Source organism: Brevundimonas sp., assembly GCF_035999125.1.
Lineage (GTDB): Bacteria > Pseudomonadota > Alphaproteobacteria > Caulobacterales > Caulobacteraceae > Brevundimonas.
The window spans coordinates 1-110389 of the sequence record NZ_DASYGX010000005.1 but is presented as its reverse complement, the minus strand read 5'-3'; the positions used below and the strand labels follow the sequence as shown (position 1 = coordinate 110389).

Sequence of the window (110389 nt, the reverse complement as noted above, 5' to 3'; positions counted from 1 at the left end):
GTCCTATGGCGAGGACTTGACCGCCAACATCGCCAAGACCGTGGAGTTCGTCCGCGAGGCGGCGTCCAAGGGCGCCCAAGTGATCCTGCCGTCGGAGCTGTTCCAGGGGCCGTACTTCTGCGTCAGCCAGGAGGAGCGCTGGTTCGCCGATGCTCATCCGTGGGCGGAACATCCCTGCGTCACGGCCCTGCAGCCCGTCGCCGCCGAACTCGGCGTGGCCATTCCGGTGTCGATATTCGAGCGCGAGGGGCCGCACTATTTCAACAGCCTGGTCATGCTGGACGCCGACGGCCGCGCGCTGGGCGTCTACCGCAAGAGCCACATCCCCGACGGCCCCGGGTATCAGGAAAAATACTACTTTCGGCCCGGCGACACGGGCTTCAAGGTCTGGACCACGCGGTTCGGCCGGGTCGGCGTCGGCATCTGCTGGGACCAGTGGTACCCCGAGACGGCGCGGGCGATGATGCTGCAGGGCGCCGAGGTGCTGATGTATCCGACCGCCATCGGGTCGGAGCCGCACGACACGGAGCTGGACACCGCCGAGCCATGGCGGCGCGCCATGCAGGGGCATGCGGTCTCCAACGTCGTGCCGGTCGTCGGAGCCAACCGGATCGGCCTGGAGCACGCGACCGAAGTCGGTCAGCGATTCTACGGCTCCAGCTTCATCGCCGATCATCGCGGCGACCTGGTCGAGAGCCTGGGCCGCGACGAGGAGGGCGTGCTGGCGCACACGTTCGACCTCGACTTCCTGGACCGCCACCGCGCCGCGTGGGGCTTCTTCCGCGACCGGCGGACGGACCTGTACGGCGGCCTCGTCAGCCCCCGCCCGGCAGGGGGCTGAGCGTCCGTCGCTCGGCGGCGCAGCCGGGGCTTTCTATCGAGTCCTTGCGCGCCTCGGCCACTTCGACGGCGGCCTGATCCACCAGGTCGCGGAACGCCGGGCGCGTGTGGAACAGGACGTCGAACGCCTCTCGGCCGACGGTTCGCCCCTGATCGACCGCCGCCTGATCCGCCAGGCCGCACAGCGCCTCCGCGCTGGCCACGTCCCCGGCCCGAGCGGAGACGGCCTGCGAACGGTCGGGCGCGAGGCGGCGCAGGGCCTGGGCATACGCCTCGACCAGGGCGGCGCGGCGGGACGGGCCCCGTTGAGCCCCCTCGCCGGGCAGCAGGCGGACGCAGACGCCGGCCGGGGCGGGGCCGACGTCGCGTGGCACGCGGACGGCGACTTCATCGGCGAGCGCCTGCAGCACCTTCGTGAGCGCCGGCAGGCGCCGGACCGTCAGACGGGCTCCGATCGCGCAGTCGAAATGCTGGGCCGCCAGTTCCGGCCGGACTTCCAGATGCGCCTGGGCGAACAGCAGGCGATCGTCGGGCGCGGGCGCGATCAGAGGCCCGGGCGGCGGCGAGGCGCAGGCGGACGCCAGGCCCGCCGCGCCCGTCAGGATCAGCCGCCGGCGGTCCAAGACAGCTGCACGGAGGTTTCGGGACCGTCTTCGCCGGCGACGGGCGAGGCGATCACCTGCATGCCGGCGCCGGAAGCGTCCTGCGCCGCCGCGCCGTAAGCGCGCGCCTCGCCTTGGGTCATCGTCATGACGGTCGACAAACCGGCGGCTTCCGCGTGGCCGCGATGGAAGTCGACGACGGCGTCGGGCGACAAGGCCGTCTCATAGATGACCATGCCGCCAGGCCCATCGGGTCCGTCGGCGACGGTGGCGGGGCCGTCCGGCCGACCGTCCTCAGGCAGCACGGCATAAGCCGGGGCTTTCGCCGCGGCCGGTCGTCCGGTCGGGGCGGGCGCTCCGACCTCAACGGCCGGTGACTCCGTCGCTGCCGCCGTCTCGGCCGCCGCGTCCTCCGCCGGCTGGGAGCAGGCGCCCAGGGTCAGCCCGGCCGTCACCAAGAAGGCGAGCCACATCCCCTTCATTCTCAAGGTCACTTTCCCATTCAACCGAAGCGTCACGTTGGCCCAGACTCGCGGCGCCAGCAAGGCGCCGGTGCGGCGGTCGTCTGCCGCGTCAACCGGTCGCGGCGTCGGCGCCGCGCGGCCCATTGGTGGCGTCCGCGCCGTCGGAGCCCGTGTTCTTCACCGGATCGGCGTCTGCCCGCTTCGGCTGGGCGTCGGGTCCGGAGCGGCCCTGCTCGGCCAGGCTGCGGTTGACCTCATCCTGGTCCGGATCGACGTCCGAGCCGGACGCCGAACCTCCGCGCAGCGAGCCGGCCCGCGTGTCCGACCCCATGTCGCTGCCCGTCAGGGCGTCGGCGAGGGCGTCCGAGGCGCGGCCGAGGTCGGGGCGCTCGCCCATGTCCTCGGCTTCGCGCGCCTCAAGGCTGTCGGGTCTGGCGTCGGTCATGGGATCGCTCCTTCGCCTCAGGAAGCGTCGCCGGAGCCGGCGGGTTCCCTCCTCCGGGCCCGGAGGAAATCGACGAAGGCCTTGAGCGCGGGCGGGGGATGACGCCGCGAGGGGTAGTAGAGGAAGGGGCCGTCGAACGGCGGCTGCCAGTCGTCCAGCACCGCGACCAGCCGACCGGCGGCGAGATCGTCGCGCGCCCAGGCCTCGAAGGTGGCGAAGAAGCCCAGGCCGTCGCGCGCGGCGTGCAGGCCGAGGTCCGCCGAGGTGACGGTCAAACGCCCCTGCGGCTGGAAGCGGATGACCTCTCCGGCCTTCTCGAACTCCCAGGCGATCAGGCCGCCCGGCAGGCGCAGGCGGATGGCGGGCAGGGTCCGCAGCGGGTCCGGATGAGAGGGCAGGCCCACGCGGTCGATCAGCGACGGCGCGGCGACTAGGACGAAGCGTTCGGGCCCGCCGAGCGGCACGGCGATCATGTCCTTGGCCAGAGCCTCGCCGTAGCGGACGCCCGCGTCGAAGCCGTCAGCGACCACCTCGGTGAAGGCGTTGTCGAAGACGACCTCCATCGACACGCCCGGATGGGCCGCCATGAACGGGCCGAGCAGCGGGCCAAGCGCGATCTCGGCGGCGTCGGGCGCGTTGATGCGCAGGCGGCCCACCGGCGCGTCGGCGGCCAGACCCACGGCGGCGACCGCGCCCTCGATGTCGGCCAGCGCCGGCGCGATGCGGGCCAGAAGGGCCTCGCCCGCCTCGGTCGGGCTGACGCTGCGGGTCGTGCGGTTGAGCAGGCGGACGGCCAGCGCATCCTCCAGCGCCCGGATGCGCTCCGACAGGCCGGACGGCGACAAGCCGGCCTCGGCCGCCGCCTTGCGGAAGCCCCGATGTCGGGCGACGGCGGAGAGCAGGGCCAGGTCGTCGAGGGACGGCGTCATTGTTCGCTGATCCGCACAGTTCATGCGGAGATTGCCCGATTATCGAACAGGCGAACAGGGCGCATCTAGCGGGCTCACCCTCAGAGGAGCGACGCCATGACCACCCTCCCCACCCGCCGCCTGGGCGCGACCGGCCCGGAGGTCTCCGTGATCGGCCTCGGCTGCATGGGCATGTCCGACTTCTACGGCCCGGCCGACCGCGACGAGAGCCTCGCCACCATCCACGCCGCGCTGGAAGCCGGGGTGACCCTGCTCGACACCGGCGACTTCTACGGCATGGGCCACAATGAGATGCTGATCGCCGAGGCCCTGAAGGGGCGACGCGAGCAGGCCCTGCTCAGCGTCAAGTTCGGGGCGCTACGCGATCCCGACATGGGGTTTCGCGGCTATGACAGCCGGCCGGAGTCGGTGCGGAACTTCGTGACCTATTCGCTGCGGCGGCTGAACATCGACCACATCGACATCTACCGGCCCTCGCGGCTGGACCCCGCCGTGCCGATCGAGGACACCATCGGCGCCATCGCCGAGCTGGTCGAGAAGGGCTACGTCCGCCACATCGGCCTGTCGGAAGTCGGCCCCGAGACCATCCGCCGGGCCGCCGCCGTCCACCCGATCGTCGACCTGCAGATCGAATACAGCCTGGCGTCGCGCGGCATCGAGGCCGCCATCCTGCCGACCTGCCGCGAGCTGGGCATCGGCATCACGGCCTATGGCGTCCTGGCGCGCGGCCTGATCAGCGGCCATTGGTCGAGGGATCGGTCGGTCGACCGCACCTTCCGCGCCATGAGCCCGCGCTTCCAGGGCGAGAACCTGGACCGCAACCTGGCTTTGGTCGAGGCCCTGCGCGGCGTGGCCGAGACGCGCGGCGCGACGGTGGCCCAGATCGCGGTCGCCTGGGTGGCGACGCAAGGCGAGGACATCGTGCCCCTGGTCGGGGCGCGGCGACGGGATCGGCTGGCGGAGTCGCTCGGGGCCGTCGCCCTGACCCTGACGCCGGAAGACCTCGCGGCCATCGAGGCGGCGGTGCCCAAGGACGCCGTCGCCGGCGCGCGCTATCCGGAACAGCTGCTGCGGTTCATGGACAGCGAGCAGGCGTGAGCCGTCAGACAAAAGAAAGGGGCCGCGATCGCTCGCGGCCCCTTGGTCCTTGTCGCTGTCGAAAAGCGCTTACGCCGCCGTCTCGAACAGCTTCTGCCAGCGGCGCGGCTCGCGCTTCTTCCAGCCTTCGCGGTGGTAGGCGTCCGAGCCGATCAGGGGCACGACCGTCGTCGCCTCGGCGAAGACCATCTGCTCATAGGTGGTCGAGACCTTGCCCCACGAGGCGGCTTCCTTGAGCGTCGAGGACGAGCAGGCGCCGTCGCGGACGTCGGCGACCGTGATCTGGACCGCATACTTGTGCATGTCGGCCTCGACGCCGAGGATCTCGGCGCAGACGACGGTGTCCTGGGCGAAGTTCTTGGGAACGCCGCCGCCGACCATGAACAGGCCGGTGGTGCCCGCCGCGATCTTGATGTCGGTCAGCTCGCGGAAGTCGGCGATGGCGTCCAGCATCATATAGGGCTGGCCGGCGGCGGCCCGCTCCTTCTGGTGCTTGACCAGGCCGAAGCCGGCCGAGCTGTCGACGAAGGCCGGGCAGAAGATCGGCACGCCCATCTCATAGGCGGTCTGGATCAGGCTGCCTTCCTTCTTCGCATTCCCCTCCGACAGCCACTTGCCCATCTCCCAGATGAACTCGCGCGAGGAATAGCCGCGCGGCTCCAGCCGGTTGGCGATCTCGAGGATGGTGTGGTCGCACGCTTGGAGCTCTTCCTCGTCGATGTAGGTGTCGTAGATGCGGTCGATGTAGTTGTCGCGCAGGACGTTGTCGTCGACCGGACCGGCCGCCTGATAGTGCTTGAAGCCCAGCGCCTCGAAGAAATCCATGTCGACGATGGAGGCGCCGGTGGCGACCACGGCGTCGATCATGCCGAACTTCACCATGTCGCGGTACACGTGCATGCAGCCGCCGGCCGAGGTGGAGCCCGCCAGGATCAGCCAGGGCGAGCAGTCCTGGTCCTCGATGGCCATGTTGAAGATGTCCGAGGCGCGGGCCGTGTCGCGGCTGGAGAAGGACATCTTGCGCATCGAGTCGATGATCGGACGGGCATCGAAGCTGGTGATGTCGACGTGCTCCACGACGTTCTGGAGCAGCTGGGCCTTCTGGTTGGATTGAACGGGAGCGTTCATCGGTTTGGTTTCCCTTACTGGTGAGCGCCCGTCGTCAAAGAAAACAGCGGCCCGGACGGAGCGACGGGCCGCTGCTGATTAGAACGCGCGTGTGACGCTTTAGCGCCGACGCTGCTTCCGGACGCCCGCCTTGCCCTTGGGGCGCGACAGGCGAACGACCTTGCGGGCCTGCTCTTCCGCCGTGGTGCGCACGGTCGGGATGGAGCGCGGGGCCAGGCCGTACAGCGAGGCCATCGGGGCGTCCTGCACCGCCGCGACCTCATGCTCGCCATAGCCGTTGAAGCCCGTCGACATCGCCACGCCATAGGCGCCCAGCATGCCGATCTCGATGAAGTCGCCTTCCTGCACGTCGGCGGGCAGGTGGAACGGCCCCGGCATGTGGTCGATCGAGTCGCAGGTCGGGCCGTAGAAGCGGAAGGGCTTCAGCTCCGACGACGCCTCGCCGTCCCGGACCAGCTTGGTCGGGAAGGGCCAGCGCGAATGCGTGGCGTCGAACAGCGAGCCGTAGCTGCCGTCGTTCAGATACAGGGCGTCGCCCTTGCGCAGGTCGACGCGGCACAGGACCGAGGACGACTCGGCCACCAGCGCCCGGCCGGGCTCGCACCACAGCTCGGTCGTTTCCGACACCGGCATCTCGTTGAAGCCGCGATGGATGGCGTCGGCGTACTCGCTCATGTCCGGCGGGACCATGCCCGGATAGACCGAGGGGAAGCCGCCCCCGACGTCGACGATGTCCACGAACACGCCCGCGCGGGTGATGGCGCGGCCGACCTGGGCCATGGCGGCCTCATAGGCGGACGGGCGCATGCACTGGCTGCCGACATGGAAGCAGACGCCCATCAGGCCGTCCTTCACCGCCTGGCGCGTGGCCAGGAGCAGGGCGGGGGCCTGATCCACGCCTATGCCGAACTTGCCCGACAGGCTGTACTGGGCGCCGTCGGCGGACACCGCCATGCGGACAAGCAGGTTCAGATCGGCGGCGCCGCCGGTGGCGTCGAGGATCTTGGCCAGCTCGTCATGGCTGTCCAGCGAGAAGGTGCGGACGCCGTGCTCGAAATAGGCCTTGGTGATCGCGCCCCGGCTCTTGACCGGATGCATGAAGGCCAGCCGCGCGTCGGCGCTGACCGAGCGGACCAGCTCGATCTCGGCGATCGAGGCCACGTCGAAGGCGGTGACGCCCGCGTCGATCAGGGTCTCGATGACCCAGCGCGACGGGTTCGCCTTCACCGCATAGAAGACGTCGGCCTTCAGATTGTCCTGGAACCAGCGCGCCGCTACGGAGACGGAGCGCGGTCGCACAAGGGCGACGGGACGCTCCGGAGACCGCTCACGGACCAGGTCCAGGGGAAGATGGTACGTGCGCAATTCACGTAGCCCCCTGTTAGTTGTTGAACCCAGACCGGCGTTAGCGGCGCAGATTGGACCTACGGGGTCCGCCGGAAGCGGCCATATGGGGTCACGGGACTGTCATGTAAAGCGGTTTTTTCAGGGCGGCGCGCGTGCCGAACCCAAGCGGGGCCTGATTTAATCCGAATGGAGACGATGCGCGGCGCGGCATGTCGCGACGCTGGACGCGCTCGCAGCAGGCATGGCATTAAGGATCGCCCGGCGTGATCCGCGGCGTCGTCCGATCAACCGTCGAACCCCCGTCCTCATGACCGCAGCCGCCGCCTCCGCCGTCGCCTCCGTGCGCGGCGTGTCCAAGACCTTCGGCGCCCGAAAGGCGCTGGACGGCGTGTCCCTGGAGGTCGCGCAGGGCGAGATGGTCGCCCTGATCGGGCCGTCGGGATCGGGCAAATCCACCTTGCTGCGCTCGATCACCGGCCTGCAGCCGATCGACGCCGGCGGCACGATCGCCGTCTTCGGCGAGACGGTGCAGAAGGACGGCCGCGTCACCGGCGCGGTGCGCCGGTCGCGCGCCCGGCTGGGCATGATCTTCCAGCAGTTCAACCTGGTCGGCCGGCTGAGCCTGTTTTCCAACGTCATGCTGGGCGCGCTCGGGCGCATCCCCGGCTGGCAGGGGGCGCTGGGCCTGTGGCCGGGCGCCGACAAGAAGAAGGCCATGGCGGCCCTGCACCGCGTCGGCGTGGCCGACTACGCCGCCCAGCGCGCCAACACCCTGTCGGGCGGTCAGCAGCAGCGCGGCGCGATCGCCCGCGCCATCGTTCAGGGCGCCCAGGCCATCCTGGCCGACGAACCCGTCGCCTCGCTGGACCCCGTGTCGGCCCGCAAGGTGATGGAGTTGCTGGTCGAGCTGAACAAGCGCGACGGGCTGGGCGTCATCGTGACCCTGCACCAGGTCGACTACGCCATCCGCTATTGCGAGCGCGTGGTGGCGCTGAAGGCCGGCAAGGTCGTCTACGACGGCCCGGCGACCGGCCTGGACACCAGGACCCTCGTGGACATCTACGGCCCCGAGTTCGAGGACGCCTTCTGGGAGACCAAGCAATGAGCCGCTTCAGCCTTTCGCGCCGCGCGATCCTGGCCGCCGGCGTGGCCCTGCCGATGACCGGCGCCCTGGCCGCCTGCGGGGGCGGCGAAGAGGCCGCGTCCGGCGCGCCGTCGAAACTGGTCTTCTCGATCCTGTCGGCCGAAGGCCAGGCGTCGTCCGGCCCGCTGTGGCAGCCGCTGCTGGACGACCTGGCCGAGGCCGTCGGCATTCCGGTCGAGCCCTTCTTCGGCTCGAACTACACCGTGCTGGTGAAGGCCATGGAGGGCAACCAGACCCAGGTCGCGTGGTTCGCCGCCAAGTCCGCGATCGAGGCGATCGACCGTGCCGGCGCCGAGGTCATCGCCCGCACCGTGGACGTCGAGGGCCGCGACTCCTACCAATCGACCCTGATCGTGAAGGCCGGTTCGGGCATCACGCTGGACGACGTGCTGGCCTGCGGCAAGCGCTATGACTTCGGCATCGGCGACGCCCAGTCGACCTCGGGCACGCTGGCGCCCATGACCTTCCTGTTCAATCAGCGTGGTGTCGATCCTCAGGCGTGCTTCAAGACCGTGCGCGCGGCCAATCATCAGGCGAACGCCTTCGGCGTGGCCTCCGGCGTGCTGCAGGTGGCGACCTCGAACACGGTCAACACCGTCTTTCTGGAGCGGCAGAACCCGCAGATCGCCGCTCAGATCCAGGAAATCTGGAAGTCGCCGCCCATCCCGGAATCGGGGATTCTGGTGCGCGAGGATCTCGACCCGACGGTCAAGGAGAAGGTCCGCGCCTTCTTCCTGGAATACGGCCAGGGCGACGGGGCCGAGGCCGAGCGTCAGAAGACCGTGCTGAAGGGCCTCAACTACTCCCAGTTCCGCGCTGCCGACGACGCCTATCTCGACCCCGTGCGCGAGTTGGTCGCCGACCAGAAGATGCAGGAGGCGCGCGCCGCCGGCGATCGAGCCGGCGTGACCGCGGCCGAGGCCGAACTGAACGCCCTGCGAGCCAAGCGTGAGGTCCAGCCTTGACGAGCCCCGCCTCGGTGGGCGCGGTCCCCGCCCCGCCGACCAAGTCGCTGACCGCCTGGCTGCTGGATCTGGTGATCTGGGGCGGCGTCGCGGCGTTGTTGATCTACAGCTTCGACGCGGTCCAGCTGGAAAACCTTCCCAAGTTGTTCGCCGGGTCCGAAGTGGTGAACAATCTGGTCAGCGAACTGGCGCGCCCCGACTTCACCAACTGGCGCACGTTCGTGGGCAAGATGTGGGAGACGGTGCAGATCGCCCTCTGGGGCACCTTCCTGGCCATTTTCCTTGGAATCCCCATGGGTCTGGCCGCAGCGCGCAACATCGCGCCGATCTGGGTGGTTCAGCCCGTGCGCTGGGTGATGAACATCCTGCGATCGATCCCGGATCTCGTGATCGGCATCCTGTTCGTCGTGGCCGTCGGCCTCGGCCCACTGGCCGGCGTGCTGGCCATCGCGCTGAACACCGCGGGCGTTCTGGCCAAGCTGTTCTCCGAGGCCGTCGAGAGCATCGACAAGGGACCGGTCGAGGGCGTGCGTGCCACCGGCGCGTCCAAGCTGCATGAGATCGTCTGGGGCGTGATCCCGCAGGTGGCGCCGCTGTGGACCAGCTTCGCGCTCTACCGCTTCGAGTCCAACAGCCGGTCGGCGACGGTGCTCGGCCTGATCGGCGCGGGCGGCATCGGTCAGGTTCTGTTCGACAGCATCAACGGTTTCGATTTCCGCGACGTCTCGGCGATCGTCATCATCGTCGTCGTGGCCGTGACGCTGATCGACCTGCTGTCACAAGCCATGCGCAAACGTCTGCTCTAAGCGGGGGGAATCGCCGCCGCCTGGAGTCGTCCGTGAAGTCCGTCCGTCGCCTGACCGTTCCGGTCGTCGCCCTGACCGCGCTCGTCCTGGCCGCCTGCGACGGCGGCGGTGGATCGCGCGAGGGGATCTGGGCGGCGGGGTCGTCGACGGTCTTCCCCTTCACCACCCGGGTGGCCGAGAATTTCTCGCGCGCCAACGACTTCGCCATGCCGCGGGTCGAGAGCCTGGGCACCGGCGGGGGCATCAAGGCCTTCTGCGCCGGCATCGGCCCGGCCACGCCCGACATCGCCAATGCGTCCCGCCGCATGAAGGCGTCGGAGTTCGACGAGTGCGCCAGAAACGGCGTGACCGACATCCTCGAAATCAAGATCGGCTACGACGGCCTGGTCGTCGCCGTGGCCCGATCCGGCGCCGACTACGACTTCCAAGCCTCCGACTTCTATCTGGGCTTCGCCAAGAGCGTGCCGGGTCCGAACGGCGAGTTCGTCGCGAACCCGAACGTGACCTGGTCCCAAGTGCGGCCCGGTCTGCCGGACGTGCGCATCCTGGCCTATGGCCCGCCGCCCACCTCGGGCACGCGCGACAGCTGGCTGGAGCTGGGCATGACCCCGTCGGCCGAGGCCGTGCCGGCGCTGGCCACATTGGCCGAAAGCGACGAGGACGCCTTCGAGACCCGTGCCCACACCCTGCGCGAGGACGGCCTGTGGGTCGACTCGGGCGAGAACGACAACGCCATCGTCCAGACCCTGACCCGCACTCCGGGCTCGCTGGGCGTGTTCGGCTATTCCTTCCTGGAGCAGAACTCCGACTCCGTGAAGGCGGCCACCGTCAACGGCGTGGCGCCGAATTTCGAGACCATCGCCTCGGGCGACTATCCGATCTCCCGCTCCATGTACGTCTACGTGAAGAAGGCTCACATCGGCGTGACGCCGGGGCTGGACCTGTTCGTCACCGAATACCTGTCCGACGCCGCCTCGGGCCGCGGCGGCTATCTGCAGGACCGGGGTCTGGTGCCGCTTCCGGCCCCGGAACTGGAAGCCCAGCGCCAGGCCGTGCGCGCCCGCACCCCAATGGTCCGCCCGGAAGAGTGACGGTCAGGCGGCGGCCTTCTTCCGCAGTCGCGTGATCCGGCGCAGGCGGCGCCAAAAGCGGCCCCGCTCGGGCTCCGGATAGGGCTCCAGATTGGCGATGAACTCCTCGGCCGAGGCGCGCCAGCTGAACTTCTCGGCGTAGGCGCGCACGTCCTTGCGGTCGATCTCAAGGCACTTCAGGCAGGCGGTCTTCAGGTCGTCGTCGATGAAGCCCGCGCCCGATCCCGGAATGATGTCGATCGGACCATGCGCCGGATAGGCGGCGACCGGCGTGCCGGTGGCCATGGCCTCCAGGATCACCAGACCGAAGGTGTCGGTCCAGCTGGGGAAGACGAACACGTCGGCGTCCTTGAAACACCGCGCCAGCTCCTCGCCGAACCGGGCGCCCAGGAACTTCGCCTTCGGATACTTGGCTTCCAGCTCGGCCCGGGCCGGGCCGTCGCCGACCACGATCTTGGTGCCGGGAAGGTCCAGCTCCAGGAAGGCCTCGATGTTCTTCTCCACCGCCACCCGGCCGACGTTCAGAAAGAAGGGCCGCGGCCAGTCCTTGCCGCCCAGCTCCTCATAGATCGGGGCCAGGTCGGGGTTGAACAGCTCTGTGTCCACGCCCCGCGTCCACGGCGAGACGTTCTTGAACCCGTGCGCCGTCAGTTCGTCGCGCAGCGTCGGCGTGGCCACCATCAGCCGGCCGGACGGCCGGTGGAACCACTTCATGTAGGCGTAGCCCAGCTGCACCGGCACCGGGAACCGGGCCGAGACGTACTCCGGGAACTTGGTGTGATAGCTGGTGGTGAAGGGCAGCTTCCACTCCACGCAGATGCGGCGCGTGGCGATGCCGATCGGTCCTTCAGTGGCGATGTGCACGGCCTCGGGCTCGAAAGCGCGCAGCCGCTCGCGGATCTCTTCCTCGGCGCCCAGCGCCAGCCGGATCTCCGGATAGGTCGGCATGGGCATGGTCTTGAACTGACCCGGCTGGATCACCTCCACCTCGTGTCCCATCGCCCGGCACTCGGCCGTGATGCGGGACAGGGTGCGGACGACGCCGTTGACCTGGGGCTCCCAGGCGTCGGTGGCCAGAACGATGCGCATTGGGCCGGATGGCTCCGCCGTTGAACGGTCCGCACGAATAGCCCCTCCCCCATCCGTGGGGAAGGGAGTAGAGAGCCGCCCATGATCGCGACCGCCGCTTCGACCCCTTCGCTTACGCAGGATTGGGACGCCCTCGACCACGGCAAGTTCGCCGACGAGACGGCGACTGTGCGGGGCCTGCTGGCGAGGACGCCGCTCGACGTGACGGAACGCGCCGCCGTACTGGGCCAGGCGATCGATCTGGTCGAACGCGCACGCGCCAGCAACAAGCGTCAGGGCGTGGTCGAGAGCTTCCTGCAGGAATTCAGTCTCGGCACGCGCGAGGGTCTGGCCCTGATGTGCCTGGCCGAGGCCCTGCTGCGCACGCCGGACGAGGACACGCGCGACCGCCTGATCGCCGAGAAGATCGGCTCGGCCGACTGGGCCGGGCATCTGGGCCAGTCCGACAGCCTGTTCGTCAACGCCTCGACCTGGGGGCTGATGCTGACGGGCAAGCTGGTCGACGTGGACGATCAGGCCCGCACCGACCTGCCGGGCTTCCTGAAGCGAATCGTGGGCCGGCTGGGCGAGCCGGTGATCCGCGAGGCGGTGGCCGCGGCCGTCCGCATCATGGGCGAGCAGTTCGTGGTCGGCCGCACCATAGAGGCGGCGCTGAAGCGGTCCAACCGCGAGGGCTGGCTGTGCAGCTTCGACATGCTGGGCGAGGGCGCCCGCACCGCCGCCGACGCCGAACGCTATGAGCGCATCTACGCCGACGCCATCACCGCGGTGGGCAAGGTGGCGAAGGAGGGGCCGGAGGCCGGGCACGGCGTCTCGGTCAAGCTGTCCGCCCTGTCGCCGCGCTATGAGGCGACGCATGAGGCGCGCGTGTGGCAGGAGCTGTATCCCCGCGTGCTGCGGCTGGCGAAGATCGCGGCCGACGCCGACGTCAACTTCACCATGGACGCCGAGGAGGCGGACCGCCTGGCCCTGTCGCTGACTCTGCTGGACCGGCTGGCGCACGAGCCCTCCCTCGGAGACTGGAAGGGGCTGGGCCTCGCGGTGCAGGCCTATCAGAAGCGCTGTCCGGAAGTGATCGCCCGCGTCGCCGAGCTGGCGAAGACGTCGGGCCGCCGGCTGATGGTGCGGCTGGTCAAGGGCGCCTACTGGGACACCGAGATCAAGCGCGCCCAGGTGGCGGGGCGCGAGGACTATCCGGTCTTCACCACCAAGGCCGCCACCGACCTGAACTACCTCGTCTGCGCGCGCGCCATGATCGAGGCGTCGCCGCACATCTATGCCCAGTTCGCCACGCACAACGCCCACTCGCTGGCCGCGGTGCACACCATGGCGACCGAGCGCGGGGTGAAGATCGAGTTCCAGCGTCTGCACGGCATGGGCGAGGCGCTGTACGACGCCGCCCGCGCCGCCTTCGGCCCGGTCACGGTGCGCGCCTATGCCCCCGTCGGGGGGCATGAAGACCTGCTGCCCTATCTGGTGCGCCGCCTGCTGGAGAACGGCGCCAACTCCAGCTTCGTCCACGCCCTGCTGGACGAGCGGGTGCCGGCCTCGGCCGTCGCCGCCGATCCCATTTCGCAGGTCGAGGCCCACCCCGACCGCCACGCAAAGATCCCCGTGCCCAAGGACATGTACATGGACCGCCAGAACTCTCTGGGTCGCGACTACAGCCAGGCCGCAGACCGCGAGCGTCATCTGAAGGCGCTGAAGAAGGTGGACGCCGAGCGCTTCACCTCCGGCCCCATCGTCGGCGGCAAGCTCTTGGCCGGGACGGGGTCGCAGGAGGTCACCAATCCGTTCGACCGGACCCAGGTGCTGGGCCACGTGTCGGAGGCCACCGAGGCCGACGTCGACCGCGCCGCCGAACTGGCCGCCAATGCCCAGGTCGCCTGGGACCGCCGCATGGGTTCGGGTCGGGCCCCGGTGCTGTGCGCCATGGCCGATGCGCTGGAGGCCGACATGGACCGGCTGGTCGCGCTGCTCAGTCGCGAGGCCGGCAAGACCCTGAACGACGGCGTGGCCGAGGTGCGCGAGGCCGCCGACTTCTGCCGCTACTACGCCATGCTGGCCGAGCGCGACTTCGGCGGTCGGCAGGATCTGAAGGGGCCTGTCGGCGAGATCAACCAGCTGGTCCTGCACGGGCGCGGCGTCTTCGCCTGCATCAGCCCGTGGAACTTCCCGCTGGCCATCTTCACCGGCCAGATCGCCGCGGCGCTGGCGGCCGGAAACGGCGTGCTGGCCAAGCCGGCGGAGCAGACGCCCCTGATCGCGGCCGAGGCGGTGCGCCTGTTCTTCAAGGCCGGGCTTCCGGCCGACCTGCTGGCCCTGCTGCCCGGGCGGGGCGAGACCGTGGGGGCGAAGCTGACCACCCATCCGCTGGTCGACGGCGTCGCCTTCACCGGCGGCACGGACACGGCCGCCGCCATCAACCGCGGACTGGCGAACCGGCCGGGCCCGATCATCCCCTTCATCGCCGAGACCGGCGGGCTGAACGGCATGTTCGTGGACACCACGGCGCTGAAGGAACAGGTGATCGACGACGTGATCCTGTCGGCCTTCGGCTCGGCGGGCCAGCGCTGCTCGGCCCTGAGGGTGCTGTACGTGCCCAAGGACTCGGCCGACGCCCTGATCGAGGGATTGAAGGGCGCGCTGGCGGCGCAGGTCGTGGCCGACCCGACCGATCCCGCCACCGACATCGGCCCGGTGATCGACGCCGAAAGCCGCAAGGCGCTGGAGGCGCACGTCGAGCGGCTGAACACGGAAGCCAGGATCGTCGCCCGCGCCGAGCTGCCGGCCGGCGCCGACAGGGGCGACCTGTTCGCGCCCACCATCGCCGAAATCCCCACTCCGGACTTCCTGGAGCGCGAGGTGTTCGGTCCCATTCTGCACGTCCACCGCTACGATCCGGCCGAACTCAAGACCGTCGCGGGCAAGCTGGCCGCGCGCGGCTATGGGCTGACGCTGGGCGTGCACAGCCGGATCGAGGCCTTCGCGGAAGAGGTCATCCGGCTGGTGCCGGCGGGCAACGTCTACATCAACCGCGGCGTCACCGGCGCGGTGGTGGGGGTGCAACCCTTCGGCGGCGAGGGCCTGTCCGGCACCGGCCCGAAGGCCGGCGGGCCCAACAGCCTGATCCGCTACGCGTCGGAGAAGGCCATCAGCAACAACATCTCCGCCCAGGGTGGCGACCCGGCGCTGCTGAACCTCTGACGCCCCGGCTCAGTGGAAGATCCCCACCGCCCCCTCGATCCAGATCAGGCCGACGATCGCCACCACGAACAGGGCGAAACCGATGCGCAGGACGGGGTTCTTCACCCGCGCGGCGACCAGTTCGATGATCGCGCCGCCGCCGATCAGCAGCACGCCGGCGAAGACGAAGTCGCTCGCCGTCCAGTTCACGCCCGGGGCGTCCAGCGCCATGGCCACGGCCGGCGCGGCCATCACCACCGCCACCGCGCCCCAGCCGAGCAGGCGCAGCGCCCCCCACAGCCGATCCAGATCTGCCCGCGTCACCGTCGTCATGTCCCGTCTCCTTCGCTTGGACGGGGACAGAATGAGGCGGGCGCCGCCGCGCGGCATGAGCGGAAGCTGAGGAAGTGGTGAGAATTGGCCGTCAGAGATGACGAACTACGGCGTCGACTGCCGCCTCGTCTCCCATCAGCGACAGTCCGACGTAGGTTTCGGCTTCCACGCGCAAGTGGCCGCTGCGCAGCGCAAATGTCCACGTGGTAATTTCCTGAGAGCCGCCGAGGCCCCACCAGGATCCGATCCGACGTGCGCCTGCCTTCTTCAAGGCGGCGAGAAGCCGGCGGCGCGTCTTGGTGTCGTCCCTACCGACATGAACTTGGCGTTGGGCGCTCATCGCCTCGGCCAGCCGCCCGCGCGGCTGAGGGCGCTGGGGGCGCGGCGGCCGATCTTGGCCCCGATCCAGCGGGCGGTTTCGATCAGGGCGTCCAGGTCGTAGCCGGTCGGGAAGCCCGCCCGCTCCAGCATGTAGACCACGTCCTCGGTCGCCACGTTGCCGGTCGCGCCCGGCGCGAAGGGGCAGCCGCCGATGCCGCCGACGGAGGCGTCCAGCACATCGACGCCCGCCTCGATCCCGGCGAAGGCGTTGGCGACGCCGGTGTTGCGCGTGTCGTGGAAATGCAGGCGCAGCGTCGCGTCCGGCGCGGCTTTACGAGTGGCCTCGACCTTCCTGCGGACGCTCCACGGATCGCCGACGCCGATGGTGTCGGCCAGCGCGATCTCCCCGATCCCCAAGGCGCCCAGCCGGCCGACCAGATCGGCGACCTGATCGACGCCCACCTCGCCGTCGAAGGGGCAGCCCCAGACGCAGCTGATGGTGACCGACAGAGAAGGGGCCTCACCGCCCGGCACCGCGTTGCTCCGCCGGCTCACGATCTCCTCGACCATGGCCATCTGGCCCGCGCGGTCCAATCCCTGGTTCTTCAGGCCGAAGCCGTCGGTGGCCGCGATGGAGACGTTGACCTCGTCCACCGCCGTGGTCAGCGCCCGGTCATAGCCGCGGGCGTTCAGGACCAGTCCGATCCGGCTGCGGCCCGGCTCCGGCGGCAGGGCGGCCATGACCTCCTCGGCGCCCGCCATCTGCGGCACGTATTTGGGGTGGACGAAGCTGACGGCCTCGATGCGGCGCGCGCCAGCCGCCTCCAGCCGACGCGTCAGCTCCGCGCGCACGGCGGGCTCCAGCACCGCGGCCTCGTTCTGCAGCCCGTCGCGAGGGCCGACCTCGACGATCGTGATCGGACGGCTCATGCGGGCCTCACGGCCGGACGACGGGGGCGTAGACCGTCAGGGTCACGTCGTCGCCGGTGGAATAGTTGTGGCCCCTGACCTCGGCCACCGCGCGGCCGGGCATGCCGTCGGCGGCGGCGGCGAAGGCCGCGGCGTCGCGGGCCTCGACGATGGCGGGGCGTCCCTCCATCAGCGCGCGGGCGGCGCCGGCCGCGTCGGTCAACTGGGTGTCGCGGCCGGTCAGGAAGACGAAGCTCGGCTCGTGGAAGCCGGTGATCGCCACCGGCCCGGGCGCGCCCTGACGCGGGTGCAGCGCCGCCGCCTCCAGCGCGCGGGTCAGTTGGGGCGCGATCGCCAGCGGCCGCAGCTGCCGGATCTCTCCCACCAGCGCGGCGTGCGCCAGAACGCCGAAGACCAGCGACAGGGCCAACGCCGCGACCGGCGCCCGGTTCAGCATCAGGAACGCCCCCAGCCCGCCGGCAGCGATGGCGCAGAGCACGGTGAACGTCGCCCAAGTCTGGGCCGTCGAGGTGCCGAAATTGTTCAGCCCGTACACGGCGACCGCCGCGATCAGCGCCGCCGACAGCAGGTGCAGCCCCGCCCCGATTCGGCCGGACAGCACGCCGACCGGCCGCGTCAGCGCCGCCGCCGCCAGCAGCGCGACCGCGCCATAGGTCGGCAGCGTGTAGTGCACCAGCTTGGTCGGGGTCAGTTCGAAGATCAGGAAGGCCGGGACCAGCCAGCAGATCAGGAACCTGATCGCGGGCTCATTTCGTCGGCTCCACGCCGTCGAGACCGCGGCGGGCAGCATCAGGGCCGCGGGGAAGATCAGAAGGGGCAGCAGCAGCAGATGCACGCCGGGAGGCGCGCCGTGGCTCTCATGGCCGCCCGCCACCTTGGGCGCCAGGTCGCCGATGATGGCCTCGCGCCAGAAGCCGCCGTCGGTGACGATGGTCACGGCCAGCGCCCACGGACCGACGATCAGCGCCACCAGGGGCAGGCCCCAGCCCCAGCCCAGCCGCTTCAGCCAGCGCGCGTCGCGGTCCCACAGGCACAGCGCCAGAATGGCCGGCGCGACGACGATCAGGCCGATCGGACCCTTGATCAGGATCGACAGGCCCAGCGCCAGCCAGAAGACGAACTTGTGCCGCCGGTCGGGAGCCTCGCCCGCGCGCGACGACATGTAGATGCGGGCCAGCGCCGCCATCGCCGCCGTCACCGCCGCGCACAGGGCCGCGTCGGTCTTGGCGATGCCCGCCTCGCTGGACAGCAGGAAGCTGGCGCCCAGGATCGCCCCGGCCAGGAACCCGGCGCGCGTGCCGAACAGCCGCGCTCCCGCCCAGGCGCAGGCGAAGGCCGCGATCATCGCCGCCAGCAGCGACGGCAGACGATAGGGCTGGATGGCCCGCGCCTCGGGCCCGGTGGTCAGGCCCACGGCCGCGGCCTGGGCCCAGTAGATGCCGACGGGCTTCTTCCAGCGCGGCTCGTCCTGAAAGCGGATGTCGACGTAGTCGCCGCTCTCCAGCATCTGCGACGTGGCCTGGGCATAGCGGCTCTCGTCGCGGTCCAGCGGCGGCAGCATCAGCAGGCCGGGCAGGCCGGTGAGCAGCGCCACGAGCGCGGCCAGCAGCGGTCCGCGCCAGCCGGCGATGATGCGGTCGAAGTCCAGCCGTCCCATGACGGTCTGATTACACGCTTCGATCCCGCGCGTCAGCGGGCGCTTTCGCGGCGTCGCCGGGGCGGCTATTCACGCGGGATGAGCCAGACCGCCGCCCCCGACGTCTCCGTCGTCGTGCCCGTCCACGACGAGGCCGGTGCGGTCGGCCCGCTGGTCGAGGAGATCGCCGCCGCCTTCACGGGGCGGAACTACGAGATGATCTTCGTCGACGACCGAAGCCGCGACTCGACCCTGATCGAGCTGAAGGCGCTGAAGGCGCTTCACCCCCAGCTTCGTGTGTTGACCCATCCGTCCAATGCGGGCCAGAGCCGGGCGGTGCGATCCGGCGTGCTGGCGGCGAGGGGCGCGATCGTGGTGACCATGGACGGCGACGGCCAGAATCCGCCCGCCGACGCGCCGCGTCTGGTCCAGGCGCTGATGGACGCGCCTCCCGAGGTCGCCCTGGTCGGCGGCGTCCGCGCCAGTCGCCAGGACACCGAGGCCAAGCGCCAGGCCTCGGTCTGGGCCAACCGCATCCGCCGCCGCCTGCTGGGCGACGACGCGGCGGACACCGGCTGCGGGCTGAAGGCCTTCCGTCGAGACGCCTTCCTGCGGCTGCCCTACTTCGATCACATGCACCGCTATCTGCCGGCGCTGATGATCCGCGAAGGATGGCGCAACCTCTACCTCGACGTCGGCCACCGCCACCGCGAGACCGGCCGGTCGAAGTACACCAACCTGGACCGGCTGATCGCGTCGCTGTCCGACCTGCTGGGCGTCATGTGGCTGAAGACGCGCGCCCGGAACCCCGGCGCGGTCCAGGAGGTCTGAGGGCCTCGCCCGCGCGGCGATTCAGCTTGGCGGTTGGGCACGAACGCGGGTATCCAGCGTTAACCCTGCCTGTGGGCCAGAGAGGACCGAGCCATGCTCATCGCCCTTCCGCTGCTGGTGATCCCCGTCATCCTTTACAACATCGTGGCGCTTACGGGCGGCGCGGCCCTGGCGGACGAGCGCCTGCGCGAGCCGATGTTCTCCATCGGCATGGCCTCGGGCGCCCAGTGGAATGTGGGGGCGGGCGACCTGATCCTGTTTCTGGCGCTGATCCTTCTGTTCTTCGAGCTGCTGAAGTCGACCTCCAGCCAGAAGGTGGCGATCGTCAATCACGCCCTGTCGATGATCCTGTTCGTCATCTGCCTCGTCGAGTTCCTGCTGCTGCGCGGCTTCGCCACCTCGACCTTCTTCCTGATCGTGGCGATGGTCATGCTGGACGTGCTGGCGGGCTTCATCGTGACGATCATCGCCGCCCGTAAGGACCTCGACTTCGGGGCGGTTTGACGAGTTTCCAAAGGAGCGCGGACCTCCAGGTCCGCCAAGGATCGTCGCATCTCGGGTTTCGCGGACCTGGAGGTCCGCGCTCCAGATCAGCCGAACGCGACGAAGATCAGCGCGATCACGGTCACGTCGACGGTGCGGGCGAGGAAGGCGAGCATTTGGCGGTCCCGGGATGGAGGCGTTCGCCGCCCTCACAGCAAGGACCGTGCCGGGTCTCAGACGTCGGATTTGGTGACGGTCCCCGGTTTCGGACGCCGTTCCGCGGGGCCGGAATGCTGGGCCTTCAGATAGCCGCTGCGGGCCGCGTCCAGCACCGGCGGCCCGCCCTTCAGGCCGCGCCGCTGACCCTCCTGACCCATCAACTGGGCGGAAAACGCCGGGTCCGCGGGCGTGGATTTCCGGGTGCCGGCCGCCATCGGCGCGGCCTCTTCGGTCGCAGGCGGATCGACCGGCGCCAGGGCCCGCCCCGACGCTCGACGATCGCGCGCGCGCCGATCGGCCTCGCGGCGGTCCTCGTCGCTCATTTTCGGGCGGCGTCGCCGGCCAGACGGTCGAGCTGGGCGCGCATCTCGTCCATCTGACGGCGCATCTCGGCCAGGCCGTCGTCGGCGGCAGGAGCCGCGGTCTCTTCGGACTTGGGCGCGGCGGGCATCCCGGCGGCGAAGCCGGGCCACATCCGCATGGCCTGCTCGAACATCTGCATGTTGCGCCGCACCGCCTCGTCAAGCAGGCCCGCGCCCGGGGCTCCGCCAAAGGCCTGCTTGAACTGGCCGCGCAGCTGCTCCTGCTGCTTGGCGAACGTGTCCAGCGACATCTCCAGATAGCTGGGCAGGACCGACTGCATCTGCCCGCCGTAGAAGCCGATCAGCCGACGCAGGAACTGCACCGGCAACAGGGCCTCGCCTCGGCTTTCCTCCTCGAAGATGATCTGGGTCAGGATCTGCCGGGTCAGGTCCTCGCCCGACTTGGCGTCGTGGACGGTGAAGTCCTGACCGGCGCGGACCATCCGGGCCAGGTCCTCCAGCGTGACGTAGGCGGACGTGGCGGTGTTGTAGAGCCGCCGGTTGGCGTATTTCTTGATGACGATCGGCCGGGTTTCCCCGGAGTTGGCATCGGTCACGCGGCGCCCCTCGAAACGGTCGGTTCCCGCACTATCCCGCAGCGCGGCGCCGGACGCCAGCCCGGAATGGTCAGGCCATGGCCGGGGCCAGAACCACGCCCACCAGGACCGCGGTCCAGTGCACCGTCGCGCCCGTCACCACGAAGCCGTGCCAGATGGCGCGCCGGAACTTCACCTTCGGACTGATGAAGACGAAGACCCCGGCGGTGTAGATCAGCCCGCCGATCACCAGCAGGATCAGGGCGGCGGGGTGCACCGTGTCCAGCATGGGCTTCAGCGCGAACACCGCCAGCCAGCCGAAGGCGACGTAGACCGCGCTCCAGATCGCGTCCGACAGACGCGGCGCCCACAGCTTGGCCAAGGCGCCGCCGATGCCCAGAGCCCAGACCAGCAGGGTGAAGCCGATCGCCCAGCCGCCCTCGAACCTCTGGGTCGTGAAGGGGGTGTAGCTGCCGGCGATCATCAGGAAGATCGCCGCCTCGTCCAGCCGCCGCAGCACCGGCCGCGCGGCGCAGGGGCGGGTCTGGTTGTAGACGGTCGAGGCGACTAGCATGGCGATCAGACACAGGGCGTAGACGGCGGTCGCCACCACGGTCCCCACGCCGGCATAGATCGCGGCCAACACCGCAAGGACCACGCCGCCGACGGCCGCCAGAGTCAGGCCCACGACGTGCACCACCAGATCGGCGGTCTTCTCCGCAGGCGTGCGATAGTGTTCTTCCATGTCCAGGGCGTCGGGAACGGCGACCCGGCCGAGTAGGGATTTCAGTCGCATCGGCATGGCCCTTTCTAAGCCCGCGGCTCCGACATCGTTCCCTCATCCTGACGCGAAGGGGATGACGGTCCGCTGAACGAAGCGCTTCCGAGGGTCGAAACGCGCCGGCCTGCGGCTCCCGCGCCACACTTTCCAGTTCCCTAACGTCAGCTTTTCAACGGGTTGAGCCGAAAGCCTTCGGTTCGACGACGCGATCTGCCGCGACGCCGTGAGCGTGGCCATGCCGCAGGAACGGCCCTAGACTGCGAGCATGGACCTGCTCGACATCCTCACCATCGGGGTCATCGTCGCCGTGGCGATCACGCTCGGCTTCGGCATCCGCTCGCTTTACCAGACCGACGCCGGGGCCCGGTCGCGGTCCAACAGGCTGATGCGCCTGCGCGTCGCGCTGCAGGCGGTGGCGGTGCTCCTGCTGGTCGTCGGCATGTGGTGGAAATCCACCCAGGGGGGCTGAGATGGTCGTCCTGAACCGCATCTACACCCGCACAGGCGACGACGGCACGACGCGGCTGGCGACCGGCGAGGCGGTGTCCAAATGCGACCCGCGCGTCGCCGCCTACGGCACGGTCGACGAGCTGAACTCAATGATCGGCGTCGCCCGCCTGCATTCGGGCCAGAACGATCGCATCGACGCGGCGCTGGGCCGGATCCAGAACGAGCTGTTCGACCTCGGGGCCGACCTGGCCACCCCGCTGGAGCCCGCGCCCAAGTGGGAGGCGCTGCGCATCGTCGACGCCCAGGTCGAGCGGCTGGAATCCGAGATCGATGGGATGAACGAGAGCCTCAAGTCCCTGGACAGCTTCATCCTGCCCGGCGGCTCGGCCCTGTCGGCGCATCTGCATCTGGCCCGCACCGTCTGCCGCCGCGCCGAGCGCGACGCCACAGCCATGGTCGAGGCGGGACGCGAAGCCACGCCGGCGGCCTTGCGCTATCTCAACCGCCTGTCCGACTGGCTGTTCGTCGCCGCCCGACGGGCGAACGCGAACGGGGCCGACGACGTGAAGTGGGTTCCCGGCGCGACCCGCTGACGCTGCGTCCGTTTCTGACGCACCCGTCGCCCATGCTTGCATGATCGGCGTTGGCGAGACGCCACGGTGATGGAAATGAGAGTCTTTTTTTTCGACTCTCACGCTCGCGGCGGCGCTACTGCGCGGCCTCTGCGGCGGCCAGCGCCGCGCGCTGGCGTTCGGCGTCGGCGGCGACGGCCCTCTCGTTTGCGGCCAGCTGGCGCTCGATGGCGACCAGCTCGCGGTTCTTCTGGCGAGAGGCTTCCTCGCGGCTGACGCCGTTGGGCCGGCCGGTGATCTCGGCGATGGCGATGGGCTGGGCGCAGACGCGGCCCTCGCGGTCCCACCACTTGCCCTGTTCCTCGCAGCGGTCGCCCGGCGCCCGAACCAGCTGGTCATAGGCCAGGACCAAGCCGAACGAGCAGGCGAAGGCCACAAGGAACAGGACGCTCAGGCGCTTGAAGGTCAGCAGACGATGCATAGGCGCTCCCAGCCGTTACGTCGGGTCACGTTGACAGGCCCGGTCGGTCGGTCCAATCCCTGCCGCCAGATTTCGGCATTTCGATGGATGATCCGATGAAGGTTCTCGTCCCCGTCAAACGGGTGATCGACTACAACGTCAAGGCCCGCGTGAAGGCCGACCAGACCGGCGTGGATCTGGCCAACGTCAAGATGAGCATGAACCCCTTCGACGAGATCGCCGTCGAGGAGGCCGTGCGGATGCAGGAAGGCAAGGGCGGCCACGCGGCCGGCACGGCCACCGAGATCGTCGTCGTCTCCATCGGCCCGTCGCAGGCGCAGGAGACCATCCGCACCGCGCTCGCCATCGGCGCGGACCGCGGCATCCTGATCCAGTCCGACGCGGACCTGGAGCCGCTGGCCGTCGCCAAGCTGCTGAAGGCCGTGGTCGAGGAGGAGAAGCCCGACCTGGTCCTGATGGGCAAACAGTCGATCGACGGCGACAACAATGCGGTCGGCCAGATGCTGGCCGCCCTGCTCGACTGGCCCCAGGCCACCTTCGCCGGCAAGCTGGCGATCGACGGCGGCAAGGCCGTGGTCACGCGTGAGGTCGACGGCGGCCTGCAGACCGTGGCGGCCCAGCTGCCGGCGGTGGTCACCGTGGACCTGCGCCTGAACACGCCGCGTTATGCCTCCCTGCCCAACATCATGAAGGCCAAGAAGAAGGAGATCGCGGTGAAATCGGTCGCCGACTGGGGCGTCGACGTCGCGCCGCGCCTGACGGTCGTCAAGGTCACCGAGCCGCCCAAGCGCTCGGCCGGGATCAAGGTGGCCGACGCCGCCGAGCTGGTTTCCAAACTGAAATCCGCGGGAGCGCTCTGATGGCCGTCCTCGTCATCGCCGATCACGACGGAACTACCGTTCGCGACACCACCCACAAGACCGTGACCGCGGCCAAGGCCCTGGGCGGAGACGTCCACGTTCTGGTCGTGGGGCAGGGGGCAAAGGGCGTGGCCGACCAGGCCGCGAAGATCGACGGCGTCTCCAAGGTGCTGCTGGCCGAGAGCGCCGAGCTGGGCAAGACCCTGGCCGAGGCGGTCGAGGCGACCGTCCTGCCGCTGGCCGGCGGCTATGACGCCGTGCTGGCCCCGGCCACGACCGACGGCAAGAACTTCGCCCCGCGCCTGGCCGCCAAGCTGGACACAGCGCCGATCTCGGACATCATCGAGGTCGTGTCCCCCGACACCTTCGTGCGCCCGATCTACGCCGGCAACGCGCTGGAGACGATCAAGTCAGGCGACGCCAAGAAGGTCATCACCGTCCGTCCGACCGCCTTCACCGCAGCGGGCGAGGGCGGCTCGGCCTCCGTGGAGACGGTGGCCGGCGGCTCGGCGCCGAAGACCGACTTCGTCTCCGAAGAGATGGTCAAGTCCGACCGCCCGGAACTGGGCGCCGCCAAGATCGTGGTCTCCGGCGGCCGCGCGCTCGGCTCGGCGGAAGAGTTCCACGCCGTCATGGATCCGCTGGCCGACAAGCTGGGCGCCGCCGTGGGCGCCAGCCGCGCCGCCGTGGACGCCGGCTATGCCCCCAACGACTATCAGGTCGGCCAGACCGGCAAGGTCGTGGCGCCCGGCCTCTACATCGCCATCGGCATCTCCGGCGCCATCCAGCACCTGGCCGGCATGAAGGACTCCAAGGTCATCGTCGCCATCAACAAGGACGCCGACGCCCCGATCTTCCAGGTCGCGGACTATGGCCTCGTCGGCGACTACAAGACCGTCGTGCCGGAGCTGATGAAGGCGCTGGGTTGAAGACGCGGCCTGAGGCGAAACGTCGCCTTACGGACTTGTAATGAAATCGGGCCTCGACGTCAGGGGCCGGACGCTCTTGTAATCCCCGCCTCGGCCGAGGGGGCCGACCGTTCGGGGGTTGCCGCATGAGATCCGTTTCCCTGCTGGGCGTCAGCCTGGCCGCGCTGGTTCTGTCCGCCTGCGCCAGCACCGGTTCGTCCGAAGACGGCGCGGCCGCCGAGGCTCCGAAGGAGCGCAAGGCGCTGGTCCAGGGGCTGGATCCCGCCACGGTCGCCGACGCCTATCCTTCGACCTATCGCGGACTGCCGCGCGAGAACATGGCCATCGTCGGCGGCACGGTCTTCGACGGCGCGGGCCGCAAGATCGAGAACGGCGTGGTCATCGTCACCGACGGCAAGATCGCCGCCGTCGGCGACGCCTCGACCCCCGTGCCCGGCGGGCACCGCGTCGTCGACGCGCGCGGCCGCTTCGTGACCCCCGGAATCATCGACGTGCACAGCCACCTGGGCGTCTATCCCTCGCCCGGCGTGACTGGCATGAGCGACGGCAACGAGGCGACCCAGCCGAACACCGCCGAGGTCTGGGCCGAGCATTCGGTCTGGCCCCAGGATCCGGGCTTCAACACCGCCCGCGCCGGCGGCGTGACCACGCTCCACATCCTGCCGGGCTCGGCCAACCTGTTCGGCGGTCGCGGCGTGACGCTGCGCAACGTGCCGTCGGTGACCATGCAGGGCATGAAGTTCCCGGGCGCTCCCTACACCGTGAAGATGGCCTGCGGCGAGAACCCCAGCCGCGTCTACGGCGGCCGCAACTCCTCGCCCGCGACCGGCATGGGCAACATGGCCGGCTATCGCGCCGCGTTCATTTCCGCGAGGGATTACAAAGACAAATGGGACCGCTGGCGCGAGACGGGCGAGGGGACGCCGCCGACCCGCAACCTCGAGCTCGACACCCTGGTGGGCGTGCTGGACGGGTCGATCCTGATCCAGAACCACTGCTATCGCGGCGACGAGATGGCGTTGATGATCGATATGTCGCGCGAGTTCGGCTACAAGATCACGACCTTCCACCACGCCACCGAGGCCTACAAGGTCGCGCCGTTGCTGGCGCGCGAGAACATCTGCGCGGCCATGTGGACCGGCTGGTGGGGCTTCAAGATGGAGTCGCTGGACGGCATCGAGGAGAACGTCGCCCTGGTCGACGCGCCGGAGGGCAGCTGCGCGGTCGTCCACTCCGACGACGCGGAACTTACCCAGCGCCTGAACCAGGAGGCGGCGGCCGCCTTGGCCGCCGGACGCCGCGCCGGCATGACGATCTCCGAAGAGCACGCCATGAGCTGGATCACCTCCAACGCCGCCCGCGCCATCGGCATCGACGACCAGACGGGATCGCTGGAAGCCGGCAAGCGCGCCGACGTGGTGATCTGGAGCGCCAATCCGTTCAGCGTCTACGCCCGCGCCGATCAGGTGTTCGTGGACGGCGGCCTGGCCTTCGACCGGAACGATCCGAACTACCAGCCTCTGTCCGACTTCGAACTGGGCCAGCCCGGATATGGCCGGACGGCCGCCGGCGTCCGCCAGGGAGCCCGCTGATGATCCGTCGCACCCTTCTGATGGCCGCCGCCGTGATGGCCGTGGCCGGACCCGCCCTGGCGCAGGAAGTGACCGCCATCGTCGGCGGCCGGGTCCACACCGGCACGTCGGTGATCGAGAACGGCACCGTCGTCATGCGCGACGGCCGCATCGTCTCGGTCGGAACCGGCGCCGCCCCCTCGGGCGCCCGCGTGATCGACGCCGCCGGCAAGGTGGTGACGCCCGGCATCGTGGCCGTCGATTCCGGCCTGGGCGGGTCGGAGGTGTCGTCGGTCGGCAATGACCTGTCGAACGCGTCGAACACCCTCAGCGCGGCCTTCGACGTGTCGTATGGGCTCGACCCCTGGTCGATCACCCTGCCGACCGCGCGTCTGGGCGGGGTGACCCGCGCCATCGTGGTGCCGAACCATCCGGGCTCCTCGGGCGGCCATTACCACGAGGAGGACACCGCCGGCGCGGGCGAGGGGGGCTATCACACGCCGGGCCTGTTCGCCGGTCAGGCGGCCGTCATCCATCTCGGTCAGGGGAGCGACATTCTCGTCCGCCCGCGCGTGGCCATGGTCGCGCCCTTCGGCGACGCCGGAGCCGGCGTGGCGGGCGGGGCCCGCGGGGCCGAGTTCACCCTGTTCAAGGAGACGATGGCCGAGGTCCGCCTCTATGCCCGCAACAGGTCGTCCTATGAGCGCGGCGGCCTGCGTGACCTCAGCCTGTCCCGCGCCGATCTAGAGGCACTGATCCCCGTGGCCGAGGGGCGCATGCCCCTGATCGTCACGGTGCACCGGGCGTCCGACATCCTGCAGGTGCTGCGTCTCGCGGACGAGGAGAACATCCGCGTCATCCTGGACGGCGCCGAGGAAGGCTGGATGGTCGCCGACCAGATCGCCGCGGCGAACGTACCGGTGCTGCTGAATCCGCTGACCAACCTGCCCGGCAATCTGGAACGGCGCGGCGCGCGGATGCAGAACGCCGCCGCCCTGCACGCCGCCGGGGTCGTCGTCGCCATCAAGGGCAACGAGGGCTCCAACCACCGGGCGCGCGAGACCCGCTACAACGCCGGCAACGCCGTGTCGCACGGCCTGCCGCACGACGCGGCGATCGCGGCCATCACCACCAATCCGGCGCGCATCTTCGGCATGGGGGACCGGTTCGGGACCCTGTCGGCGGGGGCGGAGGCCGACGTGGTGGTCTGGTCCGGCGACCCGCTGGAGCCGCTGAGCCAGCCCGTGGCGGTGTTCGTGCGGGGCCAGGAGCAGCCGCTGACGGCGCGCAACCTGCTGCTGCGCGACCGTTATCGCACCGGCGGCGAGGGGGCGTATCCGCCGGCCTACGGGCGCTGAGGCGGGCGACACATTCGGCAGGACAAAAGCGGGACATTCGCGGCCACAAGGACGAGGACGACCGCCATAAACGCCACAGGGGCAAGGGGCGGCGCGGCAAGCCGCCCCAAGCCGTCAAGTCGCGGGGCGCCACTCGATCCGCAGGGTCGTCGTCGTCTGGGACGGCGCCTCGAACTGGGTGAAGGTCCAGCCCATTTCCGGCTCGCCGAGGCCGTTCTCGCCACGGACGCGTCGGACCACGCGCCGACCGTCCGTCCACAGCGGATAGGAGTCCCGGACGTTCCACGTCAGGTCCATGGCCTCGGCATGGGCAAGCAGCGCCTCGTCCACGGCTGTGATTCGCGCTGACGGGCCGTCCACCTCCACCGCGCAGGGCACGTATGGGGTCGCTGGGATCACGCGGACCCAGCCGTTGGACAGGGCCTCGCGCGTCGGGGCGGCCGGCGTGCCCATGTCGCGACAGCCGGTCTCCAGCGCTTCGATCACCAGCAAGGCCTCGGCTTCCGGAGACAGAACGGGCGTCGGCGCGGTCGGGTCCGGCCGGGGCGGCAGGCAGCCGCAGGCGGGCCGAGGGGCGGCGGCGCAAGCCGACAAAGCGATCAGGGCGGCGAAAGCGATGGGGCGCATGGGCGGTTCCTCCAGCTTTGAGCCCGAGCCTAGCCGCTTTCGTTCACTCCGGCGAAGCTTCGGTTCCTGACGGCGCGGCGGGCGGCGTCTTCGCGGGGCAGGCGCGGGGGATGTGCAGGATCGAGCCCGTGCCGCCCAGCCGCACCGGCGGCTGATAGATGGCCATGGCCGGCCGGCAGCCGTCGGCGTCCAGCACCGGCTCGCCGAGGGCGGCGCATCCGGTCGCCAGAAGAGCGGCGACGCACAGGGTCAGGACGCGCAAACGGCCACCTCCGGCTGCGGAAGGACCCATCAGGCCTTTCTGAGCACACGCGGTCAAGAGGGGCCCGTCGGCCTGACCGACGGCTCACTCCGGGGGCCCGCCTTCCTCCTGAAAGTCCGCGTCCGTCTCGGCCGATTGAAGGCCTTCCAGAAAGAGAGGCTCTTCCACGGCGAAGAAGTTCACCCGATCCGGCGCCTCCTCGGCCGGGACGACTCCGGCGTAGACGCCGCCGAGAGCGGACGTCCTGTGCCATAGCTGAATCCGCTCCCCGTCCGGCCCGTCCACCAAGACGGTCGCAAAGCCCGCGTTCAGGTAAGCCGTCTCCACCGCTTGACGCACGTCGCCCACATCGAGGCTCTGGCCACCGCACTGGCCCGGAATGCCGAAGATCATGACGGCGGCGTCGTCGCCCGTCGGCGTGGGATGAAAGACCCACGCCATCGACATCTGGCCGAAGACGAGTTGAAAACCCGCGCCGGGGCCATCGGCGACGATCTCTTCAAAGGTCGTCGGCTCGACCTCGGGCCTGAACGCTTCCTCGGCCTTGCCCACGCACCACAGCGCACCGCGGACGGCGGCGTCGGTCGTCTCTTGAGCGGTCTGCGCCTGGACGACGCCCGCCGAGGCCCAGACCAGACCGGCCAGGGCGGCGGCGCGCATCACGCCTCGGTCAGTTCCTGGGCGCGCTCGGCCAGGATGGTCAGGCCGGCGGGGGTCACGTCGGCGAAGCCGCCGTGGACCTCGAACCGGCGGCGCGTGCCGCCGTCGATCACGACGACCGTGCCTTCCTTCAGCGCCGTCATGAAGGGCGCGTGGTCGGCCAGGACGCCGAAGTCGCCCTCCACGCCCGGGGCGTCGACCTGGTCCACCAGGCCCGAGAAGACCTCGCGCTCGGGCGAGACGAGGGAGAAGTTCAGTTTGCCGGCCATGTCAGTTTTCCTTGGAGCCCATCGCGACGATCACCGTCGCCACGGGTCCTTCAGCTCCAGAATCGTTCACCGCGAAGATCGGCACAGCGTCGGACTGATCATCGAGCAGTCCGTACAGCGTGTGATGCCCTTCCGGCATGTTGCGTTCGTCGAGAAGCGTCGCGCCGGGGCGCCCGAGAATTTCTGCGCGAAGCTCATCGACGACCCCCAGAACCGGGGTGGCGAGGTTGATCTGCACGAAGCAGGTGTTGCCGCTTGGAGCGACGTCGACGATCACGCCCGTCGCGGCGTGCACCCGTCCGGAGAAGATTCTCTGGCCACCGGTGACGAGGGCGTCACGCCGCACGTCCAGCCATCCCTCAGCCGTCGGATCGACGGAGTGCGGGATCAGAGCTTCTCCGTGGATGCGCTCGGCGCAGAAGCCAAGCACCGCTTCCCGGAAGACTCGCGGCGTTTCGACGGGGTCGATGCGGGCTTCCTGGGCCGCGGCGACCGTGGCGCACAGCGAGGCGGCCATCATCGCCGGGATGACGGCCGTCGTCTTCATCAGGCCGCGTCCGCGGCCAGCTTCTGGGCCTTCTCGACGGCTTCCTCGATGGCGCCGACCATGTAGAAGGCCGCTTCCGGAAGGTGGTCGTATTCGCCGGCGACGATGCCCTTGAACGAGCGGATCGTGTCTTCCAGCGAGACGAACTTGCCCGGCGAGTTGGTGAACTGCTCGGCCACGAAGAAGGGCTGGGACAGGAAGCGCTGGATCTTGCGGGCGCGCGACACGATCAGCTTGTCGTCTTCCGACAGCTCGTCCATGCCCAGGATGGCGATGATGTCCTTCAGCGCCTTGTACTGCTGCAGCACTTCCTGAACCGAACGGGCGACGCGGTAGTGCTCCTCGCCGATGACCAGCGGGTCCATGATCCGCGAGGTCGAGTCCAGCGGGTCCACGGCCGGGAAGATGGCCTGGGCGGCGATGTCGCGGCTCAGCACGGTCGTCGCGTCCAGGTGGGCGAACGAGGCGGCGGGCGCCGGGTCGGTCAGGTCGTCGGCGGGCACGTAGATGGCCTGGACCGAGGTGATCGAGCCCTTCTTGGTCGAGGTGATCCGCTCCTGCAGATTGCCCATCTCGGTCGCCAGGGTCGGCTGATAGCCCACCGCCGAGGGGATGCGGCCCAGCAGCGCCGACACTTCCGAACCGGCCTGGGTGAAGCGGAAGATGTTGTCGACGAACAGCAGCACGTCCTTGCCTTCCTCGTCGCGGAAGTATTCGGCCTGGGCCAGGCCCGTCAGGGCGACGCGGGCGCGGGCGCCGGGAGGCTCGTTCATCTGGCCGTAGACGAGGGCGCATTTCGAGCCTTCGGTCGAGCCGTTGTTCTTGGTCGGGTCCACGTTCACGTTGGACTCGATCATCTCGTGATACAGGTCGTTGCCTTCGCGGGTGCGCTCGCCCACGCCGGCCAGAACCGAGTAACCGCCGTACGCCTTGGCGATGTTGTTGATCAGCTCCTGCATGGTCACGGTCTTGCCCACGCCGGCGCCGCCGAACAGGCCGATCTTGCCGCCCTTGGTGTAGGGGCACATCAGGTCGATGACCTTGATGCCCGTCACCAGGATTTCGGAGCTGGTCGACTGCTCCTCGAAGCTGGGCGCCTCGCGGTGGATCGGGCGGAACATCGTGGTCTTGATCGGGCCCTGCTCGTCGATCGGCGCGCCGACGACGTTCATGATCCGACCCAGCGTGCCCGGGCCGACCGGGGCCAGGATGGAGTTTCCGGTGTCGGTCACCGGCTGGCCGCGGGTCAGGCCTTCCGAGGTGTCCATGGCGATGGTGCGGACCATGTTCTCACCCAGGTGCTGGGCGACCTCGAGCACGAGGGTGAACGGCTCGCCCGTCTTCTGGTCGATGTTCTGGGTTTCCAGCGCCGACAGGATGGCCGGCAGGTGGCCGTCGAACTCCACGTCCACGACGGCGCCGATGACCTGAGCGATGCGGCCCGTGGCGGCGGCCGTAGGCTTGGCGGCGGCGGCCTTGGGCGCTTTCGGAGCGGCGGGCTTGCGGGCAGCGGGTTTCTTGGCGACGGCGTCGGTCATGAGGTGCTTTCGGGGTCGTCTGGGATATAAGGGGTCAACGGATGAATTCGAGGGGGACGCGGATGTTGTTCAGTGCCGCCCATGCTTGGTCGGCCGTCACGATCCGGTCCCCGCGCGCCTCGCCCAAGGCGAGACAAAAGCGATCGCCCAGCGAGAGCTTGGGGCGTTTCAATTCGGCGGCGCGGGCGGCCTGATCATAGTCCGGCGCGGCCAGTTCGATGCCTAGACCGTCGATGATGCGACGCGCGGCGGCGAGGTCGCCGCGCCCGCTTGCGACGTAGTCACCCATCACTTCAGCCGCGTTGACGGTCGAGACGAGGGCCCCGGCTAGGCGCGCTTCCGCATTGGGGCGGCCGGGCTCGTCGTAGACGATCGCCAGGAGGGCCGAGGTGTCGAAGACGTTCATTCGCCGCGCTCCGCCTCGGCCCGACGTTCGGCGAGGAAGGCGTCCACGCGACCCTTCGGCATCTCTCCGCCGAAGGCCTCTCGAACCATCGCCTGCACCCGCGCCACACGCTCGCGCACCTCGGGGGGAACCGGCGGCAGGTCTTCCAGTCGCGGAACCTCGGCCCGACGCGTGCGGGGAATGGCGAGGTGGATCAGCTCGCGCACCTCAGCCTCCATGCTGCGCCCATGCTGGGCGGCCCGCACGCGCAAGGCGGCGAGGTCTTCATCCGGAATGTTGCGAACCGTCAGGACGCCCATGGTCGTAAGTTAGGTCTTGCTAGCGTTGCTGTCAATGCTGTCAGATCAGAGCGCTTCGGCGCCGGCGATGATCTCGATCAGTTCGGTGGTGATCTGGGCCTGGCGCTTGCGGTTGTATTGCAGGGTCAAGCTCTGGATCAGGTCGCCCGCGTTGCGGGTGGCGTTGTCCATGGCGCCCATCTGGGCCCCGAAGAAGCTGGCCTGGTTTTCGTACATCGCCGCAAGGACCTGGGTCGTGACGTTGCGCGGCAGGATGACGTCCAGGATCTCCTCCTCGGACGGTTCGTACTCATAGACGGCGCCGTTCAGGTCGATGGGGGCGGCGTCGCCGTCCACCACCGCCGGGATCAGCTGTTTGGCGGTCGGCACCTGGGCGATGACCGACTGGAAGCGGCTGTAGAACAGGGTCACGACGTCGGCGTTCCCGGCCTCGAACTCCTCGGCGATCAGCTGGGCCACCGGCTCGGCGGCGGGCAGGCCGACGGTCTTGTGCTCGCTCATCTCGAAGGTGCGGATCAGCTTGTCGCCGTACAGGCGGGTCAGACCGTCGCGGACCTTGCGGCCGACGGCGACGATGCGGACGTCCTTGCCCTGCGCCACCAGCGTGTTGATCCGCTCGCGCGCGGCGCGGATGACGTTGGTGTTGAAGCCGCCCGCCAGACCCTTGTCGCCCGTGGCGACGACGATCAGGTGCTTCTGGTCGCGGCCGGTGCCGGCCAGCAGCTTGGGCGCGCCGTCGCCCGACACGCCGGCCGCCAGATTGGCGATGACGGCGGCCATCTTGCGGGCATAGGGACGCGCGCTCTCGGCCTGGTCCTGGGCGCGCTTCAGCTTGGCCGCGGCGACCATGTTCAGGGCCTTGGTGATCTTCTGCGTGGACTTCACGCTTCCGATCCGATTGCGCATTTCCTTGAGGCTGGCCATCGGGCGCTACTCTTTCAGCTTCCGGGGGTCAGGTCAGGCGAAGGTCTTGGTGAAGGCCGCCAGCACGTCCTTCAGTTCGGTTTCCAGCTCGGACGTCAGATCCTTCTTGGTCCGGATGCCTTCCAGCAGGCCGGGGTTGGAGGACTTGATGCGGGCCAGCAGTTCGCGCTCGAAGCGGCCGATGTCGCCGACCGCGATGCCGTCCAGCCAGCCGCGCGTGCCGGCATAGATCGACACGACCTGCTCTTCCATCGTCAGCGGGCTGTACTGCGGCTGCTTCAGCAGCTCGGTCAGACGCGCGCCGCGGGCCAGCAGCTTCTGGGTCGAGGCGTCCAGGTCCGAGCCGAACTTGGCGAAGGCCGCCATTTCCCGGTACTGGGCCAGCTCGCCCTTGATGGTGCCGGCGACCTTTTTCATCGCCTTCGTCTGGGCTGAGGAGCCCACGCGCGACACCGAGATGCCGACGTTCACGGCCGGGCGGATGCCCTGGTAGAACAGGTCGGATTCCAGGAAGATCTGGCCGTCGGTGATCGAGATCACGTTGGTCGGGATGTAGGCCGACACGTCGTTGGCCTGGGTCTCGATCAGCGGCAGGGCGGTCAGCGAGCCCGAGCCGTAGTCGGCGTTCAGCTTGGCCGAGCGCTCCAGCAGGCGCGAGTGCAGATAGAAGACGTCGCCCGGATAGGCTTCGCGGCCCGGCGGACGGCGCAGCAGCAGGGACATCTGGCGATAGGCCACGGCCTGCTTGGACAGGTCGTCATAGACGATCAGGCCGTGCATGCCGTTGTCGCGGAAGAACTCGCCCATGGCGGTGCCGGCGAACGGGGCCAGGAACTGCAGCGGGGCCGGCTCCGACGCGGTGGCGGCGACCACGATGGTGTATTCCAGCGCGCCCGACTCCTCGAGCGTCTTGACGATCTGGGCGACGGTCGAGCGCTTCTGACCGATGGCCACGTAGATGCAGTACAGCTTGGCCGACTCGTCGTCGGTGGCGTTGACCGACTTCTGGTTCAGGATGGTGTCGATGGCGACGGCGGTCTTGCCGACCTGACGGTCGCCGATGATCAGCTCGCGCTGGCCGCGGCCGATCGGGATCAGGGTGTCGATGGCCTTCAGGCCCGTCTGCATCGGCTCGTGCACCGACTTGCGCGGGATGATGCCGGGGGCCTTGACGTCCACGCGACGACGCTCGGTGAAGGTGATCGGGCCCTTGCCGTCGATCGGCTCGCCCAGCGGGTTGACGACGCGGCCCAAGAGGCCCTTGCCGACCGGCACGTCCACGATCTCGCCCAGGCGGCGGACTTCGTCGCCCTCGGCGATCTGGGCGTCGGCGCCGAAGATCACCGCGCCGACGTTGTCGCGCTCCAGGTTCAGCGCCATGCCCTTCACGCCGGCCTTGGGGAACTCCACCATCTCGCCGGCCTGGACGTTGTCCAGACCGTGGATGCGGGCGATGCCGTCGCCGACCGACAGCACCTGGCCGACGTCGGAGACGTCCGCCTCGACGCCGAAGCCGGCGATCTGCTGCTTGAGGATGGCCGAGATTTCAGCGGCGCGGATGTCCATCGTGGTCTCTTTCGTCTTCGTCTTCGCGAGCGCCGGGGCGCCGAGTGGTTAGGCGCGCTTGAGCGCGAACTTCATTTGATCGAGCTTGGTCTTCAGCGAGGCGTCGAACAGCTTCGAGCCGACCTTGACCTTCAGGCCGCCCAGGATCGACGGATCGACGCGGGCGGTGAGTTCGGGAGCCTTGCCCAGCGCCTTCAGCAGGGCCGAGCGGACGTGGGTCAGTTGCGCGGTCGACAGCGGCTGGGCCGAGACGACCTCGGCCGCCACCACGCCGGTCTTCTTGGCGTACAGACGCTCGAAGCCGACGATCACGCCCATCAGGTCGCGGGCGCGGCCGTTCTGGGCCAGCAGGCCCAGGAAGTTGCGGGTCGTGACGTTGAACTTCGCCTTGTCGGCGACGGCCAGCAGGCCCCGCGACACGTCTTCGGACTTCAGAACGGGCGAGGTCAGCAGGCGGCGCAGGTCGGCGCTCTCGCGGTGGGCTGCGCGCAGCGACTTCAGGTCCGCGCGCACGGCGTCCAGCGCGCCCGTCTCGTCGGCCAGGTCGAACAGCGCCTGGGCGTAGCGGTCGCCGACTTCGGTCGTTCTGAATTCGTCGGCCACCTGAATCCGTTCCGCCAGTGCGTTTGCATCAAGACCGGGAGCGAGGTGTCCCGCTCCGGCCGAAAGGCTTGAAAATGCTCGGGTAAAAGCACGCCGTGGGCGCGGCCTCGCGGTCCCGCCCTTGCAAGCCGGGCGCCTGATAGCACCCTCGCCCCTCGACCGCAACCGATGCGGCCGGCGTCGCGCGGACGTCACGGATCGGCCTATGCTGGACGCCCGCCCCTCACCCCCCGCGAGCGCCGCCGATGCGTATGCCTGCCCTGCTGACCGTTCTGGTCCTGTGCCTGACCGGCCCCGCCCTCGCCCAGGCGCCCGATCCTGTGCGGGCGGTCACCTACAACGTGCGTTACGACGCCGCGGCCGACGACCCGGGCTGGACCGTCCGGAGGCCTCATCTGGTCGCACAGCTCGTCTTCCTCGACGCCGACCTGATCGGGGTGCAGGAGGCTCTGCCGCACCAGGTCGTGCATATGGCCGAGGGCCTGCCCGGGCACGATCATTACGGGGTCGGGCGGGACGACGGGGCGGATGCGGGCGAGACCACCACGCTGTTCTGGCGCCGCGACCGGTTCGAGGCGTTGAGCCGCGAGACCTTCTGGTGTTCGCCCACGCCGGACCGGCCGTCGAAGGGCTGGGACGCCGCCCTGCCCCGCACCATCACCCGCGTGGTGTTACGCGACCGACTGGACGGCGAGGTCTGGGACGTGCGCAACACCCATTTCGACCACGTCGGCCAGGAGGCCCGCCTGCGCTGCGCAGAGCAGATCGCGAGCCTGGAGCCCGCACCGGGCGCCAGGCTGATCGTCATGGGCGACTTCAACACCGGACCGGAGACCGACCCCTACCGCGCCCTGATCGCCTCGGGCCTGAGCGACGCCCGCGTGGTCAGCCCTGCGGCGTTCGGTCCCACCGGCACCTACAATGCCTTCGACGCGACCAGAGGACAGGGCGCCCCGGCCATCGACCACATCTTCGTCGGTCCAGGCTTGTCGGTTCTGAGGGTCGGCGTGTTGACCGACACGATCGGCGGGAAAGCCATTTCCGACCATTTTCCGGTGGCCGCGGACGTGTGGGCGACGGCGGCGGGCGAACACGGTCCTTGATCCGGGCCGCGGCGCCGCTTAGCGCTTAGCCTCCCGTCTCCAAGGATCCCGCCACGACCATGCTCGACAGCATCACGCCGCTTCTTTCCGACCCGGCCGCCTGGGCCGCCCTCGTGACCCTGGTGGTGATGGAGGTGGTGCTGGGCATCGACAATCTGATCTTCATCTCGATCCTGTCGAACAAGCTGCCCGAAAACCAGCGCCAGCGCGTGCGGCGCATCGGCATCGGCCTGGCGCTGGTCATGCGTCTGGCCCTGCTGTCCATCATCGCCTGGCTGGTGGGCCTGACCGCCACGGTCGTGGACCTCGGCATCGTCGGCCCGATCGGAGAGCACGGCGAACCCGCCTTCGAGACCCAGTTCAGCTGGAAGGACCTGATCCTGATCGCCGGGGGCCTGTTCCTGGTGTGGAAGGCGACCAAGGAGATCCACCATTCGGTCGACCCCGTCCCGTCCGACCACGACGTGCTGGACAAGAAGTCGGTGGCCATCAACAACGCCGGCTCGGCCATCTTCCAGATCATCCTGCTGGATCTGGTCTTCTCGATCGATTCGATCCTGACCGCGGTGGGCATGACCGATCACCTGCCGATCATGGTGGTGGCGGTTCTCGTGGCCGTGGCCGTGATGCTGTTGGCGGCCGACCCGCTGGCCAACTTCATCAACAACAACCCGACCGTGGTCATGCTGGCCCTGGGCTTCCTCCTGATGATCGGCATGGTTCTGATCGCCGACGGCTTCGGCGTGCACGTGCCCAAGGGCTACATCTACGCCGCCATGGGCTTCTCGGCCCTGGTCGAGGGGCTGAACATGTGGAGCCGCAAGTCCAAGGAGCGGAAGACGGCGACGGGCGGCGGGGCGCACTGACGCCCCGGCCGGGCGCGGGTCGTCAGCCGGCGAACTGCGCGAAGGCCGTCAGCACCTGCTCATAGACCGCGCGCTTGAACGGCACGATCAGGGCGGGCGTTTCGTCCAGGCGGGCCCAGCGCCAGGCGTCGAACTCCGGCTCGCCGTGCGACTCCAGATCGATCTCGGCGTCCGTGCCGGTGAAACGATAGGCGAACCAGACCTGCTTCTGGCCCTTGTGGCCCCATTTGGCGCGCGGCCCGCCCAGATCGGGCGGAAAGTCGTAGGCGATCCAGCCGGGCGTCCGGTCCAGATACGCGGCCGAGCGGACGCCGGTCTCCTCGAACAGCTCTCGGCGGGCGGCGGTCTCCAGATCCTCGCCGTCGTCGACGCCGCCCTGGGGGAACTGCCAGCGCCAGGGGCCGGGCGTGTGAATCCGGTGGCCCAGCCACACGCGCCCGTCGCCGTTGAACAGGACCACGCCGACGTTGGGGCGATAGAGGGAAAGATCCCGTTCCACCTCAGCCGGCGCGGGTCATGGCGCTGGCCGGCGCAAGCTGCAGGCCGCGTGCGTCCAACCCGGCGGCCCAGCGCGCCGCGGCCTCGACCGTGACGGGGTAGCCGAAGCCGGCGCCCAGGGCCCCGCCGCGCTGTTTGGCCAGCGCCTCGACCGCGTTCAGCCGCCCCAGGATGGCGGCCGGGGTCTGCACCTCGTCGACCACGTGGTCCGCCGTGGCGCGGGCCCAGGCGCCGGGCCGGCGCCGCGCCACGCCGTCGTCGACGAAGGCCACGCCGCGTCGCCGCAGCTCGCTCATGAAGGCCGAGAAGCCGGCGTCGGAGGTGACGAAGCGGTCGCCGAGATAGTTCATGACGCCGAAATAGCCGGTCACGCGGCTGAGCAGCCACGGCAGCTTGGCCTCCACGTCCGCCGCTCCGCCGGACGCCAGCAGGGTGTAGGGGCCGGGGTCGTTGTCGGGATAGCCGGTCGGCTCCATCGGGATTTCGATCATCACCTCATGGCCATGGGCGCGGGCCAGGTCGATCCAGCCCTGCAGGCCCTCGGCATAGGGCACGAAGCTGAGGGTGATCTCCGGCGGCAGGCGCTCGATGGCGGCGCGGGTGGTCACGGCGTTCAGGCCCAGACCGCCGACGATCAGCGCCACGCGCGGCCGTCCGTCGCCGCGGAAAGGCCGGGCATAGGCCTGGGCCGGCACGCGGCCGTCCGAGCCGATGACGGGCAGGGCGCCGTTGGGGCCCGGCTCGGTCAGTCCGGCCAGCGGGGCCTGAACCAGCGGTGAGGCTGGGATCAGGCGCGGCGCGGTGATCGCGGCGCCGGCGCCGGAGACGGTCGCGCCGTCCGGCAGGGTGATCGTCGCCTCGCCGACCAGGGCGTCGGGCCCGGCGGCCAGGTCCTGATAGGCGCCGCCGATGCCGGCGGTGAAGGCCTCCATGCCGGTGGGCGCGGTCTCGACGCGCGCCTCGCGCTTCAGACCGATCCGGGCCGACGGGGCGCCCGCCGACGGGTCGCCCAGCACTGAGACGAACAGGGCCACGGCTCCGAACAGCAGCACGGCCGAGGCCGCCACGGCCACCGGCGGCCGCTTCAGGAAGGCGAGCACGGTTCCCAGCGCCGGCTTGACACTGCGGCGTTCGGGCGGACGCCCGGCCGAGGCGGCGAGCGCGGACTGGCGTTTGGCGAACATGGTCACGGCGCGAGAATGCCGCCGGGCCGGTTAAGAAAGCCTAACGCGGCGTTAGCCATGAACGGCCCGATGCGCTCTCTATTCCTCCGTCGCCAACGCCGCGTTCTGCTGGTTCGGCGGGGTCACCACGATGCCGGCGGGCGCGGGCGCCAGGGCGGCGAGGTTCCCGCCGGCGCGCAGAACGTCGAAGGCGCGCTCCAGCTGATAGTCCTTGTCCTCGGGCCATTCCTCGCCCGGCGCTTCCTGCGGCACGTGGGGGCCGCGACGTTCCGCGCCGATCGAGGCGTCCAGCGAGTTGGCGTAGGCCGCCTCGGAATAGACGAACGACGACCGCGACACGATCCGTGCCTCGGCGGCCGAGCGCGACACCTCCAGATCCGGCTCGATGCCGATCTTCTGGATGGAGCGGCCGGAAGGCGTGTAGTAGCGCGCCGTGGTGATCGACAGGGCTCCGTCCTGGCCGCCGCGCAGCGGGATCACCGTCTGCACCGACCCCTTGCCGAAGCTGGTCAGGCCGACGATCGTCGCCCGCTCATGGTCCTTCAGCGCGCCGGCGACGATCTCCGACGCCGAGGCCGAGCCGTAGTTGACCAGCACGACGACCGGCTTGCCGTCGGTCAGGTCGCCCGGCCGGGCCGACCAGCGGTCGATCTGGTCGGGACGGCGGCCGCGCTGGCTGACGATCTCGCCGCGCTCCAGGAAGGCGTCGGACACGCCCACCGCCGCCGACAGCAGACCGCCGCCGTTGTTGCGCAGGTCGACGACGTAACCCTCGATGCCGGGGTTGGTCGTCTTCAGCTCGCCGATCACGCGGTTCAGGTCGCGCACCGTGTTGTCGTCGAAGGTCGAGATGCGGATGACGGCGAAGCCGCCCTCCATGCGGCCGGTCACCGACTCGATCTTGATGATCTCGCGCGTCAGGGTGACCTCAAGAGGGTCCGAGCCGTCGCGCAGGAAGGTGACGTTCACGCTGGTGCCCGGCGCGCCGCGCAGCTTTTCCGACACGTCCGACACGCTGAGGCCCGCGGCGCTGACGCCGTCGATGGTGGAGATGACGTCGCCGGCCTGGACGCCCGCGCGCGCGGCGGGGCCGCCGTCCATGGGCGAGATGACCTTCACCAGCCCCGCCTCGGAGCTGATGGTCAGGCCGACGCCGGAGTACTGTCCCTCCGTCCGCTCGCGCAGGTCGTCGAAGCCGGCGGGGGCCAGATAGCTGGAGTGCGGGTCCAGCGCGGTCATCATGCCGCCCAGCGCCGCCTCGATCAGCTTCTTGTTGTCGACCGGCACGACGTAGGCCTGCTCGACCACGGCCAGAACGTCGCCGAACAGCTCCAGCATCCGGAAGGTCTCGTTGCGCGGCGTCTGGGCCACGGCGGTCACGGCGACGGCGCCGATCGCCAAGGCGGCGCAGCCGGCGATGAGGGATTTGCGCATCGGGTCTCGCATCTTCGTCTAAGGCGCGCGGGCGCGCGGGGGGAGGAAACTTGAATGATCGGGGCCGGCGCGGCGGAAACAAGGCGCGTCGGCGTCGCATTCATAAAATCAGCGTCATCCGGCGCGGGCCAGAGATTTCGCGCGAAAGGTCACCCGCCGTCCAAGAAGCGTCCCGGATCGACCGGCGCCTCCTGCCGCCGAAGTTCGAACTGCAGGGGCTCGCCGGCGCGCGTCGCGCCCAGCGCCTGGCCCGCCTCCACCCGGTCGCCGGTCGAGACGGACAGGTCGGCCAGACCGAGGATCACCGCCTGCCAGCCGTCGCCGAGGTCCAGGATCACCAAGCGGCCCCAGGCCTCGTGCGGTCCGGCCCAGGCCACGCGGGCGAGGGCCGGGGCGACGGCGGGCCCGCCGGTCCCGACCCAGCGCCAGCCGGGCACGTCGCGTCCGAAACGGGCGGCGGGCGGTCCGGACGTCGGCGGCGTCAGGCGCGACCGGCCGCCGGGCAGGGCCGAGACGCGGGCGGCGGCGTCGGGCGGGACCACGGGCACGGCGGCCCCCAGGCGACGCAGGCGGGCCTCCAGCGCGGCGACCTCCTGCCGCGCGGCGCGCGCCTCGGCGGCCAGGACGACGGCGCGGGCACGCCGGTCGCCGCGCCGGTCGGAGGCCAGGGCCGCCCGCTCGCCCGCCGCGCTGTCGGCGGCCAGCGCTCCGGCCTGGGACAGCAGCACGGTCCGGCGCTCGCGCGCCAGGGCGGTCCGGCGCGCCTGCAGCGGCCGGGCCTGATCCTCGATCGCCACCGCCGCCTCGCGCATCAGCAGGGCCGCGCGTCGCGCGTCGACGGCCCGGGCGGCGGGCACGATCAGCGGCGGCGGCGGGCGTCGCATCAGGCGCTGCAGGGCCGCCAGCAGCCGCCCCTGTCGCGCGCGCAGACCCGCCAAAGCCGACAGCACCGGCGCCTCACGCGCCGCCACGGCGTCCAGTCGGGCCCGATCGGCGGACGGGGTCGCGTCGATCAAGGGGGTCGAGGCGGCGGCGCGCTCCGCCGCGCGGGCCTCCACCTCCAGCCGACGCAGCCGCACCACGGCGTCGCGGTACTGGGCCTGAAGCCGCGCGGCCTCGCGTTCGGGCGGCGCGGGCTGACCGGCCGCAGGAACCGCCGCCAGCGTCAGGCACAGGGCCGGGATCAGGAACCGCCGCATCAATCGCGATGATAGGGCGATCCGGCCAGAATGGTCACGGCGCGATAGATCTGTTCGGCCAGCATGGCGCGGGCCAGGGCGTGCGGCCAGGTCTGGGGGCCGAAGGCGAGTGTGGAGGCGGCGGCGGCGCGCACGCTCTCGTCAAGCCCGTCGGCGCCGCCGATGGCGAAGACCACGCGCCTTTCGCCCCGGTCGCGCAGGGCGACCAGATGCTCGGCGAAGGCCCGGCTGGAAAAGGTCTTTCCGCGCTCGTCGCAGGCGATCAGGTGGGCGCCCTCGGCCGCCTTCAGGATCAGCTCCGCCTCCGGCGCCTTGCCGGGCTTGCGGGGGTCCAGATCGACGAGGTCCAGCGGGCCGAGGCCCAGCGCCCGGCCTGCAAGTCCGGCGCGCTCGGCATAGTCGGCGGCCAGCGTCGCCTCGGGCCCACGCCCGGCCCTGCCGATGGCGACGACCGCCAGCCTCACGCCGTCAGGCGCGGGTTTCGGCGCGGTGGCCGCTGTCGACGGCCCAGATCTTCTCGATGTTGTAGAAGGCGCGCACTTCCGGACGGAACAGGTGGACGATCACGTCGCCGGCGTCGATCAGCACCCAGTCGCAGTGCGGCAGGCCCTCGACCCGCGCCTTGCCCAGGCCGTGATCTTTGAGCACCCGCAGGAGGTGATCGGCCAGGGCGCCGACGTGGCGGTGCGACCGGCCGGACGCCACGATCATGGCGTCGGACATGGACGATTTGCCCTTCAGGTCGATCAGCACGATCTCCTGGGCCTTGTCCTCGTCGAGTTTGGTCAGCAGCGCCTGTTCCAGCGACGTCGCCCCGACCGGCAGGGGGGCGTCGGTCCCGTCCTCGGGACGCAGCGGCGGAAGAGGCTCGGACTCGTGCGCCATGTTCGACACGGCGGGCGCGCGGGGCGCGGAAGACGGGGACAGCTGGGGACTCCGATCGGGTGAACGTGAAGGGCGACCCTAGCACATGGGCCGCCCAGCGTCACCCGCCCGCCGTCTGGGCCGTCTGTTTCTCCCTCAGACCCGCGTCAGACGCAGGTCGTGGAAGTCGTAGCTGAAGTCGGCGTCCGGGCTGACCGCCTTCATCGTGGCGCGCACGGGGCGGCTTTCCTCAAGCTCGAAGGTGACGAAGACGTCCTCTTCCCGCGTGTCGGGGAACCGGGTGCGGAAGGTGTCGCCGTCATAGGGTTCCAGCGGCCCCTTCAGCGCCGGCGACCGCGTGAAGGCCAGCCACAGCTGCGTGTCGCGCGCCTGGATCGTCACGTCGCCGTACCAGGGATCGCGCCAGTTTCCGGCATAGGCCGAGCCGGGCAGCGACGGCGGGGCGCCGGCCGCCTGCTTGGCGTCGATCTCGGCCGCCGCGGCGATCGAGCGGGCGTTCCCTTCGGTCTCCAGCCGTTTGGAGTCCGCGATCCAGTCGAACGCGGGGCCGTTGCGGGTCGGGCCCATGACCACGTCGGCGATGCCCGAGCGCAGGGCGCGCAGCAGCAGGCTCTCTTCGGCATTGCTGAAATAGCTGAAGCCGACGTTGCGCCCGGGCAGCAGGACGGTGCCGGAGATGCCGCCCGGCGACCCGCCGCCGTGGGTGATCATCCGCTCGCCGCGATAGTCCATGACCTGCCAGCCGGCCGCATAGGTGGCGGCGATGGCGCGCCCGGGCAGATCGGGCGTCGGGCCGGCCGAGGAGCCGACGATGATGTTGGGCCGCCACATCTCGCGGCCCTGCGCCTCGCTGAACAGGCGCGTGCCGTCGGGCAGGGCGCCGTTCGCCAGCTGGACCGCCATCCATCTGGCCCAATCGACCGCGTTGGTCATGAAGCCCCCGGCGGCCCCGGCCGAGGTCCAGTTCCAGACCTCCTGCACGCTGTCGCCGATGCGGGTCATGGGGCCCTGATAGCGCAGCGGCGGCCCGACGCGGCCGTGCGGCAGGGCGCACTTGGCCGGGTCCGCGTTGACCATCACCGGCAGGGTGTCGGCCATGCCCAGACGATCCAGGATGCGCGTCTGGACGAAGGTCTCCCACGGCATGCCCGAGGCGGCGGCCACCACCTCTCCGGCCACGATGAACATCAGGTTGCAGTAGTGGTAGCGGGCGCGGAACTGGTCCTCGATCGGCACCTTGTCGACCACGGCCATGATCTCGGCGCGCGTCCGGTCCGAGTTCGGCCAGAACAGCAGGTCTCCGGCGCCCAGGCCGAAGCCGATCCGGTGGCTGACCAGATCGCGCACGGTGATCAGGTCGTTCAGCTCCGGCTTCGACAGTGCGAACCCGGGCAGGTGGGTCCGCACCGGCTCGTCCCACTTCACCTTGCCCTCGTCGACCAGAATGGCCAGGGCGGCGCAGGTGACGGCCTTGGTGTTCGAAGCCACGGCGAACAGGGTCCGTTCGTCGACCGGCGCCGGGCGATCCATGGCCTTCCTGCCGTATCCGCGCGTCAGGACCGGCCGGCCGTCCTTGACCACCGCGACCGACAGGCCGGGGTTTTCGGGCCACGCCTCCAGACACTGGCGCACATAGGCGTCGACGGCGTCGGCCAGAGCCGCGTCGTCGTTGGCGGCGTCCTGCGCCCAGGCGACCTTGGGCAGGGCGGCGGCCGCGCCGGCCGAGGCGAACAGGGCGGAACGCCGGGTGAGGCGAACGGACATGGATGCGGCTCCCGAAGACTGCGGGCGGACGCTAGCTTGCGCCCGCCCGGCCGTCCATCAGGCCTGCATGGTCCAGCCCTCGACGCCCATGGCCGCCTGACGCACGGCCTCGGAGCGGGTCGGGTGGGGGTGGCAGGTGCGGGCCAGGTCCTCGGACGCGCCGCCGAAGGCCATCAGCACGCAGGCCTCGCCGATCAGCTCCCCGGCCTGAGGGCCGAGGATGTGGACGCCCAGCACGCGGTCGGTGGCGGCGTCGGCCAGCACCTTCGCGAAGCCTTCGGTCTCGTGGTTGATCTTGGCGCGGCTGTTGGCGGTGAAGGGGAACTTGCCGGACTTGTAGGCCACGCCCTCGGCCTTCAGCTGGTCCTCGGTCTTGCCGACCCAGGCGGCCTCCGGGAAGGTGTAGACCACGCTGGGCACCAGGTCGTAGTCGACGTGGCCGGCCTTGCCGGCGATCAGCTCGATCACCGCCACGCCGTCCTCCTCCGCCTTGTGGGCCAGCATCGGACCGTGGGTCACGTCGCCGATCACCCAGACGCCGTCCGCCACCTTGAAGTGGTCGTTGGCCACGAAGCCGCGCGCGTCCGGCTTTGCGCCCACGGTCTCCAGGCCCAGACCCTCCGTGTACGGACGGCGCCCGATGGCCACCAGAACGACGTCGCCGGTCAGGGTCTCGGCTTCGCCGCCCTTCGCGGGCTCGACCGTCAGATCGACGCCGCCCGCGCTCACGGTCGCGCCCGTGACCTTTGTCCCCAGCTTGAACTTCATGCCCTGCTTGGTCAGGGCGCGCTGGAAGGCGGTCGCCATGTCGGCGTCCATGCCGGGGGTGATGCGGTCCAGGAACTCCACCACCGTGACCTCAGCGCCGAGGCGGCGCCAGACCGAGCCCAGCTCCAGCCCGATGATGCCCGCGCCGACCACGATCAGCTTCTGCGGCACCGTCGGCAGCGCCAGGGCGCCGGTGGAATCGACCACCTTGCCGTCGGCGAAGGCGACGCCCGGCAGCGGCGTGGGCTCCGACCCCGTGGCGATCACCACGTGCTTCGTGCGGTAGGTGGCGGCGCCGTCAGCGCCTTCGACGACGACCTTGCCCGGGCCGTCCAGGCGGCCTCGGCCCTTCAGCCAGTCGACCTTGTTCTTCTTGAACAGGAACTCGATGCCCTTGGTCAGGGCGGTGACGCTGTCCTGCTTCTGGCTCATCATCTGGCCGAGGTTCAGCTTGGGCGAGACGTCGATGCCCAGGCCGGCGAAGTCCTTCGACGCCGCCTCGAACAGCTCCGACGCGTGCAGCAGGGCCTTGGACGGCATGCAGCCGACGTTCAGGCAGGTGCCGCCCAGGGTGGGCCGCATCTCGACGCAGGCGACCTTCAGGCCCAGCTGGCCCGCGCGGATCGCGGCGTTGTAGCCGCCCGGCCCGCCGCCGATGATGATGACGTCGTAGTCGGCGGTTTGGGCGTCGGCCATGGTATCCTCGAACGGCGGGAGAGCGCGCGCGCGGAACCTAACCATCGGCAGCGCGGAATCAACCGCGCGACGGCCTCAGATGGCCAGTTGCCCCGGCGTGCGCGCCCGTCGACGCCGCCGCGTGGCGACGACGATCAGCACGCCCAGCACGACCAGCCCGCCCAGCAGCAGCCATAGCGGATCGATGCCCGCGGAAGCGCCTGCGTCGATCGGCACGGACATCGGCCCGGCATCCTTGGCGAAGGAATCGGCGGATCGGCTCGACGCCGCGCCGCCCCGCCCGCGCTCGATCGCCAGACGCAGGGCGGCGTCGGCGAGGAATCCCAGGAAATAGGCCACCGCTGCGCGCGGGTTGCCCGAACCCAGCATCGCCGCCGCGATCAGGTACAGAGCCACCGCGCCCAGCCACAGGGCGCCGGTCATCAACCCGCCGGAACCCATCTCGGCCCCCACGCGGGTCAGGGCCGCGCCAGGATCGGCGCCCTCCAGCAGCGGCGAGACGAAGGGCCAGGCCAGCCAGCCCGCATAGGCCAGCACGGCCAGCAGCAGAACCACCCGAAGAAGCCTCATGGCGTCGCCTTTCCCGTTTCGGGACGATCAAACCTCAAAAGCGCCGCGCCCGCAAAGTCCGTCAGCCGGCGACGGGCAGGTCCAGCGTCACGGCGGTTCCGGCGCCCGGCGCGGTTTCGACGGCCAAGGCGCCGCCCGACTGGCGGGCGAAGGCGTGCGCCTGGGACAGGCCCAGACCGGCCGCGCCCTCGCGCGTGGTGAAGAAGGGTTCGACCGCGCGGCGGGCGACGTCGGCCTCCATGCCCGGCCCGTCGTCGCGGACGGTCAGGCGCACGGTCGCGTCGTCCTCGCGCGACAGGCGCACGGCGACGGATCCCGCGCCGCCCGTGGCCTGGGCGGCGTTGGTGACCAGGGCGGCCAGCGCGCCTTCCAGCGCGACCGGATCGACGCGCGCGACCAGGGGATCGGCCGGCGCCTCGACCATCAGGTCCACGGTCGGACCCGCGACCAGACGCAGCTTGCCCTCCAGTCCGCGAACCACCGCGCCGAGATCGATCATCTGCACCGGCATGGCGTCGTCGCCCTCGGCGAAGGCGGCAAGGCGGCGGGTCAGGGCCTCGCCCCGCTGGCCGGCGGCCAGGGCGGCGCGGCCGAGGCGACGCACGCGCTCGGGCTCGTCGGCCTGACGGACCATCATGTCCAGCGCGCTGGTCATGACGCCCAGCAGGGCGTGGAAATCCTGGCTGACGCCGCCGGTCAGGCGTCCGACGCCCTCCAGCCGGCGCGCGGCCTCCAGCTCGGCCTGGGCCTCGGCGCGCGCGCGGGCGGAGTCGGCCTCGGCCGTCTCGACGCGGGCGCGCAGGGCGTCCAGTTCGGGGCGCAGATCCTCGACGGGCTCGGACGGGACCGGTTCGACCGACGCGTCGGCGTCAGGTCCGGCGCGTTCACCCGCGGCCAGCAGGGCCTCCACGGCGCCGTCGTCGGACATCAGGGGCAGCAGGCGCCAGCGCGTGCCGGCGGTTCGGCCGGAACGGACGTCCAGCGGCTCCGCCTCGCCGGCCGGGGCGGCCAGGGCGGCGCGCAGCGTCTGCCGCGCCTCAACGCGCTCGTCTTCGCCCAGGAACAGGTCGGCGAAGTCGCCGCCCAGGATCAGGTCCTCGCGTCCGCTCAGCGACCGCGCCACCGGATTGGCCTCGCGCACCCGCCCATCCGGGTCGAGGACCACCAGGGCGCTGGAGGCGGAGTCGAACACGCGACGGACCAGGCCGTCGGACGCGGACGCCTCGGCGGCGACGGGCGCCTCCGGCTCCATGACCGGCTGGGTCAGGCCGTCGGTTTCGACGATGGCGGCGGTGGAGCCGATGATCTCGCCCGTCCCCGTCTCGATCGGCATGGCCGTGACCGAGACCAGCATCTTGCGGCGGGTGGCCGGGTTGGCCAGCAGGTGCTGGAACCCCTTGACCGTCTGGCCGCGCAGGGCCCGCGCGCTGGGCAGCAGGTCGGGTGGAATGGGCCGACCGTCGGGATAGGTGATGCCCCAGGTGGCCGAGTGGAAGCGCAGGCCCAGCAGTTCGGCGTCGCGCCGGCCCAGCAGCTGATGCGCGGCGCGGTTGGCGAAGACGAACTTGCCCTGTTTGTCGGTCTCGACCAGGGCCACGGGAATGGCGTTCAGGATTTCGAGCAGGCGCGTCTCGGCCGTTTCGGCGCGGCGCACGGCGGCGTCCAGCGCCCCGCCGGTCGCCTCCGTCCGCGTCTTTCGGGTCAGGGCCCAGATCCAGGCCAGAAGCGCCACGACGTGACCGGCCACCGCCAGCACGGCGAAGACCAGGGTCCAGTCGATCTGACCTTCCATGACCATGACGTCGCGCGCTCCATCCCGAAATGAGGCGCCCGGCGGCGCCCCTCGGGCTTCTTGCAAGAGGCGAACCGCTCGCCCCCAAGGCGACTAGAACGGGGCCGCGGCGCGGTCCAGCGTCGCCGTCTCGTTTCGACACGAAGAAGGGGCCGGACGTCGCCGCCCGGCCCCCTCGACGCTCTCGGGTCGCCCCGGATCAGGCTCAGAACGCGAGACGCATCACCAGTTGGTACACCGGTCCGGCTTCCTCGGTTTCGATCTCGTACTCGTCGTAGTCGCGGGAGATCTGGTCGGCGACGTTCTCGAACTTGTCGAACGTCTCGTCCTTGGAGGAGTCCAGCAGGTTCGAACCGGTCAGACGGACCACGACGTTGGAGCCGAACTGCTTCTCGACGAAGATTTCCAGATCGGCGCCGTAGGAGGTGGTGACTTCCTCGGCCAGCACGCGGCTGAAGGCGTCGCCCTGCTTGCGATAGCTGGCGCCGAAGGCCGCGCCCCAGGTCGGCAGATCCTGGGTGAAGCCGACGCTGTAGACGTAGTCGGACTGGCTGTTGAAGCGACGCTCGCCGATGAAATCGGTGATTTCGGAGTCCAGCCAGGAGTAGTTCAGGAACACGCCGGTCGATTCCAGACCGATGAAGTCCAGCGGGGTCGAGAGGTCGAACTCGACGCCGTAGACCTTGCCGTCGCCGACGTTGTCGACGGTGTAGACGAATGTGCCCGCGCCGCCCGATCCGGTCACGCCCGTGTTGGTCTCTTCCACCAGGTCCTGGATGTCGCGGTAGAAGACGTTGATGCCGGCGACGCCGCGACGGCCCAGGCGACGCTCGAAGCCCAGGTCGAAGCCGGTCGAGATTTCAGCCTTCAGGTCCGGGTTGCCGACGAAGTCGCTGTCGCCGAACTCTTCCTCCAAGACCGCCGGGGACAGGCGGTTGAAGCTGGGGCGGCGCACGGTGCGGGCGGCCGAGAAGATGATGCGGTCGTTCTCGTTCAGCGCCCAGCGGAAGCTGGCCGACGGCAGCAGTTCCGCCTCGTCGCTCTCGTTGACCTGATCGGCCGGAGCGGCCGTGCGGTCGGTGATGGTCAGGTCGGTCGTCTCATAGCGCAGACCGGCTTCCCAGGTCAGGGCGCCGTTCTCGCCGGACAGCATGACGTAAGGGTCGAGGCGGTTCTCCTCGATCGTCACGTCGCCGCCGGGAACGGGGGTCGAGGGCCCGAAGGCCGGCACGGCCGGGCGCGGGGCGGGAGCGTTCGGCACGTTGAAACGGATGCGCGGCGTCTCGGTGACGAGGGCGTCGCGGGTCTTCCAGTTGCCCTGCAGGCCGAACTCCAGCTCCATGCCGTCGGACAGATCGATCTCGTGCTCGATCGCGGCCTTCCACTCCTCGTCCTGGATGTCGACGGTGGTCGAGTCGAGGGTGTAGCGGTCCTCGTCCGGGAAGATGATGGCGTCGCGCAGATATTCGGACTCGCCCTCGAACTCGTACTGCTCGTCGCTGATCGACGCATAGGCCAGCTTGAACTCGGTCTCGCCGCCCAGCATGTCGCGCTCATAGCCGGTGCGGAGCGACAGGTTGTCGGTGCGGATGTCCAGGTCGTTGTCGTTGATGGTCAGCAGGTTGGCGTTGGTCTCGATCCCGCCGCGGTATTCGATCGAGTCTTCGTCCTGATACCGGTCGGTGCGCACGAAGACGCCGGCCAGTTCGAACTCGCCGCCGGCCACGTCCGCGGCGTAGGACGCATTGAAGGCGTAGTCGGTGCCGTCGCGCACGTCGGTCTGCACCTCGGTGTTCTGGATCGTGCCGCCCGGTTCGTCATAGCGGATCGAGTACTTGTCCTTGGGGTTGCGGCGGTCCTGGACGTTGGCGCCCAGAAGCAGGCGGCCGCCCAGGGCCTGTCCGCCCCAGACCGCCCATAGGTGCCGCCCCATTCGCCGTACTCGCTGTCCGGGAACATGATGGCGCCCAGACGCACATAGCCGCCGTCCAGAGACAGGGCGTCGCGCAGAACGATGTTGACCGTGCCCGCGACCGCGTCGCCCGACCGGTTGGCCGAGGACGAGCGCACCACCTCGACCCGCTCGATCAGTTCGGCGGGGATGCGGTCCACGAAGAAGGAGCGGTCGACGCCGGCGCCGGGCACTTCCTCGCCGTCGATCAGGATCTTGGTGTAGCCCGGATCCAGGCCGCGCAGGCGCGCGCCGTCGGATTCCAGAACGTCGGACAGGAAGGTGACGGACGGCACGCGCTTCAGGGCGTCGCCGACGGTCAGGGGCTCGAACCGCTGGAAATACTCGCGATCGTAGGACAGCGTCGGCGCGGTGTCGTCCGTCCGGTTCCGGAGCACGGGGCGACCGGTGACGATGACGTCCTCGACGGCGGTGACCGGGCCCTGGGCTTCCTGGGCCTGGACGGCCGTGGCGATGGCGAGCGGCGCGAGCGCGGCGCCCATGAACAGCTTGATGCGCATGGATGTGCTTCCCCGATGGCCGGGCGACGTTCCGCCTCGGACCTGACCGCCGGTCGTTAGGTGGGCATCACGACGTTATGGCGAAGGTTGCATGACGCCCTCGTCGCGCGCCGATCTCCGTTTTGTGACGTTGCCGCCAAGCCGCGCTCATGCCCTTGACCCGGCGCGGCGCGGATGCGACCGCCGCGGCGTCACCTGGGGGAAATCACCATGCGCCTGTCCGTCCTGACCGCCGCCGCCGCCCTGCTGGCCGCCTGTTCGACCGTCGAGGTTCCGGGCCCCGGAGCGCCGGTTCAGGCCCGCCTGGAAACGCCCGCCGTCGGCACGGACAACGCCGACGCCGCCGACGATCCGGCGATCTGGGCCTCCAGCGCGCCGGTGACGATCGGCGAGGTCACGTCGAAGGGGTTCGTGCTGGGCACCGACAAGAAGGCCGGGCTCTATGTTTACGGCCTGGACGGACAGGTGATGCAGTTCCTGCCCGACGGCCTTCTGAACAACGTCGATCTGATCGAAGGCTTTTCTGTCGGGGGGCGTCCGCACGTCCTGATCGGCGCCAGCGACCGGGGCCCGGGCCGGATGGGCGTGTCCTTCTATCTCTATGGGCCCGGCGATGCGTCGGTACGGCCTTGGGGCGTCGTGCCCTATGACGTGACCGAGCCCTACGGCTTCTGCTTCGGCCGGCTGAACGGCCAGACCCACGCGATCCTGGTCTCCAAGGACGGTGAGGTGGTGCAGTCGGTGATCACGGCCGGGGCCGACGGGAATCCGGCCATGCGGGTGGTCCGCCGATTCCAGGTCGGCTCGATCTCCGAAGGGTGCGTGGTGGATGAGCCGTCCGGCTCCCTGTTCGTCAACGAGGAGCTGGTCGGCGTCTGGCGCTATGGTTTCGACCCGGCCTCCGGCGATTCGCGCACCCAGGTGCAGGCGATCGACGGCGACCGCCTGACCGCCGACGTCGAGGGCGCGACGATCCTGGTCGACGGCGCGACCCGGTACCTGATCGCGTCCAGCCAGGGCGACAGCGGCTTCGCGGTCTGGCGGCTGGAGGCGAACGGCCCGGCATGGGTCGGCCGCTTCGCCGTGCACGACGGCGTCGTGGACGGGGTGACGGGCACCGACGGCCTGGATGCCTTGGGAGGCCCGGTCGGCGACGCCTTCCCGCAGGGGCTGATCGTGGTCCAGGACGACGTGAACCCGGGCGGCGCGCAGAACTTCAAATACGTCGATTGGCGCGACGTGAAGACGGCGATGGGTCTTTAGGCGGAGACCTCGGGCGACGACCTGCGCCTCAGGCCGTAATACAGACCGATGCCGGCCGGGATCAGCCAGTAGGCGAAGCCGGGCGCCCAGGGCGCCGCGACCAGCAGGGGCGAGGCCGCCAGCCCGGCCGAGACCAGCCCCGCCGCCACGCACAGGATCCAGATGTCTCGCGCCGCGCTCAGAGCGCCGCGGGCCGCTGCGTCGTGGGCGTGCGGCCTGCCCACGTGGTTCAGCAGGACGAACAGCCCGCTCAGAAAGGCGAACCCGACTCCGTAGGAGACGAAGATGCCGCGAAGGTCGCCGATCGACCGGATCAGCTCGCCCCCCGGCAAGCGTCCGCCGGAGATCCAGCCCATGCCCGTCTCGGTCAGCAGGCGCAGCGGGAAGACGTAGACCAGAACGGTGAAGACGATGGCCAGGCTGATCAGGCCGATCGCTCCGCCGCGCTGGGACGTCAACCGACCGAAGCCGCGATGCGACGCCCAGAACATCGTCACCAGGGCGAAGCCGGCGGCGAAGGCCGGCACGTGCGACAGCGCCCGCCCCAGGTCCGCGAACGACGTCAGCGGCTCGGCCCCGGCGATGATCAGCAGAGTGACGGCGAAGGCGAAGGCCGCGTCCACGAAGGCGTCCAGCCTCCTGCCCGCCTCGCGCTCGACCGCGTCGGAATGATCCATGTCCGCCTCCCGTCCCCGTGGATCGAGGCTGGCGCAAGCCGGGGGCGAAAACAAGAAAGGCCCCGCCGGAGCGGAGCCTTCTTGCGCTCAAGAAGCGAGCGACCGCGTGGTGAGCGGTAGCGCGCCGGAATGCTTCGACTGGAGCGGGCGAGGCGATTCGAACGCCCGACCCTCACCTTGGCAAGGTGATGCTCTACCCCTGAGCTACGCCCGCGCTCTCAGTCGAGAGCGGGGCGTATAGCGGACCCGCCACACGCCCCGCAAGGGGGTTCTTCGCAACTTTCGCCCCGACGTGCGGCCCGTGAGGCCTCGCCGCTCGAGGGCGGTCCGCGACCTATTCCCGGTTGCCCATGAAGGCGAGCAGAAACTGGAACAGGTTCACGAAGTTGATGAACAGGGCCAGGGCGCCGAAGCCGGTGGCCACGGCCATGGCCGCCTGGTTTCCGCCCAGGGCGTAGTAGGTCATCTTCAAGCGCTGGGTGTCGTAGGCGATCAGGCCCGAGAAGATCAGCACGCCGGCGGCGGAGATGATCCAGTACAGGGTGGCCGAGCCGAGGAACATGTTCACCACCGAGGCGATGATCAGGCCGATCACGGCCATGATCAGGAAGGTTCCGATCGGCGAGAGGTCGCGCTTGGTGGTGTAGCCGAACAGGCTCAGACCACCGAACGCCGCCGCCGTGACGAAGAAGGTCGAGGCGATCGAGGCGTCGGTGTAGCGCAGGAACAGCAGGCCCATGCCGGCGCCGATCGAGGCGACCACGGCCCAGTACAGCAGATTCACGCCGCGCGCGGACGGGTTCTTCATGAAGAACATGGAGCCGAACAGCAGGACCAGCGGGGCGAACTGCACCACCATGCCCAGAACCGTCAGGCCGATCCGGCCGTCGGGCATGCGGGCGAAGAACAGCTGCTGCACCGGCTCGTAGTTGCCGGTGACCCACGCCAAGGCGCCGGCGACCACGAGGCCCAGCGCCAGCTTGTTGTAGACGCCCAGCATGAAGGCGCGCAGGCCGGCGTCGACGGACATGTCGGCCGTGCGCGGCAGCGGGCGGGCGTATCCGTTGTTGAAGTCGCTCATCGCGAGTTCGATCTCCCAAAACTCCCCGGAGGCTCCGGGTTCGGTTGTGAATATCGTGGCCGGCCGGGGCTGACGCAAGGAAAACCGGACTTGGGGGCCGGCGATCCGGGCGCTACGAAAGGCCGCATGATCCGGCTGTTCGCCGCCCTGGCCCTTCCCTTCGACCTGGCCGAACCGCTGACGCGGCGTCAGACCGGCCTGCCCGGCGCGCGCTGGCGGCCGGTAGAGGCCCTGCACGTGACCCTGGCCTTCTACGGCGAGGTCGGCGAGCGGTCGGCCGACGATCTGGCGGCCGAACTGGAGCGCGCCGCGACCGGCGGCCCGTTCGAGCTGGTCCTCGGCGGCGTCGGCGCCTTCGGCGAGGGCCACCGGACCCACGCGATCTGGGCCGGGGTCGCGGCCAACGAGCAGCTGAACGTCCTGGCCGGGCGCTGCCGCGCGGCGGGCGAGCGGGCGGGGCTGAAGCTGGAAACTCGCGCCTACAGGCCGCACGTCACCCTGGCCTATCTGAAGCCGCAGGCGGATCCGGCCCGCATCGGCGCCTGGATCACCAACCACAACCTTCTGGCCTCGCCGCCCGCGCGGGTCGACCGGTTCGGGCTGTATTCCAGCGTCCTGACCCACGACGGCAGCCACTATGAGCTGGAACGGGAGTATCTGCTGTGACCGACGGGACCGCGCCCGGGCCGACGCTGGAGACGGAGCGCCTGATCCTGCGTCCGACGGCGATGGCCGACTTCCCGCGCTGGGCGGAGATGATGTCGGATCCGGAAGCGGCGCGCTTCATCGGCGGGGTCCAGCCGGCCGAGACGGCGTGGCGCGGCTTCATGACCATGGCCGGCGCCTGGGCGACCACCGGCGTGGCGATGTTCAGCCTGATCGAGAAGTCCTCAGGCCTTTGGGTCGGCCGGATCGGACCCTGGACCCCGCTGGGCTGGCCGGGGACCGAGGTCGGCTGGGGCCTGCATCCCGACGCGCAAGGGAAGGGATACGGCGTCGAGGCGGCGACGGCGGCGCTCGACTACGCCTTCGACGTGCTGGGCTGGACCGAGGTCATCCACTGCATCGATCCGGACAATGTGCCGTCGCAGCGGCTGGCGGAACGGCTGGGCTCCACCAACCTGGGCCCGACGCAGCTGCCGCCGCCGTTTCAGGACGCGCCGGTCGACAAGTGGGGCCAGACGCGGGACCAGTGGCGGGCGCGGGGCAACCCTTGAGCTCGCGTTCGCGTATCTGACGGATCGACCACACCAGGAGACCGCCCTTGCGACACGTCCTCGCCGCCGCCGCCGCGCTGACGCTGGCCCTGACCGCCCCCGACGCCCAGGCCCAGGTCTCGGGTCTGGAGCTGAACCGGTTCGACGGGACCTGGTTCGAGATCGCCCGCAGCCCCAACGACGTGCAAAAGGATTGCCGCCGGGCTCAGATCGACTTCACGCCGACGTCGCGCGCCGACCGTTACGGCCTGACGGTCACCTGCGTTCGCGCCGCCGACGGACGCAGCGAGATCCTGCGCGCCGATGCCCGAATCGATCCGGACAACAACGCCAAGTTCCGATTCACGATGCGCGGCCTGCTGAGCTTCGGCGGCCTGGCGGGCCAGAACTACTGGGTCTATGCGCACGCGCCCGACTACAGCTGGGCCATCCTGGCCCTGCCGAACAAGTCCGACTGGTGGATCTGGCACCGCAGCCAGAGCCCCTCCGCCGCCGTCCGCAGCCAGACCCTGGCCCGCGCGCGGCAACTGGGGCTGGACACCTCACGAGTGGTGACGACGGGCGGGTGAAGCGGCTTGCGAGGACACGTGACGAAGACGTAGGGTGAGATTGCCTTACGGCAGGAGACTTTTTGTCAGTTCTCGCACGCACCGCCTGATTCAGGCGCGCTCTTCGAAGGGAGAGCGCCCGGATGCCGCGACGCCCTTGGGCGCGCGCTTTTTCATGCCTGACATCATACAGCGAGAACTGCGTTGAACACCCTGAACATCAGGCCGCTTGCGGCCGAAGATCTGATTGCCGCGAAGGCCGTCGTCGATTCGACCGGCCTTTTTCCCGGCGAAATGCTCCACGACATGACGGCGGCCTATTTGGGCGCTGACTCCGGCGACGAACTCTGGTTCGTCGCGTCACGGAACGACGCGGTCATAGGTCTCGTCTACTGCGCCCCCGAACGACTGACCGACCGGACCTGGAACCTGCTTCTGATCGCCGTCCTCGATACGGAGCAGGGCAAGGGCGTCGGATCGCGCCTGACCGCTCACCTTGAGACCGCACTTTCAAACCGGAGAGAGCGACTCCTGCTGGTCGAAACCTCGGCCCTGCCGGAGTTCGACCGCACGCGGGCCGTTTACCGTAAACTCGGCTATGTCGAGGTGGCGCGCATTCCGGCCTTCTATGCGGCCGGAGAAGACAAGGTCGTGTTCTGGAAGATGCTGACCGGATGACGTCGCGGGGGCGGGCCTCGGCCCCGTCCCCCGTTCGACCGGACGCACATGTCCTTGACCTCCGGAACACAACCGGAACATATGCGGCCATGGCGGCCTCGGCTCTGCAGATCGATCTCGTCTTCTCCCGGCCGGAGACCACGCTGGCGGTGACGCGGGGGGCAGCGCGCCTGCTGGGCGACATGGGGTACGCGCCCCTGCTGGAAGTTGGCCTGCCCAACGGCCGGCGCGCCGACGTCATGGCGCTGGGCCCGCGCGGCGAGATCGTCATCGTCGAGGTGAAGTCGGGGGTCGAAGACTTCCGTTGCGACGGGAAGTGGCGCGAGTACGGCCCCTTCTGCGACGCCTTCTGGTTCGCCGTCGACCCCGGCTTTCCCCACGATCTGATCGAAAGCGACTGCGGCCTGATCGTCGCGGACCAGTTCGGGGGCGCGGTGGTGCGCGAGGCCACCCTCAGCCCACTGGCCCCGGCGCGCCGCAAGGCGCTGACGTTGGCGTTCGCTCGGCTTGGGGCGATGCGGGCGCTGAGGGGGTAGGTGTCAGGAGTCGAGCCTGGTCTGGACGCCGGCTGGTTCGTCACCAAGGACACGAAGGAAGGAAAGCCACCAAGGACACGAAGGGGCCTGTGCCCGTGGCCGCGCGCAGCGCCTTATCGTCCTGCGACGAAGAAATGCCTGCGGCGCTCCGCGCTGGGTTCCTTGGTGTCCTTAGTGGTCCTTGGTGTTCTTTGTGACGAACCAGCACTGCCAGATGCGAGCTCCGGCCCCGGCCGATGGCCGCTGCCTGGGCCCTACCGCGGCGCGCGCTTCGCCAGAATCCGCTGCAGCGTCCGCCGGTGCATGCCCAGGCGCCGCGCCGTTTCCGAGACGTTGTGGTCGCACAGCTCATAGACGCGCTGGATGTGCTCCCACCGCACGCGGTCGGCGCTCATGGGGTTCTCGGGCGGCTCGGGCGCCTCGCCGGTCATCAGCAGGGCCTTGACCACGTCGTCGGCGTCTGCGGGTTTCTGCAGATAGTCGACCGCGCCGGCCTTCACCGCCGCCACGGCGGTGGCGATGGCGCCGTACCCGGTCAGCATGACGATGCGCGCGTCCTCGCGCCGGTCGCGGATCATCTCGACGACCTTCAGACCGTTGCCGTCCTCCAGCCGCATGTCCAGCACGGCGAAGGCCGGCGCCCGCTGCGCCAGGGCCACGCCGGCCTCGGCCACCGACGCGGCGGTCACAACCTCGAACCCCCGGCTTTCCAGCGCGCGGCCCATGCGGTTGCGCAGGGCCTGATCGTCGTCGAGCAGGAGAAGCGACTTGTCGGCGAGCGCGGCCACGCGGGCGTCGGCGTCGGTCATGGGAAACTCCTTCGGGCCGTTCATCTCTTACCGTCCGCGTCCGGACGCAAGCGCCTCAGGCCGCCTGCGACGATTCGAGCGCCGGCCGGGGCCAGCGGACGGTGACGCGCGCGCCCCTCATCGGCGGATCGGCCTGTTCGGCTGAGCCGACGGACACCTCGCCCCCGCTGCGCTCCAGCAGGGTGCGGGCGATGAAGAAACCCAGACCCATTCCGCCCTGGCTGGGCGCGACGGGCGTGGCCGCAGGCGGTGGAGCGCCCTTGCGTCCCCGGCGCCCGGAGGCGGCCTGCGCCGCGGCGGCGATCTGGGCCGTCAGGGCGCGCCGCGCCTTGCCTTGGGGTCGGCTGGTCACATAGGGCTCGCCGAGACGCGGCAGGATGTCCTGCGCGAAGCCCGGTCCGTCGTCCAGCACCGAGATCTCGATCCATCCGGCGTCGATCGTCGCCTCGACCCTCACGGCGCCGGCCGCGAAGTCGGCGGCGTTCTCCACCAGGGTCGACAGGCCGTGCACCACCTCCGGCAGGCGGCGCACGTGCGGGGGCCGCTCGCCCGACCGGGTGCGCACCGCGGCCTCGAAGTCCAGGTCGAAGCCGCGATGCGGCTGGATCACCTCCTCCAGCAGAGCGCGCAGGCTGACCGCGCCCGAAAGCGCCCCGTCGTCCTCCGGCGCCTGGCTGAGGCGCTTCAGGATGTCGCGGCAGCGCTCGGCCTGCTCCAGGATCAGCTGGGCGTCCTCCAACAGGGCCGGGTCCGCCGAGGCGGCCCGCCGCATCTCCTTGGCCACGACCTGGATGGTGGCCAGCGGCGTGCCCAGCTCATGCGCCGCCGCCGCCGCCAAGCCGCCCAGCGCCGCCAGCCGCTGCTCGCGCTGCAGCACGTCCTGGGTGGTGGCCAGCGCCAGCTCCAGCTTCTCCGCATCGGCCGCCACGCGCCACGCGTAGGTGGCGGTGAAGACCACGCCCGTCACCAGCGCCAGGCCGATGCCGAAGCGATACAGCGGCGGCAGGTCCAGCTCCGTCCCCTTGGCCCACGGCAGGGGCATCGACCAGTGGAAAAGCGCCACCGCCGCCAGCAGGGCCAGCGCCCCCAGCGCCAGCGCCTGGCGCGCCGGCAGGGACGCCGCCGCCACCGTCACCGGCGCGACCAGCAGCAGGCAGAAGGGGTTTTGAAGCCCCCCGGTCAGCGCCAGCAGCACCGTCAGCTGGATCATGTCGAAGCCGAGGTGCAGCGCCGTGCGTCGGCCGTCCGCCGGATGCGGGTCCAGGCTCCGCAGCTCCGACGTGGCGTAAAGGTTGAAGCCCGCGCCCGCCGCGATCGCCGCCATGCACGCCATCAGCGGCAGATCGAAATGCAGGATGGCCGTGGCTACGAAGACGGTCGCGCTCTGCCCCGTCACCGCCATCCAGCGCAGGATGATCAGGGTGCGCAGCGACAGGCCCCGCCCGCGGCGCGGCAGGTCGGTCCAGCCCGGGCGGGCGGCGTGCGGCGCGGAGTCGGCTTCCAGAGGGCTCACCTCGCCCGTATAGACGCCGCGACTTCCCTTCACGACCCCGCCCCGGAGGCCTGCGTTGCCGCGCCGCACCGTCGTTCTGTTCGCCGCCGCCGTCTCCGGCATCGCCCTGGCCCTGGCCCTGGTCACCTTCCTCGTGGTCGGCGCGCGCGAAAAGGCGGCGCCGGCCGCCGGCGCGGCGGGCATGTCGATCCAGGCCGGCGGAACGGGCCAGCCCAAAGTCGGCGGCCCCTTCGTCCTGACCGATCAGGACGGGCGCCGGGTGACCGAAGACATCCTGAAGGACCGCTGGAGCCTGGTCTTCTTCGGCTTCTCCTACTGCCCCGACTACTGCCCGACGACCCTGGCCATGATCGACGTCACGAAGCGCGAACTGGGCGCCCAGGGCGAGGACCTGCAGGTGATCTTCGTCTCCGTGGACCCCGAGCGCGACACGCCGCAGATGCTGAAGAACTACCTCTCCAGCGAGGGCTTTCCGCCCGGCGTGATCGGCCTGACCGGCACGCCGGACCAGATCGCCTCGGTCGCCCGGGCCTACGGCGCCTATTACGAGAAGGTCGGCGAGGGCGAGGGCTACACCATGAACCACTCTCTCGCGATCTGGCTGATGGGCCCCGACGGCCGGTCGCGCATCAGCCTGAACCACCAGCTGGGGCCGGAGCGGACGGCGCAGCTGATCCGGAGCGCGCGCGCGCGCGGCTGACCGCGCCTTGCACATATAAGGATGTCTTTATATGTATGCGCTCCCCGCCCCGAGCCGGAGCCGTCCGTGAGCCGCACCACCTTTCATTTCACCTCGGAAAGCGTGTCCGAAGGGCACCCGGACAAGGTGGCCGACCGCATCTCCGACACGATCGTCGATCTGTTCCTGGCCCGCGACCCCGAGGCGCGCGTGGCGTGCGAGACCCTGACCACCACCGACCGAGTGATCCTCGCGGGCGAGATCCGGGTGAGAGGCGTCGGCGAGACGGACGCCCACGGCAAATGGGTCTGGGCCCCAGGCGTCGAGCGGCAGATCGAGGACGCGGTCCGAGCGGCCGTGAAGGACATCGGCTATGAGCAGGACGGCTTCCACTGGAAGACGTTCGAACTCTCAAACCATTTGCATGGCCAGTCGGTGGACATCGCCGTGGGCGTGGACGCGACCGACGACAAGGACGAGGGCGCCGGCGATCAGGGCATCATGTTCGGCTACGCCTCGAACGAGACGCCGGAGCTGATGCCGGCCACCCTGGCCTACAGCCACGAGATCCTGCGACGCCTAGCCGCCCTGCGCCACGCCGGCGAGAAGGCGCTGGAGCCCGACGCCAAGAGCCAGGTCACCCTGTTCTACGAGAGCGGTCGCCCGGTGCGCGCCACCTCGATCGTCGTCTCCACCCAGCACGCGAAGGGCCTGACCCAGGCCGACGTGCGCAAGGTCGTCGAGCCGGTGGTCCGTGACGTCCTTCCGGCCGATTTCATCACCGACCAGACCGTCTGGCACATCAATCCGACCGGCGTCTTCGAGATCGGCGGTCCCGACGGCGACACCGGTCTGACCGGCCGCAAGATCATCGTCGACACCTACGGCGGCGCGGCCCCGCATGGGGGCGGCGCCTTCTCGGGCAAGGATCCGACCAAGGTCGATCGCTCGGCCGCCTACGCCGCGCGCTATCTGGCCAAAAACGTGGTCGCCGCCGGTCTGGCCGACCGCTGCACCATCCAGCTGGCCTATGCCATCGGCGTGGCCCAGCCCCAGTCGGTCCACGTCGACCTGCACGGCACCGGCAAGATCGCCGAAGAAGTGCTGGAGCGCGAACTGCCGGCCCTGATCGGCGGCGCCACGCCGCGCGCCATCCGCACCCACCTGGGCCTCAACAGGCCGATCTACGCCCGCACCGCCGCCTATGGCCATTTCGGCCAGAAGCCGGACGCCGACGGCGGGTTCTCGTGGGAGAAGACCGATCTGGTCGACAGGCTGAAGGCGCTGGTCTGAAAGCGGCCGGGACTGGGGACTGGGGATCGGTGAGGTCACGGGCGACCAGCGCCGGCCTTCCCAGCCCCCAATCCCTAGTCCCCAGTACCCTCGGCGGCTATAGCCGCCCGATGTCCGCCCATCCGCCGCTCCGCTCCTTCGGCCGCATCAAGTCGCGCGCCGTGAAGCCGCGTCAGGCGGCGCTGTTCGACACCCTGCTGCCCTCCATCCGCGTGCCCGATCCGAAGGCGGGGCCGATCGATCCGGCGACCCTCATGCCCGACGCGACACATGTCTGGCTGGAGATCGGTTTCGGCGGCGGCGAGCACATGGCGGCGCAGGCGGCGCGCCGTCCGGACGTGCTGGTCATCGGCTGCGAGCCCTTCGTCAACGGCGTCGCCTCGGCCCTGCGCCACGTCGACGAGAGCGGCCTCAGGAACGTGCGCATCCACCCCGACGACGGACGTGACGTGGTCCATGCCCTGCCGGACGCGTCGCTGGACCGGGTCTTCATCCTGTTCCCCGACCCCTGGCAGAAGGCGCGGCACAACAAGCGCCGCCTGATCCAGCCGGAGTTCACGGCCGAGCTGGTCCGGGTGCTGAAGCCCGGCGGCCGTTTGCGCTTCGTCACCGACTGGAAGGACTACGCCGACTGGGCGCTGGAGCGGCTGCGGGCGACGCCGGGGCTGACCTGGCTGGCCGAAAGCGCCGACGACTGGCGGATCGCCCCGGCCGACCACGTCGTCACGCGCTATGAGGAGAAGCGGCTGGGCGACACCCCGCCGATCTTTCTGGAGTTCGAACTCACGTGACCCTGATCGACCTCAGCCACGTCATCGAGGACGGCATGGTGACCTACAAGGGTCTGCCCGCGCCGCACGTCTGCGACTGGCTGAGCCGCGAGGCGTCGCGGGCCGCCTATGATCCGGGCACGGAGTTCCAGATCGGCCAGATCACCATGGTCGGCAATACCGGGACCTATCTGGACACTCCGTTCCATCGGTACGCCGACGGCGAGGATCTGTCGCAGGTCGGGGTGGAGCGCGTCGCCGATCTGCCGGGCCTGGTGGTGCGCGTCGTCGACCGAATGGCGATCGACGGCGACCTGTTCGACGGTTTGGACGTCGCCGGCCGCGCTGTGCTGGTCCACACCGGCTGGAGCCGGCACTGGCGGACGGAGGCCTATTACGAGGGCCATCCCTTCCTGACGGCGGCTGCGGCGGATCGACTGGTCGAGGCGGGCGCGGCGCTGGTGGGCATCGACTCGCACAACATCGACGACACGCGCATCCGCGCCCGGCCGGTCCATTCCCGCCTGCTGGGCGCCGGCGTACCCATAGTGGAGCATATGCGCGGACTGGAGCTGTTGCCCGATGCCGGCTTCCGCTTCACCGCTTCGCCTCCCAAGGTGAAGGGTTTCGGTACGTTTCCGGTTCGGGCGTTCGCGGTGGTGGGGTGACGATGGCCGCCGATCGCGCCGCACGAAATTTCGACCTGGCAGGACTGCTGTCGGCGGCGATCCTGGCCCCAGGCATAGCCACGGTATGGGCCATGGCGGCCATCGGCATCAGCGAAATCGGGCCCGGCACGGATTGGCAGGACGTTCTGCGCGCGCTGCCGGGACTTTTGTTCCTCGTCATGTTGGCGACCTTCCTGGGCGCGGTTCAGAGTTTGATCTTCGGCGGCGCGGTGCTGCTCTGGCTTTTCGGAACCCGGCCGCTGCGGACGCGGGTCGGAATGACGGCCGCCGGAGGTCTTGCCTCCGGACTATACCTGGCGGCCAGTTTGGGGCTTCACGCCGTGATGCCGGGCGCCGGCCTGATCCTCGCGCCCTGGGCATCGGCGCTGGGAGAGGTTTCGCAGCTGGAGGGGACGCTCATGATGCTGGGCATCCTAGCGTCCGGCCCCTGCGCGGGCGCGATCTATGCCTCGGTCGCACTCAGGGGCTGACAAGGCGGTTCGCCCGGTTTATACGGCCGCTCACATCGTTAGACCGGCGGCCTAGCGGCGCCGATCGAGCGGCGTCCGGATCGGGCGCCGCTTTTGTTTTGGATCGCGCCCGCCTTGAAGGCCAAAACCGCCGAAGATCGCCAGCTGCTGGAGCTGATCGAGCCCATCGCCGAGGCTTTGGGCCTGGCGGTCGTGCGCGTGCGGCTGATGGGCGGAACCCAGCGGCGGCGCCTGCAGATCATGGCCGAGCGCCCCTTCGATCACGACATCTCGGTCGAGGAATGCGCCAGGCTGAGCCGGGCCGTGTCCGAGGTGTTCGACGCCGCCGACCCGATCGCCGGCGAGTGGCTGCTGGAGGTGTCGTCGCCCGGCATCGACCGCCCCCTGACGCGGCTGGAGGACTTCGACACCTTCGAAGGCTACGAGGCCCGTATCGAGACCGACCGCATGGTCGAGGGCCGCAAGCGCTTCAAGGGGGTGCTGGCCGGCGTGGAGGGGGACGACGTCCTCATCGACCTGGAGGGCGAGGAGGACACCGCCCTTCTGCCTTTCGCCTGGCTGGCCGACGCCAAGCTGGTGCTGACCGATCAACTGATGAAGGCGGGGGCCGAAAAGCGCGCCGCCCGCACTGAAACCGAAGAAGACTGAGGACCGAACCCATGGCCGTCGGCGTTTCCGCGAACCGTCTCGAACTTCTCCAGATCGCCGACGCGGTCGCGCGCGAGAAGAACATCGACAAGGAGATCGTCATCGAGGCGATCGAGGAGGCCGTGCAGAAGGGCGCCAAGTCCCGCTACGGCGCCCACCACGACATCCGCGCCAGGATGGACCCCAAGACCGGCGAGATGGCGCTGACCCGCCACGTCACCATCGTGGAGGACGACTGGCAGCCGGAAGACGAGCTGGAAGAGTTCAACGACAGCGCCATGGTGCGCCTGAAGGACGCCCTGAAGCGCGATCCGGAGGCCGTGGTCGGCAAGGAATACGTCGAGGACCTGCCGCCGTTCGAGTTCGGCCGCGTCCAGACCCAGATGGCCCGGCAAGTGGTCATGGGGAAGGTCCGCGACGCCGAGCGTGCCAACCAGTACGAAGAGTTCAAGGATCGCGTCGGCGAGATCGTCAACGGCACGGTCAAGCGCGTGGAATACGGCAACACCATCGTCGACCTGGGCCGCGGCGAGGGCATCATGCGCCGCAACGACTCGATCCCGCGCGAGGTGTTCAACATCGGCGACCGGATCCGCACCTACATCTATGACGTCCGGCCCGAGGCCAAGGGCCCGCAGGTCATGCTGTCGCGCGCCCATCCGGGCTTCATGGCCAAGCTGTTCGCCCAGGAAGTGCCCGAGGTCTACGACGGCGTGATCGAGATCCGTGCCGCCGCCCGTGACGCCGGCTCGCGCGCCAAGATGGCCGTGCTGTCGAACGACTCTTCGATCGATCCGGTCGGCGCCTGCGTCGGCATGCGCGGCTCGCGCGTGCAGGCGGTGGTCGCCGAGCTGCAGGGCGAGAAGATCGACATCATCCAGTGGAACAACGACGAGCCGACCTTCATCGTCAACGCCCTGGCGCCCGCCGAGGTGTCCAAGGTCGTGCTGGACGAGGAGGCCGACCGCGTCGAGGTCGTGGTGCCGGACGAACAGCTGTCGCTGGCCATCGGCCGTCGCGGCCAGAACGTGCGCCTGGCCTCCCAGCTGACCGGCTGGCAGATCGACATCATCACCGAGTCGCAGGATTCGGAACGTCGCCAGCGCGAGTTCGCTGAGCGCACCGCGCTGTTCCAGGAGGCGCTGGACGTCGACGAGGTCATCGCCCAGCTGCTGGTCACCGAAGGCTTCGCCACGGTCGAAGACCTGGCCTATGTCGAGCCCTACGAAATCTCCGACATCGAGGGCTTCGACGAGGACACCGCGGAAGAGCTTCAGGCCCGCGCCCGCGACTGGCTGGACAAGCTGGCCGCCGAACAGGACGCCAAGCGCAAGGATCTGGGCGTCGACGACGCCGTGCTGGAAGTTCCCGGCGTGACCCTGCCCATCGCCGTGGCTCTGGGCGAGGGCGGCGTGAAGACCGTCGAGGATCTGGCCGACCTGGCCACCGACGAAATCCGCGGCGGCCATGAGATGAAGAACGGCGAGCGGGTGAAGGTTCCGGGCGTGCTCGAGAGCTTCAACCTGGCCCAGGAAGACGCCGAGATGCTGATCCTGCAGGCCCGCGTGGCCGCCGGCTGGATCGACGCCTCGGAATTGCCGCAGCCCGAGCCGGAGTATGAAGAAGAGTACGCCGAGGGCGAATACGATCCCGACGTTGTCTTCGGCGGCGGCGACGCCGAAGCGGGCGAAGAGGAGGCCTCGGAAGAGGCCGACGATCAGCCCCAAGACGCGTGATGGAGGCCTGGACCGTCCATGGGGCTGCGCGACGCCACGGCAGATAGGGAACGCCGGGATCTGGTCACCCGCCAGGTCATGGACGAGTCTCGTCTGATCCGCTTCGTCGCCGCCCCGGACGGTTCGGTCGCCCCCGACCTGGCGCGCAAGCTGCCGGGCCGCGGCATGTGGGTGGAGGCCACCCGCGACGCCGTCGCCCTGGCCGCGTCCAAGAACCTGTTCGCCAAGGCGGCCAAGGCGCCGCTGAGGCCGGCCGCCGACCTGGCGGAGACGGTCGAGACCCTGCTGTTCCGGCGCTGCTTGGACCAGCTCGGTCTTGCCCGGCGCGAGGGCGTGCTTATCTCCGGTTTCGAAAAGACCGCCGCCGCGATCCGTTCGGGACGCGTGGCCTGGCTGGTCGAGGCGGCGGACGGGTCCGCCGACGGGCGCGGCAAGCTTCTGGCGCTGGCCGGGCATCAGTCGTCGTCGCCCAAGGTCTGCGGGCTTTTCCCCGCCGACGATTTGAGTTTGGCCCTGGGGCTGGAAAATGCGATACACGCCGTCCTGCTGAAGGGCGGGCGGGCCGATCGCTGGACCACCGAGGTCGAACGACTGGCGGGATTTCGACCGTTGACGCCGCCCGGATGGCGCGGCGACGCGGCTGAGGACCCGGATGGATTTTCAGACGGGCGGGGTTTCGCTCCCTAGCGGGGCGGGGCGCCGCACGGCTTTTTGTGTTTGAGGACGGCGACTTTTCCGCCGTCATGATGAAGCGACCGGATGACTGACGAGAACGACAAGACCAACGACGGCAAGACGACCCCGACGCCCTCGGCCACGGGTCCGCGCGCGCCGCTGAGCCTGAAGCCGCGCCAGGCCGGCGCGGTGGCGGCCGGCACGGTGAAGCAGAGCTTCAGCCACGGCCGCTCCAAGACCGTGGTGGTCGAGACCAAGCGGCGCGTGGGGGCTCCTCCGGGCGGCGGTCACCAGCGCCCGCAGGGCTTCGACGTCGCCCGTCCGCGAACCGAAGCCCCGGCCCCGCAGGCGCCGCGCCCGTCCGCTTCGGCCGACGCCGGCGCTCTGTCGCAGTCCGAGCAGGAGGCGCGCCGTCGCGCCATCGAACTGGCCACCCGCCAGCAGGCCGAGCGCGAGCGTCAGGCCGCCGAGGAGCGCGCCCGTCGCGACGCCGCTCAGCGGGAGCAGGCCGCCCGCGCCGCCGAGGCCGCCCAGGCCGCCCAGGCCGAAGCCGCCGCCGCCAAGGCCGCCGCCGAGGCCGCGCGTCAGGAAGCCGCCAAGCTGGGCGCCGCCGTCCCCGCGCCGGAAACGCCCAAGGCCAAGCCCGCGCCGGCCCCCGTCGCCGCCGCGCCGGTCGAGGCCCCCGCCCCCGCGCCGGCCGCCCCGCCGCGTCCGGCCGCGCCCGCCCGGCCGACCGTCAACTTCGGCCAACGTGTGCCCAAGCCCGGAAATCCCGGCCGCGCCCCGGTCCAGCCCCCGGCCTTCGGCGGCCGCTCGGCCCGCGAGCAGGCCATGGGCGGCGGCGAGCGCAGCTATTCCCCGCGCCCCGGCGGTTCGACCGGCGCCGGCCCCACGGCCCGCGCCCGCACGCCGGGCGAGCCCGTCCGCTATTCGGCCGTCGCGCCCAAGCCCGCTCCGGGCGCCGCGCGCGGCCCCGGCGGGCCCCGCACCGGACCCGGAGGCCCGCGCGGCGCCTCCGCGCCCCCGGCCCAGCCCGAGGTCGCCCGTCCCGTCCGCGCCGGCTTCGGCGCCCCGCGTCCCGCCGCCGGCGGCCGCGACGACGACCGCGATCGCCGCTTCTCGGAAGCCGGTCCGGGCAAGGCCGTGTCGCGCACGCGCGGCGAGCCCAAGCGCCGCGAAGGCCGCCTGACCATCCAGGCCGTGGCCGGAGGAGACGAGGACGCCGCCGAGCGCATGCGCTCGCTGGCTTCGGTCCGCCGCGCCCGCGAACGCGAAAAGGAAAAGCGCAAGGGCGGCTCCACCGACGCGCCGAACCGTCCGCGCGAAGTGGTCATCCCGGACACCATCACGGTCGGCGAGCTGGCCAACCGCATGGCCATCCGCGGCGCCGACGTCGTCAAGTTCCTGATGCGTCAGGGCCTGATGATGAAGATCAACGACGTCATCGATTCCGACACCGCCGAGCTGGTGGCCGAGGAATACGGCATGGCGGTCAAGCGCGTGTCGGAATCGGACGTCGAGACGGGCTTCCTGTCCGAGGCGGACGACGAGGGCGCCGCCGAGACCCGCGCCCCGGTCGTGGCCATCATGGGCCACGTCGATCACGGCAAGACCTCGCTGCTGGACGCGCTGCGCACCACCGACGTGGCGGGCGGCGAGGCCGGCGGCATCACCCAGCACATCGGCGCCTATCAGGTGCGGCTGGGCGACGGCCAGCGGATCACCTTCCTGGACACGCCCGGCCACGCGGCCTTCAGCGCCATGCGCGCGCGCGGCGCCAACGTGACCGACATCGTCGTGCTGGTCGTGGCCGCCGACGACGGCGTCATGCCCCAGACGATCGAGGCCATCCAGCACGCCAAGGCGGCCAATGCGCCCCTGATCGTGGCGGTCAACAAGATCGACAAGCCGGGCGCCGACTCGACCAGGGTCGTCAACGAGCTGCTGCAGCACGAGGTCATCGCGGAATCGCTGGGCGGCGAGACGCAGATCATCGAGGTCTCCGCCAAGGAGAAGACCAACCTCAACGGTCTGACCGACGCCATTCTGCTGCAGGCCGAGGTCATGGATCTGCGCGCCAACCCCGACCGCTCGGCCGAGGGCGTGGTCATCGAGGCCAAGCTGGACAAGGGCCGCGGCCCCGTCGCGACGGTTCTGGTCAAGCGCGGCACGCTGAAGCGCGGCGACATCGTCGTGGCCGGCTCCGCCTGGGGCAAGGTCCGCGCCCTGCTGGACGAACGCAACTCCCAGCTGGCCAGCGCCGGCCCGGCCGTCCCGGTCGAAATCCTGGGTCTGGACGAGGCGCCGTCTCCGGGCGACGTCTTCGCCACCGTCGAGAACGAGGCCCGCGCCCGCGAACTGACCGAGTTCCGCGCCCGTCAGAAGCGCGAGAAGGCGGCCGGAACCGGCGTCTCGGGCGCCTCTCTGGCCGACATGATGGCCAAGCTGGGGTCCAAGAAGATCTCGGAGCTGCCGGTGGTCGTCAAGTCCGACGTCCAGGGCTCGGGCGAGGCCATTGCGGCCTCGCTGGAGAAGATGGGCAACGACGAGGTGCGCGCCCGCATCGTCATGCAGGGCGCCGGCGGCATCACCGAAAGCGACGTCAACCTGGCCAAGTCGGCCGGGGCGCCGATCCTGGGCTTCAACGTCCGCGCCTCGAAACAGGCGCGCGACCTGGCCGAGCGCGAAGGAGTCGAGATCCGCTACTACGCGATCATCTACGACCTGCTGGACGACATGAAGGGCGTGCTGTCGGGCATGCTGGCTCCGATCCAGCGCGAGACCTTCCTGGGCAACGCCCAGGTGCTGCAGGTCTTCGACATCTCCAAGGTCGGCAAGATCGCCGGCTGCCGGGTGTCGGAAGGCGTAGTCCGCAAGGGCGCCAAGGTCCGCATCATCCGCGACGACGTCGTGGTGCTGGAGCTGGGCACGCTGCAGACGCTCAAGCGCTTCAAGGACGAGGTCAACGAGGTGCCGTCGGGCCAGGAGTGCGGCATGCACTTCCAGGGCTTCACCGACATCAAGGAAGGCGACTACATCGAGTGCTTCACGGTCGAAGAGATCAAGCGGAGCCTTTGATTTGAGGGTCTCCCTCCCCTTCATGGGGAGGGACGATCGCGAAGCGATCAGGGTGGGGTGCGTTAGAATTCGCCCCACCCCGTCGCCGCTGACGCGACGACCGCCCTCCCCATTCGGGGAGGGAGAAGCCCCGGTTCCGCCGCAGTCGTTTCGGAGGAAGGCCGCATGAAGAAGGCGATCATCGCGTTTCTGGCCGTCGTGCTGGCCGCCGGTCCGGCCTTGGCCGACGTGCGGCTGTGGTCCTACGACGCCGCCGACCGCGTGACCCGCGCCCTGACGCAGGGGATCACCTTGCAGGTCCGGCGCGGCCTCTTCGGCGCCGTCTCGGTCGAGAAGCTGTACGCCACCACCAGCCGCGGCTCGGCCGAGGTGCGCTGGGGCGGGCCCTATGAGGCCATCGACGTCCTTCCCGCCGGCTCCCGTGAACGCGACGTCTATGAAGTGGTGAACGAGGGCGAGGGCCGCGGTCTGGTCCGCGCCCTGTGCCCCTCGGCCGACGCCGCCTGGCTGGTGATGGGCCGCGTGCGCGCCGGCCGGCCGCTGACCATCCACGCGGTCGGGCGCTGGGCCGACGGCCGCTATCGTCACTGCGTGGAGCTGAAATACGCCTTCCGCGGCGACTGGACCGCGCCGGACGGCCGCTCCCCCGCGATCGACTGACCCCGCTCGCCCGGAACGCGACGGCCCTATCGTCGTTCGCCCTGCGCGACTAGATTTCGCGGATGGGGAGGATGGGGCCGCCGACATGCTGAAGCGACTGGCGGCCTTTCTGGGCTTCCTCTGCCTCGTCCTGCTGCTGCTGGCCTTCGACGAGGGTCAGGTGGAGCGCGGCGTGGACGTCGTGCGCGCCCGCATCGAACCCGCCGTCCAGCGCTGGCGTGGCCGTGCCCCGGTGGTGCGCCCGCCGGCCCCCGAGGCGCGCGGTCATGCCGTCTTCGGGGCCTTCCGCCCCGTTGACGCCGAGGCTGCGGGCGGAGAGCTGACGTTCGAGGGCGCCGTGCTGGTGTTCGACGACGCCCCGGCGCTGCGCACCCGCCCGCACCGCATCGCCCTGGGCCGGGAGAGCGTCGTGCGCGATCTGAACCTGCCGCCGGAGCGCCAGGTCGAGCTGCGCGAGGTCGTGCCGCTGGACGCCCGCACGCCCCCGGCCCCCTCGCCGCTGTGCGGGGGCAAGATCCCGGGCTGGCTGGCGGTCGTGCGCGAGGGGCGGTCGTTGCTCCTCCAGGTCTGGCCCGCCGGAGTGGCGCCGGATCAGCCGGGCGCCGTCGTCTGCGGCCGCGTCGCCTATGAGGGTCCCGACAGGTGAGGGCGATCCTGGCCGCCGGCCTGCTCGGCTTGGTCGCGGCCCTTTGGACCTGGACCCTGCCCGGCGATCCCGCGCTGACGGACGATCCCTACGGCGTGCCGGTGCGGGTGCTGGACAACGGCTTCCACATCGATCTGGCCGTGCCGCGCGCGGCGCTGGAGGCGCGGCCCGGGCCGCTGGCCGAGGCGGTGCGCGCCCTGGGGCCGGGCGACTGGATCCTGATCGGCTGGGGCGACGCCGTCTTCTACGTCGATCAGAGCCCGATCGAGGGCCGCCTGCTGGACGGCGCCCGCGCCTTCTTCCGGCCGGGCAACGCCTCCGTCCTGATGCTGGACCCGCACGCCGGCGACCCGGCCGCCAGACTGCCCGCCGCGCGCCGTCGCACCCTGCGTCTCCCTCCCGGTTCATTCGAGCGGCTGGCGACCCGCATCGAGGGCACGCTGGCGCTGGAGGACGGCCGGGCCCGCCTGGCCGCCGCGCGCCCGGGCGACGACGCCCGCTTCCATGTCGCGCGCGGTCACTTCTGGATCCTGAACCTGTGCAACAGCTGGTCGGCGCGCACGCTGAACGCGGCGGGCCTGCCGGTCCGGCCGCTGCGGTCCGTGGTCTCGCCGGAGGTGCTGGCCGCGATCGACCGGGCGAAACTGGACACCCGCACGCCTGAGGACTAGACCGCGCCCCTTCGCTTTTCGAGCCGGGTCCGAGCCCCGGCGGGCGACATGACGAGGGACGCCCCATGGGCCGCAAGCAACACACCCGCAACGCCTCCGGCCCCCAGGGCCCCAGCCAGCGCCAGCTGCGCGCCGGCGAGCTGATCCGCCATGCCCTGGTCGAGGTCCTGCGCGAGGAGGAGATCCACGACGAGGCGCTGCAAGGGGTGTCGGTCACGGTCACCGAGGTGCGCCTCAGCCCCGACCTGAAGCACGCCACCTGCTTCGTCGAACCCCTCGGCGCCGGCGTCGAGGCCGCGCCGACGGCCGGCCACGTGGACGAGATCGTCAAGGCGCTGAACACCCATGCGAAATTCCTGCGCGGCGTGCTGGGCAAGCACATCGACATGAAGTTCACCCCCGACCTCCGCTTCCGCCACGACGAAAGCTTCGACGCCGCCGGCCGCATCGACCGGCTGTTCGACGACCCCCGCGTCCGCGCCGATCTGGAGCGGGACGGGGATCAGGAGGCGTGAGCCGCCGCAAGCGCGGCCTGCCCATCCACGGCTGGGTCTGTCTGGACAAGCCGCTGGGCATGGGGTCGACCCAGGCCGTGTCCGCCGTCCGCCGTCTGTTCGACGCCAACAAGGCGGGCCACGCCGGCACGCTGGACCCGCTGGCCAGCGGCATACTGCCCATCGCGCTCGGAGAGGCGACCAAGACCGTGCCCTTCATGATGGAGGCGCGGAAGGTCTATCGCTTCGCCGTCGAATGGGGCGTCTCGACCGACAGCGTGGACCGCGAGGGCGCCGTGACCGCGCGCTCGGACGTGCGCCCGACCGTGGACCAGGTGAAGGCCGCGCTGCCGGCCTTCGTCGGCGAGATCGAGCAGACGCCCCCGGCCTTCTCGGCCATCAAGGTGGACGGCCGGCGCGCCTATGACCTGGCGCGCGAGGGCGTCGAGCTGGAGCTGAAATCCCGCCCCGTCGTCGTCCACTCCGCCGAGGTCGTCGCCGCGCCCGACGCCGACCACGTCGAGATCCGCATCGAGACCGGCAAGGGCGTCTACGTGCGTTCCCTGGCTCGCGACCTGGCCGCGGCGCTCGGCGCCGAGGGGCACGTCTCGCTGCTTCGGCGCGAGCGAGTGGGGCCGTTCGGCCTCGAAAACGCGGTGACGCTGGATTCTCTGGAGCAAATGGTGCATAGGGGCGCCGCCTCGGAAGGTTTGCTTCCCGTCGCGACCGCCCTGGACGACATCCCGGGACTGGCCGTGACGGACCAAGACGCCTTCTCGCTTCGGCAGGGACGGCCGATCGTTCTGCTCCCCCGTCAGGTCGAAACGCTTCTGACCCGCCTTCGGGAGGGGTCGCGAACCGTTTCCGCCTTTCAGGATCAGACGCTGGTCGCGCTCGGTCAGTTGCGGGCCGGTCGGTTTGAACCCGACCGCGTGTTCAACCTCCAGGGCTCAAGCAGCGAGGGACCGCGTCCCGAGCGATAGCCCGCAAAAAAGGAGACTCCCGATGTCGATCACTGCTCAACGCAAGCAGGAAGTCATCAACGACAACGCCCGCGGCGCGGGCGACACCGGCTCGGCCGAGGTCCAGGTCGCGATCCTTTCGGAACGCATCGCCAACCTGACCGAGCACTTCAAGACCCACAAGAAGGACAACCACTCGCGTCGCGGCCTGCTCAAGATGGTCTCGCAGCGTCGTCGCCTTCTGGACCACCTCAGCAAGGTCGACCGCGAGCGCTACACGGCGCTGATCGGCAAGCTGAACCTGCGTCGCTGAGGCGCAGGATCGCGGAAAGAGTTTTCGAGGCGCGCGACGGTCACGTCCGCGCCTCGTTCCGCATTCAAGGACCGGCGCGCCGCCGGACGTACGGCGCAGGAACCCGACCGGGTTCGACCAAGACGGAGGGCCTGACGGTCCTCGCTCACCCGCCCGGCCTCATTCGGAGCCCGGGTCCACTGGGACCGACGGACTGAACCCCTGACCGCCCGCCCCCGACGGCAATACGGCCGCGGGACGAGAGAAAAGAAAAATGTTCGACATCAAACGCAAGACGATCGACTGGGCCGGCCGCCCGCTGACCCTGGAAACGGGCCGCATCGCCCGCCAGGCCGACGGCGCCGTTCTGGCCACCTATGGCGAGACCGTGGTGCTGGCCACCGTCGTCTACGGCCGCGCGCCCAAGCCGGGGCTGGATTTCTTCCCCCTGACCGTCAACTACCAGGAAAAGACCTTCGCCGCGGGCCGCATCCCCGGCGGCTATTTCAAGCGTGAAGGCCGTCCGACCGAGAAGGAGACGCTGGTCAGCCGCCTGATCGACCGTCCGATCCGCCCGCTGTTCGTCAAGGGCTTCAAGAACGAGACCCAGGTGGTCGTCACCGTGCTGCAGCACGACATGGAGAACGATCCCGACGTGGTCGCCATGGTCGCCACCTCGGCCGCCCTGACCATCTCGGGCGTGCCCTTCATGGGTCCGATCGGCGGCGCGCGCGTGGGCTACATCGACGGCGAGCTGGTGCTGAACCCGACGCTGGACCAGATGCCGGACTCGGATCTGGACCTCGTCGTCGCCGGCACGTCCGACGCCCTGATGATGGTGGAATCCGAGGCGAAGGAACTGTCGGAAGAGACCTTCCTGGACGCCCTGATGTTCGCCCACCGCGGCATGCAGCCGGTGATCGAGGCCATCATCGAGCTGGCCGAGCACGCCGCCAAGGAGCCGTTCGACTTCCAGGCCGAGGATCACTCGGACGTCGTCGCCTCGATCAAGAAGCTGGTCGGCGAGGACATCAAGACGGCCTACACCCACGCCGGCAAGTACGACCGCCGCTCGGGCGTCGACGCCGCCAAGAAGACCGCCGCCGCCCGGCTGGTGAAGACCGATGAGAACCCGGACGGCGTCGAGGCCGCGAAGTTCGCCACGGCCTTCAAGGAGTGCGAGGCCGAGGTCCTGCGTCGCGACATCATCGAGAACGGCCACCGCGTCGACGGCCGCGCCCTCGACAAGGTCCGCCCGATCGTCTCGGAAGTCGGCGTCTTCCCGCGCACCCACGGCTCGGCCCTGTTCACCCGCGGCGAGACCCAGGCCATCGTCGTCGCCACCCTCGGCACCGGCGAGGACGAGCAGTACATCGACGCCCTGACGGGGACCTACAAAGAGAAGTTCCTGCTCCACTACAACTTCCCTCCCTATTCGGTCGGCGAGACCGGGCGGATGGGCGGGGCGGGCCGTCGCGAGATCGGTCACGGCAAGCTGGCCTGGCGGGCGATCCGTCCGATGCTGCCGTCGTCGGAGGAGTTCCCCTACACCATCCGCCTGGTGTCCGAGATCACCGAGTCCAACGGCTCGTCCTCCATGGCCACGGTCTGCGGTTCGTCGCTGGCCCTGATGGATGCGGGCGTGCCGCTGAAGAAGCCGGTCTCGGGCATCGCCATGGGCCTGATCCTGGAGCCGTCGGGCGAGTTCGCCATCCTGTCGGACATCCTGGGCGACGAGGATCACCTCGGCGACATGGACTTCAAGGTCGCCGGCACCCGTGACGGCATCACCTCGCTGCAGATGGACATCAAGGTCGCCGGCATCACCGAGGAGATCATGAAGAAGGCGATCGCCCAGGCTTCGGCCGGCCGTCTTCACATCCTGGACGAGATGGACAAGGCCATCGACGGCGCCCGCACCGAGCTGGGCGAGTTCGCGCCCAAGATCGAGTCGATCAAGATCCCGGTCGACAAGATCCGCGACGTCATCGGCACCGGCGGCAAGGTGATCCGCGAGATCGTCGAGAAGACCGGCGCCAAGGTGAACGTCGAGGACGACGGCACCATCAAGATCGCCGCCTCCGACCAGGAGAAGATCGACGCCGCCCGCAACTGGATCCAGTCGATCACCTCCGAGCCCGAGGTCGGGACCATCTACACCGGCAAGGTGGTGAAGGTCGTCGACTTCGGCGCCTTCGTGAACTTCTTCGGCGCCAAGGACGGTCTGGTTCACGTGTCGCAGATGGCTCTGGAGCGCGTCGCCAACCCGGCCGACGTCGTCTCGGAAGGCCAGGAGGTCAAGGTCAAGTTCCTGGGCATGGACGACCGCGGCAAGACCAAGCTGTCGATGAAGGTCGTCGATCAGGCCACGGGCGAAGATCTGACGGACAAGATCAACGCCGAGCGCGCCGAACGCGGCGAGCCCCCGATGTCGGAAGACACGGGCGGCCGTCCCAAGCGCGACGGCGAAGGTGGACGGGGCGGCGGCGACCGCGGCCGTCGTCGTCGGGACTGATCCTTCGAGCACTGACGCTGGAAACCCCGCCGGATCGCTCCGGCGGGGTTTCTTTTTGGTCGCGCGCCGCCCCGGCTTGTGAAAAAATCCGACTTTCACGGATTCACCTGTCCCGCCTGACGTCGTCGCCTCGGAGGGGTCGTCTCATGTCGCAGCTGGAGCGACTGGCCTACGTCAGCCGGGCGACCGTGCCGATGGACGCCCTGCTGAACATCGCCGAGATCCTGGCCGCGTCGCAGCGGAACAACTGGCGCGACGGCATCACCGGGGCGCTGGCCTATGCCGACGGCGAGTTCCTGCAGGTGGTGGAAGGTCCGCAGGAGGCCGTGAACCGGCTCCTGGCCCGCGTCAGCGCCGACGCCCGGCATGAGGATCTGAAGGTGGTGTCGCGCGAGATCGCGGCCCAGCGCCAGTTTCCGGACTGGTCCATGGCGATGCCGCGCCTCAGCCCGGACTCCGAGCCGCTGATGCGGGCGGCGGTCCAGGTCGCGCGCTCTGACCCCGGCAAGGCCGTCGCCGACCTGCGTCGCCTGACCGAGATCGACGCCCTGCACGCCTGAGAGCCTGATTCACGCTGCTGGCGTGGGCGTCACTCGCCCTCGTCGAAGCGGCGCTGGACCAAGTCGGCCAGCGCCTCCACCGCGTCCGCCGCATCGGGGCCCTGGGCGGCGATCTCGACCCCGCAGCCGTTGCCGGCGCCCAGCATGAGCAGCCCCATGATCGAAAGGGCGTTCACCGTCGCCCCGTCGCGCGTGACGCGGATCTCGCTCTCATAGGCCGAGGCCAGCTTCACGAACTTGGCGCTGGCGCGGGCGTGCAGGCCGCGCTGGTTGCAGATGTCCACGGTGCGCCGCACCCAGGTTTCGTCCATGGCCGCAGCGCTCATTTTTCGCCCGCCAGAACCCAGGAGGCGACCGAGATGTACTTACGCCCCGCGTCCTGGGCGTGGGCCACGCAGGCTTCGATCGACTCGCGCCCGCGCACCCCCGCCAGCTTGATCAGCATCGGCAGGTTCAGGCCGGCGATCACCTCGGCGCCCGTCTGCTCCATCACCGAGATGGCGAGGTTCGACGGCGTGCCGCCGAACATGTCGGTCAGCAGGATGACGCCGTGCCCGTCGTCCACGGCGCGCGCCGCGTCGACGATGTCGCGGCGCCGACGCTCCATGTCGTCTTCCGGACCGATGCAGATGGCCGCCACGCCGCGCTGCGGACCCACCACATGTTCCATGGCGGCCAGGAACTCGGACGCGAGCCCGCCATGGGTGATGATCACCAGACCGATCATGAAGGGAGCGATCCCCGCAGCCGGGCCCGACCTGGCCCGCAAGCGGCGCTTGATAGGCCAAAGCGGCGGAGGATTAAAGCCATGCGAGCGCTTCGCGCACGACCGCCGTCGCCGACGGCGCGCGGGCGTTCAGCCGCACCTGCGGAACATCAAGTCCGGCGTGCCGCCAAGTCTCCCTTTCGGGCAGACGCTCGGGCGCTTCGTCAAGGCACTGGACCACGAGGCGAAGGGTCGCGATCGGGCGCGTGGGGGCGCCGACGATGCCCAGACCCCGCACCTCGATCCGCCCCGCGATCGTCTCCGGGCACGCCAGGCGCAGGGCGCCGTCCTTGGCCCAGACCAGGGTGGCGTCGTCGGCGACCAGGCGTGCCCCCTCGGCCAGAAGACGCAGCGCCAGATCGCTCTTTCCCACGCCCGGCGAGCCCAGCAGCAGCACGCCGGACCAGCCCGACGGTCCGAACAGGGCCACGCCGGTTCCATGCACGGGCTGCTTCAGGGTCATGCCCGGGTTCCGACGACCGGCAGCACCACGGTGAAGCGCGCGCCGGCGATGCGGTCGTCGACCTCCGCCCGGTTCTCGGCCCAGACCCGGCCTCCGTGCGCCTCCACGATCTGGCGGACGATCGACAGGCCCAGGCCGGAGTTGCCGCCGAAGGCCGTGCCCTTGGGCCGCGAGGTGTAGAACCGCTCGAACACCGTCTCCAGATTGTCGGCCGGGATGCCGGGGCCGTCGTCTTCCACGACCACGCGCCAGCCCTCGCCGTCCTCGTCGCGCGCCAGCGCCACGCGCACCGACCCGTCGGCGGGGCTGAAGGACAGGGCGTTGTCGATCAGGTTGCGGAACACCTGGCCCAGTGGGCCGTCCCGCCCGGCCATCCGCGCCGGCGACGGCCCCCCCGGCGCGAACACGACCGGCACGGCGTCGGGCCGCGGCGCGTCGCGATAGACGCCGACCACCTCGCTGAGCAGCTGGTTCAGGTCCAGCGGCCGCAGCCGGTCGCGCGCCAGTTCGGCGTCCAGCCGCGAGGCGTTGGAGATGTCGGTGATCAGCCGGTCCAGGCGGCGCACGTCCTGCTGCAACAGGGCGGTCAGACGGTCCCGCTGTTCCGGGGTCTTGACCAGGTCCAGCGTCTCCAGAGCCGAGCGGATCGAGGTCAGCGGATTCTTGATCTCGTGGCTCACGTCGGCGGCGAAGCGTTCGATGGCGTCCATCCGCTCCGACAGGGTCGTGGTCATGGTCTCCAGCGATCGGGCCAAGTCGCCGATCTCGTCCCTCCGGCCCTCCAGGTCTGGGAAGGAGATGGCGCGCGCCCGCTGCATCCGCACCTGATCCGCCGCCGCCGACAGCCGCATCACCGGCCGCGCCACGAACAGGTGCAGCATCAGCGACGACAGCAGCGACACCGCCAGCGCCACCAGGGCGAAGGGCACCAGCGCCGCCCGCTGCGCCGCCAGGATGGCGTCCACGTCGGCCGCCTCCAGCGTCAGAACCCCCAGCACCTGCCGCACGTGTCGGATCGGCACCGACACGGACACCAGCCGTTCGCCGGTTTCGGACCGGCGCAGGTTCACCTGGGGCTCGCCGCCCAGCGCGGCCTCGACCTCGCGCGCCAGCTCGGCGCGGGCGCGTTCGACGTCCGGATCGGTCGCGGGATCCGCCTCGCCCAGCCGGTCCATCTCGGGCGATCCGACGGGCGGCAGAGGCCGCCCGGGGATCTGATCCGACACCTGATAGCTGTCGGCCACGAACAGGCCGTCGGCGTTGTGGACGCTGGCCCGCTGCCCGGTGGGGATGAAGGTGTCGCGCAGCCACTTCGGCACCTCCAGCTCGTCGAGGATCGGGCGCGGTTCGCCTTGCGTGATCTCCAGTTCGCCCAGAACGTTGGCCAGGAGTTCGGCCTGCGACAGCAGCGATTCCTGGCGCGCCTCGACCAGACCGCGCCGCCATTCGTTCAGCGCCAAGGCCCCGCCGAACAGGATCAGCAGGCTGAGCAGGTTCAGGATCAGGATCAGCGCGCCGAGGCGCGATCCGACCAGCCGCAAACGGGGACGGGGACGTTCCTCGGTCGCCGGAGCGCCGGCCTCAGCTCTCGCGGTATCGATAGCCGACGCCATACAGGGTCTCGATGGCGTCGAACTCGGGGTCGACCATCCGGAATTTCTTGCGCATGCGCTTGACGTGGCTGTCGATGGTCCGGTCGTCGACGTAGACCTGATCGTCGTAGGCCGCGTCCATCAGGTTGTCGCGGCTCTTCACGAACCCTGGACGCTGGGCCAGCGCCTGAAGCAGCAGGAACTCCGTCACCGTCAGCTTCACCGGCTTGCCCTCCCACGTGCTCTCGTGCCGGGCGGGGTCCATGGTCAGCTTGCCGCGCTTGATGGCGCGCGACGCGGAATCGCCCGCGGTCTCGGGCTCCGCGCCGTCCGCGCCCGTGCGGCGCAGCAGGGCCTTCACCCGTTCGATCAGCAGTCGCTGGCTGAACGGTTTGTGGATGTAGTCGTCGGCCCCAAGGTTGAAGCCCAGGATCTCGTCGATCTCCTCGTCCTTGGACGTCAGGATGATGACCGGCAGGCTGGAGGTCTGGCGCAGGCGACGCAGCACCTCCATGCCGTCCATGCGCGGCATCTTCACGTCCAGAATCGCCAGGTCCGGCGGGCTGGTCTCCAGCGCCTCCAGGCCCGTCGCGCCGTCGTGGTGCGCGGTCACCTTGTGCCCGTGGCTTTCCAGCGCCAGAGACACCGACGCCACGATGTTCTCGTCGTCGTCCACCAGGGTGATGTTGGCCAAATCCGTCTCCTTGTGGGCCGTGCCCGTGCCGTCTCCGGCATCGTCAACGCACGGGAAGCGTAACCGTTCTGACGCGACGCGGCGAGAGCAAGGCGGAACCTAGACTTCCCTGCGCCCTATCGAAACCCCGCCTTAAGCCGTGCGGGGCACAATGGCCCTCCACGAAAGAAGCCGTGCATGTCCGGGGCCGTCCACTACGAGGTCTTCATCCGCAAGACGGCGCCCGCGCCGTGGACCCTGCTGATGGCGACGGAGGATCGCAAGATCGCCGTCGAAACGGCGGAGGACACCTTGCGCGACGACCGCGCCGCCGCCGTCCGGGTGACCAAGGAGACGCTGGATCCGGAGACGCTGGAGTTCTCCAGCCTGACCCTGCTCACCAAGGGCGCGCCGGAGGTTCAGCGGAAGCGGGTGGTGCCGGAGGCCGAGGCGGGCCCGCGCTGCGCCGCGCCGCAGGATCTCTATGCCCCTCAGGCCCGCGAGACGGTCTCCCAGGTGCTTGAGGACTGGCTGCAGCGCCAGGGCGTCACCGCCTTCGAACTGCTCCACCGCCCCGACCTGGCCGAGCGGCTGGAGGCCGCCGGGGTCGAGCTGCAGCACGCCGTGCAGAAGGTCGCCGTGCCGGAAAGCCAGGCCGTGGGCCAGCCCGTCCACGACCTGATGCGCCACTACCAGAAGCTGGCCGACCAGACGATCGAGCGGCTGGTGTCGGCGGGCCGACGCAACCTCTTTCCCAACCTGGACGACCGCAGCCTCGCCGACGTCGCCCATCGGCTCGCGGGAACGCCGGATCGCGGCTTCGTCATGGGCGGCGTCGTCGCGGGCGCGCTCAAGGGGATCAAGGGCGCCCGGGCCCGGCTGGATCGGCTGATGACCCTGGCCGAGGCCGCGCCCATGGAGGGGCCGCCGCGCGCCCTGGTCATGGTGCCGATCGAACAGATCCTGTGCGAGATCATGGCCTCGCGCATCGGCCTGGCGGAAATCCTGGGTCCGTCGCTGGACCAGGGCGCCAGCCTGGCGGCGGTGGTCCGCATGGTGGCCCCGCGCGAGATCGATCTTCTGATCGCCCAAGACCCCAAGCTGGAGCTGCTGATCCCCAAGGTCGACGGGCCCGCGGAACGCCTGGGCCGTCGCCTGCAGACGGGCGAGTTCCCCATCCTCAGCGCATCGCTGGCGCGCATGGTGCTGCGCGAGCTGATGAGTCCCCGGCGATTGCGCCCCCGCGACGCGCCGGGCGAGATCGACATCCTGCGCGCGCTCGCCATGACCCTGACCGCCACGGCGGGCCGCCTGCTGACGCTGGAAGAGATCCAGAACGCCTTCACCGAGCGCTCCCGCAGCATCGTCACCGCCGACTTCGTCGCCGCCTACGTCAAGCACTGCGACACCGTCCTGTGCGAGGCCGAACAGCTGGCCCGGCTGTGCGAGAACGTCACCGGCGTCGCCAACAAGCGCTCCGCCGCGCGGTGGCTGCTGGCCTGCGCCGGCTCCCTCAGGTTCGAAAGCGAGATGCGGCGCCACTCGGGCGGCCATTCCCACGCCCTGGCCTCTCTGGCCGCGCTGCAACGCTCGGTGCGCGCCTGCGCCCTGTCGGAATCCGACGAGGAACAGATTCTCGCCGCCGTCGGCACGGTGGGCGGCGCGGTCGAGGCCGAGGCCAGGATCGTCGCCCAGCTGGTCCGCTCTCCCGCGCCCGTTCCGGCCCGTCTGCGCGTCCTGCTGAAGCTGGCGGCGGGCGAGAGCGGCCCCTCCGGTCCCTGCGCCGATCGCGCCAAGGCCGAGGTCATGAAGCTGCTGCGCACGCCCGAGGTCCGGGGCGCGCTGTCGTCCGCGCCGGAAGAGGTCGGCGCGCTCAGGGGCTTGATGCGTCAGGCCGGTCTGGCGGCCTGACGGCGGCTCGCCCTCAGTCGAAGATGTCGAAGATGGAGCCGCGCTTCTTGCGGTGGCCGTACTCCCCGCGCTCTCCATACTCGCCGCGTTCGCCGTACTCGCCGCGCTCTCCGTAGCCCCAGGGCTGCTGTTGCGGCGGCGGCGCGGCATGGCGCGGCGGCTGTGGGGCGGTCGTGGGCTGCGGCGGCGCCGCGCGGGGCGCGTCGTCCACCGCCGCCTGCATCAGCTTCTCCAGTTCGCCGCGGTCCAACCAGACGCCGCGGCAGGTCGGGCACATGTCGAACTGCACGCCGGACCGTTCCACGGTCTGCATCACGGCATCGTCGTTGGGGCACATCAGAAGGGGCATGGGGGCTCCGCCGGGGTCAGGACCGAATGGGGGTCGGGCGCCCGGCGCCGCACGGGAGGGGGCCGGTCGAACGCCGGGGCGCCCGAAGCGGTCCGACATCGCATGCCCGGGCGGCGGCTGGAAGGGAGAGAGCCGACCCGGACGCGCCAGAGGGGCCCGTCCCGCGCCTTCACACTTGGGTATGCCGCGCCGGAAAGCAAGCGGCGGATCAGCACACCTGTCCCGCCGCCCATCCCGACGACCAGGCCCATTGGAAATTGTATCCCCCCAGCCACCCCGTCACGTCCACCGCCTCGCCGATCACGAACAGTCCGGACACGGACTTAGCGGCCATCGTCTGCTGGTCCAGCTGGTCCGTCGCCACGCCGCCCAGGGAGACCTCGGCCGTCCGGTATCCTTCGGATCCCGTGGGCTTCACCCGCCAGCCGTTGATCGCGGCGTCCAGCGCCGCCAGCCGCCTGTCGCCGATCTCCGCCAGCTTGCCGCCCAGCCCCTCGTGCTCGGCCACCGCCTCGGCCAGGCGGCGCGGCACGATCTGGCCCAGCGCCGTGTGCGGCGCCTGCTTGCCGTTGCCGACCTTGGCCGCCCGCATCTCGGCCCCCACGTCCCGATCCGGCGCCAGGCTCAGGGTGATCGCCTCGCCCTCGCGCCACCAGCTGCTGATCTGCAGGATCGACGGCCCGCTCAGGCCCCGGTGGGTGAACAGCAGCCCCTCCCGGAACCGCGCCCCGCCGCCCTCGACCACCGCGTCGACCGACAGCCCGCTGAGCCCGCTCCACCGCGCCAGCCAGTCCGGGTCGAAGGTCAGCGGCACCAGCGCCGGCCGCGTCTCCGTCACCCTCAGCCCGAACCGCCGCGCCATGTCCCAGGCCCAGCCGGTGGCCCCCATCTTGGGGATCGACTTGCCGCCCGTGGCCAGCACCACGGAGGCCGGCCGCGCGGTCGATCCGTCCGACAGCGCGACCTCGAACCGCTCCCCGACCCGCTCCAGCCGCTCGACCGAGACCCCCGTCGACAGCCGCGCCCCCGCCTCCGCCATCTGGTCCGTCAGCATACGGACGATCTGCTTGGCGCTGTCGTCGCAGAACAGCTGCCCCAGCGTCTTCTCGTGCCAGCCGATCCCCGCCCGGTCCACGCGGGCGATGAAGTCGCGCGGCCCGAACCGCTTCAGCGCCGAGGTCGCGAACCGCGGGTTCTCGCCCAGATACCGCTCGACCCGGTCGCCCTCCAGATTGGTGAAGTTGCACCGCCCCCCGCCGGAGATGCGGATCTTCTCCCCCGGCGCCCGCGCGTGATCCACCACGCGCACCGACCGCCCGCGCCGCCCGGCCTCCACCGCGCACATCATCCCCGCCGCGCCGGCGCCGACGATCAGGACGTCTGGTGTCTCGATCATTCCGCGGGACTAGCACCGGTCCCGACTTTCGTCGCGGGCCCGCTCTTTCTGGACAAGCGCTCCATGAAGGACTTTCGTTTTGGGCTGACCGCCTTCGTGCTATATGCGGATGCAACTTCTGATGGGCTAAGAAGATGGAGTCGATCACCGCCACCGCGGGCGCAGTCGTGGCTGCGATATTGGCCGAGCGGCTGGCGCCAACCGCAAGCAAGGTCGCTGAGGACGCCTTGGTGGGCCTCTTCAGCGATGGAGCCAAGGACGCATTGCGCGGCTTTATCTCCGCGGCTGGCCGCGCTCGAGCTGATCGGCGCGGGCGCTTGCCGACGAATCATGACGTCCAGAAAGCGATCTTCACGGCGCACATAGGCGCCATGTGGGATCTTGTGGCCACCCTGAAAGCACGAGGCGAGAGTTCTCCAAGCTTGCCCCCGTACGCCAAAAAGGTTGGCCTCTGGCTGAAGGGACGGGCGGCTGACGACACTCATCTGGCCGTCGACGACCAGAGTGCCGTCGATGTAATTTCCTCGGCATTGTCGCATCAAGATGCCGCCGCGTTTTTGCGCGCGAAGCTGGAGGCGGCCGCCTGGAGTGAGTTGTCTCAGGCGGCGGCCGACCCACCATCTCAGGTTGTATTCATCTTTAAGGAACGCTGGTTCGACGCTTTCATCGCCCATCTTAGTCGTCAGATCAAAGAGAATGATCCGTTCCGCAACTACCTACAGACTTGGCTGCTCAGCGATATTCAAGGTGTGGTCGGAGAAGTTCGAGAGGCGTCCAAGCGAATTGGGGATCGGCAACAAGAAGCGATAACTGAGTTGAGCTCGCTCACCTATACCGCCGGCACGACTTTGGCCGTGGTGGAGAGCATCAGTGCAAAGATCAGTAGGGTGAACGGCGTTAATTCGTCCCATCCACTCATCATCGTTGATGAAGACTTCCCCGACTTCAGCCTTCCATCGAGCATGTCTCCGCTCCCGACGTTTTTGGAGTATCGAGATGGGCTGGTGCCGTCGCTGGCATTTGATGCCGAGGTTGAGCAGCGCTTGCAGGACTGCGGGAGAGTTTTCGTCCATGGGGCGCCCTCCGTCGGCAAGTCCTCGCTGGCTTTTCGGTTGGCCGCCAAGGAGTGGCAAGCGGGCGGAGCGGCGCATTACCTGGATGTCGGCGCCATTGAGGATGGGCTGACCCGTCGGGACGTGATCAACGTCGTCATGAACCGTCGGGGCCGGAACGGACTGGTCATCATCGACAATGCGCATCGTGACGAAGAGCTCGCGTTCGGCTGCTGGAACGCGTGGAAGAGTGAACCAGGCACGGCGAAACTGATCATGCTCGCCGTGCGACGATCTGAAGACGGCGAGCGACCGTCGAGGTTGCGTGGCCTTGGCGAGAATGCCGTGACGATGTTGAATCAAGCGTCCGACCTCGTGGCCGTTGCCAAGTTTCTATACAGGCGCACTTTCGGCGTCTCACTGGAGGTTCCATCAGAGGTTGGCGAAGCGTGGCGCGCCCGATTCGCGGGTCAGCTTCATGCCTTCAGTCTGGCGATCCAAAACAGTCTGCGCGATCTCCATGTGGGCAATTTCACGTCGCTGAGCATGGCCGGAGCGCACCGTTGGATCAGGGAGAACTGGCTTGCGGACATGACGAGCACGTCGGATGCGCTCTCTCCCGAACTGGAGAACCTGGTCTGCATTTCAAGGTTTGCGGCTCAGGATCTGGAACTCAGCGTACCGATGGGGGTCTTGCCGTTCCCGGAGACCGCGACCCTTGTCAGGAAGCTGGGATTGGTGGTCGACGTACCGGAGTTCCCGAACTGGGTGCGCCTGGCGGAACCGGGATGGGGCCAACTGATACTGGCGGCTTCTAATAGGGACGCTGAGGACGACGAATACCTGTTCGCTTCGGCCTCCCGAAGCCTTAACCTCAGCCTGAGGTTGTGGAGGCGGTTGCAGCAGGGCGGGCAGGCGGATAGGCTTTCAGCTCTTATCGATCGGCTGTTCGGCGATCAAGATTTCATCGACCTCGTCGGACGCTCGGCGCCTTCCCCAATCCTCATTCTTGTGAACCGCCTCACGGAGATGAAGCGTCGAGATCTCGTGGACCGGGTTTGGGCTTCCTTGAACGCGGAGCATGGCTTCTTCGGCGGGCGGCCCTTTCAGCCGCCCCTTTCGGTTCTCGGCACGCTTCTCAAAAGGTTTGAAGGGCAACGCCGAGACGTTTCTCACCTGTGGCGCGCCGTCGCCGATAGGGCTGGAGATGGCGAAGCGTTGCTGCTCGTCACGCCCTTGGACCATCTCGCCGGATTCTTGGACACTGCCGACGCTTCCCTGCGGTCGGGTAACCAGGGCATGAGTCTTTCGCGCGGCTGCTCGCCTGCGGCTGCGGCGATCTGGAGGGTCCTGGAAAGCCGGTCCGATGTTCTTACGTCCCGCTTCAGTCGTGAGCCCATCGGCAAGAGCTTGAAGCTGATCGACGCCGCGCGTCGGCACGGGCGGGACGCCGATGCTCTATGGCGGCTTCTTCTGGGCTCGCGTGACGTCTCTCCGGCTGTTCTTGCCCTGGAAAGATCGGACCAAATCACGCTTTTCACAAAGCTGGCCCCAGATGCGAAGCTCGCGCGGGATGTGGTGGTGTGGGCGATGAGCGATGCAGAGGCCGTCGTGCGTCGATTTGAGAACGAGCCCCTTACGGATGTCGCCGGGCTGATCGATCGAGCCCGCGCGAACAAAATTGATCTGACGGACGTCGGTAAGATTCTGTCGATCAAGGGGGCCGCCGCGCTCACGCAGTCCCGCTTTCCGATTACATATGCGGGCTTGGCGAATCTGCTCAAAAATCTTAGCGGAGACAATAAGTCCGAGCTTCTTTCACAGTTGCCTGAGTCATCGTGGCAAGGCCTATGGGAAAGTTCGCCGGAAGGCGTTGCGTGGGTCGCCATGCATTGTAAATCTGCGGGACTGGTCGACCGCTCACTCCAGCTCGTCCAGGCGTTGATCGCGGATTCTCATCCGACGAATCTAAGTTCACATGATCAGGCTGCCCTCAAACTTCTGTGTTGGGTCACGGCTGAAGGCCTGGACGCCGGGGTTCCGGGCGCCGAGGCCAGATTCCGATCGGCAATGTCCGAGCCTTGGATAAGCAGTTACTACGCCAATGCATCTCCCGACCCCAATGCCCTTTGCGACGCTCTAAGAATCGCGTGCCTACGATTGCCCGACAACTTGCAAGGACAACTGGATACGCCCGCTTTGCGCGACCGCGTCCGCGAGGAAATCGTATATGGCGAGAGGCGATTCAAATCCCTGATCAACGCGGTTCGGCTGCGCGGATGGTGCTCAATGATCGCGTCGGCGATCAACTTCGACATTGTGGATCGCATTGGGACGCCGGTGGTGTCGTGGCTGGTATCGACAGGTCTTCCACACCGTGATCCCGATCAGGGTCTTGGGCCGCACCAGCTAGATCTGTGGGTCGGCTTAAGGGCGATCGCCATTCATTCCCGCCAAGGGCTCAAGATCGACGGCTCAATCTTGAAGCAGACGTTGGCTTTATGGGAGCCACTGACGGCAGCAACTTTTTACGGACCGAGATCGCAAGCATTTCACGAGGACATGGTCAGATGGCTTCGCAGTGGCATTGACAACAACAAACTGTCGTCTTTACCTTTTAGGACACAATCTAGAGACTGAAAGTGGGCGCGCATTGATCAATGCGCATCATCCCAGTTCGACGCCGCCCGCGCCTCGACCACCAGCGGCACCGACAGCGCCACGGCCGGTTCCGCCGCGCCCTCCATCACCCGCTTGATCACCTTGATCGCGCGGTCGGCCTCGGCCTCCGGGGCCTCGAACACCAGTTCGTCGTGGACCTGCAGCAGCATGCGCGTGGTCAGGCCCGCCCCGGCCAGGGCGCCGGGCATGCGGATCATGGCGCGGCGGATCACGTCGGCGGCGGCGCCCTGGATGGGGGCGTTGATGGCGGCGCGTTCGCCGAAGCTGCGCTCGGCGGCCGATTTCGACTGGATGGCCGGGATGTGGATGCGGCGGCCGAAGACGGTCGAGACCCACCCGGTCTCGCGCACCCGCGCCTTCGTCGCGTCCATGTAGGCGCGGATGCCGGGGAAGCGCTCGAAATAGGTCTTGATGTAGGCCCCGGCCTCGCCCTGGTCGATGCCCAGCTGATTGGCCAGGCCGAAGGCCGAGATGCCGTACACGATGCCGAAATTGATCGCCTTGGCCCGCCGGCGCGTCTCGGGGTCCATCTGGTCCACCGGCACGCCGAACATCTCGGATGCCGTGGCGGTGTGGATGTCGGCGCCGGCGGCGAAGGCGCGCTTCAGCTCCGGAATGTCGCCGATGTGGGCCAGCAGGCGCAGCTCGATCTGGGAATAGTCCGCGCTGATCAGCACGTGGCCGGGCGCGGCGATGAAGGCCTTGCGGATCTGGCGGCCGGTTTCCGTCCGTATCGGGATGTTCTGCAGATTGGGGTCGCTGGAGGCCAGCCGCCCGGTCGAGGCGGCCGCCAGCTGATAGCTGGTGTGCACGCGGTCGGTGTCGGGGTCCGCCGCCTCGATCAGGGCGTCTGTGTAGGTGCCCTTCAGCTTGGACAGCTGGCGCCAGTCCAGCAGCACGCGCGGCAGCTCGTGCGTCAGGGCCAGCGTCTCCAGCGTGGCGGCGCCGGTCTCCCATTGGCCCGACGCGGTCTTCTTGCCGCCGGGCAGGTTCATCTCGCCGAACAGGATGTCGCCGATCTGGCGCGGGCTGCCGACGTTGAAGGGGCGGCCGGCCAGGGCGTGGGCCTTCTCCTCCAGCTCGGCCATCTTCATTCCGAACTCGGACGACAGGCTCTTCAGCCGCGCGGGATCGACGCGGACGCCGGCCCGCTCCATGTCGGCCAGCACGGCGGGCATGCCGCGCTCCAGCGTCTCATAGACGGTGACCAGACCCTCGTCGGCCAGCCGGGGCTTGAGCACCCGCCACAGGCGCAGGGTGACGTCGGCGTCCTCGGCGGCGTAGGCGGTCGCGGGCTTCAGCTCGACGTGCTTGAAGCTCTTCTGCGCCTTGCCGGTCCCCGCCACCTGCTTGAACGGGATGGGGTCGTGGCCCAGATGCCGCCGCGCCAGCTCGTCCATGCCGTGCGAATGCAGGCCGCCGTCCAGCACGTAGGAGATCAGCATGGTGTCGTCGATCGGCGCCACGGTGATGCCGCGGCGGGCCATGACGGCCAGGTCGTACTTGCCGTTCTGCACCACCTTCAGCACGCCGGGGTCTTCCAGCAGCGGCTTCAACCGGGCCAGCACCGTGGGCTTGTCCAGCTGGGTCAGCGGCTCGCGCGCGTCGGCCTGCCCCCCGAAATCCAGCCCGCCCGCGCTCTCCAGCGGCGGATGCTCGTGCGTCAGGGGGATGTAACAGGCGTCGTTGGGCCCGATCGCCAGCGACACGCCGCACAGCCCCGCATGCGTCGCCGACAGGGCGTCGGTCTCGGTGTCGAAGCCCACCACGCCCGCCTCCCGCGCGCGGGCGATGACGGCGTCGAGCTCCTCCAGCGTCTGGATGCAGCGATAGGCGTCGTGGTCGAAGCCCTGCGCCTCGACCGGCGCGGCCTCCGTGGGCGCGAAGCGGGGGGTGGAGACCGGCGCGGTCAGGGGCCTGGGCCGGGCGACGAAGGCCGTGCCGTCGCGCGCCGGGGCCTTGCCGTCGCCGACGCGGGCCCGCAGGCTGCGGAACTCCATCTCGTCCAGGAAGGCGCCCAGCACCTCCGGGTCCGGATCGCGCACGGCGAAGTCCTCGATCGGCTCCGGCGCCGGCGCGTCGCAGGTCAGTCGCACCAACTCGCGGCTGAGCAGGATCTGGTCGCGGAAGGCGATCAGCGTCTCGCGCCGCTTGGGCTGTTTGATCTCGCCCGCCCGCGCCAGTAGCGTGTCCAGATCGCCGTATTCGTCAAGCAGCTGGGCCGCCGTCTTGGGGCCGATGCCGGGGGCGCCGGGCACGTTGTCGACGCTGTCGCCGATCAGGGCCTGAAGGTCGATCATCTTGTCCGGCGTCACGCCGAACTTCTCCATCACCGCGTCTTCGGCCAGGCGGCGGTCCTTCATCGGATCCCACATGACCACCTGCGGCCCGATCAGCTGCATCAGGTCCTTGTCCGACGACACGATCACCGCGTCGCCGCCCGCGTCGCGCGCCTTGCAGGCATAGGTCGCGATCAGGTCGTCCGCCTCATATCCGGGCAGTTCGACGCAATGCACGCCGAACGCCGCCGTCGCCTGGCGCACCAACGGAAACTGCGGCACCAGATCCTCCGGCGGCGCGCTGCGATTGGCCTTGTACTGGTCGTACAGATCGTTCCGGAACGTCTTCTCCGAATGATCGAAGATCGCCACCAGATGCGTCGGCCCATCCGCCCCCTTCATGTCCCGCAGCAGCTTCCACAGCATGTTGCAGTAGCCCTGCACCGCCCCGACGGGCAGGCCGTCGGACTTGCGCGTCAGGGGCGGCAGGGCGTGATAGGCGCGGAAGATGTAGGCCGAGGCGTCGATCATCCACAGCCGCAGCGCGGGGCCCTCCTGCGCGCGGGAGTCTTCGGTGTCGGTCGCGGCGTCGGTCATTCGCGGAACATAGGCGGACCGCGTCGCCGCGTCAGCCGCTTCCCGACGTGTCGACGATCAGAACTCGCGCCAGCTGTCGCCCGGATCGCGCTCGCCGGGGTCCAGGCGCTGCTGGCCCCAGGCGAAGATCATGAACAGCTTGTGGCTGCGGATGCGGAACTGGCCGGTCATCGGATCGACCACGCCCAGGGGCGCGCCGGTCCGGGCGTCGTAGAGAAACCCCGAGAACTCCGCCACGCCGACCCGGTCGCGTCGGCTGTAGACCGACAGTTCGGGCAAGGAGACGACGTTGAAGCTGTCGTTGATGGGGATGCGCATCTCCGGCACGCCGAACACCCGCCGCATCTGCTCCATGGCCAGGGCGCCGGCGCGGATCTCGAAGATCACGTCCGCCTCCTCGCGCGTCCGGGCGAGGGCGTGCCCGCCCTTGGACAGGGACTCGCGGATGGCGCTCACGGCATAGGGCGCGTTCTCGGCTCGGAAGTAGGCGTCGTCGATGAAGACGCGCGCCGTCTTCGGCACCGGCAGAGTGAGTCCGTCCACGGCGTCGTCGGCGGCTCGGGCGACCAGCAACTGCTCCGTCGCCGTCCGACCCGGATAGGTCTCCGTCGTCGAGGCGCACGCGGCCAGCAGCAGCGGCACAGCGAGGGCGAGGACAGGCTTCACCACGTGCCTGCGTTCGGCATGGAGACCCAGGGTTCGGCCGGCGGCAGGCGTTCGCCCTCCTGCAGCAGCTCGATAGAGATGCCGTCCGGCGACCGGACGAAGGCCATGTGACCGTCGCGCGGCGGACGGTTGATCGTCACGCCTCCGGCCCTCAGGCGCTCGCAGGCGGCGTAGATGTCGTCCACGCGATAGGCCAGATGCCCGAAGTTGCGGCCGCCCGTATAAACCTCGGGATCCCAGTTCCAGGTCAGCTCCACTTCCGGCGACCGCTCGGCCGCCGAGCGATCCAGATCCTTCGGCGCCGCGAGGAAGACCAGGGTGAAGCGCCCCGCCTCGTTGTCCATGCGTCGGACTTCCTGGAGGCCCAGCAGATCGCACCAGAAGCGCAGCGAGGCGTCGAGGTCGGTCACGCGGACCATGGTGTGCAGATAGCGCATGAGCTCTTCCGGGGAGGGATGGGCGCAGGACGTGTAGCCGAACCGGGGATTGGTCCCGGTCAAATCATGTGACTCAGTGGTCGCCGAGGTGACGCGGCGACGGATCGTCGTAGTGGGCGTTCACGCCCTTCGGCGCCTTCTTGCCTTCCTGACGCACGAATCGGCGGTCGCAGTAGCCGCAATCGACGAACGGCCTTTCGCCCAGCTCCAGCCAGACCAGGGGGTGGCCCAGCGCGCCGCCGCCGCCGTCGCAGGCGACGCGGTGGCCGGTGACGGCGAACTGCTCCGGCGGGGGCAGGGCCTCGGGAGAGACGGTTGCGGGCACGCGCGCGGTCATTCGGGGCTCACGACTTGGCGGGACGAGGTCGGCGGCATACCTATGCGGCACCCCGCGCGGCGTCAAACGGCCCGGCGGCAGCCCAAGGCCATGATGTCCGACACCTCCGTGCTTCCCGCCGACGCCGTCCGCATTCGCGGCCTCACCAAAACCTATGCGGGGTCGAAGTCGGCGCCGCCGAAGGAGGCGCTGAAGGGCGTCGACCTGACCATTCCGCGCGGTTCCATGTTCGGCCTGCTGGGCCCGAACGGCGCGGGCAAGTCCACGCTGATCAACATCCTGGCCGGCGTGGTGAACAAGTCGGGCGGCGAGGTTTCGGTGTGGGGCCGCGATCTGGACCGCGATCCACGCGGCGTGCGTGCGGCGCTGGGCGTCGTGCCGCAGGAGATTTCGGCCGACGTCTTCTTCACCCCTCGCGAGGCCCTGGAGGTCCAGGCCGGCTTCTACGGCGTGCCGGCGAACCGGCGGCGGTCGGACGAGCTGCTGGCCGCGCTCGGTCTTGCCGACAAGGCCGGGGCCTATGTGCGCGCCCTGTCTGGGGGCATGAAGCGGCGCCTGATGGTGGCCAAGGCGCTGGTGCACAATCCGCCGATCCTGATCCTGGACGAGCCCACCGCCGGGGTGGACGTCGAGCTGCGCCGCCAGCTTTGGGCCTATGTGCGCGAGCTGAACGCCGCGGGCGTCACCGTCATCCTGACCACCCATTATCTGGAGGAGGCGCAGGAGCTCTGCGACACCATCGCCATCGTCAACCGGGGCGAGGTCGTCGCCTGCGAGCCGACGCCGGTCCTGCTGCGCCGTCTGGACACGCGCAACGTCGTGGTCGTGCCGGAGGGCGAGCTGGCGGCCGTGCCTGAGCTGGAGGGTTTCGAAGCGTCCGCCCGACCCGGCGGCGCCTTCGCGGTGACGTATCGCAAGGGGCATGGCTCGGTCGAACAGGTGCTGGCGGCCGTGCGCGCGGCCGGGGTGACGATCCAGGACGTGTCGACCGAGGATCCCGATCTGGAAGACGTCTTCGTCGCCCTGACCTACGGCGACGCGTCGCGGCCGGATCCGACTCGGGACTGACGCGCGTCGTCCTGCTTGTGTCGCTTGTCACGATCGAGGGAAGGCGAATGTCCCTCATTTGTGTCCGCCAATGTGGTTGGCGGAAGTCTCCGTCAGACGATCATCACCGTGCCGAGCAGCACCCGCGCCCCGGCCCGTCCCAATGTGCGGTCGGTGACCGCCTGAAGCTCGCGCGCCAGTCGCTCGACGTCCGGCGGCGCGCCCGGCAGCATGGCGGACGCCGCCTGCTGCACGACGGTGTTATAGGCGGAACGAAGACGCGGGGCCGACTGGGTCGCGCGCGTCCGAAGCGCGGCGTCAGGAACGTCCACACCGGTTTCCACGGTCATTACGCCGGTGGCGCCGCCGGGGCGTCTGGCGTTCGCCGTGACCGTCGCCAATCGCACATAGGTGGCGGGCCCACCGCCACCTCCGCCGCCGCCGCCGGCCACGTCGCGTTTCAGTCCGAGAAGGGCGCGTCTGTCCATGACGGCACACTGCACGGCGCCGCTTGACGCCCGGTTAAGCTGCGGCGTCCGTGGTCACCATGGGCTTCAGGTCCAGCCGCGCGAACAGCGCCGCGTCCGCGTCGTCTTCGGGATTCGGCGTGGTCAGCAGACGTCCGCCCACGAAGATGGAGTTTGCGCCGGCCAGGAAGCAAAGCGCCTGCATCTCCGCGCTCATCGCCTCGCGGCCGGCCGACAGGCGGACGATCGACTTCGGACAGACCAGCCGCGCGACGGCCACGGTCCGCACGAACTCGATCGGGTCGATCGTCCCCTGAGCCGCCACCCGGTCGCCCAGCGGCGTGCCGACGATGGGCGCCAGCGCATTGACCGGCAGGCTGTCGGGATGCACCGGCAGGGTCGCCAGCGCATGCAGCAGGCCGATCCGGTCCTCGCGGCCCTCGCCCATGCCCACGATGCCGCCGCAGCAGGTCGCCAGGCCCGCCTCGCGCACGTGCTCCAGCGTGTCCAGCCGATCCTGCCAGGTCCGCGTCGTCACGACCTCGCCGTAGAACTCCGGCGACGTGTCGAGATTGTGATTGTAGAAATCCAGCCCCGCCGCCTTCAGCGCCCGCGCCTGCTCCGCCGTCAGCATGCCGAGCGTCGCGCAAGTCTGCAGGCCCAGAGCCTTCACCCCGGCGATCATGGTCGCGAGCTTCGGCAGGTCGCGATCCTTCAGCTCGCGCCAGGCGGCGCCCATGCAGAAGCGGTCGGCGCCGCCGGCCTTGGCCGCCATGGCCTCGGCCAGCACGGCCTGGGCCTCCATCAGCTTTTCGGCCTTCAGCCCGGTGTCGAAATGGGCGGATTGGGAGCAGTAGCCGCAGTTCTCGGCGCAGCCGCCCGTCTTGATCGACAGCAGGCGGCTCTTCTGGATCGCCGACGGATCGAAGTTCGCGCGATGCACTTCCGCCGCGCGGAAGACCAGGTCCATGAACGGCAGGTCGAACAGGGCCGCGACCCGGTCGCGGGTCCAGTCGTGGCGGGGGGCGGCGGATTCGATCGACATGGCCGCTTCCTGCGACGGGCGGCGCTTCCGGGCAAGCCTCAGATCTCCAGGATCAGCTCGCCGCGATCCAGATCGATGACCACGCCCTCGAAGACGCCCAGGACGTCGACGCCGATGAGCATGGCGGGCTCGTCGGCCAGACCCAGGTGTCGGAAGATGTGGAAATCGCCCATCAGGACGCCCAGCCGGTCCATCAGCATGCCGCCCATCCGCACGGAGTTGACCGACATGGGCTGGGCGGCGATGGACGCGCCCGTGGGCGACTGCACCACATGTCCATCCTCTGCGCCCACAACGGCCAGCGGCCGGGCCTGCGCCGCCTCCGCCAGAGCCGGATTTATCAGACTGACGGCCGCGCCGGTGTCGACGACGCCCTTGGCCGGGCGCCCCCTGGCCAGCATCTGCAGAGTGATCAGACCCCGCGCCGGGGCGTCCGGAGGCGCCGGGGGCGGCGAGAAGGTGATGCGCGGACGCTCCGCCTGAAGGAAGGAGTCGTCGTCGAGACGTGAGCGGCCGATCGAAGTGCCCCGACGGCCCCTCAAGCGGAGATCCACCCGCTGCCCGGCCAGAAGGTCCAGGCCCAGAAGGCCGTCCAGCCCGATCAACCCCCGCCTGTCTCCGACCGCGAGACGGACGTCCGATCGATTCAGCGCGCCGCTCGACAGGGTCGCCGCGCGGACCAGGTCGACCGGCTCGGCGCCGACGATGGTGTGCATGACAGCCGCGCCCGCCGGGCTCAGCTCCAGCTGTCCGACCAGGTCCGAGGCGACGACCGAGGCCGTCGCGGCGGTGTCCAGGGCGAAGATCAGATCCCGGCCGTTCAGGCGGACGGGAACGGTCGACCGGCCCACGCGATCGAGGGCGTCCTGCGTCCGTCCCGGCCCGGCGCCGACCGCAAGCGCGGCCAGGCCCGTCAGCCCGCCCAGAACCGTTCGGCGATCCGAAATCGTCATGCGCGTCCCTCCCGACGGGACGATGGCACGCCTGTGACGCGACGGCGAGGGCATCATATAAGGATATCCTTATGCGACATTGCCCCTTGGCGGCTGAAGGTCTATAGGCGCGCGACCTTCCTCCTCGCGAAAGCAGAGCCATGACCGACTACATCGTCCGCGACGTCTCTCTCGCCGCCTATGGCGACAAGGAAATCGCCATCGCCGAGACCGAGATGCCCGGTCTGATGGCCCTGCGCGACGAGTTCGGCGCGGCCCAGCCGCTGAAGGGCGCGCGCATCGCCGGGTCGCTGCACATGACGATCCAGACGGCGGTGCTGATCCAGACGCTGGAAGCGCTGGGCGCCGAAGTGCGCTGGGCGTCGTGCAACATCTTCTCGACCCAGGACCACGCCGCGGCCGCCATCGCCGCCGCCGGCACGCCGGTGTTCGCCGTCAAGGGCGAGACGCTGGAGGAATACTGGGACTACGCCCACAAGATCTTCGAATGGGCGGACGGCGGCTATCCGAACCTGATCCTGGACGACGGCGGCGACGCCACCCTGCTGTGCGTGCTCGGACCCAAGGCCGAAAAGGACCCGTCGGTCCTGAACAACCCGACCAACGAGGAGGAAGAAGCCCTCTACAAGGTCATGAAGCGCTATCTGGCCGAGAAGCCCGGCTTCTATTCGGCCATCCGCGACGCCATCGGCGGCGTGTCTGAGGAAACCACCACGGGCGTGCACCGTCTGTATCAGATGGCCGAGCGCGGCGAGCTGCCCTTCCCCGCCATCAACGTCAACGACAGCGTCACCAAGTCCAAGTTCGACAACCTGTACGGCTGCCGCGAGAGCCTGGTCGATGCGATCCGTCGCGGCACCGACGTCATGCTGTCGGGCAAGGTCGCGGTGGTCTGCGGCTACGGCGACGTGGGCAAGGGCTCGGCCGCGTCGTTGCGCCAGGGCGGCGCCCGGGTGAAGGTCACCGAGATCGACCCCATCTGCGCGCTCCAGGCCGCCATGGAAGGCTATGAGGTCGTCACGCTGGAGGACGCCGCGTCCGAGGCCGACATCTTCGTCACCGCCACGGGCAACAAGGACGTCATCACCGTCGACCACATGCGGGCGATGAAGAACAACGCCATCGTCTGCAACATCGGCCACTTCGACTCGGAGATTCAGGTCGCGGGCCTGAAGAACTTCAAGTGGGACGAGATCAAGCCGCAGGTCCACCACATCGAGTTCCCGGACGGCAAGAAGATCATCCTTCTGTCGGAAGGCCGGCTGGTGAACCTGGGCAACGCCACGGGCCACCCCTCGTTCGTGATGTCGGCCAGCTTCACCAACCAGACGCTGGCCCAGATCGAACTGTGGACCAACAAGTCCAAGTACGAGAACAAGGTCTACGTCCTGCCCAAGCACCTGGACGAAAAGGTCGCGCGCCTGCACCTCGACAAGCTGGGCGCCAAGCTGACGCAACTCAAGCCGGACCAGGCCGACTACATCTCCGTGCCGGTGCAGGGGCCCTTCAAGCCCGAGCACTACCGCTATTGATCGTGCCGCCTGGTGCGGCGGGAGCCCTCAGTTCCCGCCCGCCGGACGCGCCCCGCGCTGGCCCGCCTCCAGGATCGGCATGCCGGCCTCGGTGGGGATGTAGATGATCTGGCGGTCCTGCTGATCCGCCGTCTCCTTCAGCATGTCGATGTAGGCCCACCGGAGATAGTTCTCCGGCCCGCCCAGGCTCTGGGCCATGATGCGGTTGGCCTCGTCGGTGCCGCGGGCGCGGGCCACTTCCGCCTGGGCCGTCAGCTGGGCCGAATCCAGCGCCGCCTGCGCTTCCAGCACCCGGATGCGGCGGTCCTGCACCGCCTGCTCATAGGCGGCCTTGCCCGCCATCTGCTTGCGATAGACGTTGTAGGTCGGCAGGCCGACCATCACGCCCACCACGACGATCAGCACGCCGACGATCCCCGCCAGAGTGGTTCCGAATCCGCGCATGTCTCAGCTCCCTTGATGCGCCGCCGAGGCCATCAGGCGCGCGAGGTGAAGTCAACCGGACACGATCGCGCTGGACAGAACCCGGCGGCCCGGCCCACGTTCGGAGGGCCATGAACGCCAATCTCCTCGCCCTGATCGCCGTCTTCGCCGCAGGGGCGGCCGCCGCCATCCAGGGACCGACCAACGCGCGCCTGGCCCAGGGCGTCGGCACGCCGCTGAACGCCGCCCTGGTGTCCTTCGCCGTCGGCACGATCACCCTGATGATCCTAGCCGTCGCCATGAATCACCGACCGGAGGGGCAGGCCGTGCGCGACGTGCCGGCTTGGGCCTGGATCGGCGGGCTGTACGGCGCGCTGTTCGTCTTCGTCCTGGCCTGGGCGACGCCGAAACTTGGGGTGGCGACGTCGCTGGCGGCGGTGGTGGCGGGTCAGCTGGTGCTGGGCCTGCTGATCGACCACTTCGGCCTGATGGGCGTGCCGCGCCAGCCGATCAGCCTGGCCCGGCTGGGCGGCACGGCCATGGTGATCGGCGGCATGCTGCTGGTGCGGCGCGGCTGACGTCGGCCTATATTCGCCCACGATGACCGAGGCGATTCCGGCCCCCGAAACCGATCTGAAGGCCGCCGAGCTGATCCGCGACGAGGCGCGTCGGGCGCCGGACAGGCCGGGCGTCTATCGCATGTACGGCGAGGACGGGGCGTGCCTGTACGTCGGCAAGGCGCGATCGCTGAAGAAGCGCATCGTTCAGTACGCGCAAGGGCGGTTCCACACCCAGCGCATCGCCCACATGGTCAGCCTGACCCGCGCGATGGAGCTGGTCGTCACGGCGACCGAGACCGAGGCGCTGCTGCTGGAATCCAACTTCATCAAGAAGCTGAAGCCGCGGTTCAACGTCGTCCTGCGCGACGACAAGTCGTTCGCCGAGCTGATGATCCGGCGCGACCACCGGGCGCCCCAGGTGAGGAAGCATCGCGGGGCGCACACGATCAAGGGCGACTATTTCGGGCCGTTCGCCTCGACCTGGGCGGTGAACCGCACCCTGACCACGCTGCAGAAGGCCTTTTTGTTGCGATCGTGCTCGGACAGCGTCTACGAAAGCCGGACGCGGCCCTGCATGCTGCACCAGATCAAGCGCTGCTCGGCGCCGTGCACGGGGCTGATCTCGCTGGAGGACTACGCGGAGCTGGTGGACGAGGCCGAGGCGTTTCTCCGCGGCAAGTCGCGGGCGGTGATCGGGCGGCTGTCGCAGGAGATGCAGGCCGCCAGCGACGGCATGGACTTCGAGACCGCCGCGCGCGTGCGCGACCGCATCCGGGCCCTGTCGGCGATCTCGATGGAGAACTCGGTCAGCGCCGAAGGGGTGGCGGAGGCCGACGTCTTCGCCCTGCATTCCGACGGCGGGCAGGCGTGCGTGCAGGTGTTCTTCTATCGCGGAGGCCAGAATTGGGGCGGACGGGCCTACTTTCCGCGCGTCGACAAGTCTGACGCCGACGCAGACATCCTGGGGGCGTTCCTGGGGCAGTTCTATGAGGACAAGCCGGTCCCGCGCGAGATTCTGTCCAACGTGGTCCCGTTCGAGAAGGAGCTGCTGGAAGAGGCCTTCTCGATGATGGCCAAGCGGACCGACGGGCGGCGCGTCGTCTCGATCGAGCGGCCGCAGCGCGGCGACCGCAAGGCGCTGGTGGACCATGCCCTGACCAATGCGCGCGAGGCGCTGGGGCGGCGGCTGGCCGAGAACTCGGCGCAGGGGAAGATCCTCGACGAGGTGGTCGAGGCCTTCGGGCTGGAGGGACGGCCGGAGCGGATCGAGATCTACGACAACGCCCACATCCAGGGCTCGAACCCCGTGGGGGCCATGGTCGTCGCGGGGCCCGAAGGCTTCCGCAAGACCCAGTACCGGAAGTTCAACATCCGCGGTGAGGACCTCACCCCCGGCGACGATTTCGGCATGATGCGCGAGGTCATGCGCCGCCGGTTCGGCCGACTGGTCAAGGAAGAGGACGAGGGCGAGGCGCCGGAGCGGCCGGACCTGCTGCTGATCGACGGCGGCCTGGGCCAGCTGTCGGCTGTGCGATCGGTGCTGGACGAGCTGGGTCTGGAGGACATCCTGGCCGTCGGCGTGGCCAAGGGGCCGGACCGGGACGCGGGGTTGGAGAAGTTCATCATCCCCGGCAGGCCGCCCTTCATGCTGCCGCTGAAGTCGCCGGCGCTCTACTACATCCAGCGGCTGCGCGACGAGGCCCACCGCTTCGCCAACGGCGCCCACGCCAAGCGCCGGTCGATGGACATCAAGAAGAATCCGCTGGACGAGATCGAGGGCGTCGGGCCGGGGCGGAAGAAGGCCCTGCTGCACGCTTTCGGATCGGCCAAGGGCGTGGGCCGGGCCTCGGTGGTGGATCTGGAAAAGGTCGAGGGCATCAACCGGGCGCTGGCCGTGCGCATCCACGCCTTCTTCCATCCGGCCGGCCGGGTCTAGGGTGCGCGCATGAGCGACTTCGCGGAAGGCACGGTGCATCGGGCGGCGGACGACCTGAAGGCGGCGATCCGCGCGGACGCCGACGTGCTGGCGCTGTGGCAGGGGCTGACGCCGCTGGGCCGCAACGAGTTCATCTGCTGGGTCGAGGACGCGAAGCAGGCGCCGACGCGCGAACGCCGCATCCGCCGCACGATCGAGGAGATGAAGGAGGGCAAGCGTCGTCCCTGCTGTTGGCCGGGCTGCCCGCATCGCGACGACAAGCCGCCCAGCCGCTGGCAGCAGGCGATGGCCGCCAAGAAGAACGCGAAATGACCGACGCCGACCCCAGGCGTCGCGATTTTCTGGCCCGGCGGATCGGGAAACGCGAGGCGGCCGGTGAACGGGAACTGGTCGGCCTGCATTTCGGCGCCGCCGAAGGGCTGCTGCGCAGACTGACGGGTGCGGGGCCTTTCCAGCCGCTCGCCTGAACGGAGAAAGCGTGGCATCTCAGGCCATCAGCCCGAGGACGCCATGACCACCGCCCCGCATCCCCACGCCAATCCCATCCCCAACATCCTGACGGGCCTGCGACTGGCGGCGGGGGTGGTGATGTTCCTGATCCTGGCGGGGGCGACGGGCGGCATCCCCTATCTGTCCAGCTATCTGAGCCCGGAGGATCAGTTCGCGCTCTATCGCGCGGCCTTCTTCATCTTTGTGGTGGCGGCGTCGACGGACTGGATCGACGGCTATCTGGCGCGGCGCTGGCACGCGACGACGCGGTGGGGCGCCATCCTCGACCCGATCGCGGACAAGGTGCTGGTGACCGGCGCCATCCTGGGCGTGCTGACGAGCGGCTCGGTGCCCCAGATCGCCATCCCCTGCGGCCTGATCCTGTTCCGGGAGTTCGCGGTGTCGGCCCTGCGCGAGACCGTGGCCGGCAAGGTCAAGCTGCCGGTCACCCTGCTGGCCAAGTGGAAGACGACGCTGCAGCTGGTGGCCCTGGGCGCCCAGCTGTTCGCGCGCAACTGGGACGGCTTCGGACTGGAGTTCGACTGGCTGCCGCACTTCCAGCTGTTCGCCGACGTCCTGATCTGGGCCGCCGCCGTGATCACCGTCTGGACCGGCTGGCAGTATTTCGAGAAGGCGCGGCAGAAGATGAGCCAGATCTGAGGGGTTAGGCAGTAGGCAGTAGGCAGTAGGCAGTAGGCAGTAGGGAAGTGTCTCGCGCGACTGGCTGAGGGAATGGATCAGATCAAAAGCTACCGCGACCTCAAGGTCTGGCCGCGAGCGATGGACTTGGCGCAGGCCGTCTACGAGCTCACCAGGTCCTTTCCGAAGGAAGAACAGTTCGGCCTGACCGCTCAAGCAAGGCGTGCTGCCGCATCGGTGGCTGCCAACATTGTGGAGGGCTATGGGCGGTCTTCAAAGGGTTCGTATTTGAACTTTCTCAGGATCGCTCAAGGCTCGCTCAAAGAGGCTGAGACCCACCTGCTGCTCGCCGTCAGAGTGGGGCTGGCAAGCGACGCGGCGTCGGTCCCCATTCTTTCTGAGGCCGACGAGCTCGGGAAAATGCTGCGCGCCCTCATCGTTCGGCTTGAAGCGCACGGCTCGGATTGAACCACATCCGCCTACTGCCTACTCACTACTGCCTACTGCCTCGCTTCAGACCCCCAGCTCTTCCAGCAGGTGATCCATCCCGTAGACGTCGCGGAGCGCGACCGTCACCGCGCCCGTCGTCACGATCACCGAGCGATTCACGTTCGGATCGTACCCATAGGCGTTGCGCTGGGTCAGGATGGTGGAGTCGAAATTGGCCCCCACGATCTCGCCCGCCGCATTTACCGCCGGCGAGCCCGACGAGCCGCCGATGGTGTCGGTGGACACGGCCATGTTCAGCACGGTGTCGGCCGGGATGCGGTCGCGCGCGGCCAGCAGCCTGGGCGCGACGTCGAAGGGCGCGGCGCCCGTCATGCGGTCCCACAGGCCGGCGAAGGTGGTGAAGGCCGGCACGGTCTGGCCTTGATAGGTCCAGCCCTCGACGCGTCCCCAGGTCAGCCGCAGGGTGCCGGTCGCGTCCGGATAGACGCTGTCGCCATAGGCGCCGAAGCGGGCGCGGGCCAGGGTTTCCGAGGCGCGGTCGGTCGGGCCGACGACGCGCTCCTCCCACTCCGCGCGGGCGGCGCGGCTCTCGTCCTGGATCGACAGGACCCACTGGATCAGGGGGTCGTCGGAGGCCTCGATCGCCTCCAGCCCGCCGTCCCACAGGGCGCGGCGCACCGCCGGGTCGGCCAGTTTCGTGCCGCCGATGACGCGCGCCGCAAGACCCTCGGGCGACTCCCGACCCAGCAATCCCCGAACCCGGGGATCGTCGACCGTCAGCCATTCGCGCGTCTTTGACAGCCACCAGCTGACCTGCATCTCTTCCAATTCGGGATAGATCGGCCGTTCGGCGGCGATGCGGCTCTGGGCGGCGCCCAGGCGGCCGTCGACGTATTCCGGCAGGCGCTCGCCCGAAGGCTTTGCCCGCTCCTGCGCCGCGCGGACCAGGGTCCAGGCATAGCCGAACAACACCGAGCCGCCCCCGGCCCGCGCCTCAAGCATCGTGTACGAAGGATACAGCGCCCGCTGGATCGGCTGGATCGCGGCCAGCTCGCCCCAGGGGTCGCCGACGTCGGCGGCCAGCGCCGGATTGGCGGCCACGCGCGCCCGGAAGTCGGCCTCGTCCGCCGCCCGCTTGGCCATGAAGTCGACGTCGATCAGGGCCCGCATGCGGCCGATGCCGCGCTTGTAGGTGTTCTCCAGCGACACCAGCGGGTCCATCACCTCGAAGGCGCGCTGGGGGCTTTCCTCGCCATAGCGGATCATGCGGCCGCGCAGCTCCGACGTGATCAGCTGATCCATCGGCAGGATGACGTCGCGGACGGTGTACAGCTGGTCCTGGGTCAGCAGGCGCTGGGTCGCGCCGGGGCTGCCGGTGACGAAGATGGGCTGGCCCTCGACGGGCTTGGACGCATTCCACGTGAAATGGATCGGCGTCGCCGCCGGTTGGCCGTTCTCGTACAGGCGGATGAAGGCCGCATCGATGGCGAAGCGCGGGAAGTTGAAGTTGTCCAGATCGCCGCCGAAGGTCGCGGCGCGATCCTCCGGCGCCCAGGCCAGGCGCACGTCGGCATAGCGCTTGTAGGTGTACAGCTTGAACTGGCCGCCCCGGTACAGGGTCACGACCTGGCAGCGGCTGTCGGTCTTGCCGGCGCAGGCCTCGGCCTCGATCGCGGCGGCTTCCGCGTCGCGGGCGCGGACGAAGGCGGCCCCCGACTGGCCGGCGCCGGCGGCCTGCATGCGCTGGGTCACGTCGGCGATGTCGGTCAGGATCTCGGCCGAGCCGCCGGGGCAGCGCTTCTCCTCGGCGCGGCTGGCGGGCAGGAAACCGGTGGCGGCGTAGTTCACCTCCGGCGTCGACAGCTGCGCCACGCAACTGGCGACGCAGTGGTTGTTGGTCATCACCAGCCCCTCGGGCGAGACCACGCCCGCCGAACAGCCGCCGAACTTGACCGACGACAGCCGCACCCTGTCCAGCCACGCCTGGTCGATGTTGGTGCCCAGCGTCGCGTTGACCCGCGCGATGGGGAAGTTGTCGAACGTCCACATCCCCTCGCCCGCCTGCACGGCGGGGGCGGCGATCAGGGTGAGGGCGGTCGCGGCGGCGACGATGCGGCGGCCGAGGGTCATGGGCGAGGCTCCGACACGAAAACTGACGCGGCGGACATTGGCGGGGGGAGGGGGTGGTGGCAAGCGGGGAGCTCCCGCCGTCACATCAGGCCTCGGCAGGAACGTGCGGATACAGCGCTGTCGCCATCAACTGCCGCCGACCTTCGTGGTCAGCCCGTTGGTACTCCGGCAGGGACGTGATCCGATGGCGCACCCTCGGCAGATGATGGGTGACGACCCACTCGGAATAGTGCTCCGCGGCCGTGCCACGGTCCGCTTCCAGTGCCGCCATCGCCGCGCGGAGAATCTCGTTGATGGGCGGGCTCAGGAGCCCCGTCGCCGTCTCGTCATCGAAGAACTTGGCCCTTAGCGCCAGCTGAAGGCAAAGCGCCACGTCACCGGACCCCTCGAAGGTGAGCGAGACCCGTCGGTCCCCGGATTGGACGTCCATCACGATCTCCTCAAGCCGTCTTTCGCAGGGAGTGGGAAGTCGCCTCCCGCATCACCGCCGCATAGCCCGGCGCGACCTCCATCCGCCGCCCCGGCTCCGTCGCCCGGACCGCGCGGTGAAGGGCCGGAAGCTTCCAGCAGGGAACGTGCATGAACAGGTGGTGCTCGGCGTGGAAGTTGACCCAGTAGGGGGCGATGAAGGCGCGTTCCCACCAGCCGGCGCGGGTGGTGCGGGCGGCGCGGAAGGGGTCGGTGGCGGAGCCCTCGACGCAGGCGTGCTCGGCGATGTTCCTCAGCCGCGTGACCATCGGGAACCAGGTCGCCAGCGGCAGCAGCCACAGGGCGAACCACGCCCACCAAACCCCGGCCAGCGCCATGACGGCGAACAGGGCGGCGTTGACCAGCAGGAACGGGGGCGCCGACTTGCCGGTGACCACCGCCCCCTCCGCCATGTCGGCGTCGCGTGAGGTGCCGAACGCCTTCAAGGCGAACAGCACCCGCTGCTTGAAGAAGGTCTGGCCGGTCAGGTCGCGGATGATCTTGCGGCGCAGGGACGCGCGGCTGACCGGGAACGGCGCCGACAGGACCAGATCGGGGTCCTCGGCCTGCTGGGCGTATTTGTGGTGGGCCAGGTGATAGGGCCGATAGGCGTCCAGGCTCGCGCCCACCGGCACGGCGCACAGCCAGTGACCCAGAAAGTCGTTCACCCGCCGGTTCGGCGACAGGCCGCCATGCGCCGCCTCGTGCATCAGGATGGCCAGCCCCAGCTGCCGCGTGCCGATGACCATGACGCAGACGGGGATCAGGATGGGCCAAATGACGCCCGCAGCGACGGCCAGCGCGATCACGCCCCAGCAGTGCGCCACAAGCAGCGGCCCGACCCAGCCGGCGCGGGTCTGGAACGGCGCCCATTCCTCGGGCGTGAAGACGTCGGCGGCGCGGACGCGCGGGGCGGCGGGCATGGCTCGACGATACCCCTGAACCGGATCAGGATGAAGCCGCGCGCGTTCAGGCGTCGGGCCGGAGACACGACATGGACGGGGTTTCGATCGAGGCGGCGCGCGAAACGCTGGCGGGCCTGTGGGGTCAGGCGGGCGTGACCTGGGTGCTGCCGGTGCTGCTGGGCCTCGGCCTGGCGGCGGCGACGGGGCTGCGGACCTTCCTGCCGCTGCTGATGATGGCGGGCGCCGAGCGGCTGAACCTGTTCGGCCTGCAGCTGAACGACAGCTGGAGCTGGGTCACGTCGGACGCGGCGATGATCGCGCTGGGCGTCGCGGCGGTGATCGAGTTCGTCGGCGACAAGATCCCGGGCGTGGACCACGCCCTGCATTCGCTGGGTCTGGTGGCGCGGCCGGTGGCGGCGGCGGTGGCGGCGGGCGGCCTGTTCGCCGGCGTCGATCCGACCACCGCCGCGGTGGCCGGGGTGATCGTGGGGGCCCCGACGGCGCTGGCCTTCAACGCGGCGCAGAGCGGGGCTCGGGTGGCCTCCACCGCGACGACGGCGGGGCTCGGCAATCCGGTGCTGAGCCTGCTGGAGGACGTGCTGGCGGTCTTCACCGTGATCCTGGCGTTTCTCGCCCCGATCCTGATCCCGGTTCTGCTGGTCGTGCTGGCGGTGGTCGTCTTCCGGCTGGCGCGGCGGCTGCGACGGCGCCGGGAAGCTCGCGCGCGGTCGGCCTGACGCGCCCGCGCCTCAGCCCTTCGACGGCAGGAAGGGCGAGAAGGTGATGACGGTGAAGGTGTCGCGGATGTGCGGCCGCGTCTGCACCGACTTCGTCACGAAGGCGCCGATGTCCATGTCCTTGGGCAGGTTGAACTTGGCCAGAAGGTCGTACTGGCCCGAGGTCGAATAGACCTCCGACACGTGCTCGACCTCGTCCACGACGTCGGCCGCCACGTCGTTGGCGTGGCCCAGCTCGCATTTGATGAAGACGAAGATGGCGGTCATCATGGGGCTGTTTCCACAGGCAGTAGGCAATAGGCAGTAGGCAGTAGGGCGTTCGAGCCCGATCGTCGAGCCGCGCGCCGTCCCACTGCCTACTGCCTACTGCCTACTGCCTCTCCCTCCGGAGCCCTGCCCTGGACCTCGAAGCCGAATACAACAACCGCGCCCGCGTGCCCGACCATCAGACGGTCATGCTGCGCTGGAAGGCCGGGAGCGAGGCGGCGCGGGCGGCGCTTCCGCCGGTCGAGCTGCGCTATGGGTCGGGGGCGCGGGAGGTGATGGATCTGTTCGAGGCGGGACCGGAGTCGCCGATCGCGGTCTTCCTGCACGGCGGCTACTGGCAGGCGCTGGACCGCAGCTGGTTCAGCTGGATCGCGCCGGCGCTGGTGAGCCGCGGCGTGAGCGTGGCCATTCCCTCCTACGACCTCGCCCCCTCGGTACGGCTGGGGCGCATCCTCATGCAGGCGCGTGACGCCGTGGAGGCGGTGCGGGCCAGGACCGGCGCGCGGCCCGTGGTCTTCGGCCACTCCGCCGGCGGGCACATGGCGTCGGCCATGTTGTCCGAGGGCCGAGCGTCGGCGGCGCTGGCCATCAGCGGCGTCTTCGATCTGGAGCCCCTGATCCCGACCTCGCTCAATGTGGCGCTGGGGCTGGACGTCTCGGAGGCCCGTGCGCTGAGCGTCACGAACTGGCCCGTGCCGGACGGCTCCACCCCCGGCGGCACGACGCTGGACTGCTGGGTCGGCGGCGAGGAGAGCCCGGAGTTCATCCGCCAGTCGCGCGACATGGCCGCCCTGTGGGGCGCGAGGGGTGTGGAGACGCGGGTCGAGGTGGTCGCGGGCGCCGACCACTTCACCGTGCTGGATCCGCTGGCGGATGCAGGGAGCGGGATGGTTAGAAGGATTGTGGAGATACCCCATGCGACCTGACCCAGGCGAGATCGTACTGGCCTGCGCCCACGTGCTCCGGGAAGAGAGATCGGTGGCCCTCGTCGTCCATCACCGCGACGGCATGTGGCAGTTCACGTGTGGGGAAGGTGACCACGAAGAGGTTGATGGTGCAGGCGGCGTTCACGCGGGACACCTGATCGCGCGCCAAACCAACCTTCGGCTCCTGCCCAACATACCCGCCGGCAAGATGGCCGAGAGTCTTGATGGTGCGTGGCGATTGCTTGATCACGATGACTGAGTCCATGCGTCATCCTCGGGCTTGACCCGAGGATCGGACGATCCGACACGCTTGGTGTGCGCCGTCCTCTACGGAGCGCGCCGCCGCCTCTGGTCCTCGGGTCGAGCCCGAGGATGACGGAGCTTTGGAGAATGGAATGCCCCACGACCGTCTGAGCGTGCTGACCGGCCTGGAGGCGCAGGGCGTGTGCCCGGTCTTCTATCATGCGGACCCCGAAGTCTGCCTGAACGTGATCCGGGCCTGCGGGCGGGGTGGGGCGCCGGTGGTGGAGTTCACCAACCGGGGCGACTTCGCCGTCGACCTGTTCGGAGAGATCGCGCGCGAGCTGCAGAAGACCGACCCCGGCGTCGTGCTCGGCATCGGCTCGGTGATCGACGCGGGCACGGCCTCGACCTTCCTGAACCGGGGCGCGCGTTTCGTGGTCAGCCCGGGGCTGGTCGAGGAGGTGGCGGTCGTCTGCAACCGGCGCATGACGGCCTATTTCCCGGGCTGCGGCTCGGTGACCGACATCATCCGCGCGCATGAGCTGGGCTGCGAGATCGTGAAGCTGTTCCCCGGCGCCTCGGTCGGCGGGCCGGACTTCGTCAAGGCGGTGCTGGGCCCCATGCCCTGGACCAAGATCATGCCGACGGGCGGCGTCGATCCGGACGCGGCGTCGATCGCCCGATGGTTCGGCAGCGGCATCGTCGCCGCCGGCATGGGTTCGAAGCTGATCACCGACGCGGCGGTGAAGGCCGGCGACTGGGGCGCGATCGAAGCCGAGGTGAGGAAGGCCGTCGACGCGGTGAAGGCGTTCCGGAAGGGCTGACGCCCTCCCGGATCACTCGATCCCCAGGTCGGCGCGGTTCAGGTCGACGTCCTCCGCCTTGATCACCACCAGGTCCGGATAGGCGGCGCGCATGCCGTCCAGGAACTGGGAGGCGTCGCCGACCACGACCACATAGGCGCGCTCGCGTCCCAACCAGCGGCCCGCGACGGCCGAGACGGCGGCGGGGTCGGTGGCGCGCAGGCGCTGCGGATAGGTCTGCATCTCCGACAGCGGCAGGCCCAGCACGACGGTGTCGGCGATGAAGCCGCCCAGGCCGCCCGTGGTCTCGATGGAACGCGAGAAGCCGCCCAGGACGAAGCTTTCGCGATCGGTCACCGCCTGGTCGGTCACAGTCTCCGTCGTCAGGCGGTCGATCTGATCCAGGACCAGCCCCACGACTTCGACCGCGCTCTCGTTCTTGGTCTGGGTCTGCGCGGACAGGGCCGTGGCCTCCGTGCGGGTCGCCAGGCCCGAGTAGGCGCCGTAGCTCAGGCCGCGCTTGTTGCGGATCTCGTTGAACAGGTGCCCGCCGCTGCCGCCGCCGATCACGGCGTTGGCCACGGCCATCGGATACCAGTCGTCGTCCTGACGCTCCGGACCGCGAACGGCGGCGGCGATGGCGGCCTGGCCGGCGCCCGGCATGTCGATCACCACCACCCGCGGCGGCGGCGGGGTTCCGGCGCGGTCGCCCGCGGTGGGCGCCGCGCCGCCGGGCCGGACCCAGTCACCGAACGTCGCCTCCGCGAAGGCGAAGGCGGATTCCGGCGACATGCCGCCGGTGATGACCAGGGCGGCGTTGTCGGGCCGCCACCAACGGGCGTGGTGGGCGACCACGTCGTCGCGGGTCATGGCGGCGAGGCTTTCGGCCGTGCCCGAGGTCGGCGCGCCGTAGGGAGAGCCGCCGTAAACCAGCCGACCGAGGGCGGCGGAGGCCAGGTTGGCGGGGTCGCGCAGGGCGACGCGCAGGCCGTTGATCCCCCGCGTGCGCTGGCGGTCCAGCTCCGCCGCCGGAAAGTCGGGACGCATCACGACGTCGGCGAAGATCGGCCCGGCCCGGTCCAGCGATGCGATGGGCGCCGACAGGCTGACGGAGGTCGAGTCCGCGCCCGCTCCGGCGCCGATCGATGCGCCGAGGGATTCCAACGAGGCGGCGATCTGCGGCGCGGTGCGTCCTCCGGCGCCTTCACGCGCCAGATTCGCCGTGCTGGAGGCGAGGCCCATCCGGCCCTCGGGGTCGCCCGACGCGCCGCCGCCGATGATCAGCTGGGCGTTCATGATCGGCAGGTCGGTGGACCTGGCCACGATGACGCGCAGACCGTTGGGCAGGGTGCGCTCGGCCACCGCAGGCACGGCGGCGACGCGCGCGGCGCCGGGCACGGGCGGGGCCATCCGCCGGCCCTCGGGCAGCAGTTCGTTCGGCGGCAGGATCGCCGGCGGCACGGAGACGAAGGTCGGGACCGGGGCGGGGTTGCGCCAGCTGTCCTCCGGCACGCCTTCGGGGCGTTGCGACTCGTCCAGATAGCGGACGCGCACGACGGCGTCGTCGCGCAGATAGGTGCGGGCGACGCGCAGCACGTCGTCGGCGGTCACGGCCTGGACGGCCGCCAGGCGGGCGTCTGGGGCCGCGGGGTCGCCTTCGGACACCAGGGCCTGGCCCAGGATGAAGGCGCGGCCGGACGCCGTCTCGCGCTGGCGCAGCTCTGAGGAGACGATCTCCATCTTGGCCTCGTCCAGCTCGGCCTGGGTGACGGGGGTGGTGCGGACGTCCGCGATCACGGCGTCATAGGCGGCCTCCGCCGCCTCCATCGACTTGCCCTGGGCGACGATGACCGTGCCGGAGATCACGCCGTCTTCTTCCATCAGATTGGCGCCGATCGAGGCCCCGGTGGCCAGCTGGTCGGCATAAATCAGCCGCTGGTACAGCCGGCTGTTCTGGCCCCGCGACAGGATGCCTTGCAGAACGTCCAGCGCCGCCGCGTCGGGATGGGTCGCCGGCACGCCCGGCCAGATCCGGCCGATCGCGGGCAGGGGCACGTTGGGCGCATAGGACACCACGTCGCGCGGCTGGGTGCGCGGCGTCTCGACCGGCCGCTGGAACGCCGGCACGGGACGTTCCGGGTTCGCAATGCCCCCGAAATACTGATCGACCCAGCGGTCCAGCTGGGCCGGATCGAAATTGCCCGACACGATCAGCGTCGCGGTGGCCGGGCGGTAGTAGGCCTCGTGGAAGGCCCGGGCGTCGTCGATGGTCGCGGCGTCCAGCTCTTCGATCGATCCGATCACGCTGCGCCGATAGATGCTCTCGTCGAAGCTGTTGTCGCCGATGACGAACCGGCCCAACCGTCCGTAGGGCGGGGCGTAGACCCTCTGGCGCAGCTCCTCCTTCACGATCGACCGCTCGGCGTCGAAGACGGCCTGGTCGACCACGGGCCGCGCCATCCGCTCGGCGTGCGTCCAGAGCATCATCTCCAGATACTCGGGCGGCACGGTCTCGTAATAGTTGGTGAAGTCCTGGCCGGTGGAGGCGTTGCGGCCGCCGCCCGCGTTCTCGACCCAGGTCGAGATCTGGCCATAGGGGATGTTGACCGTCTTGCGGCTCAGGATGTGTTCGAACAGATGGGCGAAGCCGCTGCGGCCCTCCGGATCGTCCTTGCCGCCGACGTCGTACCAGACCTGCACCGTCACCGTGCCCGCCGTGGGATCCGGCATGGCGTAGACGTCCAGGCCGTTGGGCAGTTCTCTATGCGTGTACTGCAGCGGCGGCACGGCGATGGCCGAGGCGTCCTGGGCCTGGGCCAGCCCTGGGGCGGCGGCGGTCAGAGCCAGGACGGAAGCGGCGGCCAGGGCGGCGCGCAGGGGAAGAAGACGGGACATTGGCGAAAGCTCCTCGACGGGTCGGCGGACCCTATCAGGGCGGGACTGGGGCGAAAGTTACGGTGCGTTAATGGGGCAGGATGGGCTCGGATCAGGAGCGCGGACGTCCACGTCCGCGTCTTGCGGTTGGGAGGTGTTTCGCGGACCTGGAGGTCCGCGCTCCTTTGAACGTGCGCACGCGTCTTCGCTCCGTCGTTTTTCGCGCGGAGTTGGGAAGGGCGGGCGGAGCGCCGGGCGCGGAGCCCGGATGAGGATGAGTTTACCGTTTCGGCTTCGCGACGACGCTCCGCGCGGCTCGTCTGATCAGGAGCTGTCCGAGGTGGCCGGAACCACCGCATAGGGCCGCTGCTTGGCGACTAACGGACGCGCCCCTGGCGGGCGGGCGGGAGACTTGC

At 69.7% G+C, this 110389-nt stretch carries 116 protein-coding genes and 1 tRNA gene (1 of these 117 cut by a window edge); 53 read left to right on the top strand and 64 right to left on the bottom strand.

The window, feature by feature from the left end; genetic code table 11:
* On the top strand, positions 1-841 hold the 3' portion of the coding sequence (gene aguB, locus VGN45_RS03835) for an N-carbamoylputrescine amidase (RefSeq protein ID WP_327459515.1). It extends 35 nt beyond the left edge of the window; only the last 841 of its 876 coding nucleotides appear in the window; its start codon lies off the left edge, out of view; its stop codon occupies positions 839-841.
* Here aguB and VGN45_RS03830 read toward each other — a convergent pair.
* The 4 genes from VGN45_RS03830 to VGN45_RS03815 form a co-directional block, all read right to left on the bottom strand.
* Positions 816-1463 (bottom strand): hypothetical protein, encoded by a 648-nt coding sequence (locus VGN45_RS03830; RefSeq protein ID WP_327459513.1) that lies wholly within the window; start codon positions 1461-1463, stop codon positions 816-818. The two genes, aguB and VGN45_RS03830, sit on opposite strands and share 26 nt — an antisense overlap.
* Complete coding sequence (locus tag VGN45_RS03825) at positions 1445-1915, bottom strand: hypothetical protein (RefSeq protein WP_327459511.1); 471 nt, start codon at positions 1913-1915, stop codon at positions 1445-1447. Before VGN45_RS03825 ends, VGN45_RS03830 begins: the two co-directional genes overlap by 19 nt.
* Before the next feature lie 100 nt (positions 1916-2015).
* Positions 2016-2351 (bottom strand): ribonuclease, encoded by a 336-nt coding sequence (locus VGN45_RS03820; protein WP_327459509.1) that lies wholly within the window; start codon positions 2349-2351, stop codon positions 2016-2018.
* A 17-nt stretch (positions 2352-2368) separates the two neighbouring features.
* Complete coding sequence (locus VGN45_RS03815) at positions 2369-3280, bottom strand: LysR family transcriptional regulator (RefSeq protein ID WP_327459507.1); 912 nt, start codon at positions 3278-3280, stop codon at positions 2369-2371.
* Positions 3281-3376: 96 nt separating this feature from the next.
* Here VGN45_RS03815 and VGN45_RS03810 point away from each other — a divergent pair, with 96 nt between their 5' ends.
* Complete coding sequence (locus tag VGN45_RS03810) at positions 3377-4378, top strand: aldo/keto reductase (protein WP_327459505.1); 1002 nt, start codon at positions 3377-3379, stop codon at positions 4376-4378.
* Positions 4379-4447: 69 nt separating this feature from the next.
* Here VGN45_RS03810 and VGN45_RS03805 read toward each other — a convergent pair whose 3' ends face one another.
* Positions 4448-5506, bottom strand: a complete 1059-nt coding sequence (locus tag VGN45_RS03805; RefSeq protein ID WP_327459503.1) for a 1,9-bis(guanidino)-5-aza-nonane synthase — start codon at positions 5504-5506, stop codon at positions 4448-4450.
* A 99-nt stretch (positions 5507-5605) separates the two neighbouring features.
* Positions 5606-6871, bottom strand: coding sequence for a type III PLP-dependent enzyme (locus VGN45_RS03800; protein WP_327459501.1), 1266 nt, complete (start codon positions 6869-6871; stop codon positions 5606-5608).
* Positions 6872-7160: 289 nt separating this feature from the next.
* On the opposite strand from VGN45_RS03800, the gene phnC reads away from it, so the two are divergent.
* The 4 genes from phnC to VGN45_RS03780 are packed head-to-tail and all read left to right on the top strand — an operon-like array spanning position 7161 to position 10859.
* The gene (gene phnC / locus VGN45_RS03795; protein ID WP_327459499.1) at positions 7161-7958 is read left to right on the top strand and encodes a phosphonate ABC transporter ATP-binding protein; all 798 of its coding nucleotides are present in this window, start codon (positions 7161-7163) and stop codon (positions 7956-7958) included.
* Positions 7955-8962: a phosphate/phosphite/phosphonate ABC transporter substrate-binding protein gene (gene phnD / locus VGN45_RS03790; RefSeq protein WP_327459497.1), complete on the top strand. Its 1008-nt coding sequence runs from the start codon at positions 7955-7957 to the stop codon at positions 8960-8962. Before phnC ends, phnD begins: the two co-directional genes overlap by 4 nt.
* Complete coding sequence (gene phnE, locus VGN45_RS03785) at positions 8959-9768, top strand: phosphonate ABC transporter, permease protein PhnE (protein ID WP_327459495.1); 810 nt, start codon at positions 8959-8961, stop codon at positions 9766-9768. The genes phnD and phnE overlap by 4 nt, the downstream gene beginning before the upstream one ends.
* 32 nt (positions 9769-9800) lie before the next feature.
* Complete coding sequence (locus VGN45_RS03780; protein WP_327459493.1) at positions 9801-10859, top strand: substrate-binding domain-containing protein; 1059 nt, start codon at positions 9801-9803, stop codon at positions 10857-10859.
* 3 nt (positions 10860-10862) lie between these two features.
* On the opposite strand, the gene VGN45_RS03775 is transcribed toward VGN45_RS03780, so the two are convergent.
* The gene (locus tag VGN45_RS03775; protein ID WP_327459491.1) at positions 10863-11948 is read right to left on the bottom strand and encodes a glycosyltransferase family 1 protein; all 1086 of its coding nucleotides are present in this window, start codon (positions 11946-11948) and stop codon (positions 10863-10865) included.
* A gap of 81 nt (positions 11949-12029) precedes the next feature.
* On the opposite strand from VGN45_RS03775, the gene putA reads away from it, so the two are divergent.
* Positions 12030-15155, top strand: coding sequence for a bifunctional proline dehydrogenase/L-glutamate gamma-semialdehyde dehydrogenase PutA (gene putA / locus VGN45_RS03770; RefSeq protein WP_327459489.1), 3126 nt, complete (start codon positions 12030-12032; stop codon positions 15153-15155).
* A gap of 9 nt (positions 15156-15164) precedes the next feature.
* On the opposite strand, the gene VGN45_RS03765 is transcribed toward putA, so the two are convergent.
* From VGN45_RS03765 to VGN45_RS03750, 4 genes are all read right to left on the bottom strand, one after another.
* Entirely contained in the window at positions 15165-15467 is a 303-nt protein-coding gene (locus VGN45_RS03765) for a hypothetical protein (RefSeq protein ID WP_327459486.1), read from the bottom strand.
* A 91-nt stretch (positions 15468-15558) separates the two neighbouring features.
* Positions 15559-15807, bottom strand: coding sequence for a hypothetical protein (locus VGN45_RS03760; protein WP_327459484.1), 249 nt, complete (start codon positions 15805-15807; stop codon positions 15559-15561).
* Positions 15804-16718, bottom strand: coding sequence for a hydroxymethylglutaryl-CoA lyase (locus tag VGN45_RS03755; protein WP_327459482.1), 915 nt, complete (start codon positions 16716-16718; stop codon positions 15804-15806). The genes VGN45_RS03760 and VGN45_RS03755 overlap by 4 nt, the downstream gene beginning before the upstream one ends.
* Positions 16719-16725: 7 nt before the next feature.
* Positions 16726-18375: a glycosyltransferase family 39 protein gene (locus VGN45_RS03750; RefSeq protein ID WP_327459480.1), complete on the bottom strand. Its 1650-nt coding sequence runs from the start codon at positions 18373-18375 to the stop codon at positions 16726-16728.
* Positions 18376-18453: 78 nt separating this feature from the next.
* On the opposite strand from VGN45_RS03750, the gene VGN45_RS03745 reads away from it, so the two are divergent.
* Complete coding sequence (locus VGN45_RS03745; protein ID WP_327459478.1) at positions 18454-19185, top strand: glycosyltransferase family 2 protein; 732 nt, start codon at positions 18454-18456, stop codon at positions 19183-19185.
* A 93-nt stretch (positions 19186-19278) separates the two neighbouring features.
* Positions 19279-19689 carry a hypothetical protein gene (locus tag VGN45_RS03740; protein ID WP_327459476.1) on the top strand — a complete coding sequence of 137 codons (411 nt, stop codon included), beginning with the start codon at positions 19279-19281 and terminating at the stop codon, positions 19687-19689.
* Between the two features lie 212 nt (positions 19690-19901).
* On the opposite strand, the gene VGN45_RS03735 is transcribed toward VGN45_RS03740, so the two are convergent.
* The 3 genes from VGN45_RS03735 to trhA all read right to left on the bottom strand — a co-directional run bounded on the left by VGN45_RS03735 (position 19902) and on the right by trhA (position 21587).
* Positions 19902-20210, bottom strand: coding sequence for a hypothetical protein (locus tag VGN45_RS03735; protein WP_327459474.1), 309 nt, complete (start codon positions 20208-20210; stop codon positions 19902-19904).
* Positions 20207-20806 (bottom strand): polyhydroxyalkanoate synthesis repressor PhaR, encoded by a 600-nt coding sequence (gene phaR, locus VGN45_RS03730; RefSeq protein WP_327459472.1) that lies wholly within the window; start codon positions 20804-20806, stop codon positions 20207-20209. Before phaR ends, VGN45_RS03735 begins: the two co-directional genes overlap by 4 nt.
* Positions 20807-20876: 70 nt before the next feature.
* Positions 20877-21587, bottom strand: coding sequence for a PAQR family membrane homeostasis protein TrhA (trhA, locus tag VGN45_RS03725; protein ID WP_327459470.1), 711 nt, complete (start codon positions 21585-21587; stop codon positions 20877-20879).
* A 244-nt stretch (positions 21588-21831) separates the two neighbouring features.
* On the opposite strand from trhA, the gene VGN45_RS03720 reads away from it, so the two are divergent.
* Both VGN45_RS03720 and VGN45_RS03715 read left to right on the top strand, forming a co-directional pair.
* Positions 21832-22035, top strand: coding sequence for a twin transmembrane helix small protein (locus tag VGN45_RS03720; RefSeq protein WP_327459468.1), 204 nt, complete (start codon positions 21832-21834; stop codon positions 22033-22035).
* 1 nt (position 22036) lies between these two features.
* Positions 22037-22609: a cob(I)yrinic acid a,c-diamide adenosyltransferase gene (locus VGN45_RS03715; RefSeq protein WP_327459466.1), complete on the top strand. Its 573-nt coding sequence runs from the start codon at positions 22037-22039 to the stop codon at positions 22607-22609.
* Positions 22610-22724: 115 nt separating this feature from the next.
* On the opposite strand, the gene VGN45_RS03710 is transcribed toward VGN45_RS03715, so the two are convergent.
* Positions 22725-23069 (bottom strand): hypothetical protein, encoded by a 345-nt coding sequence (locus VGN45_RS03710; RefSeq protein WP_327459463.1) that lies wholly within the window; start codon positions 23067-23069, stop codon positions 22725-22727.
* Between the two features lie 95 nt (positions 23070-23164).
* Between VGN45_RS03710 and VGN45_RS03705 the strand changes: the two genes are divergently transcribed.
* From VGN45_RS03705 to VGN45_RS03690, 4 genes are all read left to right on the top strand, one after another.
* Complete coding sequence (locus VGN45_RS03705; protein ID WP_327459462.1) at positions 23165-23929, top strand: electron transfer flavoprotein subunit beta/FixA family protein; 765 nt, start codon at positions 23165-23167, stop codon at positions 23927-23929.
* Positions 23929-24858 carry an electron transfer flavoprotein subunit alpha/FixB family protein gene (locus tag VGN45_RS03700; RefSeq protein ID WP_327459460.1) on the top strand — a complete coding sequence of 310 codons (930 nt, stop codon included), beginning with the start codon at positions 23929-23931 and terminating at the stop codon, positions 24856-24858. Before VGN45_RS03705 ends, VGN45_RS03700 begins: the two co-directional genes overlap by 1 nt.
* A gap of 125 nt (positions 24859-24983) precedes the next feature.
* Positions 24984-26450 (top strand): amidohydrolase, encoded by a 1467-nt coding sequence (locus VGN45_RS03695; RefSeq protein ID WP_327459457.1) that lies wholly within the window; start codon positions 24984-24986, stop codon positions 26448-26450.
* A complete protein-coding gene (locus VGN45_RS03690) occupies positions 26450-27787 on the top strand; it encodes an amidohydrolase family protein (protein ID WP_327459455.1) in 1338 nt (445 codons plus the stop codon). The genes VGN45_RS03695 and VGN45_RS03690 overlap by 1 nt, the downstream gene beginning before the upstream one ends.
* Before the next feature lie 114 nt (positions 27788-27901).
* Here VGN45_RS03690 and VGN45_RS03685 read toward each other — a convergent pair whose 3' ends face one another.
* The 11 genes from VGN45_RS03685 to VGN45_RS03635 all read right to left on the bottom strand — a co-directional run bounded on the left by VGN45_RS03685 (position 27902) and on the right by VGN45_RS03635 (position 35488).
* A complete protein-coding gene (locus tag VGN45_RS03685) occupies positions 27902-28414 on the bottom strand; it encodes a hypothetical protein (RefSeq protein WP_327459453.1) in 513 nt (170 codons plus the stop codon).
* Between the two features lie 43 nt (positions 28415-28457).
* Positions 28458-28676, bottom strand: coding sequence for a hypothetical protein (locus tag VGN45_RS03680; protein ID WP_327459451.1), 219 nt, complete (start codon positions 28674-28676; stop codon positions 28458-28460).
* An 84-nt stretch (positions 28677-28760) separates the two neighbouring features.
* Positions 28761-29336 carry a hypothetical protein gene (locus tag VGN45_RS03675; protein WP_327459449.1) on the bottom strand — a complete coding sequence of 192 codons (576 nt, stop codon included), beginning with the start codon at positions 29334-29336 and terminating at the stop codon, positions 28761-28763.
* Complete coding sequence (locus VGN45_RS03670; protein WP_327459447.1) at positions 29336-29605, bottom strand: ATP synthase F1 subunit epsilon; 270 nt, start codon at positions 29603-29605, stop codon at positions 29336-29338. Before VGN45_RS03670 ends, VGN45_RS03675 begins: the two co-directional genes overlap by 1 nt.
* 1 nt (position 29606) lies before the next feature.
* The gene (locus VGN45_RS03665; RefSeq protein ID WP_327459445.1) at positions 29607-30152 is read right to left on the bottom strand and encodes a hypothetical protein; all 546 of its coding nucleotides are present in this window, start codon (positions 30150-30152) and stop codon (positions 29607-29609) included.
* Positions 30152-31690 (bottom strand): F0F1 ATP synthase subunit beta, encoded by a 1539-nt coding sequence (atpD, locus tag VGN45_RS03660; RefSeq protein WP_327459443.1) that lies wholly within the window; start codon positions 31688-31690, stop codon positions 30152-30154. Before atpD ends, VGN45_RS03665 begins: the two co-directional genes overlap by 1 nt.
* A 34-nt stretch (positions 31691-31724) precedes the next feature.
* Positions 31725-32096 carry a PIN domain-containing protein gene (locus tag VGN45_RS03655; RefSeq protein WP_327459442.1) on the bottom strand — a complete coding sequence of 124 codons (372 nt, stop codon included), beginning with the start codon at positions 32094-32096 and terminating at the stop codon, positions 31725-31727.
* A complete protein-coding gene (locus VGN45_RS03650; protein ID WP_327459441.1) occupies positions 32093-32395 on the bottom strand; it encodes a FitA-like ribbon-helix-helix domain-containing protein in 303 nt (100 codons plus the stop codon). The genes VGN45_RS03655 and VGN45_RS03650 overlap by 4 nt, the downstream gene beginning before the upstream one ends.
* A gap of 45 nt (positions 32396-32440) precedes the next feature.
* Positions 32441-33319, bottom strand: coding sequence for a F0F1 ATP synthase subunit gamma (locus tag VGN45_RS03645; protein WP_327459440.1), 879 nt, complete (start codon positions 33317-33319; stop codon positions 32441-32443).
* A gap of 33 nt (positions 33320-33352) precedes the next feature.
* Positions 33353-34885, bottom strand: coding sequence for a F0F1 ATP synthase subunit alpha (gene atpA / locus VGN45_RS03640; RefSeq protein ID WP_327459439.1), 1533 nt, complete (start codon positions 34883-34885; stop codon positions 33353-33355).
* Positions 34886-34933: 48 nt separating this feature from the next.
* The gene (locus VGN45_RS03635; RefSeq protein WP_327459438.1) at positions 34934-35488 is read right to left on the bottom strand and encodes a F0F1 ATP synthase subunit delta; all 555 of its coding nucleotides are present in this window, start codon (positions 35486-35488) and stop codon (positions 34934-34936) included.
* Between the two features lie 245 nt (positions 35489-35733).
* On the opposite strand from VGN45_RS03635, the gene VGN45_RS03630 reads away from it, so the two are divergent.
* Together VGN45_RS03630 and VGN45_RS03625 are read left to right on the top strand one after the other, a co-directional pair.
* The gene (locus VGN45_RS03630) at positions 35734-36591 is read left to right on the top strand and encodes an endonuclease/exonuclease/phosphatase family protein (protein WP_327459436.1); all 858 of its coding nucleotides are present in this window, start codon (positions 35734-35736) and stop codon (positions 36589-36591) included.
* Between the two features lie 59 nt (positions 36592-36650).
* Positions 36651-37457, top strand: coding sequence for a TerC family protein (locus VGN45_RS03625; RefSeq protein WP_327459434.1), 807 nt, complete (start codon positions 36651-36653; stop codon positions 37455-37457).
* 22 nt (positions 37458-37479) lie between these two features.
* Here the strand turns inward: VGN45_RS03625 and VGN45_RS03620 are convergent, their stop codons facing one another.
* The 12 genes from VGN45_RS03620 to VGN45_RS03565 form a co-directional block, all read right to left on the bottom strand.
* Positions 37480-37956, bottom strand: a complete 477-nt coding sequence (locus VGN45_RS03620; protein WP_327459432.1) for an RNA pyrophosphohydrolase — start codon at positions 37954-37956, stop codon at positions 37480-37482.
* Position 37957: 1 nt separating this feature from the next.
* The gene (locus VGN45_RS03615; RefSeq protein ID WP_327459530.1) at positions 37958-39139 is read right to left on the bottom strand and encodes a divergent polysaccharide deacetylase family protein; all 1182 of its coding nucleotides are present in this window, start codon (positions 39137-39139) and stop codon (positions 37958-37960) included.
* A 78-nt stretch (positions 39140-39217) separates the two neighbouring features.
* Positions 39218-40573 carry a S41 family peptidase gene (locus tag VGN45_RS03610; RefSeq protein ID WP_327459429.1) on the bottom strand — a complete coding sequence of 452 codons (1356 nt, stop codon included), beginning with the start codon at positions 40571-40573 and terminating at the stop codon, positions 39218-39220.
* A gap of 149 nt (positions 40574-40722) precedes the next feature.
* Positions 40723-41772 (bottom strand): M23 family metallopeptidase, encoded by a 1050-nt coding sequence (locus VGN45_RS03605; protein WP_327459427.1) that lies wholly within the window; start codon positions 41770-41772, stop codon positions 40723-40725.
* The gene (gene rlmH / locus VGN45_RS03600) at positions 41772-42236 is read right to left on the bottom strand and encodes a 23S rRNA (pseudouridine(1915)-N(3))-methyltransferase RlmH (RefSeq protein WP_327459424.1); all 465 of its coding nucleotides are present in this window, start codon (positions 42234-42236) and stop codon (positions 41772-41774) included. Before rlmH ends, VGN45_RS03605 begins: the two co-directional genes overlap by 1 nt.
* Positions 42237-42240: 4 nt before the next feature.
* Complete coding sequence (gene rsfS / locus VGN45_RS03595; RefSeq protein ID WP_327459422.1) at positions 42241-42657, bottom strand: ribosome silencing factor; 417 nt, start codon at positions 42655-42657, stop codon at positions 42241-42243.
* 135 nt (positions 42658-42792) lie between these two features.
* Complete coding sequence (locus tag VGN45_RS03590; protein ID WP_327459419.1) at positions 42793-44421, bottom strand: serine hydrolase; 1629 nt, start codon at positions 44419-44421, stop codon at positions 42793-42795.
* A gap of 57 nt (positions 44422-44478) precedes the next feature.
* On the bottom strand, positions 44479-45885 hold the full coding sequence (lpdA, locus tag VGN45_RS03585; protein WP_327459417.1) for a dihydrolipoyl dehydrogenase: 1407 nt from the start codon (positions 45883-45885) through the stop codon (positions 44479-44481).
* A gap of 75 nt (positions 45886-45960) precedes the next feature.
* The gene (locus tag VGN45_RS03580) at positions 45961-46455 is read right to left on the bottom strand and encodes a hypothetical protein (RefSeq protein ID WP_327459415.1); all 495 of its coding nucleotides are present in this window, start codon (positions 46453-46455) and stop codon (positions 45961-45963) included.
* Between the two features lie 61 nt (positions 46456-46516).
* A complete protein-coding gene (locus VGN45_RS03575; protein ID WP_327459413.1) occupies positions 46517-48253 on the bottom strand; it encodes an ATP-binding protein in 1737 nt (578 codons plus the stop codon).
* A gap of 199 nt (positions 48254-48452) precedes the next feature.
* Entirely contained in the window at positions 48453-49937 is a 1485-nt protein-coding gene (locus VGN45_RS03570) for a TonB-dependent receptor domain-containing protein (protein WP_327459528.1), read from the bottom strand.
* The gene (locus VGN45_RS03565; RefSeq protein WP_327459411.1) at positions 49862-50719 is read right to left on the bottom strand and encodes a TonB-dependent receptor plug domain-containing protein; all 858 of its coding nucleotides are present in this window, start codon (positions 50717-50719) and stop codon (positions 49862-49864) included. Before VGN45_RS03565 ends, VGN45_RS03570 begins: the two co-directional genes overlap by 76 nt.
* 210 nt (positions 50720-50929) lie before the next feature.
* On the opposite strand from VGN45_RS03565, the gene VGN45_RS03560 reads away from it, so the two are divergent.
* On the top strand, positions 50930-51982 hold the full coding sequence (locus VGN45_RS03560; RefSeq protein ID WP_327459407.1) for a phytase: 1053 nt from the start codon (positions 50930-50932) through the stop codon (positions 51980-51982).
* On the opposite strand, the gene VGN45_RS03555 is transcribed toward VGN45_RS03560, so the two are convergent.
* The 3 genes from VGN45_RS03555 to VGN45_RS03545 all read right to left on the bottom strand — a co-directional run bounded on the left by VGN45_RS03555 (position 51979) and on the right by VGN45_RS03545 (position 53740).
* Positions 51979-52659, bottom strand: coding sequence for a TMEM175 family protein (locus tag VGN45_RS03555; protein WP_327459404.1), 681 nt, complete (start codon positions 52657-52659; stop codon positions 51979-51981). The two genes, VGN45_RS03560 and VGN45_RS03555, sit on opposite strands and share 4 nt — an antisense overlap.
* A gap of 139 nt (positions 52660-52798) precedes the next feature.
* A tRNA-Gly gene (locus VGN45_RS03550) sits at positions 52799-52873 on the bottom strand.
* Positions 52874-52993: 120 nt separating this feature from the next.
* Positions 52994-53740, bottom strand: coding sequence for a Bax inhibitor-1/YccA family protein (locus VGN45_RS03545; RefSeq protein WP_327459402.1), 747 nt, complete (start codon positions 53738-53740; stop codon positions 52994-52996).
* A 126-nt stretch (positions 53741-53866) separates the two neighbouring features.
* Here VGN45_RS03545 and thpR point away from each other — a divergent pair, with 126 nt between their 5' ends.
* The 5 genes from thpR (at position 53867) to mmcB (ending at position 56719) form a co-directional block, all read left to right on the top strand.
* Positions 53867-54406, top strand: coding sequence for an RNA 2',3'-cyclic phosphodiesterase (thpR, locus tag VGN45_RS03540; protein ID WP_327459400.1), 540 nt, complete (start codon positions 53867-53869; stop codon positions 54404-54406).
* Positions 54403-54957 (top strand): GNAT family N-acetyltransferase, encoded by a 555-nt coding sequence (locus VGN45_RS03535; RefSeq protein ID WP_327459397.1) that lies wholly within the window; start codon positions 54403-54405, stop codon positions 54955-54957. Before thpR ends, VGN45_RS03535 begins: the two co-directional genes overlap by 4 nt.
* Before the next feature lie 47 nt (positions 54958-55004).
* Positions 55005-55526 carry a lipocalin family protein gene (locus tag VGN45_RS03530; protein ID WP_327459395.1) on the top strand — a complete coding sequence of 174 codons (522 nt, stop codon included), beginning with the start codon at positions 55005-55007 and terminating at the stop codon, positions 55524-55526.
* Between the two features lie 183 nt (positions 55527-55709).
* Entirely contained in the window at positions 55710-56183 is a 474-nt protein-coding gene (locus tag VGN45_RS03525; RefSeq protein WP_327459393.1) for a GNAT family N-acetyltransferase, read from the top strand.
* A gap of 89 nt (positions 56184-56272) precedes the next feature.
* On the top strand, positions 56273-56719 hold the full coding sequence (gene mmcB / locus VGN45_RS03520; protein ID WP_327459391.1) for a DNA repair putative endonuclease MmcB: 447 nt from the start codon (positions 56273-56275) through the stop codon (positions 56717-56719).
* A 254-nt stretch (positions 56720-56973) separates the two neighbouring features.
* Here the strand turns inward: mmcB and VGN45_RS03515 are convergent, their stop codons facing one another.
* Together VGN45_RS03515 and VGN45_RS03510 are read right to left on the bottom strand one after the other, a co-directional pair.
* Positions 56974-57528: an ActR/PrrA/RegA family redox response regulator transcription factor gene (locus VGN45_RS03515; RefSeq protein ID WP_327459389.1), complete on the bottom strand. Its 555-nt coding sequence runs from the start codon at positions 57526-57528 to the stop codon at positions 56974-56976.
* A 55-nt stretch (positions 57529-57583) separates the two neighbouring features.
* Positions 57584-59041, bottom strand: coding sequence for an ActS/PrrB/RegB family redox-sensitive histidine kinase (locus VGN45_RS03510; RefSeq protein ID WP_327459387.1), 1458 nt, complete (start codon positions 59039-59041; stop codon positions 57584-57586).
* A 55-nt stretch (positions 59042-59096) separates the two neighbouring features.
* Between VGN45_RS03510 and VGN45_RS03505 the strand changes: the two genes are divergently transcribed.
* From VGN45_RS03505 to VGN45_RS03425, 17 genes are all read left to right on the top strand, one after another.
* Complete coding sequence (locus VGN45_RS03505; protein WP_327459384.1) at positions 59097-59741, top strand: SCO family protein; 645 nt, start codon at positions 59097-59099, stop codon at positions 59739-59741.
* A 66-nt stretch (positions 59742-59807) separates the two neighbouring features.
* Positions 59808-61013, top strand: a complete 1206-nt coding sequence (metK, locus tag VGN45_RS03500) for a methionine adenosyltransferase (protein ID WP_327459382.1) — start codon at positions 59808-59810, stop codon at positions 61011-61013.
* Positions 61014-61123: 110 nt separating this feature from the next.
* Positions 61124-61804 carry a tRNA (guanosine(46)-N7)-methyltransferase TrmB gene (trmB, locus tag VGN45_RS03495; RefSeq protein WP_327459380.1) on the top strand — a complete coding sequence of 227 codons (681 nt, stop codon included), beginning with the start codon at positions 61124-61126 and terminating at the stop codon, positions 61802-61804.
* Positions 61801-62451 (top strand): cyclase family protein, encoded by a 651-nt coding sequence (locus VGN45_RS03490; RefSeq protein ID WP_327459378.1) that lies wholly within the window; start codon positions 61801-61803, stop codon positions 62449-62451. The genes trmB and VGN45_RS03490 overlap by 4 nt, the downstream gene beginning before the upstream one ends.
* Positions 62452-62453: 2 nt before the next feature.
* Positions 62454-62942 carry a hypothetical protein gene (locus tag VGN45_RS03485; RefSeq protein ID WP_327459376.1) on the top strand — a complete coding sequence of 163 codons (489 nt, stop codon included), beginning with the start codon at positions 62454-62456 and terminating at the stop codon, positions 62940-62942.
* Between the two features lie 114 nt (positions 62943-63056).
* Complete coding sequence (gene rimP, locus VGN45_RS03480; protein WP_327459374.1) at positions 63057-63590, top strand: ribosome maturation factor RimP; 534 nt, start codon at positions 63057-63059, stop codon at positions 63588-63590.
* Between the two features lie 11 nt (positions 63591-63601).
* Positions 63602-65326: a transcription termination factor NusA gene (gene nusA, locus VGN45_RS03475; protein WP_327459372.1), complete on the top strand. Its 1725-nt coding sequence runs from the start codon at positions 63602-63604 to the stop codon at positions 65324-65326.
* A gap of 18 nt (positions 65327-65344) precedes the next feature.
* Positions 65345-66013, top strand: coding sequence for an RNA-binding protein (locus tag VGN45_RS03470; RefSeq protein WP_327459370.1), 669 nt, complete (start codon positions 65345-65347; stop codon positions 66011-66013).
* Between the two features lie 72 nt (positions 66014-66085).
* A complete protein-coding gene (infB, locus tag VGN45_RS03465; RefSeq protein ID WP_327459368.1) occupies positions 66086-69079 on the top strand; it encodes a translation initiation factor IF-2 in 2994 nt (997 codons plus the stop codon).
* 165 nt (positions 69080-69244) lie between these two features.
* Positions 69245-69739 carry a hypothetical protein gene (locus tag VGN45_RS03460; protein WP_327459366.1) on the top strand — a complete coding sequence of 165 codons (495 nt, stop codon included), beginning with the start codon at positions 69245-69247 and terminating at the stop codon, positions 69737-69739.
* An 85-nt stretch (positions 69740-69824) separates the two neighbouring features.
* Positions 69825-70385 carry a hypothetical protein gene (locus VGN45_RS03455; RefSeq protein ID WP_327459364.1) on the top strand — a complete coding sequence of 187 codons (561 nt, stop codon included), beginning with the start codon at positions 69825-69827 and terminating at the stop codon, positions 70383-70385.
* Entirely contained in the window at positions 70382-71056 is a 675-nt protein-coding gene (locus tag VGN45_RS03450) for a DUF2459 domain-containing protein (protein ID WP_327459362.1), read from the top strand. Before VGN45_RS03455 ends, VGN45_RS03450 begins: the two co-directional genes overlap by 4 nt.
* A 65-nt stretch (positions 71057-71121) precedes the next feature.
* Positions 71122-71571 (top strand): 30S ribosome-binding factor RbfA, encoded by a 450-nt coding sequence (gene rbfA / locus VGN45_RS03445; protein ID WP_327459360.1) that lies wholly within the window; start codon positions 71122-71124, stop codon positions 71569-71571.
* On the top strand, positions 71568-72533 hold the full coding sequence (gene truB, locus VGN45_RS03440; RefSeq protein ID WP_327459358.1) for a tRNA pseudouridine(55) synthase TruB: 966 nt from the start codon (positions 71568-71570) through the stop codon (positions 72531-72533). Before rbfA ends, truB begins: the two co-directional genes overlap by 4 nt.
* Before the next feature lie 22 nt (positions 72534-72555).
* Positions 72556-72825, top strand: coding sequence for a 30S ribosomal protein S15 (gene rpsO, locus VGN45_RS03435; protein ID WP_327459356.1), 270 nt, complete (start codon positions 72556-72558; stop codon positions 72823-72825).
* Positions 72826-73078: 253 nt separating this feature from the next.
* The gene (gene pnp, locus VGN45_RS03430; protein WP_327459354.1) at positions 73079-75319 is read left to right on the top strand and encodes a polyribonucleotide nucleotidyltransferase; all 2241 of its coding nucleotides are present in this window, start codon (positions 73079-73081) and stop codon (positions 75317-75319) included.
* 146 nt (positions 75320-75465) lie between these two features.
* Positions 75466-75879, top strand: a complete 414-nt coding sequence (locus tag VGN45_RS03425) for a BLUF domain-containing protein (RefSeq protein WP_327459352.1) — start codon at positions 75466-75468, stop codon at positions 75877-75879.
* Between the two features lie 29 nt (positions 75880-75908).
* Here the strand turns inward: VGN45_RS03425 and VGN45_RS03420 are convergent, their stop codons facing one another.
* From VGN45_RS03420 to VGN45_RS03400, 5 genes are all read right to left on the bottom strand, one after another.
* Entirely contained in the window at positions 75909-76205 is a 297-nt protein-coding gene (locus VGN45_RS03420; RefSeq protein WP_327459350.1) for an HPr family phosphocarrier protein, read from the bottom strand.
* Positions 76202-76606: a PTS sugar transporter subunit IIA gene (locus VGN45_RS03415; protein ID WP_327459348.1), complete on the bottom strand. Its 405-nt coding sequence runs from the start codon at positions 76604-76606 to the stop codon at positions 76202-76204. Before VGN45_RS03415 ends, VGN45_RS03420 begins: the two co-directional genes overlap by 4 nt.
* A 73-nt stretch (positions 76607-76679) precedes the next feature.
* On the bottom strand, positions 76680-77108 hold the full coding sequence (locus tag VGN45_RS03410; RefSeq protein WP_327459346.1) for a serine kinase: 429 nt from the start codon (positions 77106-77108) through the stop codon (positions 76680-76682).
* Positions 77105-78721, bottom strand: a complete 1617-nt coding sequence (locus VGN45_RS03405; protein ID WP_327459344.1) for an ATP-binding protein — start codon at positions 78719-78721, stop codon at positions 77105-77107. Before VGN45_RS03405 ends, VGN45_RS03410 begins: the two co-directional genes overlap by 4 nt.
* Complete coding sequence (locus VGN45_RS03400) at positions 78690-79394, bottom strand: response regulator transcription factor (protein ID WP_327459342.1); 705 nt, start codon at positions 79392-79394, stop codon at positions 78690-78692. The genes VGN45_RS03405 and VGN45_RS03400 overlap by 32 nt, the downstream gene beginning before the upstream one ends.
* Positions 79395-79571: 177 nt before the next feature.
* Here VGN45_RS03400 and VGN45_RS03395 point away from each other — a divergent pair, with 177 nt between their 5' ends.
* Positions 79572-81284 carry a hypothetical protein gene (locus VGN45_RS03395; RefSeq protein WP_327459340.1) on the top strand — a complete coding sequence of 571 codons (1713 nt, stop codon included), beginning with the start codon at positions 79572-79574 and terminating at the stop codon, positions 81282-81284.
* A gap of 13 nt (positions 81285-81297) precedes the next feature.
* Here VGN45_RS03395 and VGN45_RS03390 read toward each other — a convergent pair whose 3' ends face one another.
* A complete protein-coding gene (locus tag VGN45_RS03390; RefSeq protein WP_327459338.1) occupies positions 81298-81633 on the bottom strand; it encodes a zf-TFIIB domain-containing protein in 336 nt (111 codons plus the stop codon).
* A 208-nt stretch (positions 81634-81841) separates the two neighbouring features.
* Positions 81842-83029 carry an NAD(P)/FAD-dependent oxidoreductase gene (locus VGN45_RS03385; RefSeq protein WP_327459336.1) on the bottom strand — a complete coding sequence of 396 codons (1188 nt, stop codon included), beginning with the start codon at positions 83027-83029 and terminating at the stop codon, positions 81842-81844.
* Positions 83030-83163: 134 nt separating this feature from the next.
* Here VGN45_RS03385 and VGN45_RS03380 point away from each other — a divergent pair, with 134 nt between their 5' ends.
* Positions 83164-86721, top strand: coding sequence for a hypothetical protein (locus tag VGN45_RS03380; protein ID WP_327459334.1), 3558 nt, complete (start codon positions 83164-83166; stop codon positions 86719-86721).
* A gap of 17 nt (positions 86722-86738) precedes the next feature.
* On the opposite strand, the gene polA is transcribed toward VGN45_RS03380, so the two are convergent.
* The 4 genes from polA to VGN45_RS03360 all read right to left on the bottom strand — a co-directional run bounded on the left by polA (position 86739) and on the right by VGN45_RS03360 (position 91079).
* A complete protein-coding gene (gene polA, locus VGN45_RS03375) occupies positions 86739-89639 on the bottom strand; it encodes a DNA polymerase I (RefSeq protein WP_327459332.1) in 2901 nt (966 codons plus the stop codon).
* Between the two features lie 57 nt (positions 89640-89696).
* Entirely contained in the window at positions 89697-90308 is a 612-nt protein-coding gene (locus VGN45_RS03370; protein ID WP_327459330.1) for a DUF6655 family protein, read from the bottom strand.
* Complete coding sequence (locus VGN45_RS03365) at positions 90302-90742, bottom strand: lactoylglutathione lyase (RefSeq protein ID WP_327459328.1); 441 nt, start codon at positions 90740-90742, stop codon at positions 90302-90304. Before VGN45_RS03365 ends, VGN45_RS03370 begins: the two co-directional genes overlap by 7 nt.
* A gap of 73 nt (positions 90743-90815) precedes the next feature.
* Entirely contained in the window at positions 90816-91079 is a 264-nt protein-coding gene (locus tag VGN45_RS03360; protein ID WP_327459325.1) for a zinc-finger domain-containing protein, read from the bottom strand.
* A gap of 93 nt (positions 91080-91172) precedes the next feature.
* On the opposite strand from VGN45_RS03360, the gene VGN45_RS03355 reads away from it, so the two are divergent.
* A complete protein-coding gene (locus tag VGN45_RS03355; RefSeq protein WP_327459323.1) occupies positions 91173-92147 on the top strand; it encodes an ABC transporter ATP-binding protein in 975 nt (324 codons plus the stop codon).
* 92 nt (positions 92148-92239) lie between these two features.
* Here VGN45_RS03355 and VGN45_RS03350 read toward each other — a convergent pair whose 3' ends face one another.
* The 3 genes from VGN45_RS03350 to VGN45_RS03340 are packed head-to-tail and all read right to left on the bottom strand — an operon-like array spanning position 92240 to position 94591.
* On the bottom strand, positions 92240-92614 hold the full coding sequence (locus VGN45_RS03350) for a Tat pathway signal protein (protein WP_327459321.1): 375 nt from the start codon (positions 92612-92614) through the stop codon (positions 92240-92242).
* Between the two features lie 34 nt (positions 92615-92648).
* Entirely contained in the window at positions 92649-93638 is a 990-nt protein-coding gene (bioB, locus tag VGN45_RS03345; RefSeq protein WP_327459319.1) for a biotin synthase BioB, read from the bottom strand.
* Between the two features lie 38 nt (positions 93639-93676).
* Positions 93677-94591, bottom strand: a complete 915-nt coding sequence (locus VGN45_RS03340; protein ID WP_327459317.1) for a pepsin/retropepsin-like aspartic protease family protein — start codon at positions 94589-94591, stop codon at positions 93677-93679.
* A 140-nt stretch (positions 94592-94731) separates the two neighbouring features.
* On the opposite strand from VGN45_RS03340, the gene ahcY reads away from it, so the two are divergent.
* A complete protein-coding gene (gene ahcY / locus VGN45_RS03335) occupies positions 94732-96123 on the top strand; it encodes an adenosylhomocysteinase (RefSeq protein ID WP_327459315.1) in 1392 nt (463 codons plus the stop codon).
* A gap of 27 nt (positions 96124-96150) precedes the next feature.
* Here ahcY and VGN45_RS03330 read toward each other — a convergent pair whose 3' ends face one another.
* Positions 96151-96567, bottom strand: coding sequence for a hypothetical protein (locus VGN45_RS03330; protein ID WP_327459312.1), 417 nt, complete (start codon positions 96565-96567; stop codon positions 96151-96153).
* Positions 96568-96677: 110 nt separating this feature from the next.
* Between VGN45_RS03330 and VGN45_RS03325 the strand changes: the two genes are divergently transcribed.
* The 6 genes from VGN45_RS03325 (at position 96678) to VGN45_RS03300 (ending at position 100638) form a co-directional block, all read left to right on the top strand.
* Positions 96678-97124, top strand: coding sequence for a DMT family transporter (locus VGN45_RS03325; RefSeq protein WP_327459310.1), 447 nt, complete (start codon positions 96678-96680; stop codon positions 97122-97124).
* A gap of 22 nt (positions 97125-97146) precedes the next feature.
* Positions 97147-99042 carry an excinuclease ABC subunit UvrC gene (uvrC, locus tag VGN45_RS03320; RefSeq protein ID WP_327459307.1) on the top strand — a complete coding sequence of 632 codons (1896 nt, stop codon included), beginning with the start codon at positions 97147-97149 and terminating at the stop codon, positions 99040-99042.
* Positions 99043-99051: 9 nt separating this feature from the next.
* Entirely contained in the window at positions 99052-99354 is a 303-nt protein-coding gene (locus VGN45_RS03315; RefSeq protein ID WP_327459305.1) for a YdeI/OmpD-associated family protein, read from the top strand.
* The gene (locus VGN45_RS03310) at positions 99351-99509 is read left to right on the top strand and encodes a hypothetical protein (RefSeq protein WP_327459303.1); all 159 of its coding nucleotides are present in this window, start codon (positions 99351-99353) and stop codon (positions 99507-99509) included. The genes VGN45_RS03315 and VGN45_RS03310 overlap by 4 nt, the downstream gene beginning before the upstream one ends.
* A 43-nt stretch (positions 99510-99552) precedes the next feature.
* Positions 99553-100191, top strand: a complete 639-nt coding sequence (gene pgsA / locus VGN45_RS03305; RefSeq protein ID WP_327459301.1) for a CDP-diacylglycerol--glycerol-3-phosphate 3-phosphatidyltransferase — start codon at positions 99553-99555, stop codon at positions 100189-100191.
* Positions 100192-100263: 72 nt separating this feature from the next.
* Complete coding sequence (locus VGN45_RS03300) at positions 100264-100638, top strand: four helix bundle protein (protein WP_327459299.1); 375 nt, start codon at positions 100264-100266, stop codon at positions 100636-100638.
* A 45-nt stretch (positions 100639-100683) separates the two neighbouring features.
* Here the strand turns inward: VGN45_RS03300 and VGN45_RS03295 are convergent, their stop codons facing one another.
* From VGN45_RS03295 to VGN45_RS03285, 3 genes are all read right to left on the bottom strand, one after another.
* Positions 100684-102750: a S46 family peptidase gene (locus VGN45_RS03295; protein WP_327459297.1), complete on the bottom strand. Its 2067-nt coding sequence runs from the start codon at positions 102748-102750 to the stop codon at positions 100684-100686.
* A gap of 85 nt (positions 102751-102835) precedes the next feature.
* A complete protein-coding gene (locus VGN45_RS03290; RefSeq protein WP_327459295.1) occupies positions 102836-103180 on the bottom strand; it encodes a hypothetical protein in 345 nt (114 codons plus the stop codon).
* A gap of 10 nt (positions 103181-103190) precedes the next feature.
* On the bottom strand, positions 103191-104141 hold the full coding sequence (locus VGN45_RS03285; RefSeq protein WP_327459293.1) for a fatty acid desaturase family protein: 951 nt from the start codon (positions 104139-104141) through the stop codon (positions 103191-103193).
* Between the two features lie 71 nt (positions 104142-104212).
* Here VGN45_RS03285 and VGN45_RS03280 point away from each other — a divergent pair, with 71 nt between their 5' ends.
* Positions 104213-104860, top strand: coding sequence for a DUF4126 domain-containing protein (locus tag VGN45_RS03280; RefSeq protein ID WP_327459291.1), 648 nt, complete (start codon positions 104213-104215; stop codon positions 104858-104860).
* 12 nt (positions 104861-104872) lie between these two features.
* On the opposite strand, the gene VGN45_RS03275 is transcribed toward VGN45_RS03280, so the two are convergent.
* Positions 104873-105130: an Lrp/AsnC family transcriptional regulator gene (locus tag VGN45_RS03275; RefSeq protein ID WP_327459289.1), complete on the bottom strand. Its 258-nt coding sequence runs from the start codon at positions 105128-105130 to the stop codon at positions 104873-104875.
* Positions 105131-105294: 164 nt separating this feature from the next.
* Here VGN45_RS03275 and VGN45_RS03270 point away from each other — a divergent pair, with 164 nt between their 5' ends.
* Positions 105295-106053: an alpha/beta hydrolase gene (locus tag VGN45_RS03270; protein ID WP_327459287.1), complete on the top strand. Its 759-nt coding sequence runs from the start codon at positions 105295-105297 to the stop codon at positions 106051-106053.
* Here the strand turns inward: VGN45_RS03270 and VGN45_RS03265 are convergent.
* Positions 106019-106318: a hypothetical protein gene (locus VGN45_RS03265; protein WP_327459285.1), complete on the bottom strand. Its 300-nt coding sequence runs from the start codon at positions 106316-106318 to the stop codon at positions 106019-106021. The two genes, VGN45_RS03270 and VGN45_RS03265, sit on opposite strands and share 35 nt — an antisense overlap.
* 130 nt (positions 106319-106448) lie before the next feature.
* Here VGN45_RS03265 and VGN45_RS03260 point away from each other — a divergent pair, with 130 nt between their 5' ends.
* Positions 106449-107120 (top strand): bifunctional 4-hydroxy-2-oxoglutarate aldolase/2-dehydro-3-deoxy-phosphogluconate aldolase, encoded by a 672-nt coding sequence (locus VGN45_RS03260; RefSeq protein WP_327459283.1) that lies wholly within the window; start codon positions 106449-106451, stop codon positions 107118-107120.
* 12 nt (positions 107121-107132) lie between these two features.
* Here VGN45_RS03260 and VGN45_RS03255 read toward each other — a convergent pair whose 3' ends face one another.
* Entirely contained in the window at positions 107133-109994 is a 2862-nt protein-coding gene (locus VGN45_RS03255; protein WP_327459282.1) for a pitrilysin family protein, read from the bottom strand.
* Positions 109995-110389 lie beyond the last annotated feature (395 nt).

Bases quoted from the DNA above. Each gene is read 5' to 3' on its own strand.
- pgsA (WP_327459301.1), top strand. From the start codon at position 99,553: ATGACCACCGCCCCGCATCCCCACGCCAATCCCATCCCCAACATCCTG.
- VGN45_RS03315 (WP_327459305.1), top strand. From the start codon at position 99,052: ATGAGCGACTTCGCGGAAGGCACGGTGCATCGGGCGGCGGACGACCTG.
- trhA (WP_327459470.1), bottom strand. From the start codon at position 21,587: ATGCCGATGCGACTGAAATCCCTACTCGGCCGGGTCGCCGTTCCCGAC.
- VGN45_RS03565 (WP_327459411.1), bottom strand. From the start codon at position 50,719: ATGCGCATCAAGCTGTTCATGGGCGCCGCGCTCGCGCCGCTCGCCATC.
- VGN45_RS03655 (WP_327459442.1), bottom strand. From the start codon at position 32,096: ATGAACGTCTTCGACACCTCGGCCCTCCTGGCGATCGTCTACGACGAG.
- VGN45_RS03720 (WP_327459468.1), top strand. From the start codon at position 21,832: ATGGACCTGCTCGACATCCTCACCATCGGGGTCATCGTCGCCGTGGCG.
- trmB (WP_327459380.1), top strand. From the start codon at position 61,124: ATGTCCGCCCATCCGCCGCTCCGCTCCTTCGGCCGCATCAAGTCGCGC.
- VGN45_RS03390 (WP_327459338.1), bottom strand. From the start codon at position 81,633: ATGCCCCTTCTGATGTGCCCCAACGACGATGCCGTGATGCAGACCGTG.
- VGN45_RS03395 (WP_327459340.1), top strand. From the start codon at position 79,572: ATGTCCGGGGCCGTCCACTACGAGGTCTTCATCCGCAAGACGGCGCCC.
- VGN45_RS03750 (WP_327459480.1), bottom strand. From the start codon at position 18,375: ATGGGACGGCTGGACTTCGACCGCATCATCGCCGGCTGGCGCGGACCG.
- VGN45_RS03350 (WP_327459321.1), bottom strand. From the start codon at position 92,614: ATGGACAGACGCGCCCTTCTCGGACTGAAACGCGACGTGGCCGGCGGC.
- VGN45_RS03255 (WP_327459282.1), bottom strand. From the start codon at position 109,994: ATGTCCCGTCTTCTTCCCCTGCGCGCCGCCCTGGCCGCCGCTTCCGTC.
- VGN45_RS03260 (WP_327459283.1), top strand. From the start codon at position 106,449: ATGCCCCACGACCGTCTGAGCGTGCTGACCGGCCTGGAGGCGCAGGGC.
- VGN45_RS03820 (WP_327459509.1), bottom strand. From the start codon at position 2,351: ATGACCGACGCCAGACCCGACAGCCTTGAGGCGCGCGAAGCCGAGGAC.
- VGN45_RS03675 (WP_327459449.1), bottom strand. From the start codon at position 29,336: ATGCGCGCCGCCGCCCTGGCCGGTCTGGTCTGGGCCTCGGCGGGCGTC.
- rsfS (WP_327459422.1), bottom strand. From the start codon at position 42,657: ATGGCGCACGAGTCCGAGCCTCTTCCGCCGCTGCGTCCCGAGGACGGG.
- VGN45_RS03470 (WP_327459370.1), top strand. From the start codon at position 65,345: ATGGGGCTGCGCGACGCCACGGCAGATAGGGAACGCCGGGATCTGGTC.
- VGN45_RS03825 (WP_327459511.1), bottom strand. From the start codon at position 1,915: ATGTGGCTCGCCTTCTTGGTGACGGCCGGGCTGACCCTGGGCGCCTGC.
- VGN45_RS03690 (WP_327459455.1), top strand. From the start codon at position 26,450: ATGATCCGTCGCACCCTTCTGATGGCCGCCGCCGTGATGGCCGTGGCC.
- VGN45_RS03815 (WP_327459507.1), bottom strand. From the start codon at position 3,280: ATGACGCCGTCCCTCGACGACCTGGCCCTGCTCTCCGCCGTCGCCCGA.
- VGN45_RS03405 (WP_327459344.1), bottom strand. From the start codon at position 78,721: ATGGCGTCGGCTATCGATACCGCGAGAGCTGAGGCCGGCGCTCCGGCG.
- VGN45_RS03605 (WP_327459427.1), bottom strand. From the start codon at position 41,772: ATGCGGCGGTTCCTGATCCCGGCCCTGTGCCTGACGCTGGCGGCGGTT.
- VGN45_RS03420 (WP_327459350.1), bottom strand. From the start codon at position 76,205: ATGAGCGCTGCGGCCATGGACGAAACCTGGGTGCGGCGCACCGTGGAC.
- VGN45_RS03775 (WP_327459491.1), bottom strand. From the start codon at position 11,948: ATGCGCATCGTTCTGGCCACCGACGCCTGGGAGCCCCAGGTCAACGGC.
- VGN45_RS03545 (WP_327459402.1), bottom strand. From the start codon at position 53,740: ATGAGCGACTTCAACAACGGATACGCCCGCCCGCTGCCGCGCACGGCC.
- VGN45_RS03300 (WP_327459299.1), top strand. From the start codon at position 100,264: ATGGATCAGATCAAAAGCTACCGCGACCTCAAGGTCTGGCCGCGAGCG.
- VGN45_RS03625 (WP_327459434.1), top strand. From the start codon at position 36,651: ATGCTCGACAGCATCACGCCGCTTCTTTCCGACCCGGCCGCCTGGGCC.
- VGN45_RS03455 (WP_327459364.1), top strand. From the start codon at position 69,825: ATGCTGAAGCGACTGGCGGCCTTTCTGGGCTTCCTCTGCCTCGTCCTG.
- polA (WP_327459332.1), bottom strand. From the start codon at position 89,639: ATGACCGACGCCGCGACCGACACCGAAGACTCCCGCGCGCAGGAGGGC.
- VGN45_RS03360 (WP_327459325.1), bottom strand. From the start codon at position 91,079: ATGACCGCGCGCGTGCCCGCAACCGTCTCTCCCGAGGCCCTGCCCCCG.
- VGN45_RS03365 (WP_327459328.1), bottom strand. From the start codon at position 90,742: ATGCGCTATCTGCACACCATGGTCCGCGTGACCGACCTCGACGCCTCG.
- VGN45_RS03695 (WP_327459457.1), top strand. From the start codon at position 24,984: ATGAGATCCGTTTCCCTGCTGGGCGTCAGCCTGGCCGCGCTGGTTCTG.
- VGN45_RS03645 (WP_327459440.1), bottom strand. From the start codon at position 33,319: ATGGCCAGCCTCAAGGAAATGCGCAATCGGATCGGAAGCGTGAAGTCC.
- VGN45_RS03715 (WP_327459466.1), top strand. From the start codon at position 22,037: ATGGTCGTCCTGAACCGCATCTACACCCGCACAGGCGACGACGGCACG.
- VGN45_RS03765 (WP_327459486.1), bottom strand. From the start codon at position 15,467: ATGACGACGGTGACGCGGGCAGATCTGGATCGGCTGTGGGGGGCGCTG.
- VGN45_RS03290 (WP_327459295.1), bottom strand. From the start codon at position 103,180: ATGGACGTCCAATCCGGGGACCGACGGGTCTCGCTCACCTTCGAGGGG.
- VGN45_RS03700 (WP_327459460.1), top strand. From the start codon at position 23,929: ATGGCCGTCCTCGTCATCGCCGATCACGACGGAACTACCGTTCGCGAC.
- VGN45_RS03285 (WP_327459293.1), bottom strand. From the start codon at position 104,141: ATGCCCGCCGCCCCGCGCGTCCGCGCCGCCGACGTCTTCACGCCCGAG.
- uvrC (WP_327459307.1), top strand. From the start codon at position 97,147: ATGACCGAGGCGATTCCGGCCCCCGAAACCGATCTGAAGGCCGCCGAG.
- VGN45_RS03485 (WP_327459376.1), top strand. From the start codon at position 62,454: ATGGCCGCCGATCGCGCCGCACGAAATTTCGACCTGGCAGGACTGCTG.
- ahcY (WP_327459315.1), top strand. From the start codon at position 94,732: ATGACCGACTACATCGTCCGCGACGTCTCTCTCGCCGCCTATGGCGAC.
- mmcB (WP_327459391.1), top strand. From the start codon at position 56,273: ATGGCGGCCTCGGCTCTGCAGATCGATCTCGTCTTCTCCCGGCCGGAG.
- VGN45_RS03325 (WP_327459310.1), top strand. From the start codon at position 96,678: ATGAACGCCAATCTCCTCGCCCTGATCGCCGTCTTCGCCGCAGGGGCG.
- VGN45_RS03590 (WP_327459419.1), bottom strand. From the start codon at position 44,421: ATGTCCGTTCGCCTCACCCGGCGTTCCGCCCTGTTCGCCTCGGCCGGC.
- bioB (WP_327459319.1), bottom strand. From the start codon at position 93,638: ATGTCGATCGAATCCGCCGCCCCCCGCCACGACTGGACCCGCGACCGG.
- VGN45_RS03710 (WP_327459463.1), bottom strand. From the start codon at position 23,069: ATGCATCGTCTGCTGACCTTCAAGCGCCTGAGCGTCCTGTTCCTTGTG.
- VGN45_RS03650 (WP_327459441.1), bottom strand. From the start codon at position 32,395: ATGGGCGTCCTGACGGTTCGCAACATTCCGGATGAAGACCTCGCCGCC.
- VGN45_RS03665 (WP_327459445.1), bottom strand. From the start codon at position 30,152: ATGAAGACGACGGCCGTCATCCCGGCGATGATGGCCGCCTCGCTGTGC.
- nusA (WP_327459372.1), top strand. From the start codon at position 63,602: ATGGCCGTCGGCGTTTCCGCGAACCGTCTCGAACTTCTCCAGATCGCC.
- VGN45_RS03575 (WP_327459413.1), bottom strand. From the start codon at position 48,253: ATGGTCATGGAAGGTCAGATCGACTGGACCCTGGTCTTCGCCGTGCTG.
- VGN45_RS03810 (WP_327459505.1), top strand. From the start codon at position 3,377: ATGACCACCCTCCCCACCCGCCGCCTGGGCGCGACCGGCCCGGAGGTC.
- VGN45_RS03685 (WP_327459453.1), bottom strand. From the start codon at position 28,414: ATGCGCCCCATCGCTTTCGCCGCCCTGATCGCTTTGTCGGCTTGCGCC.
- VGN45_RS03330 (WP_327459312.1), bottom strand. From the start codon at position 96,567: ATGCGCGGATTCGGAACCACTCTGGCGGGGATCGTCGGCGTGCTGATC.
- VGN45_RS03555 (WP_327459404.1), bottom strand. From the start codon at position 52,659: ATGGATCATTCCGACGCGGTCGAGCGCGAGGCGGGCAGGAGGCTGGAC.
- VGN45_RS03425 (WP_327459352.1), top strand. From the start codon at position 75,466: ATGTCGCAGCTGGAGCGACTGGCCTACGTCAGCCGGGCGACCGTGCCG.
- VGN45_RS03745 (WP_327459478.1), top strand. From the start codon at position 18,454: ATGAGCCAGACCGCCGCCCCCGACGTCTCCGTCGTCGTGCCCGTCCAC.
- VGN45_RS03280 (WP_327459291.1), top strand. From the start codon at position 104,213: ATGGACGGGGTTTCGATCGAGGCGGCGCGCGAAACGCTGGCGGGCCTG.
- VGN45_RS03265 (WP_327459285.1), bottom strand. From the start codon at position 106,318: ATGGACTCAGTCATCGTGATCAAGCAATCGCCACGCACCATCAAGACT.
- VGN45_RS03355 (WP_327459323.1), top strand. From the start codon at position 91,173: ATGTCCGACACCTCCGTGCTTCCCGCCGACGCCGTCCGCATTCGCGGC.
- pnp (WP_327459354.1), top strand. From the start codon at position 73,079: ATGTTCGACATCAAACGCAAGACGATCGACTGGGCCGGCCGCCCGCTG.
- phnD (WP_327459497.1), top strand. From the start codon at position 7,955: ATGAGCCGCTTCAGCCTTTCGCGCCGCGCGATCCTGGCCGCCGGCGTG.
- infB (WP_327459368.1), top strand. From the start codon at position 66,086: ATGACTGACGAGAACGACAAGACCAACGACGGCAAGACGACCCCGACG.
- VGN45_RS03670 (WP_327459447.1), bottom strand. From the start codon at position 29,605: ATGGCCGGCAAACTGAACTTCTCCCTCGTCTCGCCCGAGCGCGAGGTC.
- atpA (WP_327459439.1), bottom strand. From the start codon at position 34,885: ATGGACATCCGCGCCGCTGAAATCTCGGCCATCCTCAAGCAGCAGATC.
- VGN45_RS03760 (WP_327459484.1), bottom strand. From the start codon at position 15,807: ATGAGCGCCCAACGCCAAGTTCATGTCGGTAGGGACGACACCAAGACG.
- VGN45_RS03460 (WP_327459366.1), top strand. From the start codon at position 69,245: ATGAAGAAGGCGATCATCGCGTTTCTGGCCGTCGTGCTGGCCGCCGGT.
- putA (WP_327459489.1), top strand. From the start codon at position 12,030: ATGATCGCGACCGCCGCTTCGACCCCTTCGCTTACGCAGGATTGGGAC.
- VGN45_RS03340 (WP_327459317.1), bottom strand. From the start codon at position 94,591: ATGACGATTTCGGATCGCCGAACGGTTCTGGGCGGGCTGACGGGCCTG.
- lpdA (WP_327459417.1), bottom strand. From the start codon at position 45,885: ATGGCCGACGCCCAAACCGCCGACTACGACGTCATCATCATCGGCGGC.
- VGN45_RS03705 (WP_327459462.1), top strand. From the start codon at position 23,165: ATGAAGGTTCTCGTCCCCGTCAAACGGGTGATCGACTACAACGTCAAG.
- VGN45_RS03610 (WP_327459429.1), bottom strand. From the start codon at position 40,573: ATGCGCAAATCCCTCATCGCCGGCTGCGCCGCCTTGGCGATCGGCGCC.
- VGN45_RS03415 (WP_327459348.1), bottom strand. From the start codon at position 76,606: ATGATCGGTCTGGTGATCATCACCCATGGCGGGCTCGCGTCCGAGTTC.
- VGN45_RS03615 (WP_327459530.1), bottom strand. From the start codon at position 39,139: ATGTTCGCCAAACGCCAGTCCGCGCTCGCCGCCTCGGCCGGGCGTCCG.
- VGN45_RS03580 (WP_327459415.1), bottom strand. From the start codon at position 46,455: ATGAGGCTTCTTCGGGTGGTTCTGCTGCTGGCCGTGCTGGCCTATGCG.
- VGN45_RS03515 (WP_327459389.1), bottom strand. From the start codon at position 57,528: ATGACCGACGCCGACGCCCGCGTGGCCGCGCTCGCCGACAAGTCGCTT.
- VGN45_RS03735 (WP_327459474.1), bottom strand. From the start codon at position 20,210: ATGAGCGACGAGGACCGCCGCGAGGCCGATCGGCGCGCGCGCGATCGT.
- VGN45_RS03385 (WP_327459336.1), bottom strand. From the start codon at position 83,029: ATGATCGAGACACCAGACGTCCTGATCGTCGGCGCCGGCGCGGCGGGG.
- VGN45_RS03630 (WP_327459436.1), top strand. From the start codon at position 35,734: ATGCGTATGCCTGCCCTGCTGACCGTTCTGGTCCTGTGCCTGACCGGC.
- VGN45_RS03295 (WP_327459297.1), bottom strand. From the start codon at position 102,750: ATGACCCTCGGCCGCCGCATCGTCGCCGCCGCGACCGCCCTCACCCTG.
- rbfA (WP_327459360.1), top strand. From the start codon at position 71,122: ATGGGCCGCAAGCAACACACCCGCAACGCCTCCGGCCCCCAGGGCCCC.
- atpD (WP_327459443.1), bottom strand. From the start codon at position 31,690: ATGACCGACGCCGTCGCCAAGAAACCCGCTGCCCGCAAGCCCGCCGCT.
- VGN45_RS03410 (WP_327459346.1), bottom strand. From the start codon at position 77,108: ATGACCCTGAAGCAGCCCGTGCATGGAACCGGCGTGGCCCTGTTCGGA.
- VGN45_RS03275 (WP_327459289.1), bottom strand. From the start codon at position 105,130: ATGATGACCGCCATCTTCGTCTTCATCAAATGCGAGCTGGGCCACGCC.
- VGN45_RS03740 (WP_327459476.1), top strand. From the start codon at position 19,279: ATGCTCATCGCCCTTCCGCTGCTGGTGATCCCCGTCATCCTTTACAAC.
- VGN45_RS03310 (WP_327459303.1), top strand. From the start codon at position 99,351: ATGACCGACGCCGACCCCAGGCGTCGCGATTTTCTGGCCCGGCGGATC.
- VGN45_RS03560 (WP_327459407.1), top strand. From the start codon at position 50,930: ATGCGCCTGTCCGTCCTGACCGCCGCCGCCGCCCTGCTGGCCGCCTGT.
- VGN45_RS03805 (WP_327459503.1), bottom strand. From the start codon at position 5,506: ATGAACGCTCCCGTTCAATCCAACCAGAAGGCCCAGCTGCTCCAGAAC.
- VGN45_RS03380 (WP_327459334.1), top strand. From the start codon at position 83,164: ATGGAGTCGATCACCGCCACCGCGGGCGCAGTCGTGGCTGCGATATTG.
- rpsO (WP_327459356.1), top strand. From the start codon at position 72,556: ATGTCGATCACTGCTCAACGCAAGCAGGAAGTCATCAACGACAACGCC.
- thpR (WP_327459400.1), top strand. From the start codon at position 53,867: ATGATCCGGCTGTTCGCCGCCCTGGCCCTTCCCTTCGACCTGGCCGAA.
- phnC (WP_327459499.1), top strand. From the start codon at position 7,161: ATGACCGCAGCCGCCGCCTCCGCCGTCGCCTCCGTGCGCGGCGTGTCC.
- VGN45_RS03755 (WP_327459482.1), bottom strand. From the start codon at position 16,718: ATGAGCCGTCCGATCACGATCGTCGAGGTCGGCCCTCGCGACGGGCTG.